This is a genomic window from Mesorhizobium sp. CA15 (genome assembly GCF_020165215.1).
Classification (GTDB): Bacteria; Pseudomonadota; Alphaproteobacteria; order Rhizobiales; family Rhizobiaceae; genus Mesorhizobium.
Genome location: NZ_JAIUHQ010000009.1, coordinates 1 through 114921 on the forward strand (window position 1 = coordinate 1; position 114921 = coordinate 114921).

Annotated in this window: 104 protein-coding genes, 2 tRNA genes and 1 pseudogene (1 of these 107 only partly in view); 68 read left to right on the forward strand and 39 right to left on the reverse strand. The window is 62.3% G+C overall.

Annotation, left to right across the window (positions count from 1 at the left end; translation table 11 throughout):
• The 3 genes and pseudogenes from LB515_RS16220 to LB515_RS16230 all read right to left on the reverse strand — a co-directional run.
• Nucleotides 1-1471: pseudogene (locus tag LB515_RS16220) on the reverse strand (hypothetical protein); the annotation flags it as partial.
• A 615-nt stretch (nt 1472-2086) separates the two neighbouring features.
• Nucleotides 2087-2160: transfer RNA gene (locus tag LB515_RS16225), tRNA-Gln, on the reverse strand.
• Between the two features lie 199 nt (nt 2161-2359).
• Nucleotides 2360-3292, reverse strand: coding sequence for a YbhN family protein (locus tag LB515_RS16230; protein WP_224708317.1), 933 nt, complete (start codon nt 3290-3292; stop codon nt 2360-2362).
• A 262-nt stretch (nt 3293-3554) separates the two neighbouring features.
• Here LB515_RS16230 and LB515_RS16235 point away from each other — a divergent pair, with 262 nt between their 5' ends.
• Nucleotides 3555-4904: a Ppx/GppA phosphatase family protein gene (locus tag LB515_RS16235; RefSeq protein ID WP_224530774.1), complete on the forward strand. Its 1350-nt coding sequence runs from the start codon at nt 3555-3557 to the stop codon at nt 4902-4904.
• Nucleotides 4904-5599: an RlmE family RNA methyltransferase gene (locus LB515_RS16240; protein ID WP_095767720.1), complete on the forward strand. Its 696-nt coding sequence runs from the start codon at nt 4904-4906 to the stop codon at nt 5597-5599. Before LB515_RS16235 ends, LB515_RS16240 begins: the two co-directional genes overlap by 1 nt.
• A gap of 115 nt (nt 5600-5714) precedes the next feature.
• On the opposite strand, the gene LB515_RS16245 is transcribed toward LB515_RS16240, so the two are convergent.
• On the reverse strand, nt 5715-7136 hold the full coding sequence (locus LB515_RS16245) for an MFS transporter (RefSeq protein ID WP_224530771.1): 1422 nt from the start codon (nt 7134-7136) through the stop codon (nt 5715-5717).
• 211 nt (nt 7137-7347) lie between these two features.
• Between LB515_RS16245 and LB515_RS16250 the strand changes: the two genes are divergently transcribed.
• The 5 genes from LB515_RS16250 (at nt 7348) to LB515_RS16270 (ending at nt 10696) form a co-directional block, all read left to right on the forward strand.
• Nucleotides 7348-7593 carry a type II toxin-antitoxin system Phd/YefM family antitoxin gene (locus LB515_RS16250; RefSeq protein ID WP_095767718.1) on the forward strand — a complete coding sequence of 82 codons (246 nt, stop codon included), beginning with the start codon at nt 7348-7350 and terminating at the stop codon, nt 7591-7593.
• Complete coding sequence (locus LB515_RS16255; RefSeq protein ID WP_224530769.1) at nt 7590-8039, forward strand: PIN domain-containing protein; 450 nt, start codon at nt 7590-7592, stop codon at nt 8037-8039. Before LB515_RS16250 ends, LB515_RS16255 begins: the two co-directional genes overlap by 4 nt.
• 132 nt (nt 8040-8171) lie before the next feature.
• Complete coding sequence (gene guaB / locus LB515_RS16260) at nt 8172-9674, forward strand: IMP dehydrogenase (RefSeq protein ID WP_095767716.1); 1503 nt, start codon at nt 8172-8174, stop codon at nt 9672-9674.
• 46 nt (nt 9675-9720) lie between these two features.
• Nucleotides 9721-10266 (forward strand): hypothetical protein, encoded by a 546-nt coding sequence (locus LB515_RS16265; protein WP_224627035.1) that lies wholly within the window; start codon nt 9721-9723, stop codon nt 10264-10266.
• 10 nt (nt 10267-10276) lie between these two features.
• The gene (locus tag LB515_RS16270) at nt 10277-10696 is read left to right on the forward strand and encodes an MAPEG family protein (RefSeq protein WP_095767715.1); all 420 of its coding nucleotides are present in this window, start codon (nt 10277-10279) and stop codon (nt 10694-10696) included.
• Nucleotides 10697-10900: 204 nt separating this feature from the next.
• Here the strand turns inward: LB515_RS16270 and rnd are convergent, their stop codons facing one another.
• Both rnd and LB515_RS16280 read right to left on the reverse strand, forming a co-directional pair.
• Nucleotides 10901-12052 carry a ribonuclease D gene (gene rnd, locus LB515_RS16275; protein WP_224708318.1) on the reverse strand — a complete coding sequence of 384 codons (1152 nt, stop codon included), beginning with the start codon at nt 12050-12052 and terminating at the stop codon, nt 10901-10903.
• A 129-nt stretch (nt 12053-12181) separates the two neighbouring features.
• Entirely contained in the window at nt 12182-13390 is a 1209-nt protein-coding gene (locus LB515_RS16280; protein WP_224708319.1) for an MFS transporter, read from the reverse strand.
• Between the two features lie 112 nt (nt 13391-13502).
• On the opposite strand from LB515_RS16280, the gene LB515_RS16285 reads away from it, so the two are divergent.
• The gene (locus tag LB515_RS16285; RefSeq protein ID WP_224708320.1) at nt 13503-14261 is read left to right on the forward strand and encodes a DeoR/GlpR family DNA-binding transcription regulator; all 759 of its coding nucleotides are present in this window, start codon (nt 13503-13505) and stop codon (nt 14259-14261) included.
• Between the two features lie 121 nt (nt 14262-14382).
• Nucleotides 14383-16173 (forward strand): aspartate--tRNA ligase, encoded by a 1791-nt coding sequence (gene aspS / locus LB515_RS16290; RefSeq protein WP_224708418.1) that lies wholly within the window; start codon nt 14383-14385, stop codon nt 16171-16173.
• A gap of 96 nt (nt 16174-16269) precedes the next feature.
• Here the strand turns inward: aspS and LB515_RS16295 are convergent, their stop codons facing one another.
• A complete protein-coding gene (locus LB515_RS16295) occupies nt 16270-17460 on the reverse strand; it encodes a hypothetical protein (protein ID WP_224708321.1) in 1191 nt (396 codons plus the stop codon).
• A gap of 23 nt (nt 17461-17483) precedes the next feature.
• Nucleotides 17484-17714 carry a hypothetical protein gene (locus tag LB515_RS16300; RefSeq protein ID WP_224530754.1) on the reverse strand — a complete coding sequence of 77 codons (231 nt, stop codon included), beginning with the start codon at nt 17712-17714 and terminating at the stop codon, nt 17484-17486.
• A gap of 163 nt (nt 17715-17877) precedes the next feature.
• On the opposite strand from LB515_RS16300, the gene parC reads away from it, so the two are divergent.
• Together parC and LB515_RS16310 are read left to right on the forward strand one after the other, a co-directional pair.
• On the forward strand, nt 17878-20133 hold the full coding sequence (gene parC, locus LB515_RS16305; RefSeq protein WP_224708322.1) for a DNA topoisomerase IV subunit A: 2256 nt from the start codon (nt 17878-17880) through the stop codon (nt 20131-20133).
• 282 nt (nt 20134-20415) lie between these two features.
• The gene (locus LB515_RS16310) at nt 20416-21615 is read left to right on the forward strand and encodes an AI-2E family transporter (protein ID WP_140842897.1); all 1200 of its coding nucleotides are present in this window, start codon (nt 20416-20418) and stop codon (nt 21613-21615) included.
• Here LB515_RS16310 and LB515_RS16315 read toward each other — a convergent pair.
• The 4 genes from LB515_RS16315 to LB515_RS16330 all read right to left on the reverse strand — a co-directional run bounded on the left by LB515_RS16315 (nt 21603) and on the right by LB515_RS16330 (nt 24796).
• Nucleotides 21603-22499: a DMT family transporter gene (locus tag LB515_RS16315; protein ID WP_224639649.1), complete on the reverse strand. Its 897-nt coding sequence runs from the start codon at nt 22497-22499 to the stop codon at nt 21603-21605. The genes LB515_RS16310 and LB515_RS16315 overlap by 13 nt on opposite strands.
• Nucleotides 22500-22623: 124 nt before the next feature.
• Complete coding sequence (locus tag LB515_RS16320) at nt 22624-23388, reverse strand: arginyltransferase (protein ID WP_224639589.1); 765 nt, start codon at nt 23386-23388, stop codon at nt 22624-22626.
• A gap of 147 nt (nt 23389-23535) precedes the next feature.
• Nucleotides 23536-24006, reverse strand: coding sequence for an RDD family protein (locus tag LB515_RS16325; RefSeq protein ID WP_224708323.1), 471 nt, complete (start codon nt 24004-24006; stop codon nt 23536-23538).
• Nucleotides 24007-24112: 106 nt separating this feature from the next.
• On the reverse strand, nt 24113-24796 hold the full coding sequence (locus tag LB515_RS16330; RefSeq protein WP_224639590.1) for a methyltransferase family protein: 684 nt from the start codon (nt 24794-24796) through the stop codon (nt 24113-24115).
• A gap of 179 nt (nt 24797-24975) precedes the next feature.
• Between LB515_RS16330 and sthA the strand changes: the two genes are divergently transcribed.
• Nucleotides 24976-26364: a Si-specific NAD(P)(+) transhydrogenase gene (sthA, locus tag LB515_RS16335; protein WP_224708324.1), complete on the forward strand. Its 1389-nt coding sequence runs from the start codon at nt 24976-24978 to the stop codon at nt 26362-26364.
• Nucleotides 26365-26479: 115 nt separating this feature from the next.
• Here the strand turns inward: sthA and LB515_RS16340 are convergent, their stop codons facing one another.
• A complete protein-coding gene (locus tag LB515_RS16340; RefSeq protein WP_318012630.1) occupies nt 26480-27352 on the reverse strand; it encodes an alpha/beta hydrolase in 873 nt (290 codons plus the stop codon).
• Between LB515_RS16340 and LB515_RS16345 the strand changes: the two genes are divergently transcribed.
• The gene (locus LB515_RS16345; RefSeq protein WP_224708325.1) at nt 27345-28583 is read left to right on the forward strand and encodes an OpgC family protein; all 1239 of its coding nucleotides are present in this window, start codon (nt 27345-27347) and stop codon (nt 28581-28583) included. The genes LB515_RS16340 and LB515_RS16345 overlap by 8 nt on opposite strands.
• A gap of 49 nt (nt 28584-28632) precedes the next feature.
• Here LB515_RS16345 and LB515_RS16350 read toward each other — a convergent pair whose 3' ends face one another.
• A complete protein-coding gene (locus LB515_RS16350; RefSeq protein ID WP_224708326.1) occupies nt 28633-29712 on the reverse strand; it encodes a LacI family DNA-binding transcriptional regulator in 1080 nt (359 codons plus the stop codon).
• Between the two features lie 176 nt (nt 29713-29888).
• Here LB515_RS16350 and LB515_RS16355 point away from each other — a divergent pair, with 176 nt between their 5' ends.
• Together LB515_RS16355 and LB515_RS28160 are read left to right on the forward strand one after the other, a co-directional pair.
• Nucleotides 29889-30032 carry a hypothetical protein gene (locus LB515_RS16355; protein WP_224546778.1) on the forward strand — a complete coding sequence of 48 codons (144 nt, stop codon included), beginning with the start codon at nt 29889-29891 and terminating at the stop codon, nt 30030-30032.
• Nucleotides 30033-30090: 58 nt separating this feature from the next.
• Complete coding sequence (locus tag LB515_RS28160; RefSeq protein ID WP_263490309.1) at nt 30091-30222, forward strand: hypothetical protein; 132 nt, start codon at nt 30091-30093, stop codon at nt 30220-30222.
• A 19-nt stretch (nt 30223-30241) separates the two neighbouring features.
• Here LB515_RS28160 and LB515_RS16360 read toward each other — a convergent pair whose 3' ends face one another.
• Both LB515_RS16360 and LB515_RS16365 read right to left on the reverse strand, forming a co-directional pair.
• Nucleotides 30242-30616, reverse strand: a complete 375-nt coding sequence (locus LB515_RS16360; RefSeq protein WP_224708327.1) for a DUF423 domain-containing protein — start codon at nt 30614-30616, stop codon at nt 30242-30244.
• Between the two features lie 39 nt (nt 30617-30655).
• Entirely contained in the window at nt 30656-31903 is a 1248-nt protein-coding gene (locus LB515_RS16365) for an MFS transporter (protein ID WP_140842903.1), read from the reverse strand.
• Nucleotides 31904-32011: 108 nt separating this feature from the next.
• Here LB515_RS16365 and LB515_RS16370 point away from each other — a divergent pair, with 108 nt between their 5' ends.
• Entirely contained in the window at nt 32012-32677 is a 666-nt protein-coding gene (locus tag LB515_RS16370) for a GntR family transcriptional regulator (RefSeq protein WP_224708328.1), read from the forward strand.
• Between the two features lie 96 nt (nt 32678-32773).
• Entirely contained in the window at nt 32774-33745 is a 972-nt protein-coding gene (locus LB515_RS16375; protein WP_224708329.1) for a glycosyl transferase family 90, read from the forward strand.
• Nucleotides 33746-33750: 5 nt separating this feature from the next.
• Here LB515_RS16375 and LB515_RS16380 read toward each other — a convergent pair whose 3' ends face one another.
• Nucleotides 33751-34794, reverse strand: a complete 1044-nt coding sequence (locus LB515_RS16380) for an aldo/keto reductase (protein ID WP_224708330.1) — start codon at nt 34792-34794, stop codon at nt 33751-33753.
• 252 nt (nt 34795-35046) lie between these two features.
• On the opposite strand from LB515_RS16380, the gene ppk2 reads away from it, so the two are divergent.
• Nucleotides 35047-35967: a polyphosphate kinase 2 gene (ppk2, locus tag LB515_RS16385; RefSeq protein ID WP_095767696.1), complete on the forward strand. Its 921-nt coding sequence runs from the start codon at nt 35047-35049 to the stop codon at nt 35965-35967.
• Nucleotides 35968-36150: 183 nt separating this feature from the next.
• Here ppk2 and LB515_RS16390 read toward each other — a convergent pair whose 3' ends face one another.
• Complete coding sequence (locus LB515_RS16390; RefSeq protein ID WP_224708331.1) at nt 36151-36795, reverse strand: dihydrofolate reductase family protein; 645 nt, start codon at nt 36793-36795, stop codon at nt 36151-36153.
• Between the two features lie 183 nt (nt 36796-36978).
• On the opposite strand from LB515_RS16390, the gene LB515_RS16395 reads away from it, so the two are divergent.
• Complete coding sequence (locus LB515_RS16395; RefSeq protein ID WP_224708332.1) at nt 36979-37614, forward strand: GNAT family N-acetyltransferase; 636 nt, start codon at nt 36979-36981, stop codon at nt 37612-37614.
• Here LB515_RS16395 and hemB read toward each other — a convergent pair.
• Nucleotides 37571-38602, reverse strand: coding sequence for a porphobilinogen synthase (gene hemB, locus LB515_RS16400; protein WP_224708333.1), 1032 nt, complete (start codon nt 38600-38602; stop codon nt 37571-37573). The genes LB515_RS16395 and hemB overlap by 44 nt on opposite strands.
• A gap of 230 nt (nt 38603-38832) precedes the next feature.
• Nucleotides 38833-39645 (reverse strand): DUF2066 domain-containing protein, encoded by an 813-nt coding sequence (locus LB515_RS16405; protein WP_224708334.1) that lies wholly within the window; start codon nt 39643-39645, stop codon nt 38833-38835.
• Between the two features lie 177 nt (nt 39646-39822).
• On the opposite strand from LB515_RS16405, the gene LB515_RS16410 reads away from it, so the two are divergent.
• From LB515_RS16410 to LB515_RS16470, 13 genes are all read left to right on the forward strand, one after another.
• Nucleotides 39823-40866, forward strand: coding sequence for an enoyl-CoA hydratase/isomerase family protein (locus LB515_RS16410; protein WP_224708335.1), 1044 nt, complete (start codon nt 39823-39825; stop codon nt 40864-40866).
• Nucleotides 40863-41285: a DUF6163 family protein gene (locus LB515_RS16415; RefSeq protein WP_140842678.1), complete on the forward strand. Its 423-nt coding sequence runs from the start codon at nt 40863-40865 to the stop codon at nt 41283-41285. Before LB515_RS16410 ends, LB515_RS16415 begins: the two co-directional genes overlap by 4 nt.
• Before the next feature lie 301 nt (nt 41286-41586).
• Nucleotides 41587-42102, forward strand: coding sequence for a transcriptional regulator LdtR (ldtR, locus tag LB515_RS16420; RefSeq protein ID WP_040983294.1), 516 nt, complete (start codon nt 41587-41589; stop codon nt 42100-42102).
• A 479-nt stretch (nt 42103-42581) separates the two neighbouring features.
• On the forward strand, nt 42582-43835 hold the full coding sequence (locus LB515_RS16425) for a murein L,D-transpeptidase (protein ID WP_224708336.1): 1254 nt from the start codon (nt 42582-42584) through the stop codon (nt 43833-43835).
• A 361-nt stretch (nt 43836-44196) separates the two neighbouring features.
• A complete protein-coding gene (glyA, locus tag LB515_RS16430) occupies nt 44197-45510 on the forward strand; it encodes a serine hydroxymethyltransferase (RefSeq protein WP_140842684.1) in 1314 nt (437 codons plus the stop codon).
• Between the two features lie 76 nt (nt 45511-45586).
• Nucleotides 45587-46174 carry a hypothetical protein gene (locus LB515_RS16435; protein WP_411969150.1) on the forward strand — a complete coding sequence of 196 codons (588 nt, stop codon included), beginning with the start codon at nt 45587-45589 and terminating at the stop codon, nt 46172-46174.
• A gap of 140 nt (nt 46175-46314) precedes the next feature.
• Nucleotides 46315-46794, forward strand: a complete 480-nt coding sequence (gene nrdR / locus LB515_RS16440) for a transcriptional regulator NrdR (protein WP_140541281.1) — start codon at nt 46315-46317, stop codon at nt 46792-46794.
• A gap of 2 nt (nt 46795-46796) precedes the next feature.
• The gene (ribD, locus tag LB515_RS16445; protein WP_224708338.1) at nt 46797-47924 is read left to right on the forward strand and encodes a bifunctional diaminohydroxyphosphoribosylaminopyrimidine deaminase/5-amino-6-(5-phosphoribosylamino)uracil reductase RibD; all 1128 of its coding nucleotides are present in this window, start codon (nt 46797-46799) and stop codon (nt 47922-47924) included.
• Nucleotides 47925-47985: 61 nt separating this feature from the next.
• Nucleotides 47986-48603 (forward strand): riboflavin synthase, encoded by a 618-nt coding sequence (locus LB515_RS16450; protein WP_224708339.1) that lies wholly within the window; start codon nt 47986-47988, stop codon nt 48601-48603.
• Nucleotides 48604-48701: 98 nt separating this feature from the next.
• The gene (locus LB515_RS16455) at nt 48702-49691 is read left to right on the forward strand and encodes an acetylserotonin O-methyltransferase (protein ID WP_224708340.1); all 990 of its coding nucleotides are present in this window, start codon (nt 48702-48704) and stop codon (nt 49689-49691) included.
• Nucleotides 49692-49830: 139 nt separating this feature from the next.
• Nucleotides 49831-50325, forward strand: a complete 495-nt coding sequence (gene ribH / locus LB515_RS16460; protein WP_095767685.1) for a 6,7-dimethyl-8-ribityllumazine synthase — start codon at nt 49831-49833, stop codon at nt 50323-50325.
• Nucleotides 50322-50816: a transcription antitermination factor NusB gene (nusB, locus tag LB515_RS16465; protein ID WP_095767684.1), complete on the forward strand. Its 495-nt coding sequence runs from the start codon at nt 50322-50324 to the stop codon at nt 50814-50816. The genes ribH and nusB overlap by 4 nt, the downstream gene beginning before the upstream one ends.
• Nucleotides 50813-52033, forward strand: coding sequence for an MFS transporter (locus tag LB515_RS16470; RefSeq protein WP_411969148.1), 1221 nt, complete (start codon nt 50813-50815; stop codon nt 52031-52033). The genes nusB and LB515_RS16470 overlap by 4 nt, the downstream gene beginning before the upstream one ends.
• A gap of 57 nt (nt 52034-52090) precedes the next feature.
• Here LB515_RS16470 and LB515_RS16475 read toward each other — a convergent pair whose 3' ends face one another.
• Nucleotides 52091-52663, reverse strand: coding sequence for an NADPH-dependent FMN reductase (locus LB515_RS16475; RefSeq protein ID WP_095767682.1), 573 nt, complete (start codon nt 52661-52663; stop codon nt 52091-52093).
• Nucleotides 52664-52900: 237 nt separating this feature from the next.
• On the opposite strand from LB515_RS16475, the gene LB515_RS16480 reads away from it, so the two are divergent.
• The 5 genes from LB515_RS16480 to LB515_RS16500 all read left to right on the forward strand — a co-directional run bounded on the left by LB515_RS16480 (nt 52901) and on the right by LB515_RS16500 (nt 59270).
• Nucleotides 52901-53812: an ABC transporter substrate-binding protein gene (locus LB515_RS16480; RefSeq protein WP_224708341.1), complete on the forward strand. Its 912-nt coding sequence runs from the start codon at nt 52901-52903 to the stop codon at nt 53810-53812.
• Between the two features lie 215 nt (nt 53813-54027).
• Nucleotides 54028-55191: an ABC transporter permease gene (locus LB515_RS16485; RefSeq protein WP_224708342.1), complete on the forward strand. Its 1164-nt coding sequence runs from the start codon at nt 54028-54030 to the stop codon at nt 55189-55191.
• Complete coding sequence (locus tag LB515_RS16490) at nt 55188-56126, forward strand: ABC transporter ATP-binding protein (RefSeq protein WP_224708343.1); 939 nt, start codon at nt 55188-55190, stop codon at nt 56124-56126. Before LB515_RS16485 ends, LB515_RS16490 begins: the two co-directional genes overlap by 4 nt.
• A complete protein-coding gene (locus LB515_RS16495) occupies nt 56123-56872 on the forward strand; it encodes an ABC transporter permease (protein ID WP_224708344.1) in 750 nt (249 codons plus the stop codon). Before LB515_RS16490 ends, LB515_RS16495 begins: the two co-directional genes overlap by 4 nt.
• A gap of 256 nt (nt 56873-57128) precedes the next feature.
• Nucleotides 57129-59270 (forward strand): sodium-translocating pyrophosphatase, encoded by a 2142-nt coding sequence (locus tag LB515_RS16500; RefSeq protein ID WP_224530671.1) that lies wholly within the window; start codon nt 57129-57131, stop codon nt 59268-59270.
• A gap of 82 nt (nt 59271-59352) precedes the next feature.
• On the opposite strand, the gene LB515_RS16505 is transcribed toward LB515_RS16500, so the two are convergent.
• The 3 genes from LB515_RS16505 to LB515_RS16515 form a co-directional block, all read right to left on the reverse strand.
• On the reverse strand, nt 59353-60342 hold the full coding sequence (locus LB515_RS16505; RefSeq protein ID WP_224708345.1) for a glycosyltransferase family 2 protein: 990 nt from the start codon (nt 60340-60342) through the stop codon (nt 59353-59355).
• 1 nt (nt 60343) lies between these two features.
• Complete coding sequence (locus LB515_RS16510) at nt 60344-60889, reverse strand: dTDP-4-dehydrorhamnose 3,5-epimerase family protein (RefSeq protein WP_181174799.1); 546 nt, start codon at nt 60887-60889, stop codon at nt 60344-60346.
• A gap of 138 nt (nt 60890-61027) precedes the next feature.
• Nucleotides 61028-61552, reverse strand: a complete 525-nt coding sequence (locus LB515_RS16515; protein ID WP_095767674.1) for an outer membrane protein assembly factor BamE — start codon at nt 61550-61552, stop codon at nt 61028-61030.
• A 117-nt stretch (nt 61553-61669) separates the two neighbouring features.
• Between LB515_RS16515 and LB515_RS16520 the strand changes: the two genes are divergently transcribed.
• The 7 genes from LB515_RS16520 to LB515_RS16550 all read left to right on the forward strand — a co-directional run bounded on the left by LB515_RS16520 (nt 61670) and on the right by LB515_RS16550 (nt 66449).
• Nucleotides 61670-62212, forward strand: coding sequence for a ubiquinol-cytochrome C chaperone family protein (locus LB515_RS16520; protein WP_140541296.1), 543 nt, complete (start codon nt 61670-61672; stop codon nt 62210-62212).
• Nucleotides 62213-62223: 11 nt separating this feature from the next.
• Nucleotides 62224-62772: a YceD family protein gene (locus tag LB515_RS16525; protein WP_224608409.1), complete on the forward strand. Its 549-nt coding sequence runs from the start codon at nt 62224-62226 to the stop codon at nt 62770-62772.
• Between the two features lie 129 nt (nt 62773-62901).
• Complete coding sequence (plsX, locus tag LB515_RS16530) at nt 62902-63969, forward strand: phosphate acyltransferase PlsX (RefSeq protein WP_224634204.1); 1068 nt, start codon at nt 62902-62904, stop codon at nt 63967-63969.
• A gap of 9 nt (nt 63970-63978) precedes the next feature.
• Nucleotides 63979-64950 carry a beta-ketoacyl-ACP synthase III gene (locus tag LB515_RS16535; RefSeq protein ID WP_095767671.1) on the forward strand — a complete coding sequence of 324 codons (972 nt, stop codon included), beginning with the start codon at nt 63979-63981 and terminating at the stop codon, nt 64948-64950.
• 104 nt (nt 64951-65054) lie between these two features.
• The gene (locus LB515_RS16540; RefSeq protein ID WP_040983242.1) at nt 65055-65378 is read left to right on the forward strand and encodes an integration host factor subunit alpha; all 324 of its coding nucleotides are present in this window, start codon (nt 65055-65057) and stop codon (nt 65376-65378) included.
• Between the two features lie 131 nt (nt 65379-65509).
• The gene (locus LB515_RS16545; RefSeq protein ID WP_140842716.1) at nt 65510-66049 is read left to right on the forward strand and encodes a MerR family transcriptional regulator; all 540 of its coding nucleotides are present in this window, start codon (nt 65510-65512) and stop codon (nt 66047-66049) included.
• 97 nt (nt 66050-66146) lie between these two features.
• Nucleotides 66147-66449: a YqjD family protein gene (locus LB515_RS16550; protein ID WP_224708346.1), complete on the forward strand. Its 303-nt coding sequence runs from the start codon at nt 66147-66149 to the stop codon at nt 66447-66449.
• 71 nt (nt 66450-66520) lie between these two features.
• On the opposite strand, the gene LB515_RS16555 is transcribed toward LB515_RS16550, so the two are convergent.
• Both LB515_RS16555 and LB515_RS16560 read right to left on the reverse strand, forming a co-directional pair.
• On the reverse strand, nt 66521-66781 hold the full coding sequence (locus LB515_RS16555) for a hypothetical protein (protein WP_095767668.1): 261 nt from the start codon (nt 66779-66781) through the stop codon (nt 66521-66523).
• Nucleotides 66782-67084: 303 nt separating this feature from the next.
• Nucleotides 67085-67693 (reverse strand): hypothetical protein, encoded by a 609-nt coding sequence (locus tag LB515_RS16560; RefSeq protein ID WP_224708347.1) that lies wholly within the window; start codon nt 67691-67693, stop codon nt 67085-67087.
• Nucleotides 67694-67991: 298 nt separating this feature from the next.
• Here LB515_RS16560 and LB515_RS16565 point away from each other — a divergent pair, with 298 nt between their 5' ends.
• The 7 genes from LB515_RS16565 to LB515_RS16595 all read left to right on the forward strand — a co-directional run bounded on the left by LB515_RS16565 (nt 67992) and on the right by LB515_RS16595 (nt 75217).
• Nucleotides 67992-68258 carry a helix-turn-helix domain-containing protein gene (locus LB515_RS16565; protein WP_095767666.1) on the forward strand — a complete coding sequence of 89 codons (267 nt, stop codon included), beginning with the start codon at nt 67992-67994 and terminating at the stop codon, nt 68256-68258.
• Nucleotides 68259-68463: 205 nt separating this feature from the next.
• The gene (locus LB515_RS16570) at nt 68464-68922 is read left to right on the forward strand and encodes a YbaK/EbsC family protein (protein ID WP_224708348.1); all 459 of its coding nucleotides are present in this window, start codon (nt 68464-68466) and stop codon (nt 68920-68922) included.
• 248 nt (nt 68923-69170) lie between these two features.
• The gene (locus LB515_RS16575) at nt 69171-70499 is read left to right on the forward strand and encodes an NAD(P)H-dependent oxidoreductase (protein ID WP_224708349.1); all 1329 of its coding nucleotides are present in this window, start codon (nt 69171-69173) and stop codon (nt 70497-70499) included.
• Between the two features lie 2 nt (nt 70500-70501).
• Nucleotides 70502-71533, forward strand: coding sequence for a thiamine pyrophosphate-dependent dehydrogenase E1 component subunit alpha (locus LB515_RS16580; protein ID WP_224708350.1), 1032 nt, complete (start codon nt 70502-70504; stop codon nt 71531-71533).
• Nucleotides 71533-72531, forward strand: a complete 999-nt coding sequence (locus LB515_RS16585; RefSeq protein ID WP_224708351.1) for an alpha-ketoacid dehydrogenase subunit beta — start codon at nt 71533-71535, stop codon at nt 72529-72531. Before LB515_RS16580 ends, LB515_RS16585 begins: the two co-directional genes overlap by 1 nt.
• Before the next feature lie 3 nt (nt 72532-72534).
• Nucleotides 72535-73905 (forward strand): pyruvate dehydrogenase complex dihydrolipoamide acetyltransferase, encoded by a 1371-nt coding sequence (locus LB515_RS16590; protein ID WP_224708352.1) that lies wholly within the window; start codon nt 72535-72537, stop codon nt 73903-73905.
• Nucleotides 73906-74044: 139 nt separating this feature from the next.
• Nucleotides 74045-75217, forward strand: coding sequence for a DUF930 domain-containing protein (locus tag LB515_RS16595; RefSeq protein WP_224708353.1), 1173 nt, complete (start codon nt 74045-74047; stop codon nt 75215-75217).
• Here the strand turns inward: LB515_RS16595 and LB515_RS16600 are convergent.
• Together LB515_RS16600 and LB515_RS16605 are read right to left on the reverse strand one after the other, a co-directional pair.
• The gene (locus tag LB515_RS16600) at nt 75214-75885 is read right to left on the reverse strand and encodes an HAD family hydrolase (RefSeq protein ID WP_224708354.1); all 672 of its coding nucleotides are present in this window, start codon (nt 75883-75885) and stop codon (nt 75214-75216) included. The genes LB515_RS16595 and LB515_RS16600 overlap by 4 nt on opposite strands.
• Nucleotides 75886-75974: 89 nt before the next feature.
• The gene (locus LB515_RS16605; protein WP_095767658.1) at nt 75975-76616 is read right to left on the reverse strand and encodes a hypothetical protein; all 642 of its coding nucleotides are present in this window, start codon (nt 76614-76616) and stop codon (nt 75975-75977) included.
• A 189-nt stretch (nt 76617-76805) separates the two neighbouring features.
• On the opposite strand from LB515_RS16605, the gene LB515_RS16610 reads away from it, so the two are divergent.
• Genes LB515_RS16610 through ptsP form a run of 5 tightly spaced genes read left to right on the forward strand, consistent with a single transcriptional unit; the run spans nt 76806 to nt 81524 of the window.
• The gene (locus LB515_RS16610) at nt 76806-77243 is read left to right on the forward strand and encodes a transcriptional regulator GutM (RefSeq protein ID WP_095767894.1); all 438 of its coding nucleotides are present in this window, start codon (nt 76806-76808) and stop codon (nt 77241-77243) included.
• Between the two features lie 52 nt (nt 77244-77295).
• The gene (locus tag LB515_RS16615; protein WP_224708355.1) at nt 77296-78063 is read left to right on the forward strand and encodes a PTS glucitol/sorbitol transporter subunit IIC; all 768 of its coding nucleotides are present in this window, start codon (nt 77296-77298) and stop codon (nt 78061-78063) included.
• 15 nt (nt 78064-78078) lie between these two features.
• Nucleotides 78079-79083 (forward strand): PTS glucitol/sorbitol transporter subunit IIB, encoded by a 1005-nt coding sequence (locus LB515_RS16620; RefSeq protein ID WP_224708356.1) that lies wholly within the window; start codon nt 78079-78081, stop codon nt 79081-79083.
• Between the two features lie 26 nt (nt 79084-79109).
• Nucleotides 79110-79490: a PTS glucitol/sorbitol transporter subunit IIA gene (locus tag LB515_RS16625; RefSeq protein ID WP_224708357.1), complete on the forward strand. Its 381-nt coding sequence runs from the start codon at nt 79110-79112 to the stop codon at nt 79488-79490.
• A gap of 48 nt (nt 79491-79538) precedes the next feature.
• Entirely contained in the window at nt 79539-81524 is a 1986-nt protein-coding gene (gene ptsP / locus LB515_RS16630) for a phosphoenolpyruvate--protein phosphotransferase (protein ID WP_224708358.1), read from the forward strand.
• A gap of 17 nt (nt 81525-81541) precedes the next feature.
• Here ptsP and LB515_RS16635 read toward each other — a convergent pair whose 3' ends face one another.
• Nucleotides 81542-82324, reverse strand: a complete 783-nt coding sequence (locus LB515_RS16635; protein ID WP_224708359.1) for a hypothetical protein — start codon at nt 82322-82324, stop codon at nt 81542-81544.
• Between the two features lie 154 nt (nt 82325-82478).
• Between LB515_RS16635 and LB515_RS16640 the strand changes: the two genes are divergently transcribed.
• Complete coding sequence (locus tag LB515_RS16640) at nt 82479-83492, forward strand: sugar-binding transcriptional regulator (protein WP_095767893.1); 1014 nt, start codon at nt 82479-82481, stop codon at nt 83490-83492.
• Nucleotide 83493: 1 nt separating this feature from the next.
• Here the strand turns inward: LB515_RS16640 and LB515_RS16645 are convergent, their stop codons facing one another.
• Nucleotides 83494-84564, reverse strand: coding sequence for an acyltransferase family protein (locus LB515_RS16645; protein WP_224708360.1), 1071 nt, complete (start codon nt 84562-84564; stop codon nt 83494-83496).
• Nucleotides 84565-84980: 416 nt separating this feature from the next.
• Nucleotides 84981-85057: transfer RNA gene (locus LB515_RS16650), tRNA-Pro, on the reverse strand.
• 576 nt (nt 85058-85633) lie between these two features.
• Between LB515_RS16650 and LB515_RS16655 the strand changes: the two genes are divergently transcribed.
• Nucleotides 85634-87154: a caspase family protein gene (locus tag LB515_RS16655; protein WP_224708361.1), complete on the forward strand. Its 1521-nt coding sequence runs from the start codon at nt 85634-85636 to the stop codon at nt 87152-87154.
• A gap of 347 nt (nt 87155-87501) precedes the next feature.
• Entirely contained in the window at nt 87502-90834 is a 3333-nt protein-coding gene (locus LB515_RS16660; RefSeq protein ID WP_224708362.1) for an AAA family ATPase, read from the forward strand.
• A 289-nt stretch (nt 90835-91123) separates the two neighbouring features.
• Here LB515_RS16660 and LB515_RS16665 read toward each other — a convergent pair whose 3' ends face one another.
• The 3 genes from LB515_RS16665 to LB515_RS28285 all read right to left on the reverse strand — a co-directional run bounded on the left by LB515_RS16665 (nt 91124) and on the right by LB515_RS28285 (nt 96750).
• On the reverse strand, nt 91124-92875 hold the full coding sequence (locus LB515_RS16665; protein WP_224708363.1) for an adenylate/guanylate cyclase domain-containing protein: 1752 nt from the start codon (nt 92873-92875) through the stop codon (nt 91124-91126).
• A 323-nt stretch (nt 92876-93198) separates the two neighbouring features.
• Nucleotides 93199-94560, reverse strand: a complete 1362-nt coding sequence (locus LB515_RS16670; RefSeq protein ID WP_224708364.1) for a cytochrome P450 — start codon at nt 94558-94560, stop codon at nt 93199-93201.
• Between the two features lie 933 nt (nt 94561-95493).
• Nucleotides 95494-96750 (reverse strand): adenylate/guanylate cyclase domain-containing protein, encoded by a 1257-nt coding sequence (locus LB515_RS28285; RefSeq protein ID WP_224708365.1) that lies wholly within the window; start codon nt 96748-96750, stop codon nt 95494-95496.
• Nucleotides 96751-96994: 244 nt separating this feature from the next.
• Here LB515_RS28285 and LB515_RS16680 point away from each other — a divergent pair, with 244 nt between their 5' ends.
• Both LB515_RS16680 and LB515_RS16685 read left to right on the forward strand, forming a co-directional pair.
• Nucleotides 96995-97174 (forward strand): hypothetical protein, encoded by a 180-nt coding sequence (locus LB515_RS16680; protein WP_224708366.1) that lies wholly within the window; start codon nt 96995-96997, stop codon nt 97172-97174.
• A 494-nt stretch (nt 97175-97668) separates the two neighbouring features.
• Nucleotides 97669-97767: a putative RiPP precursor gene (locus LB515_RS16685; protein WP_224708367.1), complete on the forward strand. Its 99-nt coding sequence runs from the start codon at nt 97669-97671 to the stop codon at nt 97765-97767.
• A gap of 197 nt (nt 97768-97964) precedes the next feature.
• Here LB515_RS16685 and LB515_RS16690 read toward each other — a convergent pair whose 3' ends face one another.
• Nucleotides 97965-98600 carry an outer membrane protein gene (locus tag LB515_RS16690; protein ID WP_224708368.1) on the reverse strand — a complete coding sequence of 212 codons (636 nt, stop codon included), beginning with the start codon at nt 98598-98600 and terminating at the stop codon, nt 97965-97967.
• Between the two features lie 74 nt (nt 98601-98674).
• On the opposite strand from LB515_RS16690, the gene LB515_RS16695 reads away from it, so the two are divergent.
• The 7 genes from LB515_RS16695 (at nt 98675) to LB515_RS16725 (ending at nt 107620) form a co-directional block, all read left to right on the forward strand.
• The gene (locus tag LB515_RS16695; RefSeq protein WP_411969151.1) at nt 98675-101035 is read left to right on the forward strand and encodes a DNA methyltransferase; all 2361 of its coding nucleotides are present in this window, start codon (nt 98675-98677) and stop codon (nt 101033-101035) included.
• Between the two features lie 7 nt (nt 101036-101042).
• Nucleotides 101043-101579, forward strand: coding sequence for a GIY-YIG nuclease family protein (locus tag LB515_RS16700; protein WP_224708370.1), 537 nt, complete (start codon nt 101043-101045; stop codon nt 101577-101579).
• Nucleotides 101580-101672: 93 nt separating this feature from the next.
• Nucleotides 101673-102773 (forward strand): HNH endonuclease, encoded by a 1101-nt coding sequence (locus tag LB515_RS16705; RefSeq protein ID WP_224708371.1) that lies wholly within the window; start codon nt 101673-101675, stop codon nt 102771-102773.
• A gap of 39 nt (nt 102774-102812) precedes the next feature.
• Nucleotides 102813-103862 (forward strand): DUF4145 domain-containing protein, encoded by a 1050-nt coding sequence (locus tag LB515_RS16710; protein ID WP_224708372.1) that lies wholly within the window; start codon nt 102813-102815, stop codon nt 103860-103862.
• A gap of 61 nt (nt 103863-103923) precedes the next feature.
• Entirely contained in the window at nt 103924-104694 is a 771-nt protein-coding gene (locus tag LB515_RS16715) for a hypothetical protein (protein ID WP_224708373.1), read from the forward strand.
• A 10-nt stretch (nt 104695-104704) separates the two neighbouring features.
• Nucleotides 104705-105529 carry an HNH endonuclease gene (locus LB515_RS16720; RefSeq protein WP_224708374.1) on the forward strand — a complete coding sequence of 275 codons (825 nt, stop codon included), beginning with the start codon at nt 104705-104707 and terminating at the stop codon, nt 105527-105529.
• Nucleotides 105530-105532: 3 nt separating this feature from the next.
• A complete protein-coding gene (locus LB515_RS16725; protein ID WP_224708375.1) occupies nt 105533-107620 on the forward strand; it encodes a 3'-5' exonuclease in 2088 nt (695 codons plus the stop codon).
• A 65-nt stretch (nt 107621-107685) separates the two neighbouring features.
• Here the strand turns inward: LB515_RS16725 and LB515_RS16730 are convergent, their stop codons facing one another.
• The 4 genes in view from LB515_RS16730 to LB515_RS16745 are tightly spaced (each overlapping or abutting the next) and all read right to left on the reverse strand, a layout consistent with a single transcriptional unit that may run on beyond the window.
• Entirely contained in the window at nt 107686-108354 is a 669-nt protein-coding gene (locus LB515_RS16730; RefSeq protein ID WP_224708376.1) for a HEPN domain-containing protein, read from the reverse strand.
• Nucleotides 108351-111689 carry a TM0106 family RecB-like putative nuclease gene (locus LB515_RS16735; protein WP_224708377.1) on the reverse strand — a complete coding sequence of 1113 codons (3339 nt, stop codon included), beginning with the start codon at nt 111687-111689 and terminating at the stop codon, nt 108351-108353. Before LB515_RS16735 ends, LB515_RS16730 begins: the two co-directional genes overlap by 4 nt.
• Nucleotides 111686-114304 (reverse strand): AAA family ATPase, encoded by a 2619-nt coding sequence (locus tag LB515_RS16740; protein WP_224708378.1) that lies wholly within the window; start codon nt 114302-114304, stop codon nt 111686-111688. Before LB515_RS16740 ends, LB515_RS16735 begins: the two co-directional genes overlap by 4 nt.
• A protein-coding gene (locus tag LB515_RS16745; RefSeq protein WP_224708379.1) for an exonuclease SbcCD subunit D crosses the window boundary here: on the reverse strand, nt 114301-114921 show its 3' portion. It continues 507 nt past the right edge of the window; only the last 621 of its 1128 coding nucleotides appear in the window; its start codon lies off the right edge, out of view; the stop codon is at nt 114301-114303. The genes LB515_RS16740 and LB515_RS16745 overlap by 4 nt, the downstream gene beginning before the upstream one ends.

Below are 114921 nucleotides of genomic sequence, written 5' to 3' on the forward strand. Positions count from 1 at the left end.
CGAGGTCCTCACGGGTCGATGCTGCGGAAGCGCGTTCTCGTGTCAGAGCCTGCGCCGTCTCGGCTGCGGTCTGCTCCGCACGCTCTTTTGCTTTGACAGCCTTGGCTCGCTCCTGTTCAGCCGCGTCGCGCTCGAGGCGGGCTTTATCGAGGTCCTCACGGGTCGATGCTGCGGAAGCGCGTTCTCGTGTCAGAGCCTGCGCCGTCTCGGCTGCGGTCTGCTCCACCCGTTCTCTCGCTGTGGCTGCACCGGTTCGTTCCCGCTCAGCCTTATCCGCGATCGCGGCCTTGGACAGTTCCATTGCGGCGAGGTCGCCGCGAAGGTCCTTCGACTTCCGGCGCTCGTCGTCAAGCACTCCGTTCACTTGCGCAAGCGAGGCCTTGGCACTGGCGCGGTCCTCGGCGGCCCTGGCCTCAAGCTGCGAAATTTGCGCCCGCGCTTGGGATAGGTCGCGGGCCATCAATTCAGTTCGCTGACGCTCCAGATGATCAGCCGGCATCTGCGTAACGACATAGTTGATGCTCTCGCCCAGCAGCCTGCGAGCATCTCCCGCAATGCGCTGCAATGCGTCATACGTGCGGGCTGCCGTGAGTTCGTTGCGCAAACGCTCCCCGTATGCGTCGTCGGCTGCTGCCATGCTTGTCCTCAGCGCATCGACCTGCTTGCGCGATTCCAAGAGCGCACTCTGCAGAGAGGCGCTTCTGGCGCGCTCTTCTTCCACAGCTCGGTGCTCCTGGCCGGCCAGATTCCTCGCGGCGGATGCCTGAGCACGAGCAGCCTCGACTTCAGCCTTGGCAGCCGCGAGATCCGGGCCAGGCGATGCGGCATTCGTACGCCCGTCGCCCTGGGCTGGTCCCTCCATATCCAATGCAGCACTCGCCGGAACCGCGAAGGATCGCGAAAGATCGGGCTGGGAGGGATTCTGGGCCTGCGAAATGGCGGGGGCGCTTTCGACCCAATTCTGTCTCGTCATCGTATAGCCAAGCGACACGGCCAGGCAGATCGTGGCGATGCCCAGGCCTGATACAAGACCGATAGGCCAGCGAACACGGGGAGGTGAGTCCGTAGCGCTGTTTGTCGGGGAAGCGAAGGGATTGGGCAGGTCGCCTGGCGAACTCTCATAAGCTTCGGAGATCATCTCGAAATGCTCGATTCGCACCCCGAACTGACGGTAGTTTGCATCCTGAGGCCGGGCATCCGCATCCGAGGATACGACAGCCTGAGAAGAACCAGGTCCGGTTGCAAGGTCGACCGGGCGTTCCCAGACCCAAGGAACCTCCTCGAGAGGAACAGGCTTGCATTCTTTCAGGTAGGCATTTGGTTTCGGGCGACTCCGCAGCACTGCGACAAGGGCATGCCAGAGCACAAGAAAGACGCCCGCCAGTACGAGTATCGCAATCCCGGCCAGGATGGCGAGATCTGTGTTATTCGTGTAAATTTCGGCAAGATGATTTGGCATCGTCGTGCCCATGTGGTCTTGGGTGCAATTTAAGTTCGCGAAGCGGTGTGTGGGTCTTCTCCCCGATGCTGGCTAAAGCTGCTGCTGCTCTCGAAGCTGTCACTGCTTCGGGCCTTCCAGTGCGGTGCGAATGTATTTGTTGCGTTGCGGAGCGCGGTCATGGGCCGGCAGAAGATGCCGGCGCAGAAGATGTGCGCTCGAACCGAAGCTCAAAGACACCGTGGCCGCCGGTTGTCGCCCGCCGCAAATGTCCCGAAAAGCCGACTCGCACCTCTCCATCGTCAATATCCCAAAAGTTCTCCCACGATGCTTTCCAATCCGCATTTTTGGGAGTCCGGACAGTCCATTCTGAACTCTAAGCTAGGTCATAGACCCTCACGGTCAACCACCTAGGCAGGACTTCCGGCCATGCAGAACGGCCATGCTGATGCCCGCTCTTCGCGCGGATCTGAGTCTCCGTTCAAACTCGATAGGCGCGTCGACAACGCCTTCTATGATCGAATGTCTGCACATTGGTCGAACAGACGCGTCTCCCGCGTGAAATCGCGGCACGGCGAAGCCGGAGAATCGTACATGGGGGACGCGAAAGAAGGTTGTGGAACCAAGTCGTCCACAGGACATCCAGTTTGGCTGGGGAACCTGGATTCGAACCAGGACTAACGGAGTCAGAGTCCGTGGGTCTACCGTTAACCTATTCCCCAGCAGGCGCGTCTGGTAGCGCGCGATGCGGGCGGCTCATGTGCCGCGAGCGCTGCCTTGTAGCCGCCATCCGAAAATAGTCAAGCCCGCAGCTGAGATCAACGCAGGCTTTTTGAACCTTTGTCCGATGCATGTCGTTCTCCCAAAGCCGTTCCGCACTTTGGGCGACATGCATTGGCTCTGCCGCCAGGCGCCGAAGGCTCAGCTCTCGCCTTTGCTGTATTGGGAATGCTCGAAATAGAGCACCACGCCAAGGCCGATCAGCAGCGGAATAATGAGATAGAACAGGCGGAACACCAGAAGCGCGGCGAGCACGCCGACCGGATCCATGTCCGAAAGCCCGGTGAGGAAGACGAATTCGAACACGCCGAGGGCGCCAGGCGCGTGCGACAGAAGCCCGATCGAGAACGACACCATGAACACGCCGAGCACCACGAAATAGCCGGGATTGCCGATCTCGGGCAGGGCAAAATAGATGATCGCCGCGGCCCCGAGCAGTTCGACCGGCCCAATCAGCAATTGCCGCGCCACGATCGGCAGCGCCGGATAGTGCAGCTGGAAGCTGCCTATCTTCAGCGGTCTCAGCCGCAGCCAACTGCCGAAGGCGTAGGCGCCGACAAGGATGAGCATGGCGAGCCCGGCGGCGAATGCGGCGCCGTGATGCGGCGCGCCCGTGAAACGGTCGATGATTTGGGGTTCCAGCAACAGCACGAGGCCGCCGAGGAAAACGCTGGACAGGATGAAGGTGAACCAGCAGATCGCCACTAGCACGCCGACCTCCTGGCCGGTCAGACCTCGCGTGCCGTAGGCGCGGTAACGGATGACCGCGCCGGAAAACACCGAGCCGCCGATATTGTGCGACACCGCGTAAGTGGTGAAGGAGCACAGCGTGACGAACAGCCACGATACTTTCTTGCCGATATGCAGCAGCGCGATGTGGTCGTAGCCGGCGAGCGAGGCATAGGCGACGACCGCGCTCAGTGCCGCGAGCACCCAGCCGCGCGGCGGGATGGCGGCAATGCCGGCCCAGACGTCGTCGAGCGAAACGCCGCGCAGTTCGTGGATGAGCAGCCAAAGCGAGAACGCCACGGCCGCGATGCCTATGACCGGCCAGAAATAGCGCCTCCAATTCATGGCGTCGTCATCATGCGTTGCAACTCATTGATTTTGATGTTGCCCAACCTTCGAACCTTCATTTCAGACATGCCTGATTGAAGCCGGCTATTCAACCGGCAAGACATTGCCCCAACGTGATCTGGCAAAATGCGACGTTTGCGAAATTCGGCCTCGCGCTCTTGGTGATTGTGAACTGCGCTGCTACTCTGTTGGCAACTTGAACAAATCGAGGTGCCTGCTGCGTCCGCTACCGGTTCGCGCGGCGCCGGAAGGAACTGAAGTGGAAGACCACGATACCGGCGCGGGCGCGTCGGCAGTGGGCATGTCCGGGGCATCGCCGACGCAATCGGCGGGCCCGCACACGGCGCGATTCAGCCGCCACGCGGGTGCGCACCAAAGACATGCCGGCCAGCGACAGATTGGCCTAAGCCAGGCCGACCAGCATGGCGATCAACCGAAAGGCAAGACGCGCAAGCGACGCAAGCGCAAGCGCGGCCGCAAGGTGTTCGCGCGTGACGAGAACGTCGCCGTGCCGCATGCCGCGCCTGCCGCCACGGCGACAAAACAGCCTCCGAGCGGGCTTTCGCCGGTTGAGCCAAGGCTGGCGGCCCCGCAGCGTCCGCCGCAACAGGAATTGCCTGTCTTCGCCGCGCTCGACCTCGGCACCAACAATTGCCGGCTGCTGGTCGCGGTGCCTGGCCGTCACGGCCAGTTCCGCGTCATTGACGCTTTCTCGCGCATCGTCAGGCTGGGCGAGGGGCTGACCGCCAGCGGTCGGCTCAGCCAAGCCGCGATGGATCGCGCGGTCGAGGCGCTGAAGGTCTGTGGCGAGAAGCTGCGCAACCGCAAGATCAGGAAAGCCAGGCTGATCGCCACCGAAGCCTGCCGTTCGGCCGCAAACGGTGTCGAGTTCCTGGATCGGGTCGAGCGCGAGGCCGGACTCAAGCTCGAGATCATCGACCGCCAGACCGAGGCCCGCCTTGCCGTTTCCGGTTGCGGCTCGCTGGTCGAGCGCGACACGCAAGGCGTGGTGCTGTTCGACATCGGCGGCGGCTCGTCGGAAATCGCGCTGATCGACCTGACCGGACGGCGCTCTCCGCGGCTCGCCAACCATATTGTCTCCTGGACCTCGCTGCCCGTCGGCGTGGTGTCGCTCGCCGAGCGCTTCGGCGGCCGCACGGTCACGCGCGAGACCTTTGCCGCCATGGTCGACGACGTGGCCGCGCGGTTGAAGGTCTTCGACGGCCGCGACCGGCTGGCACATGTGCTGGCAAGTCCCAATTTCCACCTGCTCGGCACCTCCGGCACGGTGACGACGCTGGCCGGCGTGCATCTCGATCTCGATCGCTACGACCGCCGCCGCGTCGATGGCCTCTGGATGGACCGCGACAGCGTCGACCGCATGATCGAGCGCCTGATCGGCTGGGATTTCCAGCAGCGCTGCGCCAACCCCTGCATCGGCGCCGACCGCGCCGACCTCGTGCTCGCCGGCTGCGCCATCCTGGAAGCGATCCGCGGTGTCTGGCCGTCCGAGCGCTTGCGCGTCGCCGACCGCGGCCTGCGCGAGGGGATCCTGAGCGAATTGATGGCTGATGACGGTGTCTGGCGCGATGGCGGGCGAGGCCGTTGATGGCTAGAAAACCGGATAAGCCGGGTTCCGCCGGCATTCGCGTCCTCAAGACCAGGATCAAGAAGAAGAGCGGCTTGAAGGAATCCTCGCGCCGCTGGCTCGAGCGCCACATGAACGATCCCTATGTGCAGCGCTCCAAGGCCGACGGCTACCGCTCGCGCGCCGCCTACAAGCTGATCGAGATCGACGACAAGCATCATCTGCTGAAGCCCGGCATGAAGGTCATCGACCTCGGCGCTGCGCCCGGCGGCTGGTGCCAGGTAGCGGCCGCGCGGACGAAGTCGACGGCGGAAAACCCACATGTCGTCGGCATCGACTATCTCGAGATGGCCGCGGTTCCGGGCGCCGTCATCCTGCAGATGGATTTCCTCGATCCCGACGCGCCGCAAAAACTTGCCGAGGCGCTCGGCGGCCGGCCGGATGTGGTGCTGTCCGATATGGCGGCACCCACGACCGGGCATCGCCGCACCGACCATCTGCGCACCATGCATCTGTGCGAAGTCGCGGCCGATTTCGCGTTGCACGTCCTGGAGCCCGGCGGACATTTCCTCGCCAAGACTTTTCAGGGCGGCGCCGAGAACGAGCTTTTGTCATTGCTGAAGCAGAATTTCCGATCCGTCCATCATGTGAAACCGCCGGCCTCGCGCGATGAATCGGTGGAGCTCTACCTGCTGGCGAAGGAGTTTAAAGGCTAGCGCCTTCTCCTTCTCCCCTTGTGGGAGAAGGTGGCCGCGAAGCGGCCGGATGAGGGGTGCTCCAGGGAAAGCCAGCGTCTCACTCCGCTGGAACACCCCTCATCCGTCTCGGCGCTCACTTCCCCGCGGTCCCCACCGTTTCCAGCGTCTTCGGCTTGGTCAGCCGGCCGTGGCCCGAGACCGCGTTGCCGGCCTCCGGCGCAAGCCGCATGAAGGTGATCGATGCCGCCGCCGAGACGGCTGCCACGATGAAGAAGGCGATGTGGAAATCCCGCAGGGTCAGCGGTCCGCCATGGATCGAGGTCGACACTTCGAGGACGCCGCCGGCCAGCGCCACGCCGAGCGCGATCGACAATTGCTGGAAAACCGCCGTGATCGGTGTCGCCTTGCTGGTGTCGGCGGGCGTGATCTCGGCATAGGAAAGCGCATTGACGCCGGTGAAGAACATCGAGCGGATGAAGCCGCCGACCAAAAGGATCGCCAGCATCAGGGCGTAAGGCGTCTGCGGCGTGAACAGGCCGTAGATGGCGATCGATGCGGCCGCGACAAGCGAGCCCCAGATCAGCACGCGGCGGAAGCCGGCGAGCCTGAAGATCAGCGCGGTCACGAACTTCATGCCGATGGCGCCGATCGCCGAGACGAAGGTGATCATGCCGGACTGGAAGGGCGTCAACCCGAAGCCGATCTGGAACATCAGCGGCAAAAGGAACGGCACCGCGCCGATGCCGATGCGAAACAGCGAGCCGCCGAGCACCGAGGACCGGAAAACCTGGTTGCGGAACAGCTCCAGCGCCAGCAGCGGATTCCTGGCGTGCCGCGCATGAAGGAGATAGAGCGCGCCCGAGACCACGCCGACTACAATGGTGATGAAGCCGGCCATCGGCGGCAGCGCCGGCAGGCTGACGACGGAAAGGCCGAAGACGATGCCGGAAGCGGCAAGGCCGGAGAGCACGAAGCCCGGGAAATCGAGCGGCGGCGTCTCGGCGGGCTCCGTCCTGGGCAGATAGCGGGTGGCGAGCCACATGCCGATAAAGCCGATTGGCACGTTGATCAGAAAAATCCAGTGCCAGGTGAAGTATGTGGTGATGAAGCCGCCGATCGGCGGGCCGACGAGCGGGCCGACCAGCGCCGGCACGGTCAGCCAGGACATCGCCGCGACCAGCTCGCTCTTGGGCGTGGCGCGCACCAGCACCAGGCGGCCGACCGGCGTCATCATCGCCCCGCCCATGCCTTGCAGGAAGCGCGACACAACGAAAGCCGGCAGTGAATTGGAAAACGCGCAGGCAACCGAGCCGGCGATGAAGACACCGATCGCAGCGCGAAAGACGTTCTTGGCGCCGAACCGGTCGGCCATCCAGCCGCTGATCGGAATGAAGATCGCCAGCGACACCAGATAAGCCGTCAGCGCCAGCTTCAGCGCGATCGGGCTCGTGTGGATGTCGACAGCGATCGCCGGCAGCGACGTCGCGATCACGGTCGAATCCATGTTCTCCATGAACAATGCGACCGCCAGTATGAGCGGGATGATGCGGTTCAAGGGAAACGCCCTGATCTGTCTTCGCGAATCTAGGCCCGGCTTGGGGGCGAACCGGTGCGACCGGGCGGTTATCACGCCTCGCCCCGGATGTCGCATTAAATTGCTGTCACTTTTGCGGGAGCGCAGTCCTGGTTGGCGTCACGGTACGCGGACTTGTCAAATGCAAGGCCGGCCGCTATGTAGTAATAATAACTACATTATAGGTGCAACCATGGACGAAACTGTTTCTGCAGCCGACGCCAATCGCAGATTCTCTCATATCCTGCGTGAAGTACGCGAGGGGCAGAGCTACGTCGTGACCAGCCATGGGCGGCCAGTGGCGCGGATCGTGCCTGCGGACAAGCACGAGGGCGTGGCCTCCCGGTCGCGCGCAGCTCTGCTGTCGCGACTCGAGAGGCAGCCGATCGTCAATGCAGGACGCTGGACTCGCGAGGATCTTTATGAGGATAACCCGTGAAGATCGCGCTGGATACCAACGTCCTTGCCTACGCGGAGGGCGTCAATGATCCTGAGAAGCGCGACCTCGCCCTCGAATTGCTACGGAACGTTCCGCAAGGCGCTGTGGTTGTTCCGGTCCAGGTGCTGGGTGAACTGTTCAATGTTCTGCTTCGCAAAGCTAGAAGGTCGCCCCAGGAGGCTCGCGATACACTGCTTAGCTGGCGCGACGCCTTCCCGGTTATTGAAACAACGCCGGAAGTGATGATGACGGCTGTCGATCTTGCTGCGGACCATCGTTTCGGCGTCTGGGATGCCGTCATTCTTTCCGCCGCTTCGCAAGCGGGTTGCCGGCTCCTTTTGTCAGAAGATCTTCAAGACGGTTTTACCTGGGGCGGCGTAACTGTCGTCAATCCTTTTGAGTTGCCGCGCCACGCTTTGCTCGATGCTCTTCTCGGCATCGAATAGGCCGTCTCGCAACGATCGGCTTTTCAACCGCGACAGGACGTGGTACCAGCCAGCGCCAATCCTGAAAGGGAAGAAGAGAGTCGGCGCTGGCCAATTGGCCCGGCGCCTTTTCCGCATTCAAAAGGACTGGCCATGGCAAAAATCATCGAAACGTCCACCGGCGCGCTGGCGCTGACTTTCGACGACGTGCTCTTGCAGCCCGGCCATTCCGAAGTCATGCCTGGCGAAACCGACATCCGCACCCGTATTGCCGGCGACATCGATCTCAACGTGCCGATCCTGTCGGCGGCCATGGACACCGTCACCGAGGCGCGGCTGGCGATCGCTATGGCGCAGGCCGGCGGCATCGGCGTCATCCACCGCAATTTCTCGCCGTCCGAACAGGCCGAGCAGGTCAGGCAGGTGAAGAAATTCGAATCCGGCATGGTGGTGAACCCAGTCACCATCGGCCCCGACGCCACGCTGGCCGATGCGCTGGCGCTGATGCGCACCTATTCGATTTCCGGCATTCCGGTGGTCGAAAATGGCGGCACCGGCGGCCACACGGTCGGCCGCCTCGTCGGCATCCTCACCAACCGCGACGTGCGCTTCGCCTCCGATCCGTCGCAGAAGGTCTACGAGCTGATGACGCGTGAGAACCTGATCACGGTCAAGGAGAATGTCGACCAGGACGAAGCCAAGCGTCTCCTTCACAAGCACCGCATCGAGAAGCTGGTAGTGGTCGACAGGAACGGCAATTGCGTCGGCCTGATCACCGTCAAGGACATCGAGAAGTCGCAGCTCAACCCGCACGCCACCAAGGACGCGCAGGGGCGCCTGCGCGCGGCGGCCGCCACCAGCGTCGGCGACGACGGGTTCGAGCGCGCCGAGCGCCTGATTGATGCCGGCGTCGATCTTTTGGTCATCGACACCGCGCATGGCCATTCGCAGCGCGTGCTGGATGCGGTGACGCGGGCGAAGAAACTGTCGAACTCCGTGCGCATCCTGGCCGGCAATGTCGCCACCGCCGAGGGCACGCAGGCGCTGATCGACGCTGGCGCCGACGCCGTCAAGGTCGGCATCGGCCCGGGTTCGATCTGCACCACCAGAATCGTCGCCGGTGTCGGTGTCCCGCAGCTGTCGGCAATCATGTCGGCGGTCGAGACGGCCAGCAGGGCCGGCGTCAGCGTCATCGCCGATGGCGGCATCAAATATTCAGGCGATCTCGCCAAGGCGCTCGCCGCCGGCGCAAGCGCGGCCATGATCGGTTCGCTGCTTGCCGGCACCGACGAGAGCCCCGGCGAGGTCTATCTCCACCAGGGCCGCTCCTTCAAAGCGTATCGGGGCATGGGTTCGGTCGGCGCCATGGCGCGCGGCTCGGCCGACCGCTACTTCCAGGCTGAAGTTCGCGACACGCTGAAGCTGGTTCCGGAGGGCATTGAAGGGCAGGTTCCCTATAAAGGACCTGTGGCTGGCGTGCTGCACCAGCTTGCAGGCGGCCTGAAAGCCGCTATGGGTTATGTGGGTGGACGTGATCTTGCAGATTTCCGCGAGCGCGCCACTTTTGTGCGCATATCCAACGCCGGACTTCGTGAAAGCCATGCCCATGACGTCACGATCACCCGCGAAAGCCCCAATTACCCGGGCGGAATTTGATCGGCAGACCGATCGGCCTGACCGCCGGCGGGGACTGTGGCGTGACTTGAGCGTGGCGGTGCTTCGGCTGTCGCGTCACGCGGCAGCGCTCTCCATCGCCTCGATTGCGCTGTTCCTCCTCATGACGGCGCTGGAGTTTCTCTATTTCCAGCGCTTGAGCGGCGGCCTGGCCTCACTCGACATGCGCGTCGCCGGCTTCACGCCCGACGAAGGCATGGCGTGGCTCACCGCGCTCGGCCGGCGCGGCGGCGAGATCATCATCGTCTGGCACTATCTGACCTTCGACCTTTTGTTCCCGGCGCTGCTGTCGCTGACGCTGGTGAGCCTTATCCTCGCCTTCGGGCGGCGACTCAGCACCTTCCGCGCCATGCCGGCGCAGCTGCAGGCCTTGTTCTCGCTGGTGCTGGTGGCTCCCTATGCGGTCGCCGACTACACCCAGAATTTTGCCATGGCGCGGCTGCTCTCCGATTTCCAGCTGGCCAATCCCGATTCGCTGGCCTTCGCCTCTTTGCTGACCGTCAGCAAATTCGCGCTGCTGGCGATCCCGGTCTTCGTCATCGCGGTCTTCGCGCTGGCCGGGCGGCGACGCTGAGGACAAGCAGATGCGCCAGACAGCCATCTTCTGGCCGATGCTGGCGCATGTGCTTCTGGTCTATGTCGTCTATCTGGTGATGTTCAAGCGGCGCTATCTCGCCGTGAAGTCCGGCGAAGCCAGGATCGGCCAGTACAAGGTCCGCTCAACCGAGCCGGCCTCGAGCGTCACCGTCGCCAACAACCTGATCAACCAGTTCGAGCTGCCGGTTCTCTTTCACGTGCTGTGCCTGGCGCTGTTCGTCACCAACGGCGTGAACTATCTGACGCTGGCGTTGATGTGGCTGTTCATAGTCACGCGCTATGTCCACGCCTGGGTGCATCTCGACAGAAACCATGTGCTGCACCGCAGCCGCGCCTTCTTCCTTGGCGCCGGCATACTTCTCATCGCCTGGATCTGGTTCGCGCTCCACCTGCTCGAGGTGGTGTGAGGCTTGCCTTTCCCTTCTCCCCCTGTGGGAGAAGGTGGCCGCGCAGCGGCCGGATGAAAGGTGTTCCAGTTTGACAGGGACTTAAGCCAGCGTTGGATGCCGCGATAGGAGATCGCCAGCGTTTCACTCCGCCGGAACACCCCTCATCCGTCTCGGCGCTGCGCGCCGATCCACCTTCTCCCACAAGGGGAGAAGGGAAAGCCGCTACAGCTCGAACAACGCGATCCGGCGCTTGTCGAATTTGATGCCGATCTCGCCGCGTACCAGCCTCAGCGCCTGCTCGCCGAAAACGGCGCGCCGCCAGCCCTGCAATGCCGCCACGTCGGCTTCGTCGCCCTCGGCGGCGATGCGGTCGATATCGTCGCTGGAGGCAAGCACCTTGGTGGCCACGCCTTCCTTCTCTGCGACGATCCTGAGCAGCACCTTGAGCAGTTCCGCCGCCGCACTCGACCCCTCCGGCGGCTGCACGCTTTTCGGCAGTTTCGGCATCGCGTCCTTGGGCAGCGCCAGCGCCGCGTTGACCGCGCCGAGCAGCGCGGTTGCCGTGGCGGAGCGTTCCCAGCCTTTCGGCGTGGTGCGCAGCTTGCCGAGCGCGGCCGCATCGCGCGGCGCCTGCTGGGCGATCTCATAGATCGCGTCGTCCTTGAGCACGCGGCCGCGCGGCACGTCGCGCTCGCGTGCCTCGCGCTCGCGCCAGGCCGCCACCGCCTGCACGATCGCCAGCTCCTGCGGTTTGCGCAGCCGCATCTTCAGCCTTTTCCAGGCATCTTCGGGATGCGGATCGTAGGTCTCGCGCGAGGTGAGGACATCCATCTCCTCGTTCAGCCAGTGGCCGCGATTCTCGCGCTTCAGCTCGGCGCTGAGATGCTGGTAGACCTCGATCAGGTGGGTGACGTCGGCAAGCGCGTATTCGAGCTGCTTGTCGGAGAGCGGCCGGTGCCGCCAGTCGGTGAAGCGCGAGGACTTGTCCAGCCGGGCTCCGGTGACCTTCTGCACGAGCTGGTCGTAGGAAACGCTGTCGCCGAAGCCGCAGACCATCGCCGCCACCTGGGTGTCGAACACCGGATGCGGCACCAGATCGCCGAGATGGACGATGATTTCGATGTCCTGGCGCGCCGCGTGAAAAACCTTCAGCACCGCTTCGTTGGCCATGAGCCGGAAAAACGGTTTCAGGTCGATGCCGGGCGATAACGGATCGATAAGCGCCTCAATCCCAGGCGCGGCGATCTGGATAAGGCAAAGGATCGGCCAGAAGGTTGTCTCGCGAATGAATTCGGTATCGACGGTAACGAATTCCGACTTTTCGAACGCTGCGACAACGCTCTCGAGTTCTTCTTGTGTGGTGATGACCTGCATCAAATCGCTTTTGGCACAATATTAGGCCTCTTTCAATTTCAGCCGCGCGGGCATTCGTCAAGCGCCGCGACGTCGTCACGCACCGCTAGTTTCGCGCGATGGCGATATGCGATGGCCCGGCGGCGCGGTTCAGGCCTCGCCGGCCTGCGCCTCCACGCTTTGCCTTGCGGTATCCGCGGCTTCGGCCGATGGCCGTCGGCCAAGCACGCCGGCTGTGGCCAGGCTGAGCAGGATGAAGGGGATACCGATGCCATAGGCCGAGCGGATGCCCCAGTGGTCCGACACGAAGCCGAGCAGCGGCGGGCCAAGCAGAAAGGCGACGAAGGAGATCTGCGACAGGGCCGCGACATTGATCGCCGCCGGGCGGTCGGTACGCTGCGCCGCAGCCGAGATCGCCAGCGGAAAGATGGCGCTGCTGCCGATGCCCAGAAGCGCAAAGCCCAGCATCGAGATGAAGGGCAGGGGCGAGAAGAAGACGATGAACACGCCGACCGCCATTGTCGCCAGCAGCACGCGCGCTACGCCGCTCGGCGAATGGCGGTCGACAAAGCTGTCGGCGAAGAAGCGTGTCGTCGCTTGCGAGAAGGCGAACAGCGCCACGGTTAAGCCGGCAACGAAGGGGCCCGAGTCGAACACTGTGCGCATATAGATGGCGGACCAGTCCATGCTGGCCCCTTCCATCAGCATTGCCGATAGTGTGACCGCGACGAGGATGAGGATCGGCAGCGTCGGACGGGCGAATATCGGCGGCTTGTCGCCGGTCGCGGCGAAACGGGCAGGCGCGGGTTCGAAGCCGCCCAGGAACAGCGCCATCGCAACCGCCACCGTCGGCACCACCAGCGCCAGGTGCAGTTGCGGCGACAGGCCGAGATGCGCCAGCGCGCCGCCGAACAGGCCGGCGCCGAAGAAGCCGATGCTCCAGAATGAATGCGCCCGGTTCATGATCCGGCGCTTGAGCAGGAACTCGGTCCTGTCGGCCTCGACATTCAAAATGATCTCGATGCTGCCGATCATCAATCCGACCGGGAGCAGCATCAGGAACAGGGCCGCGGGGCCCGACGCATGCACCGCGACGGCGTAGGCGAAGCCAAGCAGCGGCACCAGCCACAGCAGCGCGCGGCGAAAGCCGACGCGTTCCAGAATCGGCGTCGCCAGCGTCAGCGCGATCAGAGTGCCGATCGGCGTCCCGATCAGGGCGAGACCGAGCGTGCCGTCCTCGATCTGCATGGCCCGCTTGATATCGGGCAGCCGTGGAAAGATATTGCCCATGGCAAAGGAATAGATCGCGAAGCCGGCATAGACGCGGTGCTGGGGGGCGAGTTTCAGGCTAAGGGTCATCAGGAAATCCGATAAGGAGATTTTGGCGGCGGCTCTCAGGCTGCCGGCGACCCTGTTTCTTGCATGAACAGGCAAAACATGCAATAACGTGCACAAATACATAGGATCGCGCATGCTCACCGAAGAACGCCACCAACTCATTCGCGACCGGCTTGCGGCCGACGGAAAGGTGCTGGCCGGCGAGCTTGCCAGCCGTTTCGGCGTGTCAGAGGACACTGTGCGCCGCGACCTGAGGGAACTGGCGAAGGCCGGGCAGCTGCGTCGCGTTTATGGCGGCGCTGTCCCATCGGGGCCCTTTGCAGCCGCGCCGCTCAGCCAGCGCAGCCGTCATGCGGTCGAGGAAAAAACTCGGCTCGCCAAGGCGGCTGTTGCGCTGCTCGGCACGGGGCAGTCGCTGTTCATCGACGGCGGCACGACCAACGAGGCGATCGCCCGGGCGATCCCGCGCGATATGGAGCTGACCGTCGCCACCAATTCGCTGGGCGTCGCCTCGGCTCTGACGGACCTTCCCTTGGTCGAGCTGATCGTGCTCGGCGGCCGTTATGTGCCCGATCTCGGCACCTGCGTCGGGACAGATACGCTGGCCGCCGTGGCTCAACTCGGCGCCGATCTGTTCTTTCTCGGATCCTGCGGGCTGGATGTCGCGCGCGGCGTCACCGCCTTCGATTCGGCCGAAGCCGAAGTGAAACGCGCCATGGCGAAAAACAGCGCTGGCATCGTCATTGCAGTCACCAACGACAAGCTCGCCACCGCCGCACCCTATCGCGTGGCGGAAGCGGCTGCGATCCGCCATCTCGTGGTGGAAAGGACCGCGCCTGCTGCCACGCTCGCCGATTTCCAAAGCCGGGGTGTGCAAGTCCACTTTGCCTGAACAGTCGCAGCGGCGCGCCTGTGTGACCGCTTGCCTTGACAAAGCCGGCCGCTCATGCGCTTTTCGCGCCAATTTTCGAGCCGGGCCGACGCCCGCAATTTCCGGACTTTACCCCATGACTATGCATCGTTACCGCAGCCACACCTGTGCCCAGTTGAGAAAGAACGACGTCGGCAATTCCGTCCGCCTGTCGGGCTGGGTGCATCGCGTGCGCGACCATGGCGGACTGCTCTTCATCGATCTTCGCGACCATTACGGCCTGACCCAGATCGTCGCCGATCCGGATTCGCCGGCCTTCAAGGCCGCCGAGACCTTGCGCGGCGAATGGGTGATCCGCGTCGACGGCGAGGTCAAGGCGCGGCTGCCGGAAACCGTCAATCCGAACCTGCCGACCGGCGAAATCGAGATTTTCGCGCGCGAGATCGAAGTCCTGTCGGCCGCCAAGGAGCTGCCGCTGCCGGTGTTCGGCGAGCCGGACTACCCGGAAGACATCCGCCTGAAATACCGCTTCCTCGATCTGCGCCGCGAGACACTGCACAAGAACATCGTCGCGCGGACAAAAATCATCGCCGAGATGCGCAAGCGCATGGGGGAGGTCGGCTTCACCGAGTTTTCGACGCCGATCCTCACCGCGTCGTCGCCCGAAGGGGCGCGCGATTTCCTGGTGCCGTCGCGCATCCACCCCGGCACCTTCTACGCGTTGCCGCAGGCGCCGCAGCAGTACAAGCAGCTGATCATGGTCTCCGGCTTCGACCGCTATTTCCAAATCGCGCCCTGCTTCCGCGACGAGGACCCGCGCGCCGACCGCCTGCCTGGCGAATTCTATCAGCTCGACCTCGAGATGAGCTTCGTCGAGCAGGACGACGTGCTCTCCACCATGGAACCGGTGCTGCGCGGCGTCTTCGAGACCTTTGCCGCCGGCAAGCCGGTGACCCAGGAATTCCGCCGCATTCCCTATGACGAGGCGATGCGCACCTACGGCACCGATAAGCCTGACCTGCGCAACCCGATCGAGATGCAGGCGGTCTCGGATCATTTCCGCGACTCCGGCTTCAAGGTCTTCGCCAACATCCTTGCCAACGATCCGAAAGCCGAGGTGTGGGCCATTCCGGCAAAGACCGGCGGCAGCCGCGCCTTTTGCGACCGCATGAATTCCTGGGCGCAGGGCGAGGGGCAGCCTGGCCTCGGCTACATCTTCTGGCGCAAGGAAGGCGAAAAACTCGAAGGCGCGGGTCCGATCGCCAAGAACATCGGCGAGGAGCGCACCGAGGCGATCCGCCAGCAGCTCGGCCTTGCCGATGGCGACGCCGCCTTCTTCGTCGCCGGCGACCCGAAGAAGTTCGTCACCTTCGCAGGCGCCGCGCGCACCCGCGCCGGCGAGGAGCTGAACCTCGTCGATCGCGAGCGTTTCGAGCTCTGCTGGATCGTCGATTTCCCGTTCTTCGAATGGAACGAGGACGAGAAGAAGATCGACTTCGCCCACAACCCGTTCTCGATGCCGCAGGGCGGCATCGATGCGCTGAACGGCCAGGAGCCCCTCAGCATCAAGGCGTTCCAGTACGACATGGTCTGCAACGGCTTCGAAATAGCGTCGGGCGGCATCCGCAACCATCTGCCGGAAACCATGGTCAAGGCTTTCGAGATGGTCGGTCTCGACCGCGCAACCGTGGAGGAGCGCTTCGGCGGCCTTTATCGCGCCTTCCAGTATGGCGCGCCGCCGCATGGCGGCATGGCGGCCGGCGTTGACCGCATCGTCATGCTGCTCGTGGGGGCCAAGAACCTGCGCGAGATCACCATGTTCCCGATGAATCAGCAGGCCTACGACCTTTTGATGAACGCGCCGTCGGAAGCGACCCCGCAACAGCTGCGCGAGCTGTCACTGCGCGTCGCGGTTACGAAGAAGGAAGGCTAGGACTCCGAGCCAAGCCTCTCCTTCTTTTCGAGAAATCGGTTCGACAAAAAAGCCCGGCATCGCTGCCGGGCTTTCGTTTGGAGCTGACGTGTTCGATCAGTCCTGGTTCGCCTTGACCTTGACGCCAAGCGTCTTCGGCAGGTCGAGCGGGTTCGACATGGCGCCGGCCATGATCAGCGCGAACGGCACCGACGACGGCGGCTCGGCCGAGATTTCCAGGCTCTTTGGATTGTCGAGGAACGTATTGACCGCCGCCGAGACTTCCGCCGTCAGCTCGGGATTGTTGAGCTGCGCCATGCCGAACGGCACGATCGCCTTGGCCTGGTTGGCGACGTCCTTGGCCGACATGCCTTGTTGCTTGCCGACATAGTCGAGCACCTTGCCGGTGAGCGAATCGTCCTCGAAGCGCACCGATGCGCCGTTGAACGAAAGCTGCTGCATCAGGCCGAGCATGGCCATGCCTTGCGCGGAATTGTCGGCGCCTTCCGGCTGGGCGGCGAGCTTCTTCTGCATCTCCTGCATCGACTTGATGAAGTCGAGCGTGTAGCCGCCGAGATTGAAGGTCATGCCGAGCGTGCCGGCATTCTCGACCGAGATGTCATATTTCGACAGCTCCATCTTGCCGTCGCTCGGCTGCCAGGTGCCGGCCATCGCGATGTTGCCCGAGATGTTCTGGTAGCCGAGCGCGTCGATCGCTTCCTTTGACTTCGGATCGTCGACCAGCGACAGGTCGGCGGTGAATTTTTCGGTGTTGGCGGTAAAGTCCATCGCCTTGCCGTCGGCCGGCGGGGTGATCTGGACGGCAAGCCCGTCCATCGCGAACGCCGTCTTGTCGCCGACCTTGACCGTCATGTTGGCGAGCTCCGCCGACTTGTACATCATCAGCGAGCCGAGCGGATCGGTGCCGCCTTCGGCCGGGACCTTCATGTCGTGGACGACCACCGGGCTGAGATTGAGCGTCACGCCGTCCTTGCTGTGCTCGAAAGGCGAGGTCGAGAGGGTTGCGATCTCATAGCCGCCATTGGCCTCGCTGACCCCCTCCAGCTTCACGTCGCCGATCGGCAGCGCTTCCTTCTCGGCCGCCGGCTTGATGGAAACACCTTGCAGGACGGCGTTCGAATCGTCGCCGGAGACGCCTGTCCAGGAAATCTCGACGCCCTGGGCGGCAAGGGCCGCCTTGATGCGCTCGGCCACCGCCGGATCGGCGGCGAAGGCCGAATTGAGCGGCAGCGTCAGCAGAAAGGTCGAAAAGGCCAGTTTCTTGAGTGTTGAGCGTTGGATTGTCATGGCGAGTTCCCTGTCCTGATTGGCTATTGTGAAATTATTTTTGACATCTGCTCCATCACCATTCCGTGACGAACGGGACGGGAAAAAGGCATTTCCGGGCCCATTTGTCGAAAACGGCGATGAAAAGCAAACGCCGGTCGGCAGCTATTGCCCGATGCGGTGAATTTGTCATGAAGACCGCGGCTTTCCTCCGCCAGCGCGTTGCATTGCCAGATAGCGGCCGCATGTAACGGATTGATGTTGGTCGGCGTCATGTTGCCGACCAAGCCTGTTGCAGATCGGCGGCAAATTGCAGCCGCCGTGGCGCCGCTTCCGTGAAATCCTTCACACCGCCGGCTGCGTGTCTGTAGCCGCGGCGAATGCGCCGACGTTCACGCGGCGCTTGCCGCGAATCACCCGCTCGGCTAGTCCAAATCCATGGGAAAAAGGCTTTTGCCGCCTGATGACAATGGCGGCGGCGATAAAATCGAACCGGTCGATCTGAAGGAAGCGCTCGAGCGGCGCTATCTCGCTTACGCGCTGTCGACCATCATGCACCGGGCGCTGCCAGATGTGCGCGACGGACTGAAGCCCGTCCATCGCCGCATCATGCATGCCATGCGGCTGCTCAGGCTCAACCCCGATCAGGGCTTCGCCAAATGCGCCCGCATCGTCGGCGACGTGATGGGCAAGTTCCATCCGCATGGCGACCAATCGATCTACGATGCGCTGGTACGGCTGGCGCAGGATTTCTCGATGCGCTACCCGCTGGTCGACGGGCAGGGCAATTTCGGCAACATCGACGGCGATAACGCCGCGGCGATGCGCTACACCGAAGCGCGCATGACCGAAGTGGCGAGCGAGCTGCTTGCCGGCATCACCGAGGACGCCGTCGATTTTCGGCCGACCTACAATGAAGAGGACGAGGAGCCGTCCGTCCTGCCGGGCGCTTTCCCGAACCTGCTCGCCAACGGCTCGTCGGGCATTGCCGTCGGCATGGCGACCTCGATCCCGCCGCACAACGCCGCCGAGCTTTGCGACGCAGCGCTCCATCTGATCGAGCATCCCGAAGCGCCGGTGGCGAAGCTGATGGATTTCGTCCAGGGGCCGGATTTCCCGACGGGCGGCATCATCGTCGACAGCCGCGCCTCGATCCTCGAAGCCTATGAGACGGGCCGCGGCGGTTTCCGCGTGCGCTCCAAATGGGGCCAGGAGGACCAGGGCAGGGGCACCTGGAGCATCGTCGTCACCGAGATCCCCTACGGCGTGCAGAAGGCCAGGCTGATCGAGAAGATCGCCGAGCTGTTGATGGCACGCAAGCTGCCGCTGCTCGAAGACATCCGCGACGAGAGTGCGGAGGACATCCGCATCGTCCTGGTGCCGAAGAGCCGCACCGTCGATCCCGGCATCCTGATGGAATCGCTGTTCAAGCTTACCGAGCTCGAAAGCCGCTTCCCGCTCAACATGAACGTGCTGTCGCGCGGCAAGGTGCCGAACGTCCTGTCGTTGAAGGGCGTGCTGAAGGAGTGGCTCGACCACCGCCGCGAGGTTTTGATCCGCCGCTCGAAATACCGGCTCGGCGAGATCGAGAAGCGGCTGGAAATCCTCGCCGGCTACCTGATCGCCTATCTCAACATCGACGAGGTCATCAGGATCATCCGCGAGGAGGATGAGCCCAAGCAGGTGATGATGGCCCGCTGGTCGCTCACCGACAACCAGGCCGAAGCCATCCTCAACATGCGCCTGCGCGCCTTGCGCAAGCTCGAAGAGATCGAGATCCGCAAGGAATTCGACGGCCTCACCGCCGAGAAGAAGCAGATCGAGGCCCTGCTGGCTTCCGACGCCAAGCAATGGTCGACGATCAAGTGGGAAGTCGGCAAGGTCCGCGACACGTTCGGTCCGCAGACCGAGCTCGGCAAGCGTCGCACCCAGTTTGCCGATGCGCCCGAGCACGACTTGACCGACATCGCGCATGCGATGATCGAGCGCGAGCCGGTCACCGTCGTTGTGTCGGAAAAGGGCTGGCTGCGTGCCATGAAGGGCCACCTGACCGACCATTCGCAGCTCACCTTCAAGGAAGGCGACAGCCTGAAGCTCGCCTTCCATGCCCAGACCACGGACAAGATCCTGGTCTTCACCACCGGCGGCAAGTTCTACACCATCGGCGCCGATCGGCTGCCGGGCGGGCGCGGCCATGGCGAGCCGATCCGCATCATCGTCGACATGGAGAACGACCAGGACATCGTCACTGCCTTTGTCCATGATCCCAAACGCAAGCTGCTGCTCGTCTCATACGACGCCAACGGTTTCGTCGTTTCGGAGGAAGAGGTCGTCGCCAACACCCGCAAGGGCAAGCAGGTGATGAACGTCAAGGCGCCGGACGAGGCCAAGCGCTGCATCCCGGTTTCGGGCGACCATCTCGCTATTGTCGGCGAGAACCGCAAGATGCTGGTCTTCCCGCTGGCCGAAATTCCGGAAATGGCGCGCGGCAAGGGTGTGCGCCTGCAGAAATACAAGGACGGCGGCGTGCTGGACCTGAAGACCTTCACCCTGGCGACGGGGCTCTCCTGGCAGGATTCGGCCGATCGCACTTTCACCAAGTCGCGCGAGGAGCTGACCGAATGGATCGGAGCCCGCGCCGCCGCCGGCCGCATGGTGCCGAAGGGTTTTCCCAGGACGGGGAAATTTGGGTGAAGCAGCGCCTTTTCTTCTCCCCGCGGGAGAAGGTGTCGCCGAAGGCGACTGATGAGGGGTGTTCCAGCCTGACACGGACTTGAGCTGCGTTGGATGCCGCGATATGGGGTCGCCAACGCCTCACCCTGCTGGAACACCCCTCATCCGTCTCGGCGCTGCGCGCCGATCCACCTTCTCCTACAAGGGGAGAAGGAAAGGCACTATTTGGACTATCGTCACGATTGCTGCACTATGATGGTGCATAATCATCCATCGAACCATCAGGCAGGGAGCAACGCCGGGTTGAAGCGCGCCGAGATCCAGAAGCCGGGGCAGCGCCTGTTCGGCCTGTCGACGCCGCTGAGGGCGGCCGTCATCCCGCCGCTGTCGGCGGCGCGCTGGCTCCTGGTGCTGATCGTCGCTGCCGGCGTCTATTTCTTCCACGGCTTTCTGTTCCCGGTGCTGGCGGCGCTCGTCATCGCCTTTGCCAGTTGGCCGCTGTACCGCCGGCTGCTCGTTGGCGTCGGCGGCAACCGAACGGTCGGCGCGACCTTGGCGATCCTTTTCATCCTCACCTTCCTGGTGGTGCCGATCGCGCTTGCCGGCACCTATGCCATCAACGAGCTGCGCGAGTGGGTCACCTGGGCGATCGAGACCAATCGCCACGGCGCGGCGACACCGGGTTGGATCGCCGCCATACCGGTCGTCGGCCAGTGGCTGAACGAGCAGTGGACGGCCTATCTCGGCCATCCCGGCGGCATCGGCGAGTTGATCCAGCTGATCAGCGGCTCCAACATCGGCAGCATCTATCGCGGCGCCTTGGCCGCCGGTGGCAGCGCCTTCAGCCTGATTCTGACGCTTCTGTTCATGATGATCGCGCTGTTCTTCGCCTATCGCGACGGCGAGTCTTTCGCGGCCCAGGTCGATCGCCTCGGCGAACGCATCCTGCCGACGCGCTGGGAACGTATCTCGCGCGTCGTGCCGGCAACCATTTCCTCGACCGTGACGGGCATGACCATCATCGCCATCGGCGAGGGCCTTGTGCTCGGCATCGCCTATTGGCTGGCCGGCGTGCCATCCCCGGTGACGCTCGGCGCGCTTACCGGCATCATGGCGCTGATCCCCGGCGGTGCGCCGCTCTCCTTCACCCTGGTGTCGATCTATCTCGCCGCCAGCGGCAAGCTTTTCGCCGGCGCGGCCCTGTTCATCTGGGGCGCGGTCGAGCTCTTCATCGTCGACAAGACGCTGCGGCCCAAGCTAGTCGGCGGCCCGATCAAGCTCCCCTTCCTGCCGACCTTTTTCGGCTTGATCGGCGGCGTCAAGACGATGGGTTTCCTCGGCTTGTTCATCGGCCCGGTGTTGATGGCGCTGCTCGTCGCCATCTGGCGCGAATGGCTGCGCGAGGTCGAGATCATGGACGAGCTTCCGCCTGTCGCCGACGAGGCCGGCGCGCCGCCGCAGATCGAAGCTGCGGCCGAGCCGAGGAAAGTTCAGGCCGGGTGAACCACGGCAAGCGCGGCACGGCGCTTGCGGCCCTCATGCAATTGCCACAGCGAATGCGCGACCAGCGTCACGATCAGGATCGAGCCGCCGATCAGGCTGTTGCGTGTGGGCTCCTCGGCGAAGATCAGCCAGACCCAGACTGGCGCCAGCACCGTCTCCAGCAGATAGAACATCGCCACTTCCGGGCCTGAAATGTATTTCGGTCCGTTGGCAAGGCAGAAGAACGAGATCGGCATGATCACGGCGCCGTTGAAGATGATCCACCACGGCGCGTTCACGTGAACGCCTTCGCCTGAAACCATGAAGACGGCGAGCGCCAGCGGCAGGATGACGCCGACCAGCGCGGTGAAGCCCATATCCTTGCCGCTGGCGCGCGAAATGGTGATGGCGAGGGCGACGAAGAAGGTCGAGCACAGCGCCATGAAATCGCCGAACAGATGCCCGGTGCCGACGGAGCCGCCGACGATGATCAGCACGCCGAAAATCATCGCCAGCATGGCGATGACGGTTGCAGGCTGCGGTCTTTCCTTGAGGAAGAGCCATGACAGCAGCGCCGCGAACACGGTGTTGAAGGCCAGGATGAAGACAAGGTCGGCCGTCGAGGTGTGATAGACCGCCGTGACGAAGCATATTCCGGTCATGCCGTAGCAAAAGGCCACGGCAAGTCCCGACCAGCCCGGGATGAGCCGGGGCGCGTTCCGGTCGAACGACCGCCAGACGGCCCACACCACCAGCCCGGCCAGCAAGGTGGTGGCGGTGCGCAACATCATGATCGTCCAGGGTGTGCCGTCGGCGAGCCGGATCAGCGGTATGTCGACGGTCAGTGTGAGGCCGCCTATGGCGGTGATCAGGAGACCTTTTTGGTGGTCGGTGTGGGTGGACACTTGGGCATTCTCGCAAACTATCTTGAGCAGGCGCACAGCGGCCACGCCGCGCTCGTTCCAGCCTGAGGGCCGAAAGACCGGTGTCCTCCTCCTTGAAACAGTTAAGGATGAAGCGTGGGGAGGTTCAGCGACTGACCGCTTCGTGGTCGTAGCGTTCCCAGCCTTTCGGGCCGAGATGCTCCTGCGGCATGAAGCGCATCTTATAATTCATCTTGCGCGAGCCGTTGACCCAGTAGCCGAGATAGACGTGGGGCAGTCCCATCGCCTTGGCGCGGGCGATGTGATCGAGGATCATGAAGGTGCCGAGCGAGCGATCCTCGAAGTCGGGATTGAAATAGGAATAGACCATCGACAGGCCATCGGCCATCTTGTCGGTGAGCGCGACGGCTATCAGCTCGCCATGGCCCTTGCCGGTGATGAACGTGTCGGGGCCGCGACGCCGGTATTCGATGATCTTGGTGTCGACATGGGTGTCTTCCACCATCATCGCATAGTCGAGCACGGTCATGTCCGACATACCGCCGCGGCGATGCCGGGCGTCGAGATAGGCGCGGAAGAGCGAGTATTGCTCGGTCGAAGGCTGCGCGTCATGCATGGCGCCGACGAGGTCGGCATTGTGCTGGATGACGCGGCGCATGTTGCGGCTGGGACTGAATTCCTGTGCCAGGATGCGGACCGACACACAGGCGCGGCACGACTCGCAGGCCGGACGGTAGGCGATGTTCTGCGAGCGCCGGAAGCCGCCTTGCGTCAAGAGGTCATTCATCTCCGGCGCCTTGTCGCCGACAAGGTGCGTGAACACCTTGCGCTCGAACTGTCCCTCCAGGTAGGGGCACGGCGACGGCGCGGTCAGGAAGAACTGCGGCGACTGGGTCGGATGCTGCGTCATCTAATCTTGGAAACGCTCCTGCGAATCGTCCTACCTTTGGCCCGGTCGCCGAAAAATTCAACAGGATTATGCTGCCGCGATGGCCTTGGCCTGTTCATATTTAAGCACGGGCGACGCGGCGGCTTGATGCGTGCGGCCGTGAATCCGTCAGATATCGGTGCGGGTTACGACGGTGCCGAGCAGCAGGTCGTGCAGCGTGCGCTTACGGTCGGAGAACAGCGTGACCAGGAGCACCAGCGGCGTCAGGATGACGTTGCCGGCCCAGAACAGCACCGAATGAACCACAGCCGTCATGCCGTCGATGCGGCTGCCGTCGAGCTTCTCCAGGCGGATCCCCATGATCTTCATGCCGGTCGTCGCCTGGTCGCGGCTGCCCAGCGTGTTCCAGATGTAGAGGATGGCGACCATCGGCACCAGCACGGAAAACAGCGCCCAGCCGAGGCCGAAGGTCAACAGCCCGAGAATGGCGACCAGGATGGCGAAGGGAATGGTCAGCAGCGCGACGAAGAAATAGTCGAGCAGGAAGGCGAAAATGCGCCTTGTCCGCACCCCGCGATAGGCGCGGGTGTCCTCGAACTTCGTCGTGATGATCTCGCCGTCCAATACGCGTGCGTTCATATCCGTTCCTCGATCGCAGCACCCCCATGGGAATGCCTGCCGCCTTTTCAAATGGTGAGGGCGGCCTGGAATTCAAGGAACGTGCCCGCCACCGCCGGGCGCGACGTCAGAAGATGCCGGGACAGAGCCTGAAGCGAACCCGCCCGAGATAGTCGCGATACTCCTCTGTCAGCGCCAGGATGCGCTCCTCGCGCAGGATGCGATGGACCTGGAACAGGGTAATGATCGCGTAGACGGCGAAATTGTAGAGCGAGAAGCTCGAAAGCAGGAACAGGATGTGCCCTGCCAGATAGCCGGCATAGATTGGGTGCCGCACGAAGCGGTAGGCGCCGCCGGTGACGACGCCGCGGTTGGCCGGCAGGATGGCGAAGGAGCGGCCAAGCGACATCTTACCCCAGATCACCAGCCACAGCGCCAGGAATTGCAGCGGCGCCGCGATATAGAGCGGGATGACGGCAATTCCATCCTGGAGCGATACGAAACCCGAACCGAAAGCGGCCGTCACCGAGATGAATACCGTGAAAGGGCTCCAGTCGCGGACAATCGGTCGGCGCGCCAGCAGCAGCCAGGTAAAGGTCAGAACGTCGGAGATCATGAGCAGCAGGATGTTCAGCCGGCCCGGATCGATGACGAGGTGACGAGCACCGCGATAGACGAAGACCGCGGCGACCACCAGCGCGATGAAACGGAACAGGCCCTCGCGCAGGTCGGTGAGAACCACGCTGCTCTGAAGGCCGGACCAGAAACCGGTCTCTGCGCCAGGCAGCGCATCGCTTTTGGAAATCGCCAACTCTGTTACCCCGGTGGTCCCCTCGACATGGACCATTGCACGCAAGCCTTGCCGTCCGGTTAAGGTTTCTCGTGCTTTTGGTTGCATCGGCGGATTCGCCTGCCGAGGGAATGGTGTTGCCTGTTGAACATGACATTCTTCCCGGTCTAGCTTGCTGCGGCGCACAAAGGGGACGGGACATGGACTACGACATGCTGGTCATCGGCAGCGGCCCTTCGGGGCGCCGCGCCGCGGTGCAATCGGCCAAGCTTGGCAAGTCGGTGCTGGTGGTCGACAGGGGCCGGCGCCTTGGCGGCGTCTCGGTGCATACCGGAACCATCCCGTCGAAGACGCTGCGCGAGACGGTGCTCAACCTCTCGGGCTGGCGCGAACGTGGCTTCTACGGACGCGGCTACCGGGTCAAGCAGGACATTTCGATCTCGGATCTGGTCGACCGGCTGCACAAGACGCTCGACCATGAGGTCGAGGTGCTACAGCACCAGTTCATGCGCAACACGGTGAAGAGCGTGCGCGCCGCGGTGAAGTTCCTTACGCCCAACAAGGTCAGCCTGACCGCCGACAATGGCGACTATAGCGAAGTCGGATTCGCCAACGCGCTGATCGCCGTCGGCACCAGGCCGCACCGCCCGGCCGACGTGCCCTTCGATAAGAAGCGCGTCTTCGACAGCGACGAGATGCTGGAGCTCCATCATCTGCCGCGCACGCTGACGGTGATCGGCGCCGGCGTCATCGGCGTCGAATACGCCACCATCTTTTCCGCCCTCGACGTGCCGGTGACACTGGTCGAGCCGCGCAACACCATCCTCGATTTCATCGATCGCGAGATCGTCGACGACTTCATCCACCAGATGCGCGACCGCGGCATGACCATCCGCCTCGGCAGCACGGTGAAGGAGATCGCCTCGAAACCCGACCACGCCGAAGTGACGCTGGCCGACGGCCGCACCATCCGCTCCGAGATGGTGCTCTACGCCGCCGGCCGCACCGGCAATGTCGCCAGCCTCGGCCTCGACACGGTCGGCATCGAGGCCGACGCCCGCGGCCGCATCAAGGTCGATCCGCAGACTTTCCAGACCAGCGTGCCGAACATCTACGCGTCCGGCGACGTTATCGGCTTCCCGAGCCTGGCTTCGACGTCGATGGAGCAGGGGCGGGTGGCGGCTTGCCACGCCTTCGGGGTTCACCTGCCGCCGCCGCCGGAGAGCTTTCCTTATGGCATCTACGCCGTGCCGGAGATTTCGACGGTCGGCCTGTCGGAAGAGCAGGTGCGCGACAGCGGCGCAGCCTACGAGGTCGGCCTGGCGCGCTTCCGCGAGACCTCGCGCGGCCACATCATGGGGGTGAGCAGCGGTTTCCTGAAGCTGTTGTTCTCGGTCGAGACGCGCCGCCTGCTCGGCGCCCACATCGTCGGCGAGGGCGCCACCGAGCTCATCCATATCGGCCAAGCCGTGATCAATCTCGGTGGCACGGTCGACTTCTTCGTCAACAACACCTTCAACTACCCGACGCTGGCCGAGGCCTACAAGATCGCCGGCCTGGACGCCTGGAACCGGATGGGACATGGGTGAGGGGATCGGGCGAGGCCGGTCGAGCAGCCCCTCAACGCGTGTCTGGACGATGTTCCTATAACATGCCGGGATGGTCTCGATCGTTGATGGCCGCACCGGGCCCCGCCTGGCCCAGTCAGGCGACCGCGACAGGCGCTGCCAGCCACTGCCGCAGGATCGCGGCGTCCGCATCGCCAAACTCGTGGCCCGAGGCGACGATGCGCGCGTCGACCTCGGCTTGGCGTTCGCTGAACAGTGTCACCAGGGCAGAGGCGAAAGGGCCATAGGTCTGGTCGGCCGCCCCGGCAATGATCAACACGCGGCTGCCGCCGAGGTTGGCCATCGGCGAGATGTCGAGCACCGGCATCGCCCTCAACAGCGCTGCCTGAATGACAATGCCGGGATGGAGCAGCATCAGGCTGGAGACGACATTGGCGCCGTTCGAATAGCCAAGGAAGGTCGCGCGTTGCAGGTCGAGCCGCTGCACCTCCGCGACCTCCGTCACGAACTGGGCATAGGCGGCCGTCTCGGCATGGATGGAGACCTGCTCGAAACTGGTCGGCGTGATTCGCTCGAACCAGCGAAATCCGTCCTCCTGTGGAATGCGGCCGCGCGCCGCGACGATCACCGAACGCGGCGCGATCTGCCTTGCCAGCGGCAGCATCGTCGTCTCGTCGACACCTGACCCGTGCAGCACGAACAGGCACTCGCCGCTTGCGTTCGCCGGCCTCAGCAGACGGTAAGGAAAGGCGAGGTCCCGGCGCAGGATACTGTTTTTATCGCTATATTCGGAAGCGCTCATATCCATTTGATTCCATGAGAGATTCGTTGATTTGCCGGCTTCAAAACGGAATATTTTCGCGCTCCGCGAAAGTTGATTGAACCAGGCGCAATTCGGGCCGTTTTTCCGCCGATACACTCCCCCGTGGAGGAATCGAAGCGGTGCGCCCCGGGGGTCGCATTTGCTGGCTATGAACAACCAGCTTTGAGGCCTTTTGTCGATGACCACCCCTGTTCCCAACGACCGCGATAAGCGTGTCGGAGAGCGCGATACGCGCATCAATGATCGTGACACACGTATCAACGATCGTGACACGCGTATCGACGTGCTGCGCGCGCTCGCGCTGCTCACCATTTTCGTCGACCATGTGCCTGGCACCGTCTTCGAGAACTGGACCTATAAGAATTTCGGCTTTTCCGACGCGGCGGAAGCCTTCGTGCTGATTTCCGGCATCTCGGTGGCGCTGGCTTACGGCACAAAGTTCAAGCCGGGCGGCCGATTGCTCGCGACCTTGAAGATGTGGCGGCGCGCCGGGGTGCTCTACATCTCCCACATCGTAATCACCATGGTGGTGATCGCGCTGTTTAGCGCCGCCGCGCTGTTCGCGCACCGGCCGGAAATGCTGGCGATGATCAACATAGAACCCTTGATGCGCAACACGCCGCAGGCGCTGCTCGGCATCGTCACGCTCGGCCACCAGCTCGGCTACAACAACATCTTGCCGGTCTATGCGGCGCTGCTTCTGGCGGCGCCTGCTTTCGTGCTGTTCGTCAGCTATCGGCCCGTGCCGGCGCTGATCGTGTCCGGCCTGCTGTGGCTCGTCGCCGGCATCTGGCAGATCGCGCCGCCGAACTATCCGGAGCCCGGCCTCTGGTTCCTCAACCCGCTGTCCTGGCAGTTCCTGTTCAACATCGGCCTTGCCGCCATGCTGCATGTGAAGCGCGGCGGGCGCATCCCGGTCAATCCGTGGCTGCTGGGTGCCGCCGGCATCTATGTGGTCGGCGCGGCGATCTGGGTGCACACTCCGCTCTGGGGTCAGATCACGTGGTTCAACCTGCCGGTGGTGATCGGCGGCTTCGACAAGACCTTCCTGTCGCTGACGCGGCTCTTGCACATTCTTGCGGTCAGCTATCTGATCGTCGCGCTGCCGGCGGTCTCCAACCTCTTCCGCGTCCGGCCCGACAATCCGCTCGCGATCCTGGGCAAGCGCTCGCTGCCGGTGTTCATCGCCGGCACGCTGCTCGCCATGGCGGCGCAGGTGCTGAAGCTGATCAACCCGGGCGGCCCGGCCTACGACACGCTGCTGATCGCGGCAGGCATCGCCATGCAGCTCGCGCTTGCGCTCTACCTCGAATGGCTTGCGAGCCTCGGCCCATCCCGCGCCAAGCCGGTGCGCGAGGAGCCTGCGCGTGCGACATTCGCCGTGCAGCCGCTGCCGGCGCGGGCGGGCGGCTACTAGCCGCAGGGCAAGGAAATGCGTGCGATCTATCCGAATTGCCTGTGCCCGCTCAGGCTTTCGGTGCCGGCCCGGTCGAACCTCTGACGACGAATTCGACCCCCATCGTCTCGCGCCGCACCGCGCCATCATGGTCGAGAATCATGCGCGCGGCGCGGCGGCCGATCTCGGTGATCGGCTGGGCGATGGTGGTCAGTGGCGGCGTGGACAGCGCGCCGTCCGGCACACCGTCGAAACCGACAATGGAGACATCGCCGGGAACGTTGAGGCCGCGTGCTCTCAACCAGTCGATGGCGATCAGGGCCATGCGGTCCGACATCGCCAGGATGGCGGTCGGCGGTTCGCCGCTGGCGAAGATAGCCTCGAGGCCGGCCCTGGTGCTTTTTTCCTCGTTCTCGGTCTCATAGACCGGGATCTTCGCCGTATCGATGCCGAAGCGGGACAGCTCCTCGAAATAGCCCGCAAGGCGATCGCGCGTTCCGGTGTAGACCGCGCTGCGCACCACCTCCGGCGTTACGAAGCCGGTGCGATTGTCGGCAAAGCCCAGCGACAGGACGGCGAAACGGCGATGGCCAAGCTCGGCGAGATGACGCGCGGCGAGCCTCGCGCCGGCGACATTGTCGACGCCGATGGCCGACACGGTCTCGTCCTGGAAGCCGAGCTCAAGCGCGACGAAGGGCAACCTGCGCTCGCGCGTCAGGTCGACAAGACGCGAGCCGCCTTCGATGCAGAACAGCACAAAGCCGTCGACGAGCGCACTCTGAATGTTCCAGGCGAGCTTTTCCTGGTTGGCGGCCGAGACCAGCGCGATGCCCGCGCCGGTGGCGTCGCAGGCTTCGGAAATGCCGGCCATCATCACGCGGGCGAACGGATCGTCGAAGAAGTAGGAGAGCGGCTCGGTCGTGGCGACGCCGATGGCGTTGACCTTGCCGGCGCGTAGCAGGCGGCCTTTCGGGTCTGGACCGGCATAACCCATCTGCTCCGCCACGGCCTTGACCCGCTCGCGCACTTCGGCGCGCACGATCTCGGGACGGCTGAAAACATTCGAGGCCGTGCCATGCGAGACGCCGGCGGCCTTGGCGATGTCGGCCAGCCTGATCGGTCTTGCCTGGCCTTCGAGGAGTGATGCCATGTCGTTCCTCCGAATCCGGTCACGGGAAGAACATGACCGCTGAATTGCTGCTGGTCATCTAACATTTTTGTTGGATCGATTCAAATCCTGCTTGACTTCGCGTGATTGAGGCCTATAATTTGAATCGATCCAAGTCCGCTCGCTTTTTGACGGAGCGGTTTCAACAGGAGGGTGCCATGCATCCGGTGAGTTACTTGTTCGAGGACATCTACGGCAACGACTGGGGCATCGCCTCGGCGGCCATTAGCCAGAAGCGGCGCGGCAGAGTGGGTCCCTGGCGCCGCGAACTGCGCTTCCTCGTGGAGCGCAAGCGCGGCTGAACCGTGGCCATTTTTCGTGTCCACGCATTGGATCGATTCAATTTGAGGAGAAGCAGTCATGCATCCGATTGGTCATCTGTTTCAGGATATCTACCGCAACTATTGGGGCATCACGCGCGGAACCGAGCAGCCCGAGCGGCGCCGCGCCAACCACCTGCCTGCGCGCAAGCACAAGCGGCGCGCCGGTTAAAAACAGTGGTCGGAAATACCTAGGGCCGAGGACGCCACAGCGCCGAGACGGCGATCGCTACCCAGCCGGCGATCAAAAGTGTACCGCCGATCGGCGCCGACATCGGGAACAGCCGCGAGCCGAGAAAGTCGCGGGCGAGCAGATCGCCGCAGAACAGAAGCAGGCCCGCGAGCAGGACGAGGCTGGCGATTCTGAGGCAGCGATTGCCGCCGGCAAGGCCGATGGCAAGGAACGCCGGCGCATGCACCAGCAGGAAATTGGCCGCCGTGCCGGTGAAGGCGCCGCCGCGATGCGCCGCCGTCGCCGACAGCACTACGCCGGCCGCGCCGACGAGGCCGGCTGCCAGCACGAGGATGCGGCTCCCGCCATCTGATGCCTGCCCGGCAATGCTCATCCTGGATCTCCATGCTGCGGTTGAGGTGGAGGCGCCGGTTTAGGATTCGCCAGCTTCGAGCAGCATATGCCGCGCCCGGCGCGACTGGACAGACCAGTTGTAGGCAGCACCCAGCGCCATCAGCACCGCTGTGCCCAGAAACACCGAGCGCATACCGAAATGTCCGCCGACGAAGCCGCCGGACAGCGGTCCCGCGACCTGGCCGACATATTGCGCCGAGATCGCCAGGCCAAGCACATTGCCGCCGACCCCATCAGGGATATTGTGGCGGATGACGCTGGTGATGCAGGGCAACAGTCCGCCCAGCGCCAGGCCCATCAGGAAGCGCAGGCCGATCAATTGCCAGCCATTGGTGACGTAGGCTTGCGGAATGAGCAGCAATGCCGAGACCGCCAGCGCACCGACCACGACGTTCCAGTGGCCGACGCGGTCGGCGAGTTTTCCCAACCAGGACGAGGACAGGATGGTACCCAGCGCCGCCGCGGACATGACGACGCCTGCGACCATGGTCACCTTGCTCTGGTCCTCGACGAGCTGCTGCACATAGACGGTGATGATCGGCTCGATCGACATGGTGGCGAAGGCGAGCAGCATGCCGGTGGCCAGCATGGCGACGATCGGCCGCTTGTCGGGGATCTGCGACCAGCCGCTTTTCGGCTTCGTCGTCGAGGCGGGCTTGGGCGCCGGCGGGTTCTCCTTGATCAGGAAAGTCGTCGCCAGGAAGGCCAGGAAAATGACGGCGCCGGACAGCAGGAAGGTCGCGCGGATGCCGATCAGCGGCGGCAGCAGGCCGCCCAGCAGCGGTCCGACCAGCGAGCCCGCCGTGATGCCCGCCGCCAGCACGCCCAGCGCCCAGCCGGAGCGCTCCTTGGGCGTCTGCATCGCCACCAGGATCGTTGAACCCGATGAATAACCGCCGGCAAAACCGATCAGCAATCGAAGCAGCACCAGCTGCCAGACGCTCTCAACCATGCCGGTCAACGACATGCAGATCGCCATGCCGAACGAAGCGCGTACCAGCATCAGCTTGCGGCCGTAGCGGTCGCCCAGCCGTCCCCACAAAGGCGCGACCAGCGCGGCCGCGAAGAAGGTCGCGCCATAGGCGATGCCCGACCACTGCACGATCGCCGCGTGGCCCTCGGCGCCGAGCTGCTCGACGTACAGCGGCAGGAACGGAAGAAGCAGCGTCATGGCGACAAGCGTGCTGAACGAGCCGGCGAAGCAGACGGCGAGATTGCGTCGCCAATGGATGTTGAAGCCGCTCTGTTCGGGTTCCTTGGGCGTCATGTCATGCGTGCCAATGCTGGGGTTGTTGCGGATACCAATTTGGGATACCAAGCTGGTATCCGTCAAAATGCGAGCGCCGTCAACGCGGCTTGGAAAACGGGACGACAAATGTCGCAGATGCAAAATGTCGAAAGACAGCTTCGCGAGATGATCCTCGGTTTGGAGATCGGCCCGGGCGAGCGGCTGACCGAGCGCTGGATCGAGAGCCGCTTCGGCGCGTCGCGCACGCCGGTGCGGGCCGCATTGCTGCGCCTGGAGACGGAAGGGCTGATCGGCCGCGACGGCCGCGGCTGGACGGTGGCGCCGATCAACCTTGCCGAACTCGGGCAGGTCGCCGTCTACCGCGAGGCGGTCGAAGTCGCGGCGGTTCGCCTCACGGCGGCGCTCGAAGACCGTAGCGGGATCGACGTGATCGCGGCGATGCTCGATTCCTGCGATGCCGAGACGCCGCGCGAGGAGTGGCATCGCGTCGGCATGGATTTCCACATCGAGCTGGCAAGGCTTTCCGGCAACGAGTTTCTGCTCCGGGCCGTGCGCGACGCGATGACCAGGCTGTCGCGTGCGCGCTGGCTGGAGGTGCGCGATGAGAAGGCGCTCGGCCGTGCCTGGGCCGAACATCATGCCATCCTCGCCGCCGTCAGGAGCGCCGATGCCAATGAAGCGGCGCGGCTGCTTTCCGCTCACATCGCCGGCAGCCGAGATCGGCTGGTCACCTCGTTGCATGACGACCGGCGCGGTTTGCGCGCACGCGGATTTGCCGTGGTCGCGGCTTGAGGAAGGCGTCGACACAATGCCGGTTGCATTAGCGGGCTTGCAACATGGCCGGGAGAATGCTGTAGGAGACGAGGGGGACTTGCTGAACTCGGACGCATGGCCACACTGTCTCGAACCGCCGCAAAGCTGTTCTATTACGCGCGCAATTTCGCGCGCGACCGCGCACCGCAGTCCCTGTTTCGCGACCGCCTCGCCAGCCGGCTTGAACAGGCCATGCTTTCGGGCAAGACGGTTCGCGAGCGGCTGAACTACTACAACAAGCTGGAACACCCGTTCGTGCCCAGTCCGGAGGCCATAGCCATCGGCAAGCTGCCGTCCTCTTCCAGCATGTATTATTACGACCTCAAGGAATTCGCGCGCTATTTCGATCCCGGCCTGCTGATCGATTTCGAATTCGGCGACGTTGTCGGCGTTCCGGAGTTCCCGAGGATCGTCAAGGACCGGCCCATCGGCGACGACAATGCGAACGGCGTGCTGATGAAGCTGAACAAGTTCCGTCACTTCTACATGCCGCCCGACAACCTGTCTTTCGCCGCCAAGCGTCCGATGGTGGTCTGGCGCGGTCATCTCAACAATCCGATTCGCACCCGCTTCGTCGAAAAAGCCGCCGGCCTGCCGATTTGCGATGCGGGTTCCCACAGGGCCGATGCGCCGGACGGATACCGCAAGCCGTTCCTGAACATCGAGCAGCAGCGACAGTATCGCTACATCGTCTCGCTCGAAGGCAATGATGTCGCGACGAACCTGAAATGGATCATGAGCTCCAATTCACTCTGCCTCATGCCGGAACCGACCTACGAAACCTGGTTCGCCGAAGCCCAGGTCGAGCCCAACGTCCACTATGTGCCCCTGCAGCCGGATTTCTCCGACCTGCTCGACAAGGTGGCCTATTTCGAAAAACATCCCGACGAGGCTGGGCGGATAACCGCCGCCGCCAACGCCTATTGCCGCAGATTCGGCAATGAGCAGGACGAGCAGGCGATTTCGCTGCTCGTCCTTTATAAATATTTCGTGCTGAGCGGGCAGATTAAGCCCGACGCGGAAGTCTGGCGCTTTATCGCCGGCTGAGCGTTTTAAGCGTGAGAGCGGTCGAGCACCTCGTCGGCCGGCCCGAAACGATCCCTGGCCGTGAACTGCTGGTGCCAATAGGGATAAAGCACCGGCGGCCGGCTGACGACGTCGAGACGCTGCCGTTCGTCCTCGGTGAGCGACAGGCTTGCCGCGGCGAGGTTGTCCTTGAGCTGCGCCTCGTTGCGCGCACCGATCACCAGCGAGCTGACGGCCGGTCGGCCGAGCAGCCAGGCAAGCGCCACCTGCGCGCCCGAAACGCCGCGTGCCTTGCCGATGAAGTTGAGCACGTCGACAATGCGCCACAGGCGATCCTCATCGCGGATCGGCGGTTCCGTCCAGCCGCCGATCTGGCGCGCGGTCGGGCTGTCGCGATGGTATTTGCCGGAGAGCAGTCCGCCGGCAAGCGGGCTCCAGACGAGCACGCCGAGGCCCTGGTCGACCGAGATCGGCAGCAATTCGTATTCGGCCTCCCGCGCTTCCAGCGTGTAGTGGATCTGCTGAGTGATGAAACGGGCCTGATGGCGGCTGTCGCTGACGGCAAGAGCCTTCATTACCTGCCAGCCCGACCAGTTGGAGCAGCCGATATAGCGGATCTTGCCCTGATTGACCAAGGTGTCGAGCGCCGCGACCGTCTCCTCGACCGGGGTGAGCCCATCCCATTGGTGGACGAAATAGACATCGATGACGTCGGTCCTGAGCCGCTTCAGGCTCCTTTCGCACTCGCGGATCAGGTGATGGCGCGACAGGCCTTCGTCATTGGGGCCGGTGCCGATACGCATGCGCGCCTTCGAGGCGATCAGCACATCGTTCTTGCGCTTGCCGCCAAGCGCCTCGCCGATGATCTCTTCCGACAATCCGTTAGAATAGACGTTTGCGGTGTCGATGAGGTTAATGCCGGCATCGATGCAGGTGTCGATGATGCGTTTGGCTTCCGAAAGATCCGAATTGCCGACGGCGGCGAACGGACCGGTGCCCCCGAAGGTCATGGTGCCAAGCGTCAATGTCGAGACTTTCAAGCCGGATCGGCCGAGCGTGCGGTATTCCATGTCGGTCCTCGCAATTTGTTTTGAAGAAGCGCTGTGGCGAGCGCCGGAAAGAGGCGAGGGATTTGTAGGACAATTCCCGCCGCTTGTCGCCCCGCTATCGATACGGGGTCGATCACATATCTTCCATGTCGATGCAGCTGCCGGGCGATTGCAATAAAACCGTCATTGCGCCTCTGTATCTCAGTCGGCTTACGGAGTGTCCGGCCGGGGCTTCCGAAGCGGTGATGGCTGACAGGCAGACGGAGCAGCGCGATGAATGAACTGAAACCGAATTCCGGAGCCAAGGACTGGCTGGAGGCCGAGCTCGAGGATACGCTCGACGAGGACTATGAGCTGGAGCTGTCCGAGCCGGCGCTCTCGCTCGAGATCGCCAAGATCTACAAGAAGTCGCATCCGCCCTCCATCGAGCGCATGACCTATTTTCGCGAGCTGCTCAGGCTGCAGTCGGAGCTGATCAAGCTGCAGTCCTGGGTCGCCTACCACAAGAAGAAGCTGGTGGTGGTCTTCGAAGGCCGCGATTCCGCCGGCAAGGGCGGCGTCATCAAGCGCATCACGCAGCGGCTCAATCCGCGCATCGCCCGTGTCGTGGCATTGCCGGCGCCGACCGAGCGCGAGAAGTCGCAATGGTATTTCCAGCGCTACGTGCCGCATCTGCCCGCGGGCGGCGAGATCGTGCTGTTCGACCGCTCCTGGTACAACCGCTCCGGCGTCGAGCGGGTGATGGGCTTTGCCAATGGGGACCAAGTCGAGGAGTTCTTCCGCGACGTGCCCGAATTCGAGCGCATGCTGGTCCGTTCCGGAATCACCCTGGTGAAATACTGGTTCTCGATCACCGACGAGGAGCAGCAGATGCGCTTCCTGATGCGTATCCACGATCCGATGAAGCAGTGGAAGCTCTCGCCCATGGACCTGCAGTCGCGCGTGCGCTGGGAGCAGTACACCAAGGCCAAGGAAGAGACCTTCGCCCGCACCAACATTCCGGAAGCGCCCTGGTTCATCGTCGAGGGCAACGACAAGAAGCGGGCACGGCTGAACTGCATCGACCATCTGTTGCAGCAGATGCCCTATGAGGAGGTTCCGCACGAGGAAATCACGCTGCCGGAGCGCGTCTTCAATCCAGAATATGAGCGCCAGGTCCTGCCGCGCGAACTCTACGTGCCGGAGAAGTATTGAAGGGTCTTTCCTTCTCCCCCTTGTGGGAGAAGGTGGATCGGCGCGCAGCGCCGAGACGGATGAGGGGTGTTGGAAGAAATGAGCGGTGACGATTTCCAGCTCGTCGCCAAGCTGGAGCACCCCTCATCCGACCTCGCTTCGCGAGGCCACCTTCTCCCACAAGGGGAGAAGGAGAAGCCTGGCCTACGCCCGCCCGATCATCACATGCGTGGCATCCGCCGTGGCAACCTGTTCCGTGCACTGATACCCCAGCTTCAGCATGTCGAGCCCGGCGAACAGATGCTCCCCTGAACCGAGCAGGATAGGCGAGATGGCCAGATGCATCTCGTCGATCACCCTCTCCTCGAGATACTGCCGTACGGTCGAAACGCCGCCGCCGACCCGCACATCCTTGCCGCCGGCCGCTGCCTTCGCCTGTTCGAGCGCCGAATGAATGCCGTCAGTAACGAAGTAAAAAGTCGTGCCGCCTTCCATCTCGATCGGTGCGCGTTTGTAGTGCGTCAGCACGAAAGTCGGAACATGATAGGGCGGGTTGTCGCCCCACCAGCCTTTCCATTTGTCGTCCGGCCATTCGCCGCGGCTCGGCGCGAACATGTTGCGGCCGAGGATCCACGCGCCGATATTCTCGAAGCTGCGGACCGCAAAATCGTTGTCGGTATCCGTGGTCCCGCTATCTTTGCCGATCATCTGGTGGAAAGAGCGGGTCTTGATCATCCATTTGTGCAGATTTTCGCCACCGACGCCCAGCGGTGTGTCGAGGCTTTGGTCGGGACCGGCGCCGTAACCGTCGAGCGACAAGGTGAAAGCGTTGACACGCAACTTGGACATGGCTGCCTCCTAACCAGTTGTAATTCGAAATCAGTCTTTGGGATAGCTTAACTGATTGCGTATTGCAAGCAGTTTATTCCAGCGGGCTGACGACTTTCAGATCGGCCATCCTACCGGCCCGGTTGTTCCTCGAGGCGATCTGTGACAGCGTTTCTCCGGTCAGGGTAACGTTATGCCTGCGCGATGACCGCTCGACCCCAGGATCAGAAGCTTGCCATACGGGTGCTCACACCGCAGTTGTGGCCCGCGCTCGAGGACCTGTTCGGCGAAAAGGGCGCGACGGCGGGATGCTGGTGCATGTACTGGCGCATCGGCGCCGGCTACCGCAAGCAACCGGCTGATCGCAACCGGTCGGCGTTCAAGACGGTGGTGCAAAGAGGACCGCCGCCAGGTTTGCTTGCGTTCGAAAGGGAAAAGGCCGTCGGCTGGTGTCAGATAACGCCGCGCAGTGCCTTGCCGCATCTGGGCAGGGTCTGGCGGCTGAGGGCTGGCGACGATGTGCCGGTATGGTCGCTGTCTTGTCTCTATGTTCGCATCGGCTATCGCAGGCGGGGGATCGCCACCGCATTGATCGAGGGTGCGGTGGCGCTTGCGTTCAAAAGCGGCGCGCCAGCCGTGGAGGCCTATCCGATAGACGCGGAGCTGTCGCCCAGTGCGTCAAGCACCGGCTATGTCTCGACCTTCCAGCGCATGGGTTTCGTCCGCGTGCCGTCTCCAACGAAGGAACGGCCAATCATGCGGCTTACCCGCACGAAAACGGAGCGGGCGTTCGAGGCTAGCCCCTCAGCATCTGCGCCACCACCGGCGCGAAATAGGTGAGCACGCCGTCACAGCCCGCCCGCTTCAGCGCAAGCAGCGATTCCAGCATCGCCTTTTCGCCGTCGATCCAGCCATTGGCGGCCGCTGCCTTGATCATCGAATATTCGCCCGACACCTGATAGGCGAAGGTCGGCATCCGCAGCTCGTCCTTCAGCCGGCGGATGATGTCGAGATAGGGCAGGCCGGGCTTGACCATCAGCATGTCGGCGCCCTCGGCAAGGTCCTGCTCGGCCTCGCGCACGGCCTCGTCGGAATTGGCATGGTCGATATAGTAGGTCTTCTTGTCGCCCTTGAGCAGGCCGGCGGTGCCGACCGCCTCGCGGTACGGCCCGTAGAAGGCCGAGGCGAACTTCGTCGCATAGGACATGATCGCCACGTCCTGGAAACCGTTGGCGTCGAGCGCGTCTCGGATGGCCCCGATGCGGCCGTCCATCATGTCCGAAGGCGCGATGATGTCGGCGCCCGCCGCCGCCTGGATGACGGCCGCGGCGGCGACCTGCTCCACCGTCTCGTCATTGACGATGATGCCGTCGCGCAGGATGCCGTCATGGCCGTGGCTGGTGAACGGGTCAAGCGCGGCATCGGTGATGATGCCGATCTCCGGCACCGCGTCCTTGATGGCGCGCGTGGCGCGGTTGATGACATTGTCGGGGTCGAGGATGTGCGATCCGGTCTGGTCGCGCAGCGCAAGCTCGACATTGGGGAAGGTGGCGATGGCCGGGATGCCCAGCTTGGCCGCGCGCTCGGCTTCCTTCACCGCGAGGTCGATGGACAGGCGATAGACGTCCGGCATCGCGGCGATCGGCTCGCGCGTGTTCTTGCCGTCGATGACGAAGATCGGCCAGATCAGGTCGTTCACCGAAAGCTGGTTCTCCTGCACCAGCCGTCGCGACCAGTCGGCCTTGCGCATGCGCCGCAGCCGCCGGCTGCCGGTGATTTCGTCGACGCTGCGCGCGCCGGCGGGCTTTGCGGGAGTGAATTTGTTCATCGCCGAAACTCTCTTTTGCGCCGGTTTTTACCACGCGTCTCCGCTGCTGACCAATGCGACACGATTGTGCCAGACTCGCGCCAAGGCAGGGCAGGTTGAGATTCAGGTCAGGCCGAGTCGAAAATGGTGGATTCCGAGAACCGGAACGGAGCGTACGTTCGGGTACGCGAGTACCGGAAGCGCAGGAAGCTGCCATTTGCAGGCCGGCATCACCTGAATATCGACCTGCCCTAAGGCTGCCCGTGCCCCGACAGGATCTGCGCCGCGCCCCTGATCGCCACACGGAACGCCTCGTCGAAGCTGACGCCGCGCGCCTGCCAGCGGTAGGTCCTGCCGCGATCGGCCAGCCGCCAGTCGGCGATCCAGCCAAGCTCCTTGTCGCTCCACACGATGCTGCCGGCGAGCGCCCGGGCCGCTCCTGCTTTCTTCGCGAGCTTGTCGAGCTTTGCCATATCGGCGGCCGCGAGCGCCTTTTCGTCAAGGCCGCCGAGCTGGCTGGCCTTTGGAAAGACAATGCGCATCAGCAGTGGACTTGTGGCGTTGGCGAAGGATTCCCTCATGGTCTTGCCCAGGTCCTCATCCGCCGTCAGCACGAAATGCCGCGAGCCCTGCTCGGCGGTCATGAAGACGGCGATAGGCGGCCGCTCGCCGAGCCAGGGCCTGCTGCCGAGTTGCGCCAGCAGCTTGTCGATGACAGCTGGCTTGTAGAGGCAGGTGAGATCATGCGGCCGGTCATGCGTGCCTTGCTCGTCATGGATCGGGATGCCTTCGAGCCGGTCGTGATAGCGGAAGGACTGCACGAAGTCGGCCGCCTTGTCGCGCAGAGCCAGCATCTCCGTCTTCTGCGTCAGGCGCTGGTCGCCCGAGACCTTGACCAGCACCTTGTCGAGGCAATCCTTGAAGCCGATCTCGCGATTTGCCTCGCCGGTGCCGGTGACGATCGCCTGTGCCTGGTAGAGCTCGGCGATTGTCGCGGCGCGGACGGGCAGTCCCAGATATAGGAGACCGACCAATCCAACCGCGAAGCGGGAAATTCCAGGCATGTCGATCTGCTCGAAACCTGTCGGGCGCGGGCACAGTGCTTTGCCGGTTACCTAACATCTGGCGCTGCCGCCCGCCAGCGCAAGGAGCGCTCCCCAGTACCCGCCGCCATTGACGCGTCTCCATGCCGCCTTTAGCACTTCTCTCCCCCGGCGGGCGGAGAGAGGGATTCTCTGGTGATGGATTTTGGCGGAGGCGACGAGATCCGCTTCGAGCGGCTGGGCAGAGCGGGTGTGGTCACTTTGACCCGACCCAAGGCGCTCAACGCCGTCACGCACAACATGGTCAAGGCGCTCGGCAGGGCGCTCGACGCCTGGGAGCAGGACACGGGCGTCGGTGTCGTCGTCGTCAAGGCCGAGGGCAGGGCGTTTTCCGCCGGCGGCGATATCCTGCACATCTACGAGGCCGGCCGCGCCGGCGAACCCCCGGTCGATTTCTTCGCCGACGAGTACCGGCTCAACGCCCGCATCGCACGGTTCAAGAAACCTTATATCGCTTTGATCGACGGCATCGTCATGGGCGGCGGCGTCGGCATTTCCTTCCATGGCTCGCATCGCGTGCTGACCGAGAACGCGCAGTTCGCCATGCCGGAGGTCGGCATCGGCTTTTTCCCGGATGTCGGCGCCAGCCATTTGCTGCCCGATCTCGGCGGCTCCTTCGGCATGTATCTCGGGCTGACCGGGAATCGCATCCGCCACGGCGATGCGCTTTGGTCGGGGCTTGCGACGCACACAATCAAGGCGCAAGACCAGGCGGGCTTGCTCGACGAGCTGGCGACCAGCAACGATCCGGATGCCGAGCTGCGCAATTTCTTCGTGCCGGCAAAACGCGAGACGGAGCAGCAGGACCTGGATTCGATCGCACGCCATTTTTCGCAAAGCTCGCTTGCCGATATCATCGCCAGCCTCGAGGAGGCCGCCGCCGGCGATGCTTTCGCCGCCAGGACGCTTGCCACGATCAAGACCCGTTCGCCGACCAGCCTAAACGTCGCCTGGCGCGAGATCAGCGCCGGCTCGACACTGTCGATGGACGAATGCATGAAGATGGAGTTCCGCATCCTCAACCGCATGCTTGCCGGCCATGATTTCTATGAAGGCATCCGCGCCGCCATCATCGAAAAAGGCTCGAAGCCCGAGTGGCGGCCCGCACGCCTGGATGAGGTCCGGACGGCCGACATCGACGCCTATTTCGCGCCGCTCGGGGACAAGGAGCTTGCCCTGTGAGCGAGGTCACCTCCAGGCGCGTGGTGCTTCAGCCCTCGACCACCGAGGTCATCTTCGCCTGGTTCCAGCGCGTCATCGCCGGCTACTGCCTGTTGTTCGGCATCCTCTATTGGATCCGCCTCATCGGCATTTATCCGGGCGAGATGTGGCGCTTCGACCTGATGCCGGTGCACTGGCAGGTGGCGGCGGCCATGCTCGCGGTGTTCTTTCCCTTCGCCGCCGCCGGCCTCTGGATGCTGGCATCGTGGGGGCCGGTGATCTGGTTCATCTGCGCCGCGACCGAGACGGTGATGTATGCCGGTTTCCCCGATCTCTTCGGCCACCGCCTGCTGATCGTGATCTCGCACGCCTGCGTGGCCTTGCTCTACATCGTCTTTCGCGTCACCATCTGGCTGCAGAAGCGCCGGCTCCGCCAATGAGCATGATGCCGAAAAGTGTGAAGCGGTTTTCGGACGACATCATGCGCCACCCATAAAGCCGGCCGAGGGCCGGCCTTCGGAACCGGTTTCGCGGCCCCGTTTCACTGCAAGATCCATTGGCTAAATCTTTAGGTTAATTGTTCTTGCTCGGGTGACCGATCGTTAAGCGTCTTCCGAAACCTCTTACCGGTAAGCTCTTGTTAGCCCTGGCGTTTAAGTCGAATTTTATGAGTATTCGATAGTGTCGCGATCAAGGTGAAAAACAAAAAATCACCAAGGCGACAAACGAGAGGCAAAGACAATGATCAATTCGCGTCCGGCGGCGAAGACCGCAAACGTATCTGACGATCGCCGCGAGGCTATCCGCTCGCTTTACATGGAATCGCTGCAGCTGGTGGAACGTCTGCACCGCCGCCTGCTTGACGTGATCAAGGACGAGTTCGACCGCAACGGCCGTTCCGACATCAACGCCATCCAAGCGCTGCTGCTCTTCAACATCGGCAACTCCGAGCTGACCGCCGGCGAGCTGCGCTCGCGTGGCTATTATCTCGGCTCCAACGTCTCCTACAATCTGAAGAAGCTGGTCGACCTCGGCTTCATCAACCACCAGCGTTCGCGCATCGACCGCCGTTCGGTCCGCGTCTCGCTGACGCCGAAGGGCAACGAGGTGGCCGACGTCGTCGCCGGCCTCTACGAGCGCCATGTCGGCTCGATCGAGGCGGTCGGCGGCATCAACACCGACGAGTTCAAGCAGATGAACCGCGCGCTGCAGCGGCTCGACCGCTTCTGGAACGATACGATCGCTTACCGGATGTGAGCGCTTCGCAATTGGGGACGGGAAAGCCGCGCCGAAGAAGCGCGACCGGGAGAAGAGTACGGGATCGGTGCTTGAAGCGCACCGGTCCTATCCTTTTGCGAAGGCGGGCATCTGCGGGAGTTTGACCGTCGCTCTGCGCATTGAAGCTCCGCGCCTGAAGGGCAGGGTGCTTACTTCGCAAGGACGCGCCAGCATCGCGCGATGCAAAAAAGCATCGCCGCCCTTCCTTTCACCTTGCCGCCGCATGCAAATCGCGGGCCAAGGCCACGTTGCCGCCATAATCGCGGTCAATGCGGTTTGTGAGTGACGCTGCGGGCCTGTGCCTTGCGCTCCTTGGAACCTGCGTTGCGGCAGCGCGTTTCTGGCGGCCGACCGATGCGGGTCATGGTTGGCGAATTGTTAAGTTTGCCACCCCTAGAGTGCGGACAAGCCGCCCGGCAAGCGATTGAGCGAGAGCGATTAAGCAAAGAATGTCTGCCATGAGAACCAGCCGCCGTTTCTTCCTTACCGGAGCCTCCGCGCTCGCCGCCGCATTGGTCGCCGGCCAGGCGAGCGCCCAGGACGTGATCGGGGACATCCTGAAATCCTCGACACGCGGCAATTGGGACGATCAGTTTGACGCGCGCGGCACCGACACCAACAAGGTCGCTTCGACGCTGCCGATCTTCAGCCTGCAGACGGTGGCCTTCACCGAGCAGGCGGTGGCGCAGTACCAGAACATCGTCTCCCAGGGCGGCTGGGAGCAGGTTCCGGCCACCAAGAAATTGCAGCTTGGCGACGACGATCCGGATGTCGTGCCGTTGCGCAAGCGCCTGATGGTCTCGGGCGACCTGCCGCAGAGCGCCGGCATTTCAACGGCCTTCGATTCCTATGTCGACTCGGCGGTAAAGCGCTTCCAGCTCCGTCATGGCCTGCCGGCCGACGGCGCCATGGGCAAATACACCTACGCCGCCATGAACGTGTCGGCGCAGGTCCGGCTCGGCCAGTTGCAGACCAATTTGCAACGCCTGAAGGAAAAGGCCGGTACGCTGGGTGACCGCTACGTGCTGGTCGACATTCCGGGCGCCCAGGTCGAAGCGGTCGAGAACGACCGCGTCGTGCTGCGCCACACCGCGATCGTCGGCAAGATCGACCGCCAGACGCCGATCGTGAACTCGAAGATCAACGAGATCATCGTCAATCCGTACTGGAACGCGCCGGTTTCGATCGTGCGCAAGGACATCATTCCGCTGATGCGGAAGGACCCGAACTACCTCAAGGACAGCCACATCCGCCTGTTCGCGCCGGATGGCAGCGAGGTCGATCCGATGACCATCGACTGGTCGACGGACGATGCCGCGAAATACCGTTTCCGCCAGGATCCGGGCGGCAACAACGCCATGGCCTCGGTCAAGATCAACTTCCCGAGCCCGGACGGCGTCTATATGCACGACACGCCGCAGCAGAGCCTGTTCGGCAAGCTGATGCGCTTCGATTCCTCCGGCTGCGTGCGTGTCCAGAACGTGCGCGATCTCGTCACCTGGATCCTGCGCGATACGCCCGGCTGGGACCGCCAGCATTTCGAGGCAGCGATCAAGACCGGCGAGAACACGCCGATCCAGGTCGTCAACCCGGTTCCGGTTCACTTCCTCTACCTGTCGGCGTGGTCGACCGCTCCGGGCGTCGTGCAGTTCCGCGACGACATTTACGGCCTCGACGGCGCCAGCGAGCTGCAGATCAGCTCCGCGCTTTAAGCATCCGATGTAAGAAGAAAAAGGCCGCTCTCGTAGCGGTCTTTTTTGTTCAGGCCAGCCGCAGGGTTTGATCAGGGATCGAACTCGGCTTCAGACTGGCGGGCATCGAGGCTGAGCGCGCCGAACTGCAGGCCATGCTTCGTCCTGGTGGCATCAACGACCACACGGCGTGCAAGCTGTTCACCGAGATCACCTTCTCCGAAACGACCTCAAGGGCGGCGAACCGCGGGATTAGAACCGGGTGCGCTTGTCTTGGCGCAAACCGGCCAGCAAATTTCGCGCCCCAAACGTGGCGGGCCGAAAACAACTGTGTTAATGCGCGGCGACCTCGCAGACCTCCGGCCCCAAGGGAAAGCAAGCCATGTCAAATGCCGCGGCAGCCTCCACCAAATTCGAATCCTTCTTCGAGACCACGCTTGCCGATGCCGATCCGGAAATCTTCGGCTCCATCCGCAATGAGCTCGGCCGCCAGCGCCATGAGATCGAGCTGATCGCTTCCGAAAACATCGTGTCGCGCGCCGTGCTCGAGGCGCAAGGCTCGATCATGACCAACAAATATGCCGAGGGCTACCCGGGCAAGCGCTACTATGGCGGCTGCCAGTTCGTCGACGTGGCCGAGGAACTGGCCATCGAGCGCGCCAAAAAGCTGTTCGGCTGTAACTTCGCCAATGTCCAGCCGAATTCCGGCAGCCAGATGAACCAGGCGGTGTTTCTGGCGCTGCTGCAGCCCGGCGACACTTTCATGGGTCTCGACCTGAATTCGGGCGGCCATCTCACCCACGGCTCGCCGGTCAATATGAGCGGCAAGTGGTTTAAGGTCGTCTCCTACGGCGTGCGCAAGGACGATCACCTGCTCGATATGGATGCGATCGAGAAGACCGCGCATGAGACGAAGCCGAAGCTGATCCTGGCCGGCGGCACCGCCTATTCGCGTATCTGGGACTGGAAGCGTTTCCGCGAGATCGCCGATTCGATCGGCGCTTACCTCATGGTCGACATGGCGCATATCGCCGGTCTCGTCGCCGGCGGCATGCATCCGTCGCCGCTGCCCCACGCCCATGTCGTGACCACGACGACCCACAAGTCGCTGCGCGGCCCGCGCGGCGGCATGATCCTGTGCAATGACGAGGAAATTGCCAAGAAGATGAACTCGGCGGTGTTCCCGGGCCTGCAGGGCGGGCCGCTGATGCATGTCATCGCCGCCAAGGCGGTGGCGCTCGGCGAAGCGCTGAAGCCGAGCTTCAAGGCCTATGCCGAAAGCATCGTCGCCAATGCCAAGGCGCTGGCCTCCAGCTTGCAGGAGACTGGCCTCGACATCGTCTCGGGCGGCACCGACAATCACCTGATGCTGGTCGACCTTCGTCCGAAGAACGCCACCGGCAAGCGCGCGGAGGCAGCCCTTGGCCGCGCCAACATCACCTGCAACAAGAACGGCATCCCATTCGATCCGGAAAAGCCGTTCGTCACCTCTGGCGTGCGCCTCGGCACGCCGGCCGGCACCACGCGCGGCTTCGGCCAAGCCGAGTTCCGCGAGATCGGCAAGCTGATCGCCGAGGTGCTGGACGGGCTGAAGGTGGCGAATTCCGATGAGGGCAACGCGGCGGTCGAGGCCGCTGTGAAGGCCAAGGTCACGGCGCTGACCGACCGCTTCCCGCTCTATCCCTATCTCGGTTGACCGGGCGCCGCGCGTCATCTTTTATCCTGCGCTTGCGCCGCTCCTGTGGGCGGCGCGGCTTACTGGAGATCCGATGATGCGTACTTCCCGTCTCGCTGCGACTTTGCTTGGCCCGCTTGCCGCCTTCGCCACCTCCGCCGCGATGGCTCAGGACGAAACCAAGCCGAATGCTGATCTGCCCGCCACCAATACTTTCGGCAGGTGGACCACCATCATCGATACGCTCGATACCGGCCAGGACGCGCACAAGACCTGCGCCGCCTCGACGGCTTTCCTCGACGGCGCCGGTAACGCAGGCTCCCTGACGCTGTCGATCTCGACCGGCGACGCGCTGCCGCCGGATGCCTATCCGGCCATCATGTTCATCATCGACAACAAGACCTTGCCGACCGGCGACAAGATCGCCGCGACTTTCGGCGACCCCGGCGTGAAGGTCGCCGCGACGGTCACCTCCAACGCCGCCGCCGGCGGCCGCCCGAGCTGGTTGGTCGACAACCAGGCCAAGACCAGCCTGGCCTTGCTGCGCGCCATGCGCAAGGTCACCTCGCTCGATGTGACTTTCGGCAAACAGGCTGTCGCCAGCATCCCGATGGATGGCTTCACCAAGGCTTATCGCAATCTCGGCACGTCCTGCGGGTTTTCGACCAAGGACGTCGCGCCCTGACGTTGCCGGCCTTGGGGCAGGGCGCTGGCAATTGTGCTTGCGCCTCGCTATCTCTGATAGGAAAGCTCCGCGCTTTGCCGTGACGGTAAAACAAACTAAGCCTTCCCGGATCCTGAGAATCGCCAAACCGAAAGCTTCCCATGCGCTGTCCCTATTGCCAGTCCGAAGATACGCAGGTGAAGGATTCGCGTCCCGCGGAGGATGGCGCGGCCATCCGCAGGCGCCGCGTCTGCCCTGATTGCGGTGGTCGTTTCACCACCTTCGAGCGCGTGCAATTGCGCGACCTCGTGGTTGTCAAGAAGTCCGGGCGCAAAGTGCCATTCGACCGCGACAAGCTGCTGCGCTCGGTCGAGATCGCGGTGCGCAAGCGCAATGTCGATCCCGAGCGCATCGACCGCGCCGTCACCGGCATCGTGCGCCAGCTCGAAAGCTCCGGCGAAACCGAGGTTGCCTCGGGCGAGGTCGGCCGGCTGGTCATGGAGGCGCTGAAATCGCTCGATGACGTTGCCTATGTCCGCTTCGCCTCGGTCTACCGCAATTTCCGCGAGGCCAAGGATTTTCACGAGCTGCTGGGCGAATTGAAGGGCGACGAGGAGAAGACCGAAGAGGACGCCGGCTGATTATGGCGGGACAGCGACTGGACGAGGCCGCGCAGGCGGCCCTTGATCGCCGTTTCATGGCCGCGGCCATCAGGCTGTCGCGCCGCAATGCCGGCCGCACCTCAACCAACCCTTCCGTCGGCACCATTATCGTGCGCGACGACGGCGCCGGCCCGATGATCGTCGGCACCGGCGTGACGGCCGTGGGCGGCCGCCCCCATGCCGAAACCGAAGCGCTTGCCGAGGCCGGCGAGCTTGCACGCGGTGCTACGGCTTACGTCACTCTGGAGCCCTGCGCCCATCACGGCCGCACGCCGCCCTGCGCCAATGCGCTGGTCAATGCCGGCATAGCGCGCGTCGTCGGTGCGGCGAGCGATCCCGATCCGCGCGTCTCCGGCAAGGGCTACGCCATCCTGCGCGCCGCCGGCGTCGAGGTGACGGAGAAGGTGCTGGCCACCGAGGCCGCCGATCAGATGGCCGGCTATCTGACTCGTTCTCTGAAAAAACGCCCGGAAGTGACTCTGAAGCTTGCGGTTTCGAGCGACGGCAAGATCGGCCGCAAAGGCGCCGGACAGGTCGCCATCACCGGCGAGATCGCCCGGCGCGACGTCTATCTGATGCGCGCCGAGGCCGACGCTATCCTGATCGGCATCGGCACCGCGCTGGAGGACGATCCGGCGCTGACCGTGCGCCTGCCCGGACTGGAGAACCGTTCGCCGGCGCGCATCGTCCTCGATCGCCAGATTCGGTTGCCGGAGACGTCGAAGCTGGTCTCGGGCGTCGACCGCGTGCCGCTCTATGTCGCTGCTTGCCCAGAGGCCGATGCGCACCGGCGGGCGTCGCTCGAACGCGCAGGCGTGCACTTCATCGGCACGGAAACCTATGAAAGCGAGATAGCCTTGCCGGAGTTGCTGGAGGATCTGGCGGCACTCGGCATGGCGAGCGTTTTGGTCGAAGGCGGCGCCAGGGTGGCCAAGGCCTTCCTGGAGGAAGACCTGGTCGACCGCATCGTCCTGTTCCAGGGGCCGGAGGCGATCGGCGAGGACGGTATTGCATCGCCCATCGACGCCGACCATATCCCGGCATGCTTTCGCAAATTGCGCGACATGCGGTTTGGCGAGGACAGCTATACCGAATGGGTAAGGCCATGATCGCGAACAGTGGGAACCGCTCTTTGTGCGAGATCATGGTCAAAACGAAAGACACTCTCTGATGTTTACAGGAATTGTCACGGATGTGGGCGCTATCGCTTCGGTGAAGCCGCTGGCGGAAGGCATCGGCCTGCGCATCGACACCGCCTACGACCCCGAGACCATTGCGATCGGCGCTTCGATTTCCTGCGGCGGCGTCTGCCTCACCGTCACGGCGCTGCCCGAGCGTGGCTCCAACGCGCGCTGGTTCGAGGTCGAGGCCTGGGAGGAAGCGCTCAGGCTGACCACCGCTTCGAGTTGGAAATCCGGTACCAGGATCAATCTGGAACGCGCGCTGAAGATCGGCGACGAACTCGGCGGCCACATCGTCTCCGGTCATGTCGATGGCACCGCCGAAATCGTCGAGCGCAAGGAAGAGGGCGATGCCGTGCGCTTCATGCTGGAGGCGCCGCGCCATCTGGCGAAGTTCATCGCGCCCAAAGGATCGGTCGCGCTCGACGGCACCTCGCTTACCGTCAACAAGGTCGAAGCGACCCGCTTCGACGTGCTCCTCATCCATCACTCGCTGAGCGTCACCACCTGGGGTGAGCGCCAGGCCGGCGACCGCGTCAACATCGAGATCGACACCATGGCCCGCTATGCCGCGCGCCTGGCGGAGGCCGCGAAAGAGGGGCTCTGACTAAAAGCAGGTCGTGAGGCCGCGCCGTTCAACACTGCGTCCCGCTTCACTTCTGCTCTCGCCCCTCGTAAGCTTTTCACTGGCCGGAGGGGAAAGCCATGACCAACCCATCGCAACAAGTCATGAGGCTGGGTTTCGGATTTGCCGTGTCACAGGCGCTGCGCGTCGTCATCGAACTCGGCATTCCCGATCTTCTGGCTTCCGGCGAGCAGTCAGTTGAAGATTTGGCGGCCGCCACGAAGACGGATGCGGAGCCGCTCTACCGCGTGATGCGGCTTCTGGCGCCGGAGGGGGTCTTCACTGAAGTTCGCCCTCGTCAATTTGCCTTGACGGAGGTCGGCGCGGCGCTTCGTTCCGATCGGCCCGGACCACGCGACTTCATCCGGATGATCAACAGCGAGGCTTATCTTGCGTTTGAGCAGCTTCTGCATTCCGTCCGCACCGGAAAGCCGGCCTTCGACAAGGTTTTCGGAAGCCCGAGATTCGATTGGCTTTCGGCCCACCCGGAACAGGCTGCTCTGTTTCAGCGAGCTATGGTTGCCCAGGGCCAAGGCAGCAACGAGGCGATCGCCGACGCCTATGATTTCAGCCGATATACGCGGGTCGTCGATGTCGGCGGCGGGCATGGACAGCTTCTCTCGGCCATCCTTGCCCGCAATCCCCATTTGAGCGGAGTTCTTCTCGATCTCGCCTCAGGAGTGGCGGCGGCGCGCCAGGAGGCCGGGAGCGATGCGTCGCGCACCGACTTCGTCGTCGGCGACTTCTTCGACAGCGTCCCCGTCGGCGATGTCTATGTAATCAAGAAGGTGATCCACGATTGGGACGATGAACGCGCGGAGTTGATCTTGCGCCGTTGCCGCGAGGCTATGCCAACGCATGGAAGGGTGCTCGTGGCCGAGACGCTCGTCCCTGCGGGCGACGAACCGGCCCAGATCAAGGCCATCGATGTGGTCATGCTCGCGGTCACCGGCGGCCTTGAGCGGACCGAGGCGCAATACGCCAGGCTGTTCGAGGCCGCAGGGCTGAAGCTAGAGCGAGTGATCGACACCAGCGCACCGATTTCGATCCTTGAGGCTTCGCCTGCCTAGCCAAACAAAGTACCGAAACATCGCGCTGCCCGGGACCAGAATCCTTCGAGAGATGGAGCGTTGGTGTCGGTCCGCCAATCTTCCGCTTGCGGTCAACCCGGCTTCGGCCTAAGTCACCGGCAACCCCCCGGAGACTTTTATGGCTGGCACATCCCAACACGGCAAAGCGTTCATTCGCCCGAAGGCGAAGGCGCATCTGCTCATTGTCGAAGCGCGCTTTCACGACGATCTCGCCGACGCCCTGCTCGATGGCGCGACCGGCGCGCTCGATGAGGCCGGCGCCACCTATGACGTCGTCACGGTTCCCGGCTCGCTTGAAATACCGGCTGTCATCACCTTCGCGCTCGATGGCGCGGCCGAAGGCGGCACGCATTACGACGGTTTTGTTGCGCTCGGCACCGTCGTCCGTGGCGACACCTATCATTTCGACATCGTCGCCAATGAATCGAGCCGCGCGCTGATGGACCTTTCGGTGCAGGAGGCGATCGCGATCGGCAACGGCATTCTGACCACCGAGAACGACGCCCAGGCATGGGCGCGCGCGCGGAAGACGGAAGGCGACAAGGGCGGCTTCGCGGCGCGCGCGGCCCTGACCATGATCGCGCTCAAAGAGAAATTCGGAGCCCAATCGTGACCGATCCCGCCTCGACCGGTGCGGTGCGCCACGCCAACAAGCGTGGTGCCGCTCGTCTTGCCGCCGTCCAGGCGCTCTATCAGATGGATGTGGCCGGCAGCGGCGTCTTCGAGATCACGGCCGAATACGAAGCCTTCCGCCTCGGCAAGGAAGTCGACGGCGCGCTCTATCGCGAGGCCGACGCGCAATGGTTCCGCGCCATCCTGACCGGCGTCGTCGAGAACCAGAAGACCATCGATCCCGTCATCCGCCAGGCGCTCACCGAGGACTGGCCGCTGTCGCGGCTAGATTCGACGCTGCGCGCCATCCTACGCGCCGGCGTCTATGAATTGATGAAGCGCGAGGACGTGCCGGTGGCCGTGATCGTCTCCGAATATGTCGACATCGCCAAGGCATTTTACGAGGAAGACGAGCCGAAGCTGGTCAACGCCGTGCTGGATCGCGTTTCGCGCCGGGTTCGCGGCGAGGGACGCGGCAAGGACGCTTCGTGACGATCGCAACGGCCGCGTTCGCCGAGACCGGCAGGGAAGGGCGTCGCACGGCGGTGCTGCTTGCCGCAGCGCAGGCGATCGTCGGTTCGGCCGCGCCGATCGCCATTTCGCTCGGCGCGCTCGCCGGGCAATATCTGCTCGGTCCAGACAAGTCGCTCGCGACGGCGCCGGTCACCGGTTTCAATATCGGCGTGGCGCTGGGAGCCTTGCCGGCCGCTGCCATCATCCGCCGGCTCGGCCATCGCGGCGGCTTCATGACAGGCACTATCGTCACCGCGCTCGGCGGCCTGGTCGCGACGCTCGCGCTCTTCCAGGCAAGCTTCTGGCTGTTCGCCTTCGGCCTCTGCGTCATTGGCGTCGGTGGCGCTTTCGTCCAGCAATTCCGCTTCGCGGCTGCCGACAACGCGCCGCCGGAGTTCAAGGCGCGCGCCATCTCCTTCGTGCTGGCCGGCGGCATCATCACTGCCGTCCTCGGGCCGCAGATCGTCATCTACACGCGCGAATTGCTGGCCCCGGTGATGTTCGCAGGATCCTTCGCCTCGATCCTGCCGCTGGCGGCGGTCGGCGCGCTCATCCTGTCGTTCCTGCGGGTTTCTGCAAATGCGAACGCCGTGACCGAAGCCGCCGCAAGCGATGCCCGACCGCTGATCGAGATCGTCACCCAGCCGCGCTTCGTCGCAGCACTTTTCTGCACCGTCGGCAGCTACGCGCTGATGAGCTTCGTCATGACCGGTGCGCCGCTCGCCATGGTCGGCTGCGGCCTGTCGGAAGACAATGCCACGCTTGGCATTTCCTGGCACGTCATGGCCATGTTCGGGCCAAGCTTCTTCACCGGTACGCTGATCCATCGCTTCGGCGCCGAGCGCATCGTCGCCACTGGGCTTGTGCTATTGATCGGCTGCGGCGCCGTGGCGCTTTCCGGCCTGGCGCTGTGGCAGTTCTGGACGGCGCTGATCCTGCTCGGGCTTGGCTGGAATTTCGGCTTCATCGGCGCCACCGCAATGGTCGCCGCCAGCTACCGGCCTTCCGAGAAGAGCAAGGTCCAGGGTTTCCACGACTTTGCCCTGTTCGGCTCCGTCGCATTCGCTTCGCTGATGTCGGGCGCGATCTACAACGCCTGGGGCTGGACCATGCTGAACTGGATCGTCTTCCCGGTCGTCGCGCTCTGCTTTGCCGCGCTCGGCACGTTGAAGTTGGTGGGCGCTCCCAAATCTTGAAGAAGGCGCCCGACCAGCTCTTCCGGCCTCTTGAACAACCTGCCTGAACGACCGGCGTCAGGCATCCGGGGGGAGCACCTGCAGGACCCGCGCGATGAACATGTGGAACTCCTGCATATAGTTACGCAGGAATGTCTCTGTTGACGCCACCGTCACCTCGCCATCGTCGGTGATCAGCCCCGGGGTGAACTGAATGTAGGCTTCGGGCGAGTTCATCTGGGGCGCGTTGCAGAAGCTGAGCACGCTGCGCAGGCTCTGTTGGGCGACCGCGGTTGCGATCGCGCCCGGCGATGTTCCGATGACGGCAGTCGGTTTGCGGGCAAAGGAGTTCTTGCCGTAGGGCCGGCTGGCCCAGTCGATTGCATTCTTCAGGCCGCCGGGGATCGATCGGTTGTACTCCGGCGTGACGAAAAGCACCGCCTGGACGGATGCGATGGCTTTCTTGAACTCCAGGGCGACAGGCGGGAAGGCGGCGTCATAGTCGTAGCTGTAGAGCGGCAAGTCCTTGAAGGGGATTTCCGTCATCTCAAGTTCCGGCGGCGCCAGTTTGACGAGAGCCTTCGCAAGCTTGCGGTTGATGGAGCCCTTGGCGAGACTGCCGATGAGGTAGCCGACTTTGTGCTTGGCCATGACACACTCCTGTTTTGGCCGCCGACCCGCCTTTCCCAATATTTCGCAAAACAGGGTAAGCCGCCAGCCGGCCTTAGGTCGGCATCGCGCTATGTCGGGTGGAACAGTGCTTTTGTCGGATCGAACAAAATTATTGCGCCTGTCCCCCAAGTTATGAAACCGTGTACCCCGACTGCCCGTCATAGCCGTGCTCATATACAGCCACCGATCAATCGGTTCACAGCAAGGGATTTCACAATGTTTTCAATCGGAAAGCTCGCCGTAGCGGCCCTCGCGCTCGGCCTTGCCACTGCCTCGGCCAGCGCTCAGGTGGTCGTCTCCTCGAAGATCGATACCGAAGGCGGGGTGCTGGGCAATATCATCCAGCTCGTGCTCAACGCCAACAACATCAAGACGACCGACCGGATCCAACTCGGCGCGACGCCCGTGGTGCGCAAGGCGATCACCGCCGGCGAGATCGACATCTATCCCGAATATACCGGCAATGCCGCCTTCTTCTTCCAGAAGGCAGACGATCCGGTCTGGAAGGACGCCGCCAAGGGCTACGAAACCGCCAAGAAGCTCGACTATGATGCCAACAAGATCGTCTGGCTATCGCCGTCGCCGGCCAACAACACTTGGGCGATCGCGCTGCGCAAGGAAGTGGCCGACGAGAACAAGCTCGTCACCTTGACCGACTTCGGCAAATACGTCGCGGGCGGCGGCAAGGTTGTGCTGGCCGCCTCCGCCGAGTTCGTCAATTCGGCGGCGGCGCTCCCGGCCTTCCAGACGACATACGGCTTCACGCTGAAGCCGGACCAGCTGATCACGCTCTCCGGTGGCGATACCGCGGCGACCATCGCAGCCGCCGCCAACCAGACCAACGGCGCCAACGCCGCCATGGTCTATGGTACCGACGGCGGCATCCAGCCTTCCGGCCTCGTCGTGCTCGAGGACGACAAGGCTGTGCAGCCCGTCTATCAGCCCGCACCGATCATCCGGGAAGAGGTCTTGAAGCAGCATCCCGAGATCGAGACGCTGCTGAAGCCGGTCTTCGCCAAGCTCGATCTCACCACGCTGCAGGGGCTCAACGGCCGCGTTCAACTGGGTGGCGAGCCGGCGAAGGGGGTCGCGGAGGATTTTTTGAAGAAGAACGGGTTTTTGAAGTAAGATAAGCCCGCCTTGAAAAGCGAGAAGTCGTTGCGAGGCGCCCCCCTCTGTCCTGCCGGACATCTCCCCCTCAAGGGGGGAGATTGGCTGTTGCTGCGCCTCGCTCCCTTCTCCGGCCTTGGTGATTGGCGAAGGCCCTCGCGACATCTGATCTCCCCCCTAGAGGGGGAGATGGCCGGCAGGCCAGAGGGGGGCGCCTCGCGCAAACGCGCGTCATGACCATCCGCCTCGATAAGCTCGGCGTCGTCATTGCCGCGATCGTGACCTATGCCGCGTTCCTCGCCCCGTTCGCAACATTCCGCGCCAACCGTATCGTGCCGGGGCAGGCGCGCTCGATCCTCGAAGCGCTGCCGTCCACGCTTGGCATGCTGTGGCTGGCGATAGTGATAGCGGCCGCGATCGTCGCCCTGCTCAGGACGCCGCTTTTGCTCAGGCTGATCGCCGGCGTCGTGGCGCTGGTCGCGCTATCGGTCCTGATCGGTGTTGCCGGCGGTTTTCTGACGCCCGCCGGCAACACCTTCGCTCGCGTCTCGCCGGCCTCCGGTTTCTGGCTGCTGATCTTTGCTTTCACCTTGCTTCTCGCCGATGTGCTGACCAGGCTGAACCTGTCGCCCGGGGCGCGCGTCGGCGTGCTCGTGCTTGCCGCTTTGGCCATCGCCGCGCTGCTCGTTTCGGGACGTTGGGACAGTCTTTCCATTCTCAAGGAATATGCAGGCCGCGCCGACAGTTTCTGGGCCGAAGCTTCCAAGCACGTCACGCTGGCGCTTGGCTCGTTGGCCGGCGCGGTCGTGGTCGGGATACCGCTCGGCATCTTGTGCCATCGCGTCGAGAAGCTGCGGGCAGGGGTGCTGAACGTGCTCAACATCATCCAGACCATTCCGTCGATCGCGCTCTTTGGCCTTCTTATCGCGCCGCTCGGCTGGGTCGCCCTGCACGTGCCGGGTGCCGCCGCGGTCGGCATAAGGGGCATCGGCACCGCGCCGGCTTTTGTCGCGCTGTTCCTCTATTCGCTGCTGCCGGTGGTGGCCAACACCGTGGTCGGACTCGCCGGCGTGCCTCGCGCCGCCAACGACGCCGCGCGCGGCATGGGCATGACCGATCGCCAGCGCCTCTTCGACGTCGAGTTCCCGCTCGCCTTTCCGGTGATCCTGACCGGCATCCGCATCGTGCTTGTTCAGAACATCGGGCTTGCCACCATCGCCGCGCTGATCGGCGGCGGCGGCTTCGGCGTGTTCGTTTTCCAGGGTGTCGGCCAGACGGCGATGGATCTGGTGCTGCTCGGCGCGCTGCCGACCGTGGCGCTGGCTTTTGCTGCGGCCATCATCCTCGACGCTGTAATCGAGATGACCGCCACCAAGCGCAGGGTCGAAACGGCATGATCGAGATCGAAGGCATCACCAAGCGCTATGACGAGACGACGGTGGTCGACAATGTTTCGATGGTCATCGAGCCTCGAACCGTCGCCACCATCGTCGGCACGTCGGGTTCCGGCAAGACGACGCTGCTCCGGATGATCAATCGGCTGGTCGAGCCGACCTCCGGCGTCATCAAGCTCGACGGCGCCGACAACCGCTCGGTGCCCGGCTATCAGCTGCGCCGCAGCATCGGCTACGCCATCCAGGGCCACGGCCTGTTTCCGCATCGCACGGTGGCGCAGAACATCGCCACCGTGCCGTTGCTGCTCGGTTGGGACCGAGACCGCATCAAGGCGCGCGTCGACGAGTTGATGACGCTCTACCAGCTCGACCCGCAGGCTTACGGGCCGCGCTACCCGCACGAGCTTTCGGGCGGGCAGCAGCAGCGCGTCGGCGTTGCCCGCGCTTTGGCCGCCGAGCCGAACGTGCTTTTGATGGACGAGCCCTTCGGCGCGCTCGACCCGATCATCCGCACCAAGGCGCAGGAGGATCTGCTGGCGATCCAGAAGCGCTTCGGCACCACCATCATCCTCGTCACCCACGACATGGAAGAAGCGGTGCATCTGGGCGACAAAATAGCCGTCATGGATGCGGGCAAGCTGGTGCAATACGCAAGACCGGCGGAGATTCTGGCCAGACCGGCAAACGGCTTTGTCGAGACACTGGTCGGCGCCAGCGAAAAGCCGTTCCGGCTGCTGTCGCTGGGGCCAGTGCGCGATGCGGTGGAGCCGGGCGGTGCCGAAGGCGAGGCGATCCCCGGCGAAGCCACGCAGCGCGACGCCCTGGCCGAGTTGTTGTGGTCGGGCCGCCCGGCGCTGCCGGTGAAAGGCGCCGACGGCAAGCTGCTCGGCCGCGTCACCGTCGAAGGCCTGGTCAAACGTGCGGCGAGGCCGCAATGAAAGCCTGGCTGCCTGCGCTGCTGAGGCTGGCTGTTCTCTTGCTGCTGGCGGTCTTCATCACCAGCCCGAACTGGTTCGAGCCGCTGCTGAAACCGCTGACCGAGAATGGCGCGCCGGCGATCTACAACCAGGGCAGCCTGCTGACGCTGACATTGCAGCATCTGCGGATCGTGCTGACGGCGACAGTGGCGGCGACGATCGTGGCCGTGGCTTTAGCCATCCTGGTCACCAGGCCGGCCGGCGCCGAGTTCCTGCCCTTGTCGCGCAGCCTGGTCAATATCGGCCAGACCTTCCCGCCGGTTGCGGTGCTGGCGCTTGCCGTGCCGGCCGTCGGCTTCGGCGAGAAGCCGACGCTGATCGCGCTCTTCCTCTACGGCCTGCTGCCGATCTTCGAGAATGCGCTGACGGCGCTCACCACGCTGCCCGGCAACGTGATGGAAGCGGCGCGCGGCGCAGGCATGACCGGCTGGCAAAGGCTGATGAAGGTCGAGCTGCCGCTGAGCGCCCCGGTGATCCTCGGCGGCATCCGGCTCTCGGTGGTCATCAGCCTCGCCACCGCGACCATCGGCTCGACGGTTGCCGCCAAGACGCTGGGCGAGGTGATAATTGCCGGCCTGATCTCGAACAACCTTGCCTTCGTGCTGCAGGGCGGCCTGATCGTCGCGGCGCTTGCCGTGCTGATCTATGACGGCCTGTCGGCGATCGAACGCTACGCCGCGCGGCGTATGGGGCAGGGGGCGGAATAACGCTACGTCTGCGGGTTGGGCGAAAGGTGCTTCAACGTCATTTCAATCGATCTAATTCCGGGCTCGCGCTGGCATAACGTTTATTGCCCTCTTCTTTTGGGCGAAAGCCGGGCAAAAACCGAACAATATCTTGACGTTCCAAGCCCTGTTTCGCATACACCCCAGCCAAGGGGTGGATTCCGCATGCGGCATCCATCTCCGTTCCAACGGCCCAGGGAGGGGTTCTTTTGGGCCATCAATCGAGGAAAATCCGGCAATGACCATCATTACCGCCGTCATCGCCTGCGGCCTGTTGTCAGTTCTGTACGCCATCTGGGCGACACGTTCGGTCCTTGCGTCCGATCAGGGCAATCAGCGCATGCAGGAAATCTCCGCCGCCATCCGCGAAGGCGCCCAGGCTTACCTGGCGCGCCAGTACACGACCATCGCGATCGTCGGCATCGTCGTTCTCCTGCTTGCCTGGTGGCTGCTTTCGATCACCGCCGCCATCGGCTTCCTGATCGGCGCGGTGCTCTCGGGCGCCGCTGGTTTCATCGGCATGCATGTCTCGGTGCGCGCCAATGTGCGAACCGCGCAAGCCGCTTCGAACAGCCTTGCCGCCGGCCTCGACATCGCCTTCAAGTCGGGCGCCATCACCGGCATGCTGGTCGCGGGCCTGGCGCTGCTTGGCGTCTCGATCTACTACTTCATCCTGACCGGCCCGATGGGCCTGCAGCCGAACGACCGCGTCGTCATCGACTCACTCGTCGCCCTCGGCTTCGGCGCCTCGCTGATCTCGATCTTCGCCCGTCTCGGCGGCGGCATCTTCACCAAGGGCGCCGACGTCGGCGGCGATCTCGTAGGCAAGGTCGAGGCCGGTATCCCCGAAGACGATCCGCGCAACCCGGCCACCATCGCCGACAATGTCGGCGACAATGTCGGCGACTGCGCCGGCATGGCCGCCGATCTGTTCGAGACCTATGCGGTGACCGTCGTCGCCACCATGGTGCTCGCCGCCATCTTCTTCGGCGGTACCGCGATGCTGGGGGCCGCGATGCTCTATCCGCTGGCCATCTGCGGCGCCTGCATCCTGACCTCGATCGTCGGCACCTTCTTCGTCAAGCTGGGTTCCAACGGCTCGATCATGGGCGCGCTCTATAAGGGCCTGATCGTCACCGGCCTGCTGTCGATCGTCGGCCTCGCCGCCGCTACATCGGCCACGCTCGGCTGGGGCGAGGTCGGCACGGTCGCCGGCATCGTCATCACCGGCAAGAACCTGTTCATCTGCGGCCTGATCGGCTTGGCTGTGACCGGCTTGATTGTCGTGATCACGGAATACTACACCGGCACCAACAAGCGTCCGGTGAACTCGATCGCTCAGGCGTCGGTGACCGGCCACGGCACCAACGTCATCCAGGGCCTCGCGGTCTCGCTGGAATCGACGGCGCTGCCGGCCATCGTCATCGTCGGCGGCATCATCGCCACCTATCAGCTCGGCGGCCTTTTCGGCACAGCGATCGCGGTCACCACCATGCTCGGGCTGGCCGGCATGATTGTGGCGCTCGACGCTTTCGGCCCGGTCACCGACAATGCCGGCGGCATTGCCGAAATGGCCGGCCTGCCCAAGGAAGTGCGCCACTCGACCGACGCGCTCGACGCGGTCGGCAACACCACCAAGGCGGTGACCAAGGGCTACGCCATCGGCTCGGCCGGCCTCGGCGCGCTGGTGCTGTTCGCCGCCTACTCGAATGATCTCAGGTTCTTTGCCGCCAATGGCGATAAGTACCCCTACTTCCAGGGCATGGGCGAGATCTCCTTCGATCTCTCCAACCCGTATGTCGTCGCCGGTCTCATCTTCGGCGGCCTGATTCCCTATCTGTTCGGCGGTATCGCGATGACCGCGGTCGGTCGCGCCGCCGGCTCGATCGTCGAGGAAGTGCGCAAGCAGTTCCGCGAGGACAAGGGCATCATGGCCGGCACCTCCAAGCCGAACTACGCGCGTGCCGTCGACATCCTGACCAGGGCGGCGATCCGGGAAATGATCATCCCGTCGCTGCTGCCGGTGCTCGCGCCGCTCGTCGTCTATTTCGGCGTGCTGCTGATCTCGGGCTCGAAGGCCTCGGCCTTTGCGGCGCTCGGCGCCTCGCTGCTCGGCGTCATCGTCAACGGTCTCTTCGTTGCCATCTCGATGACCTCCGGCGGCGGCGCCTGGGACAACGCCAAGAAGTCGTTCGAGGACGGATTCACCGACAAGGACGGCGTCAAGCACCTGAAGGGTTCGGAAGCGCACAAGGCCTCGGTCACCGGCGACACCGTCGGCGATCCCTACAAGGACACCGCCGGCCCGGCCGTCAACCCGGCGATCAAGATCACCAACATCGTCGCGCTGCTTCTGCTCGCCGTGCTCGCGCACGGCTGATTGCGGCTATTCCACGACAAAGCCCGCGGGAGCGATCCCGCGGGCTTTGTGTTTCGGGATGAAATCACGCATTCCGGGGCACTCAACCGGCTTCCGGCCTTTCGCCGCCACGGCGATAGCGGGCCAGCAACGCGTTGGCGTCTGGTTCTCGTTCGGGCATCGGCGGCAAGCCGCGTGTCCGGCGCAACATGGCAATGAACGCGCCGCGGCGATATTGGCGACGGAAGGACCGCGCCCGCGGATGTATGCCAAACATGGCCAGAAGCCTGCGTTTGAGATAGCGGGAGCGCTTGAGGGGGGCAGGCTCCTCGGCGTTGCCGAGAATCCTGACCCGCAACGCGTCTGGCGCATCCATCGCGTCCATCAGTTCTTCCTGTTCCCGCGCCGTATCTCGCGCGTAGCTGCCTTCGCGCTTGCCCGAATGCAGCATGAGCACGGTCAGATGGGGCATTGTCGCAATCACCGCACCCTTGCGCCAGGCACGGAACAGCCAGTCCTGGGAACTCTCGCAAACGCACTGGCTGGCTGGGCGCCATGGCCCAAGCCCTGGCAGCGATGCGCGCCGGATCATTTGCGCGGAGCCGAATCCGACAGTGGTAACTGGGTCATAGAAGCCGTCCCGGCCCATTCCGAGGATCATATGCCTGGAGCCTTTGCTCGCGGACGACTCGATGACTGCACCTCGGGCGATCACCACATCGGCACCGGTGGCGTCGATCCAGCCGCACATGGACGCCAGATGGTCGGGAAACCACAGGTCGTCATGGTTCAAGATGGCGACGAAGCGGCCGCGGGCCCGGGCAAAGCCGATATTGTTCGGACCCGACTGCTCGCCGAAGTTCACGGGAAGGTCGATATAGCAGATGCGGGCGTCTTCGAATGCAGCGACGGTGGCCGCGGTGTCAGGGCGGCACGCATCGCCGATGACTATGGCCTCCCAGTCCTGCAGGGTCTGACCAATGAGGCTCTTCAGGGCTTGATGCAGCACCGCCGGACGATTGTGCGTCGCCATCACGATCGAGACCAGCGGTTCGATCGGTCCGATTGGCGCGCCTTGACCGGCCTGTTCCACACTACACCAGCTTGTAGGGGATTTGTTCCGTATCGGGCGGCAGGCGCCAATGGTCGGGCGCGTCATAGGCGTAAGCCTTGTCGACAAGGTTGAGCAGCAACGCTGTCTCCGGTCCGAGGGCGACGACACCGTGCCAGACGCCGGGCGGAATGGTGACGATTGCCGGTCGCGAGGCGCCGACGATCTTGTGCCAGACCGTGCCGAAACTGGGCGAAGCCTTGCGCCCGTCGAAAAGCGATATCCGCACGCTGCCGGCGCAGCAGAACAGGCGGTCGAGAGTCGCCGCATGTGCGTGCCAGCCCGTCACTGCGCCCGGATACATGGTGCGCTGGAACACTTGCCCGACCGGCGATTGATCGAGAGCCCATTCCTCGCGAAAGATCTCGGTCAGGTAGCCGTTGGAAGTCGCGACGGGTCTGATTTCCTTGAATGTGACGCCCTCGATCGGCGGCGCATCGACGGCGAGCCAGTCCGGCGTCACCGTCTGTTGGTCAGGCGTGCCGGTGGCCATCCAGCCCTGCGGTACGGTACGATCGTTGTTGCTCATATCCAGCCCCCCGGAAATCGCCAAAGCGTCATACGTGGCTATACGGGCATAGGCAAGCGCAGTCGGACGGTCGCCGGCAGGCGACGAAAGACCGTCGATCGAAGTCTTTCGTTCAGTCAGGTTGCCGGGCGAGCGAACTCAGGGCGTACCGCCGCTACCGCCGCCGGGAATGCCGGGCGCCAGCTTGCTGGCGCCACTGATGACCTGGCTCAGGAAGTTCTGGTCCTTGCCGCCGGTCGGCGTCGTCCGCGAGATGAAGTCGAAGACCTTGCCGTCCTTGAGGCCGTAATTGGCGATCTGGGTGACGCGGCCGTCAGCGCCGAAATAGACCGCCAGCACGTGCTGGTCGATGATGCGCGGGTTGTCGAAGGCGACGTAGCGCTTGCGCGTTTGCGAGATGTAGTAGAAGGCCTCGTTGTCGAAGGTCGCCGTCGTCGACGGCGTGCCCAGCGCCAGAAGCACCTGCTCGCGGCTCGATCCGACCGGCACCGAATCGATCGCCTGCTGGTCGATGACGTAGCCTTTCGTCAGCGTCTCGCTCGGATGGAGATCTCCGAACATCTTGGACGAATTGCAGGCGGAAAGCGCTGACACCATTACCAGCAGCGAAGCCGCGCCCACTGGGGCGGGCGCAAAGAACGACTTGAATTTCAGCGCACCCAACAACAAATCTCCATCACATCCCCGCAACTTGCGCTGGGCCGCAAAACCGGTAAACCAGCTTGCATGCCGATGCAACAAGGCCAAATCAAACAACAGGTCCCCGGGAGACCGCCCTCAATGTTCCAGCGCCTTTTTGGCCGCGAACGCAATGCCAACCGCGCTATCACCGACGCGCTCTACGCACAAATCGTGGCGGCGGCGCGGCAAACGGTGTTTTATTCCGACTGGAATGTGCCGGATACGCCGCTCGGCCGCTTCGAGATGCTGTCGCTGCATATGTATCTCGTCCAGCACCGGCTGCATGGCGGGCAAGGCGTGGCCGCCGAGGTCGCGCAAGTGCTGATCGACGAGTTCTTCCTCGATGTCGAGCATTCGCTGCGCGAACTTGGCATTGGCGATGTCGGCGTGCCCAAACGCATGAAGAAGCTGGCAAAGATGTTTTACGGCCGTACGGCTGCCTATGACGAGGCGCTCAAGGAAGACGATCGGGTGGCGCTTGCGGCGGCGCTCGCCCGCAACGTCAGGCCGGACTCCGGCCCCTGGCCGCAGGCGCCGCTGCTGGCGGACTATGTCTGCGAGGCCTCGCACAAGCTTGCCGCCCAGCCGACCGAATCGATCGCCGCCGGCACCGCCGCGTTCCCGGCGGCGGGGGCAGCGTGAAGGAGGCCGGCATGAAAGACGCCGAACTGCGCAGCCCGGTATCCTTCGTCGCCAATGTCGCGCGCTTGCCGCAAAAGGGCTTGCCTGTCCTTGTCGAGGCCGATGAGCGCCAGCGCGAGGCGCTTGCCGCCGACTATGATCTGCTTTCGGTCGAGAGCTATCGCGCCGAACTGCTTGTGGTCCCCTGGAAGCGCAATGGCGTCAAGGTCACCGGTCGCGTCGCGGCCGACATCACGCAAGCCTGCATCGTCACCCTGGATCCGGTCGCCGCGCATATCGACGAGCCCGTCGAGGCGCTGTTTCTGCCCGAGCAGTCGAAGCTTGGGCGCGAAGGTTTCGAAGGCGGCGGCGAGATCGTCCTTGACGCCGACGGGCCGGACAGTCCGGAGACATTTTCCGGCGACACCATCGACGTCGGCGGGCTGGCCGAACAGTTTTTCGGTCTGGCCATCGACCCTTATCCTCGCAAGTCGGGAGCCTCGCTCGACGTCGCCGGCGACGATCAGACCGAGGAAAGCGAATTCCAGAAAAAGCTGCGTTCGCTACTTGGAAAATCCTGAGGTGGTCCGGATTTTGGAAAAGTTGGTTGTGCGCAGGCACAAAACCGTTATTTTCGCCGAACCTTCGCGAGGCCCCTTACCTCGGCAGGCGTCCGCCGCAAGCCAGGCAAACCGTGAGAAAAGCACTACGTGATCAGGATTTCCATCGATGCCATGGGCGGCGATCACGGACCAAGCGTGGTCATCCCGGCGCTGATGACCGTCGCCATCCGCCGCCCTGACATCCGCTTCGTCGTCTATGGCCGCGAGGACGTGGTGCGCCCAGAGCTCGCCAAGTTCCCGAAACTCGCCGAGATATGCGAGTTCGTCCATTGCGAGATCGCCGTGCGCATGGATGACAAGCCGAGCCAGGCGCTTCGCCACGGCCGCTGGAAGTCGTCGATGTGGAAGGCCGTCGAAGCGGTCAAGAACGGCGGCGCGCAGGCCTGCGTCTCGGCCGGCAACACCGGCGCGCTGATGGCGATGTCGAAATTCTGCCTGCGCACGATGGCCACCATCGACCGTCCGGCGATCGCGGCGCTCTGGCCGACGACGCGCGGCGAAAGCGTGGTGCTCGATGTCGGCGCCACCATCGGCGCGGATGCGCACCAGCTTATCGATTTCGCCATTCTGGGTACCGGCATGGCGCGCTCGGTGTTTGGCGTCGAGCGGCCGAGCGTCGGCCTGCTCAATGTCGGCGTCGAGGAGATCAAGGGCCAGGAAGAGGTCAAGGAAGCCGGCCGCATGTTGCGCGAGGCCAACATGGCCTCGATGAATTATCGCGGCTTCGTCGAGGGCGACGATATCGGCAAGGGCACGGTCGACGTGGTGGTCACCGAGGGCTTCGCCGGCAACATCGCGCTCAAGACCGCCGAGGGCACTGCAAGGCAGATCGCCGGCTATCTGCGCGCCGCCATGAGCCGCACGCTCATGGCCAAGATCGGCTACGTCTTCGCCAAGGGCGCCTTCGACAGGCTGCGCGAGAAGATGGATGTCGGTCGCTCCAATGGTGGCGTCTTCCTGGGGTTGAACGGCATCGTCGTGAAGAGCCATGGCGGCGCCGATTCGGACGGATTCGCGGCCGCCATCGAGCTCGGCTACGATATGGTACGCAACAATCTGCTTGACCGGATCGAGGCCGACCTCGATCTGTTCCATGCGCGCAACCCGACCGCGCAGGCAAACAGGAAGTCCGGCGTCGCCGACGCCGAGGGATAGGAAAGAGCCTTGATCAGATCAGTCGTGCGCGGCAACGGTGCCGCGTTGCCCCGCCGCATCATGAAGAATGCCGACTTCGAAGGCATGGTCGAGACCTCCGACGAGTGGATCGTCCAGCGCACCGGCATTCGCCAGCGCCACGTCGCCGCCGACGACGAGACGACTGCCTCACTTGGAGAGGATGCGGCGCGGGCCGCGCTCGACAGCGCCGGCATGACGCCGGCCGATATCGATCTCATCATCCTGGCGACCTCGACGCCCAACAACACGTTCCCGGCGACGGCTGTCGAAATCCAGAACCGGCTCGGCATGCATCACGGCTTTGCCTTCGACATGCAGGCCGTGTGCTCTGGCTTCGTTTACGCCGTTGCCACTGCCGATCTCTATATCCGCGGCGGCCTGGCCAAACGCGTCCTGGTGATCGGCTCGGAGACATTCTCGCGCATCCTCGACTGGAGCGACCGCTCGACCTGTGTGCTGTTCGGCGACGGCGCCGGCGCGCTGGTTCTCGAAGCGGAAGACGGAGCCGGCGCGATAACCGATCGCGGCGTGTTGGCCGCGAGCCTGCGCTCCGACGGCGTGCACAAGGACAAGCTCTTCGTCGACGGGGGTCCTTCGACCACGGGAACGGTCGGCCATCTGAGGATGGAAGGCCGTGAAGTGTTCAAGCATGCCGTCGGCATGATCACCGACGTCATCGAAGCGACCTTCAGCGAGGCCGGCATAACGGCCGAGGACCTCGACTGGTTCGTGCCGCATCAGGCCAATAAACGGATTATTGACGCTTCCGCCAAGAAGCTCGGGATTGCAGAGCAGAAAGTGGTGGTCACCGTCGATTTACACGGTAACACCTCGGCTGCCTCGGTGCCGCTCGCTTTGTCGGTGGCCGTCGCCGACGGTCGCATCAAGAAGGGCGACCTGGTTCTTCTCGAGGCGATGGGTGGAGGCTTCACCTGGGGCGCGGTGTTGCTCCGCTGGTAAGTGCCGAACTCGCCGGTTCGGTCCTTGACCTTGCCGGATCAATTACTTAGGCTCAGCCTTTGCCTGTATCGATTTACGTTTTTGCGAGCAGATGGGACGGTCGCATGGGGGGAAAGACACTTACGCGTGCCGACCTTGCTGAAGCCGTTTACCGGAAGGTTGGTTTGTCGCGAACGGAATCGGCGGAACTCGTCGAGGCTGTGCTGGACGAAATCTGCGAAGCCATCGTTCGCGGTGAGACGGTCAAGCTGTCGTCCTTCGCCACCTTCCATGTCCGCTCCAAGAACGAGCGCATCGGCCGCAATCCCAAGACGGGCGAGGAAGTGCCGATCTTGCCGCGCCGGGTGATGACGTTCAAGTCCTCGAACGTGCTCAAGAACCGGATCCTGCGTTCGCATCAGAACAGCAAGGGCAAGGGCGGCAAGTAGTTTGCTGGCGAATGCGGTTGAAAACCGCCGGCGGTTTTGAAGCTGGGCTTGAATATCGTTTCATAAATCGCTGAAATAAGGCGCGATTCGGCACCATGCCAGGATCGTGGTCCAGTGTGGAGGATTGGCCCATGGACAAAAGCCCCGATGCTTTCCGCACCATCAGCGAAGTCGCGGAAGATCTTGACCTGCCGCAGCACGTGCTGCGTTTTTGGGAGACCCGCTTCACCCAGATCAAGCCGATGAAGCGTGGCGGCGGCCGGCGCTACTACCGGCCGCAGGACGTCGAGCTCATCAAGGGCATCCGGCATATGCTCTACGATCAGGGCTATACGATCAAAGGCGTGCAGAAGCTGTTGCGCGAGAACGGCAACCATTTCCTGGTCGCCATCGGCAATGGCGACATGGCCGCGGTGGAGGCCATCGCCCAGCGCCGCCAGGCCGAGCAGGTGCCGCTGACGGCGGCCGCGCAGCCGCGCGGCGACGAGGACGCGCTGGTCGGCCAGCCGAAAGTGAAGCCCAGCCGCCGTTTCTTCGGCCTCGGCAAGAGCGACGACGAAGGTCCGGTTCAACCCGACTCGTCGAGATTGTCGCGTGACAATCGCGCCTTGCTGCAGGAGGCGCTGTTCGACTTGCTGGAATGCAAGCGCCTGCTCGACCAGGTTCGTTGAACGGTCATATTCGACTTGACGGTGCTCGGTCGGTCGGTCGGCCGGAACGGGCTCTTCGCCCGTGCGTTAGGCCTTCTCGAAGAGAAGGACAACAAGCATGGCACCGTTTTCGACCCTCTCCGACGTTGATATCGACAAGCAGGTCGCGGCACTTTCGCGACAACTGCACGACCTGAAGAAGGTTCTGGCCAGGCGCGGCGACGCCTACTACGAGGATGGCCGCGAGGCGGCGTCCGACTATTATTCGCAACTTGCCGATCGCCTCCACGAGGCGCTGCCGGCAATAAGGCGCAGGGGCAGGGCGATCGAGCGCACGGCGCGCGATCATCCGGCGACGGCCGCTGCCGTCGGGCTGGTCGTGGTCGGACTGCTTGCCGGCCTTTTGATCGGCCGGCGCTGATCGATCGAGGGGATATAAACAGAAATGGCGGCCGTTCTCGACGGCCACCATTTCCGTGCCGCTACAGGTGATCAGTTCGCAAGCTTGAGCCGCGTCTTCGGGTCGACCTTCATGACCTGGCTGCACTTGCCGTAGACAGTGCCGTTCTTGTCGGTGGCATCGGTATAGGTGCCTTTGCAATCCAGCTGCAGCACCAGGCAAGAACCATGGCCCTTACAGACCGCGCCGCCGTCGCCGGTCGGATGCGTGCCCGCAAAAGCCGGAGCCGAGACCGAGCCGAAAGCCGAGACGACAAGAGCCGCGGCCAGGGTGATACGCTTGAAGTTGGTCATTTGAGCATTTCCTTCCATTGGTTTTGGGATCGCCGTCCCGGCGTCCCGTTGGGGTGAGGAGCACCTTGCGGCGCCCATGACCGCTTAGTGCTGCGGCCAATGGAAAGGTTCATATGCCGCGCGTTTTTTTCATTTGACCGGCGATATCGGCGGATTGGGAAAGCCGTGCGCGGCTCTCCTCAGCGCGCGCCACGCATCCGGCGCGCGGCACCCGACATGGAGGCGGCTCACTCCGCGATGCCGCCGCCTCAGATAGGCCGAGTGTTCAAGCGGCCAAAGCTGTTCGAGCTGCTCGCTGCCTCCTCACATCGGCGGCACGATGCCGTGATTCCCGACAACGACCCGGTTCGCGACCAGCTTGCCGTCGCCGCCATGCTCGGCATTGACGAACACTGCGATGCCCGGCGTGAGATCTGCCGGCGTGGCGGTGGCGAATGTCACGATCGGTGTCGTCTGCGGGATAGCGATCTGCTTCTTCTGGCCGTTGTCATAGGTGAGCGTGACGGTGCGACCTTCGATCTCGGTGACATCGGCGACGGTGCCGTTGGTCATGCGGCTGTTGGGCTGCAGATCCCAGTCGCGATCGCCTTCTCCGGTACCCTTCAGAGCAGCCGGAAAGATCACGACTTCCAGCGCGCCGCTGCCGCCGTCGGCCTTGGAAATCGAGGCGACGCCGAGAAAGTCGCCCTGCTTGATATCGGCTGCCGACGCCTTGGCAACGCCCGAAATCTTCCATCCGTTGGCGAGCGTGATCGCATTGGTTTTGCCATCGCGATCCTTCACCGTCAGCGTCGATCCGGCAACGCTGACGACAGTGCCTCGAACACGTATGGCATCCGCGGCCGACGCCTGCGTCGCGCCGATGACGCTTGAGACTGTGCCGAGCACAATTGCGAACGATTTCAAATTCATGGCATCCGATCCTTCCGAGAAACGCCCGGCGTCGGTCTGTCTGCCGCCGGTGACGGCAAGCTAACGAATCGAGACGTCGAAAATGCCGGCGGATCCGGCCGCGGACCTTCAAAAGAACTTGATTGAGCGCTGCGCGACCTTACATGTACGCAGCCCGAGGCATCAGCCGAAACGCAGCTTCACGAACGCGTGACGCCGCATGGGTGCTCTTGGCAAATCATTTGTTAACGAGCATTCTCCCGCCCGTCTCAGGCAACACCACATTTCATCCGACCCTGTTTCATCTCAAGGAGTTGCCATGCCCAACACCGTACGAAACGCTGTTTCCAACGACATTATTGCCGCGTCCGGCCTCAACCCGTTCAAAGCCGCGCGCGAAACCAGGGGATACACGATCGAGGAACTCTCTTTGACCTGCGGCCTCGCCGTGGGCGAGATCGTCGACATCGAGGACGGCAAGGATGCCGACCCCGCCAAGCTTCGGCGCATCGCTTCCGCCCTGCAGGTGCCGGAAGAGGAATTGATCAGAGTGCCGGCCGCCGAGAACCGGCCCACGCAGCAATAGGACGCAAGCAAGCGTCCATGTGAAAGCCCGCCAAGGCATGCCTGGCGGGCTTTTTGATGCATGTCGCCCAACTATGCGCTGCGGTTTTGGGGAAACGGCATGCGTCAAGACAAGGATGCGCAACGCACGGCCGTGGCTCTTGTCAATGACCGCGCCGCCATGCGATTCGCCAGCCGGTGTTCGACAGGTCTGACGAGGGGTCGCCATGAGTTTGGAATCGGTTCGCGCCTTTTTTGCCGAGCATGCGCCCGATGTCGAAGTCATCGTCACCGAGGCAAGTTCGGCCACGGTCGCGCTTGCCGCCGAAGCCCATGGCGTCATGCCGGCGCAGATCGCCAAGACGATCTGCCTGCGCGTGGGCGACGAGGCCATGCTGGTCGTGACCAGCGGCATCGCCAGGCTCGACAACCGCAAATTCAAGGACAGCATGGGCGGCAAGCCGCGCATGCTGGGCGGCGAGGAGGTGCTGGCAATCACCAGCCATCCGCCTGGCGGCGTCTGCCCGTTCGGCCTGCCGTCGCCGCTACCCGTCTATTGCGATCTGTCGCTCAAGGCCTTCGACGAAGTCGTTCCCGCAGCCGGCGCCACCAATGCCGCGGTGCGCATCACACCGCAGCGCATGGCCGATCTGGTCGGCGCCGTATGGGTCGACGTTTGCCAGTAGCAATTGCCGCCTAGATATCCCGTCATGGTTCGTCGCGGGCCGTAGCGCGGCTTTGACCGACATTCGGCGCGGCCCGCTCGCTTCCATTTGGCTTGGTATAGGCATCCGCGCCTTTCGCCGTCGCGCGTCAACCGACTCGAAACGCGTCGAGGACGGTCAAAGATTTGGACATTAGTCTTGACAGAAATACAGATGTTCAATACCCGTCAAGCGATCAAACAGCATGCGATGTGGGAGGAATAAGCGGCATGGCTTCCAATATTTCGTTGACGGGCCTTGCCCGTGACCTCGAGGAGCGCGCCAAGTCCGGCAAGCCCATTCGCATCGGGCTGATCGGCTCGGGCGAAATGGGCACCGACATCGTCACCCGCGTCGCCCACATGTCCGGCATCGAAATCGGCGCCATTTCCGAACTCAACCTGCCGGCGGCCAGCAAGGCCGTCGATATCGCCTTCCAGGAGACCGGCCATGCGCGCGAGGTTTCGAGCGGATCGGCCATGACGTCGGCCATGGAGGCCGGCAAGATCGCCGTCACCAACGATTCCAGCCTCGTCATCGGCAACGACCTCATCGACGTCGTCATCGATGCGACCGGCGTTCCGGCCGTCGGCGCCGAGATCGGCCTGCGCGCCATGGAGCATGGCAAGCATCTGGTGATGATGAATGTCGAGGCCGACGTCACCATAGGCGCCTATCTCAAGAGCGAAGCCGACCGCCTCGGCGTCACCTACTCGCTGGGCGCCGGCGACGAGCCGTCTTCATGCATGGAGCTGATCGAGTTCGTCTCCGCCATGGGCCACCCGATCGTTGCTGCCGGCAAGGGCAAGAACAATCCGCTCAACATCGACGCCACGCCTCCGGACTATGAGGAGGAGGCGAAGCGTCGGCACATGAACGTGCGCATGCTGGTCGAATTCGTCGACGGTTCGAAGACCATGGTCGAGATGGCGGCGATCGCCAATGCGACCGGGCTGGTTCCCGACAAGCCCGGCATGCACGGTCCGGCGGCGACGCTCGGCGAATTATCGAAAGTGCTGGTGCCCGAGAAGGACGGCGGCGTGCTGTCGAAGGTCGGCGTCGTCGACTATTCAATCGGCAAGGGTGTGGCGCCCGGCGTCTTCGTCGTCGCCGACATGTCGCATCCGCGCATCTCGGAGCGCATGGAAGACCTGAAGATGGGCAAGGGTCCGTATTTCACCTTCCACCGTCCCTATCACCTCACCTCGCTGGAAGTGCCGCTTACCTGCGCCCGTGTCGTGCTTTATGGCAAGGCCGACATGGTTCCGCTGGCCAAGCCCGTGGCCGAAGTCTGCGCCGTTGCCAAGAAGGATCTGAAGCCCGGCGACAAGCTCGATGCCATCGGCGAATATTGCTACCGCGCCTGGATCATGACGGCTTCGGAAGCCCATGCGGCGCGCGCCGTTCCCTGCGGCCTGCTGCAGGGCGGCTCCGTGACTGCACCCATCAAGAAGGGCGAGCTCATCACCTATGCCAACGCGGCGCCCGCGCCGGGCTCGAAGATCGCCGAGTTGCGTGCCCGCCAGGACAAGCTCGTTTACGGCGCCGTGGAGGCGTGATCATGGCTGGAGCCAGCAAAGCCGCCGTCGTGGATAGCCGGGCCAACCTGCCTTTCGTCTATCGCCAGTACAGTCCGGAGCAGCTGAGGGAGGTGCTTCACAAGATGTACCTCATCCGCCGCTTCGAAGAGGGCGCGGAAGAGTGCTATACGCGCGGCCTCATCCACGGCACCATGCACCTGTCGATCGGCCAGGAAGCCAGTGCCATGGGCATCTGCATGCCGCTCGCCGAGGATGATCAGATCACCTCGACGCATCGCGGTCATGGCCACTGCATCGCCAAGGGTGCCGAGGTCAGCCGCATGTTCGCGGAGTTCTTCGGCAAGACCACCGGCTACTGCAAGGGCCGCGGCGGCTCCATGCATATCGCCGATGTCGCCAAGGGCAATCTCGGCGCCAACGGCATCGTTGCCGGCGGCATCCCGATCGCGGTGGGCGCCGCGCTCTCGTCCAAGATGATGAAGACCGGCAAGGTCGTGGTCTCCTTCTTTGGCGACGGCGCCAACAATGAGGGCGCCTTCCACGAGGCGCTGAACATGGCGGCGGTCTGGAAGCTGCCGGTGATCTTCGTGTGCGAGAACAACGGCTACGGCATGTCGACCTCGACGGCGCGCTCGACCGCGGTCAAGAACATCGCCGAGCGGGCGGCCGCCTATTCGATGCCCGGCGTCATTGTCAACGGCAATATCTTCTCCGAGGTCGCCGAGGCGTCCTTCAAGGCCGTGGAGCGGGCGCGGGCCGGCGAGGGGCCGACGCTGATCGAATCCAAGACCTACCGCCATCGCGGCCATTCCAAGAGCGACCGCAACCGTTACCGCACCAAGGAAGAGATCGAGGATTGGATGGCGAACCGCGATCCGATCACGCTCTTCGAGACGGAACTCCGCGATTTCGGCTTCATCGACGACCAGGGCATCCAGACGATCCGCGACGCGGTCGCCAAGGAGATCGCCGACGGCATCGAGTTCGCCAAGGCGAGCCCGGCGCCCGAGATCGCCACCCTTCAGAACTACGTTTACACGGAGCCTGCGTGATGGACGCCACGCTGCGTGAACTGAGCTACGCCCAGGCGATCCAGGAAGCCATGGCGATCGCCATGGACATGGACGAACGTGTCTTCCTGATGGGCGAGGATATCGGCGTCTATGGCGGCGCCTTCCAGGTGACCGGCGACCTCGTCGAGCGCTACGGCACCGAGCGGGTTATAGACACGCCGATCTCCGAACTGGGCGGCGCCGGCGTCGCGGTGGGCGCGGCCGTCACCGGCATGCGGCCGATCTTCGAATTCCAGTTCTCGGATTTCGCCACGCTCGGCATGGAGCAGATCGTCAACCAGGCGGCCAAGATGCGCTTCATGCTCGGCGGCGAGGTCTCGGTGCCGGTAGTGATGCGTTTCCCGGCGGGCTCGGGCACGGGCGCCGCCGCGCAGCACAGCCAGAGCTTAGAAGCCTGGCTCGGCCATGTGCCCGGCCTCAAGGTCATTCAGCCGGCGACGCCGCACGACGCCAAGGGCATGCTGCTTGCCGCGGTCGCCGATCCGGACCCGGTCATGATCTTCGAGCACAAGCTGCTCTACAAGATGAAGGGCCATGTGCCGGAAGGCCATTACACCGTTCCGATCGGCAAGGCCGAGATCCGCCGCGAAGGCCGCGATCTCACCATCGTCGCTACATCGATCATGGTGCAGAAGGCGCTCGACGCCGCGGCTCTGCTTGAAGGCGAGGGCATCGACATCGAGGTGGTCGATCTGCGTACGATCCGCCCAATCGACAGGCAGACCGTGATCGACAGCGTGAAGAAGACATCGAGATTGCTCTGCGTCTACGAAGCGGTGAAGACGCTCGGCATCGGCGCGGAGGTGAGCGCGCTGGTCGCCGAGAGCGAGGCCTTCGACTATCTCGATGCGCCGATCATGCGCCTTGGCGGCGCCGAGACGCCGATCCCCTACAATCCGGATCTGGAAAAGGCCACGGTGCCGCAAGTTCCCGACATCATCGCCGCCGCGCGCGACCTCGTGAAAGGGGTCCGCTGAGCGATGCCGACCGAAGTCATTCTTCCCAAGGTCGACATGGATATGGCGACCGGACAGATCTCGCGCTGGTTCGCCGAGGAGGGCGCGCACGTCAAGAAAGGCGACGTGCTTTTCGAGATCGAGACCGATAAGGCGGCGATGGAGATCGATGCGCCGGCCAGTGGCACGCTGCGCAACGTCACCGGCAAGGAGCGCGTCGACATTCCGGTCGGCGAGCCCGTCGCCTGGATTTACGCCGATGACGAGGTCTATGAATCAGGAATGACGCCGCAGAACAGGGCGCCAATCTCCCCCCTAATAGGGGAGATGTCGGCGAAGCCGGCAGAGGGGGGCGCTGTCCCGCCAACGTCTCGTTCCTTCGCGCCCCCCTCTGCCCTGCCGGGCATCTCCCCCACGAGGGGCGAGATCGGCCAATCGCAGGGCGAGCGCGCAACGCCGCTGGCGCGCCGCTTGGCTCGCGAAGCCGGTCTTAAGATAGCCGAAATACAAGGCAGCGGTCCGCGCGGCCGTGTCATGCGCGCCGACGTTGAAGCCGCAGTCGCAGCGAAAGGCGCGGCCACCCTTGGTCAGCCAGCCGCCGAGATTCCGGTCGAAATCCCGTCCGCTCCGGCCGCAACCAAGCCGATGTCGGACGACCAGGTGCTGAAGCTGTTCGCCGAAGGCTCCTACGAGCTCGTGCCGCACGACAACATGCGCAAGACCATCGCGCGTCGCCTGGTCGAGGCGAAGTCCACCATCCCGCATTTCTATTTGACGCTGGACTGCGAGCTCGACGCGCTGCTTGCGCTGCGCACGCAGCTCAATGCCGCAGCCCCGATGAGGAAGACCGACAAGGGCGAGGCGCCGGCCTACAAGCTCTCGGTCAACGACATGGTCATCAAGGCCATGGCCATGGCGCTGATGGCGGTGCCGGATGCCAACGCCTCCTGGACCGAGAACGCCATGGTCAAGCACAAGCACGCCGATGTCGGCGTTGCCGTCTCGATCCCCGGCGGGCTGATCACGCCGATCATCCGGCATGCCGACGAAAAGACGCTGTCGGTCATCTCCAACGAGATGAAGGACCTTGCCAGCCGCGCCAGGAGCCGCAAGCTGAAGCCGGAAGAATATCAGGGCGGCACGACGGCGGTGTCCAATCTCGGCATGTTCGGCGTCAAGGACTTCGCCGCCGTCATCAACCCGCCGCATGCGACGATCCTAGCGGTCGGCGCCGGCGAGGAGCGGGCGGTGGTCAAGAACGGCGAGATCAAGATAGCCACCGTGATGTCGGTGACCTTGTCGACCGATCACCGCGCCGTCGACGGCGCGCTTGGCGCCGAACTCCTCGGCGCCTTCAAGCGCTTGATCGAAAACCCGATGGGCATGCTGGTGTAAGCCAATTCCTGCAGGGCTTTGATCCCGGCTTGCTCTTACGCTGCGCGGCCCTGCGATCACCGACTTGTCAGGCCGGCAGCTCGCGCGAATCCTGGCCCGGTGCTTGAAGCCGCCGTCATTTCGTTCCACATCGGGCGCAATGAACGGCAAGATGCGGGAATGGTTTCGGAATTGGCGATGGGCCTTGGCCGCATCGCTGTTCCTGCATGCCCTGATCGCGGCGTTCCTGTTCTTTGGCTTGCCGAGGCCCGACCAACTGCCGGACCAGCAGGAACAGCCGGTCAACGTCGCGATCGTGCCGCCGCCCGATCAACCCAAGCCGAAGCCCGCTCCAAAGCCGCCGCAGCCGACGCCTGAAAAGAAGGTTGAAAAGCCGCCTGAGCAGGCTGTGCAAAAGCCTCCGCCGCCGCAGCCGCCGAAACCGCAGGACATCCCGGTTCTGAAGCGCGTTTTCCAATATGGCGAGAAGGATACCGGCCCGCAGAAATCCCTCGACGGCGGCAGCGCGCCGGCCAACGCGCCGTCGCCGGCCAAGGATGAACCCGCGAAGCCGCCTGTCGCATCGCAGCCCGCGCCAAGCCAGCCTACTCCGCCTGCGGCACCCGAACAGCAGGCGGACACCAACAAGGCTCAAGAGAAGCCGGTAGCCGCCGCGCCGGACGAAAAACCCGCGCAAGACGAGGAGAAGCACGCGACCGACGACGCTGATAAACAGCAGCCGGAAAAGCAGGAAGCAGCTCCGCAAACCGCCGAAAAGCAAGCAACCGAAACGCCAAAGCCGTTGGTGACCGAGGGGGGCGACAAGTCTGCACCGGCCGAAAAGGCAAAGCCTAAGCCTTCGAGGGCGATGAAGTTCAAATCCGCAAGAGCTTTGAGAGCGCCAAGCGGGAACCCGGGAAGCTCAAGCCCCGCCGACAGCGAGGTCCCGGGATCGCCGATCTATTCCGGCCTGCCGGGCGTCAGAAAACTTTACTCGCCGGGTGCGACCGGTAACGCGCTGGCCACAAGCTCGATGGAGAACGTGCCGAGGGGGCAGCGTGTAGCCAACCTTTGCGGCAACGTTCTGAGCCAAGAATTGCAAAGCGCCGACTATTCGATCAAATGGGTGCCCACTATTCCGCTGGACAAAGGCAATGTCCTCAATCCTGCGCAATCCGCCTTCAGCACGAGGGCTCAGTGGTACGATCTAACCTTCCGATGTGAGGTCGACCCTGATGCCACGCGGGTTCTGTCCTTTAATTTTCGTGTGGGCGCATTGATTCCGCCCGGCGAATGGGCACGAAGAGGATTGGCTAGGTACCCGCTTAATTAGGCCAGCACTCCAAGCTCTGCCAACTGCACGGAAACGCCGTGCCAATCGCCGCAGACGAAATCGGCACCGGCGGCCCTCAGCCGCGCGCTGTGTTCGGGATAGGTATGTCCGCCGCCGGTATAGCCGATCGCAATCATGCCGGCCGCGACCGCGCCCTGGACGCCAAATGGCGAATCCTCGATCACGACGCAGTCGGCCGGCTTGGCGCCCATCTTCTCGGCGGCGTAGAGGAAGATATCGGGCGCCGGCTTGCCGTTCTTGACCATCGAGGAGGAAAAGATCGCCTCGCCGAAGAAGCGCGACAGTCCGGTCACCGACAGGCTGTGGTTGATGCGTTCGACCGAAGATGACGAGGCGACGCAGCGGTCGCCGGCAAGCGCGCTCAGGAACGGCAGGATCCCCGGTGTCGGCTTCAGCTCCTCCGAAAAGAGCAGCTTGGTCTCGGCCCAGATGTCGCCGTCGGCGGTGGGCGGGAACTGATGGCCGGTCAGTTCCTTGATTTTGACGATGATGTCGGACTGCTTCATGCCGATGCATTGTGCGATGATGCCGCCATGGACGCCGGGCATGCCATGCTTCTCGTAGACGCGCTCATAGGCCTTTGCGGCCAGTGGTTCGCTGTCGACGAGAACGCCGTCGCAATCGAAAATCAGTCTAGGTTGCGCCACGCGCTTCTCCCGGCCTCTGTGCCAATACGCACATCGCTATCGATAAAAAGTCAGATGTTCAATAGTGAGGCGGATGCATCTCCTGCGCATCAAAGCTGGCGCAGCGCCTCGCTGGCCGGCGTGGATCCAAGCGCGCGCTGCATGGCCTGGCGCGACTGCGCACGGTCGGGTGTGATCCAGTTGGGCTCGGCGCCGAGGAAGCGGTCGAGGAAAGCGACGGCATAGGCGGGCATTTCCGTCGCGTTCTCGCGGTAGGACCACCAGGTGCGCAGGTCGTCGGCGCATTTGTCGATGCTGGGCGCCGTGCCGAACTCCTGCTCGTGCACAGCCAGAATCGCCGACACGCAGTAGTTGGTATAGAGAAAACCTTCCGGCCAGAAGCGCACGATTTCCGCCGTGCCGGCATTGGCTTCCGTCTCGATCATTTCGGTAAGACCGGAGACCTCTCGCGCTGGCGCCTGCCGGATCAGCTCGCGCAGAACCAGCCCGGCGGCGAACACGATGAAGTCCGCGCGGTCGACAGCTGCGAATCGCTTCTGCGCCTCCATGACGTCGATCCAGTCGAGAAAGGCGCGCGTCAGCTTGGCCTCGTCGATCTCGAAACGAACGCCGAAGGTTTCCGACACCACCTTCGCGCTGCTGCGGAATGTGGCGCGAAACCAGCGCAGCTGCCGCAGCCGGTGACGAAGGTCCGGCATAAGCGCCAGTTCGTGCCTGAAAGGCAGATCCATGTCTCATATCCCGTTTGGCGACAGGCTAGCACAGGCGCTGCCGTTGCCGAAATCGGTCAGCCGCCTGTTGAGCGTTACGGCGGCTAATATAATACATGTTGACATTCTAGGAAACAAATGTTCTCACTTTCGGGTCATCTCGCCTCCGTCCAATATGTGCCGGAGGAAGAGAATCGGGAGGAAACCGAAATGGCGATCTGGCAGTGGGCGCTGCTTCTGCTGTTTGTCGTCTGGGCGCTGCAATCGCTCGGCGTCTGGCTGCAGATGCGGCATTATGCGGACGTCTTCAAAGGCGTCACCGGAGAGTTCAAGGACGGCTTTGTCGGAGCCGGCAATTTCCGCGGCCGGCTCGCCAAGGGCACCATCGCGCTCGTCGTCGTGACGCCCGATCTCATCGTGCGTCGCATGATGGTCATGAGCGGCCGTTCGGTGCTCACCAAGTTCAAGCGACATGAAGAATTCGAGGGCATCCCCCTCGATCGACTCCGGTCCAACCCTGCGATCATGGGGGAGGGGGAACCCGGTGTGGCCGAGGCCGTGAAACGGGCGATCGAGCAGATCGACCGCGCGCGGTCGGAGCCGGGGAAGAAGCCGGGCCTGTCCGGTTTGAACGTAGCAAGGGCTTAAGCGACGCCGGCAGCCGGCTGGGAATGACCGGCGGGGGTCATAAGGAGGAGAAATGTCTGTAATTTCGTTATTGGCGCAGCATGCCGACCTGGCGGTGCACAACCTGCATATCGCAGGCACCATGGTCTCGGATGCTGCCTGGCACGGCAAGCTCGGCGTCGAGCATGCCACCGACCATGTCGTGGTCCTGGCGCAGGCGACGACCGACAATGCGCCGGTCACCGCCGATCAGCTCAAGGAACAGCTGAAGAATGTGCAGCAGGAAGAGCAGCTCGGCTGGCTGACCGCCATCGGCAAATATTTCATCGGCATTTTCCAGAAGGGCGGCGAAGTGTTCGCCGGCTTCGTCACCGGCATCATCCCGACGCTGGTCGTGCTGATGACCGCCTTCTACGCCGTCACCGAACTGGTCGGCGAGGAGCGCGTTCACGGCCTGGCGCGCGGCGCCGGCCGTATCGCGCTGACCCGCTACACCGTGCTGCCGGTCCTGTCGGTGTTCTTCCTCACCAACCCGATGGCCTACACTTTCGGCTCCTTCCTCGAAGAAAAGCACAAGCCTGCCTTCTACGACGCCGCGGTGTCCTACGTGCATCCGCCACTCGGCCTGTTCCCGCATATCAACCCCGGCGAATATTTCGTCTGGGGCGGCATGCTGGTCGCGCTGCTCGACCTCGAGAAGCGGGGCGTCATCGCCAACGGCTATCACGTCAAGGTGGCGATCTGGTACGCCATCGTCGGCCTCGTCGTCATCCTGCTGAAGGGCATCCTGACCGAGCGCATCACGGCCATCATGGCACGCCGCCAGGGCGTCGAGCTCTAAGGGCGGGAGGACACCATGGCCAAGACATACAAGGCAGTAAAGATCTCCAAGGGCTCCACCGGCTGGGGCGGCCCGCTGGTCATCGAGCCGACCGAGCAGCGCAGCAAGGTCGTGTCGGTAACCGGCGGCGGCATTCATCCGGTGGCGCAGCTTATCGCCGACATGACCGGCGCCGAAGCGGTCGACGGCTTTAAGGCGCCGCCGATCGAAAGCGAGATGGCGGTCGTCGTCGTCGACTGCGGCGGCACCGCGCGCTGCGGCGTCTATCCGCGCAAGCGTATCCCGACCGTCAATCTGACACCGGTCGGCCAGGCGGGTCCGCTCGCCCAGTTCATCACGGAAGACATCTACGTTTCGGGCGTGAAGCCGGCCAACGTCACAATGGCGGACGGATCCGAAGCGGTCACCACTGCGGGGGGAGCAGCATCGATGAGTACAAGCAACAACACCACTGCCAGGGCGGCCGAGCCGCTGCCGAACGAGGGCGGGCTTATCGGCCTGATCAGCTCGATCGGCCGCGTCATGGGCCGTGTCGTCGGCATCTTCTTCAACTCCGGCCGCCGCACCATCGATCAGGTTATCCGCAACGTGCTGCCCTTCATGGCCTTCGTGACCATGCTGATCGGCCTGATCCTCTACACCGGCATCGGCGACGTGCTGGCACAGCCGATGGGACCCTTGGCCAACAACATCGTCGGCCTGCTGGTCATCTCGGCCATCTGCGGCCTGCCGTTCCTGTCGCCCATCCTTGGGCCGGGCGCGGTCATCGCCCAGGTCATCGGCGTCGCCATCATCGGGCCGCAGATCGCCAACGGCACCATCTCGCCGGCAATGGCCCTTCCGGCGCTGTTTGCCTACAACACGCAGGTGGGCTGCGACTTCGTTCCCGTCGGTCTGGCGCTCGGTGAGGCCAAGCCGAAGACGATCGAAATCGGCGTGCCAGCGGTGCTCATCAGCCGCCAAATCATGGGGCCGGTCTCCGTGCTGATCGCATGGATCGTCTCCCTGATCGTGTTCTAAAAACGCGTAACAACGAGGTTCGCCATATGTCGGTTCTTCTCAAGACGCGGGTCACTGCTGTCGGACCCGAAGTGGCGGACCTCGCCGAAGGCGGCGTGGTCATCCTGTTCGCGGATGGCTCGCCTCCTGAACTCGCCGAAGTCTCGGTGCTGCACTTGGCAGAGCAGGGGCCTAGTGACGACGCGCCGCAAAAGGGCGCTTCGATTACGCTCGGACCGGTTTCGGCGACGATAACGGCGGTCGGCTCCACGGCCTGGAGCAAGGTCCGGGAAATGGGTCATGTCGTGATCTCCTTCAACGGAGCATCCGAGGCCGAAAGGCCGGGCGAGGTTTGCGCATCCGAGGTCGACACCGGAGCGCTCGTGGCCGCCCTGAAACCGGGCGCTGTCATCACCATCGCCGCCTGATAATATCCGCGCTGTCTGTCGACGGCGCCCAAGCCTAGAGTAATTGCCATGGAACGCTCGACCATCGTCAGAGTGCACGAAGGTTTGCACGCCCGTCCCGCCACGCGGTTCGTGAAGCTCGCCAAGGGTTTCGAATCCGACGTAGAGCTGGTCAAGGACGGCAAGGCGGTCAGCGCCAAGAGCTCGGTCAAGCTGATGCTCCTGGCTGTCAAGGAGAACCAGGAAGTCACCGTGCGTGCCAACGGCGCCGACGCGATCGAGGCGATCGAGGCGCTGATCGGCTATCTTGAGAACCCGCGCGCCGGCCTCGACGACGAGGGCGAGGCGGGTGATGAGGGCTCGCAAGCCGCAGCCGCAGCGCCCGCTCGTGAGGCCGCGCAGCCTGGTGCCGCGGCGGTGGATGGAACCCCGAAACTTCAAGGCGTCGCCGCAAGCGAGGGCGTGGCGATCGGGCCGGCCTTCGCCCATTTCCCGCCGGAGATCGAGGGACCGGGCAGACGCCTGCAGTCCGATGAGATCGAGGGCGAGCTCGAGCGTTTCCGCGGCGCCGTCGCCAGCGTCCAGGCGCGCATGGACCGCACGCTTGCCGAGAACAATCTCTCCGCCGGCGACCGCGGCATCGTCGCCGCTTTGCGCGACATCGCCGCCGACGACAGCCTGACCGGCGAGGCGGAGAAGCTGATCAAGGAAGGCGATGACGCGGTGTCCGCCGTCATTGGCGCGGCGGCCACCATCGCCGCCGATTTCAGCGCGGTCGACGACCACTATCTCAACGCCCGGGCCGACGACGTCCATGCCGTCGGCAGGCAGATCTGCCTGGCGCTGCTCGGCCAGGACGAAGTTAGCCTGGAAACCATCCCGCAGGGCGCGATCCTCATTGCCGACGACATCGGCGCCTGGGATCTGGCGCGCGCGCCGCTGAAGCGCATCGGCGGCGTGGTCTGCGGCCATGGCGGCGCCACCTCGCACATAGCCATCATCGCCCGCTCGCACGGCATCCCGGCCGTGTTGGGTCTCGGCGACAAGATCAACGAACTGCGCACCGCCAGGGAGGTGGCGATCGACGGCAGTGCCGGACATGTGATCGTCGATCCGGACGAGGCCGCGCGCAAAGACTTCACCCGGCGCGTCGAGGCTGCCGCGCAGGAGCGCGCCGGGCTGAAAGTGTTCAAAGGCGTGACGCCTACCCGCGCCGACGGCACGGTGATCGAGGTCGCGGCCAATATCGGCTCGCTGGAAGAGATCGAGGCGGCGCAGGAGGCCGGCGCCATGGGCGTCGGCCTATTCCGCACCGAGCTGCTCTTCATGCGCCACATGCATCTGCCGTCGGAAGAGATGCAGGCCGAAACCTACAGCGCGCTGGCCAAGGCGTTTGCGCCGCATTCGGTCATCGTGCGCACGCTCGACATCGGCGGCGACAAGCCGATCGCCGGCATCGAATTCCCCGACGAGGAAAACCCGTTCCTCGGCTGGCGCGGCATCCGCATGTGCCTGGACCGCCCCGACATCTTCAAGAAGCAGCTGCGGGCGCTGTTGCGCGCCGCCGTCCACGGTAACATCAAGGTGATGCTGCCGATGGTCTCGGAGATCGCGGAGGTCACGCGCACGCGCGCGCTGGTCGACGAATGCGCCAACGAACTCAAGGCCGAAGGCGTGCCGCATGCGAGCTTCGACCTCGGCGTGATGATCGAGACGCCAGCCGCCGTGCTGATCGCGCCCGCGTTGGCGAAGGAGGTGGCGTTCTTTTCGATCGGCACCAACGACCTGACCCAGTACATCATGGCCGCCGACCGACTCAATCCGACGGTCGCCAAGCTCAACGACGTCACCAATCCGGCCGTGATGTCGGCGATCGAGCTGACGGCGAAGGCGGGTGTCGCCGCCGGCATCATGGTGGGCATGTGCGGCGAGGCCGCCGGCCGTCCGGACCTGATCCCCACCTTCATCGGGATGGGCCTGACCGAGCTCAGCATGAGCCCGGCCTCGATCCAGCGCGCCAAGAAGACGATCGCGGCCATGGCGGCCGAACGGTAGCGGATGATTCGCGACGGTTACGCTAGATGCGCGAGCAGGGTGGCGAGAACCGGTGTCAGTTCCTGGACGGCATTGGCCTGGGCACAGGTCTGCCGGATGCGGTCCTCCCGCACTTCGGCAGCCAGCACCGCGATCTCGAGAATGTCGGGCTCGGGCGTTCCGTCCGCCCTGGTCGCCAGTCCGCAGGCAAGCGCCACGGGCGCGAGGCACCTGATGTCGAGAGACCGCTCCCCGGCTATCGCCGGGCCTGTGCCGATCTCGCCAGGCTGGACAGGACGGTGGTTGAGGCATTCGACGAGCAGAGCCGCGCAGGCCGCCGCGACCTGGTCCGTCGATGCCGCGTCCGCCGTCGCGCCGGCCAGGAGATCCGCGTGGCGCTTGCGCATCGCGACATGCACGGCGGAAAAGCTCGCCTCGTGGACGCGCGGATTGTCGATGCCGTAGCCGGCGAGGACCTCGCGGGTCAGATAATACATGTCGCGCCTGAACTGACGCTCGCCGCCGATCTGCCGGTCTTCATTGCCGTGCGGGAAATAGATCCGCAGGCTTTTGACGGTCGTGCCGTCGACCTTGAGCGGCCGGGAATGCGGTACGAAGGATTCGGCAATCGTCAGCGCCTCGTCGACGGCGCTCGCGGCGTGGCCGAGCAGGCTGCGGCCCGGGAAGGGAGGCAAATTGCCGGCGATATCTTGCGAGGGGTCGCCGGCGCTGTCGTGGCGGTTCTGGCGGATGGCATCGCGCAGTTCCCGAAGCCGGTCCTTCAGGTTGGCGCGGACGTCTTCGGAAATTTGTCGCAGCATCGCCAATTGCCTCGAAATGCTGAAGCCGGTCACGGCTTTGGGCGCCAGCCGCCCCTCTCTAGATTGTTCGTCTCGATTGGTAGATCAATAGGCGATATTTAACCAGCATGCAGAATCGGCGACGGCAGTGTCACCGCCGGGGTTGGAGGGGAAATTGGGCAGGCGACGGCAGGGTGAATCCGAAAACGGCAGGGCGGCGGCCGAGGCATCCGAGCAGGTCGTCAGCGAGAGCCGGACCGACCGCCTCAGGATCCGCGCCGCCTGGATGTATTTCGTCGAGCAGATGACGCAAAACGAGATCGCCGACGTGCTCGGCGTTGGCCGCGTCACCATCGTGCGCATGCTGGCCGAGGCGAGGGCACGCAACGAGGTGAAGATCACCATCGAGAGCGAGCTTTTGGAGATCGTGCGGCTGGAGCGCGCGCTCGAACAGACCTTCGGACTACAGCAGGCGCTGGTGGCGCCGCTCACCGATCCCAATGCTGACCCGATCCCGGCAATCGCCGCCAAGACCGGCATGTTCCTGTCGGATGCGATGAAATCCGGCATGCGGGTCGGCGTCGGCTGGGGAGTCACGCTGTTCAACACCTTGCCCTTCATCAGCGCCAAATCGCTAACCGATTTCAGCGTGATTTCGCTGCTTGGCGGCGTCGGCGTCGCGCGCCGGGTCAACCCGGCCGAGTTCGCCTGGCGCTTCGCCCAGATATTCCAGGGTGACGGCTATCTGATGCCGACGCCTGCGGTCGTCGACAGCGTCGAGACAAAAATCGCGCTGGTCGAGCGCTGCGGCCTGCAGGAGATTTTCGAGATGGCCGATGCGCTCGACGCCGTGCTGCTCAGCGTCGGCGGCATCGCTTCGGCCACCACCTTCTCGCGCGGTGGCTTCCTGAAGGAAGCGGACCGCGAGGCGCTGCTTGCGCGCGGCGCCGTCGGCGATCTCCTGTTCCATTTCTATGACCGCAATGGCGATCTGGTCGACCATCCCGTCAACAGCCATGTGATGTCGGTGGATGTCGACCGCCTGCGCAAGGCGCCGATCCGCATCCTCACCTCCGGCGGCGCGGAAAAGACCGAAGCGCTGCTCGGCGCCATGAATCTGATTGCGCCGACCATCCTGATCACCGACGAGGAAAGCGCGCGCCGCATGCTCGCGGCGCATGGCGCTTGAATCATGCGACGGAAGGGCTCGCTCGCTGCGGAATTGAGGAGCGCAGGTGTTTGCGGGCAGGTTCCTCCACCAGAATGAAAACGACGACCGAGATAACGACCAGCAAAGGCTGGTACAAAAGACTCCCGACCCAATCCCATTCTCCGGTGAACAGCACCGGAATCCACTTTCGCACCGGGATTTGCAGGATGTAGAGGGCATAGCTTGCATTGCCCAGCAGCACGAGCGGCTTGTACGACAGCACGCGTTGGGTCTTGCCGTCATTCACGGCGCATGTCGCAATCAGCGCGACAAAGCCGATTGCCGCGAAACCCCCTGTCGTCACCATGCGTGTCGCGACAAGCGTGACAACCGTGAACGCCATGGCCAGAATGGCGGCCAGGTCGCTGCGGAAGCGATCGAACGCGCCGGCCCTAAACAGCAGAGCGAAAATGATGCCGGTCATGAATTCGGGCAGCCTCAGCAGCGGGAGAGGCACCAGCTTCATCCAGTCGAACGCAAGGTAGCCGGTCGGTCCGAGACCCGGCAGACACATAACTACGAAAATCAGCACCAAAGCTGCCAGGCTGATCCACAGGACTCTGGCCGTAAGCCTTGAAAGGACGGGAAGCAATAACGGGAACACAAGATAGAAAAAGAACTCGATCGAGAGTGTCCAACCCGGAGGATTCCAGAAGAATCCGAGCATTGTCGTTGGCGCGCCCCATGCCTGAACAAGGCCAAGTGTCGCCAGTGATGCAAGCGGTTGATCCAAGGGCATGCTTGTCAGCGGCAGAGCCACAATGAGGGCAAGGAGATAGATTGGATAAATTCTGGAAAATCTCGCTAAGGCGAACTGCCGGATCTCGTACCAGTCAGACATCTTGTCGAAGTAAGAATGGGTGAGGATGAAGCCGGACAGCAGGAAGAAGAACGAGACGCCCAGATAGCCGTTCTGCACAAAATTGGCGATCGGGGGCGGCGCTCCGTCGATGTCTGCCGAATGGAAGGCAAGCACATAGAGAGCGGCGAAAAATCGCAAGCTGGTCAGCTGTGTGAGGCTCGATCCCGCTGAAGAAGGCTTCGGTTTCATACAGAGTGCCGTTGCTGTAAGCGCGAAGCGGTGCTCAGAACTGTCGATACTGCTTGGAATCCTATACGCCGAGCCGCATTAACAAATCCGTTAACGCTCCACGCCGGTGTCAGCGCCCGGCGCCATGGGGAGAACCGAGGCGCTGCTCGGCGCCAGGCACGTGACTGCGTCGACGATTCTGATCGCCGATGAAGAAGCGCACCGCATGCCCCACTGGCGGACGGACAACGATCTTCTTGTTCTTCGGCCTCCTGGCCAGATAGATCTTCCGCTCGCGTGACAGCCCCCAAGCTTCTGCCGACAAGTCGCGGAACTACTCTAAAATCAACGAGAAGCTGTTTTTGGACCAAACGGTTGCCCAAGGAGCGGAAGCCTTCGGCTCAACCTAAGAACTTGGGGGGAAGTTCTCTTTCAAATGGTCGGAGTGGCCGGATTCGAACCGACGACCCCTTGACCCCCAGTCAAGTGCGCTACCGGGCTGCGCTACACTCCGGACCGCGCAGAGCCCTATATTCTCAAGGGGTCTAGCGCAAGTGCCTTGTCCGAACAAAATTGAGGGAATTGGAACAAACAGGGTCCGGGTGTGCCTTTCGTGACCAAAAAGCACACCGAAAAGCACACCGAATGTTCATGGTTTGTCCAAGCCGGCATTCGTGGGCCGTGACCCGCCACTTGCCACGAAGGAACGGGGGCCAAGGTAGCGCGGCCAGTCCAGTGCCTGGCCGTGCTCGATCATCCATGCGGCGACGCTGAGCGTCCGCTCGCCGGCAGTCGCCAACGAAGCGGCGATAGCGATCCAGGTGACGAAGGTGCACCGCACCGGCCTCGAGGTGGCCGGGAAGTATCCAGAGCTGCCGCCTCACGATGGCGGGCAGCCTGGGACCAGCCGGGCGGCGATGGTCGCCAGTGTCTTCTCAATTGCGTGAAAGGAGCGCAAGATTAGTTCGAGTTCACTATGAGGTCCTATTGAGTGCGAGCGATAAGATTCTGGGCCGCCGCCGTTGGATTGCTGTTCCTAGCTTCAGTCGATTTGCAGCCGGCAAGCGCCCTTGCCACGGACAGCAGGCGCGTGGCGCTCGTCATTGGCAACAGCAAATATGTCTATGCGCCCACGCTCGCCAATCCTGCCAGCGATGCGCGGCTGATGGCCGAAACACTACGCAAGGCCGGGTTCAAGGTCGTTGAAGGGGTCGACCTGGACTATGCCGGCATGCATGACCGGTTGAACCGGTTTACCGAAGCCGCATACGACGCGGAGCTGGCGGTGATCTACTATGCCGGCCATGGCCTGCAGGTGAACGGCAAGAACTATCTGGTTCCGGTCGATGCAGAATTGACGGCTCCGGCGCATCTCAGAACCCGCACCATTCAGATTGACGAACTGCTTGCCGCCCTTCCTCCCGACCCGGGGGTCGGCGTCGTCATCCTGGACGCCTGCCGTGACAATCCTCTCGCTAGGACTCTCGCGACTTCACTGCCGAAAAGCCGTTCAACCACCGCCCCTGGGCTGGCGCCTATCGATATCGCCTCGACGGATGTCGGCACTGGCGGCGTGCTGATCGCCTACGCGACCGACCCCGGCGCGGTGTCGTATGACGGCATCGGCGCCAACAGTCCCTACACGACCTCCCTTGCGAAACACCTGGCCGAGCCCGGCGTTGATATCCAGAATGCGCTGACTCGTGTGCGAGGTGAGGTGACGGCGGAGACCAATGGGCGCCAAAGGCCCTGGTATAATGCGTCGCTCGGCCGCGAAGTCTTCATCGGACCGGCAACGGCTGAGACTACGGCCGGGCCCGCGCAGTCTCCGGGTAGTAACTCTGCGCACCAGTCAATTGAGCCGGACTCGCGTGAATGGGTCGAACAGCGGGTATGGGACGAAGCCTCGAAGCGCAACACGGTCGCTCACTACGAAGCTTATCTGAAGCAGTTTCCAAATGGTGCGTTCGCAGATCTGGCGCGGCTCAATCTGGATCAGCTCAAGAAGGCACCGGTTGTGGCTGAGTTGGAAAATGATGGGTCGAGATCCGGCACCGCCGTCGGAGCCGCGGCAGCTGCCGATCAGGAAAATGAAGCCGGCTCTGAGTTGACAGAAAGTGCGATCGGGCTTGATCGTCAGAAAAAAATTGACCTGCAGGAGAGGCTAGTGTCGATCGGCTATGACTTGGACGATGCCGACGGCACTTTTGGCGCGTCGACGCGCCGGGCGATTGGCCTCTGGCAGAAGGAAAATGCTCTTCCCCCGACCACGTTCCTTACCCGCAAGCAATATGTTCGCCTGAAACTCGATTCCGACGACGCCGTGAAGAGCTATCGCGCCCAGCGAGCATCGGAAGCGGAAGCGACGAAGCAGGAAAGCACCACGTCGCGGAAGACACACAAGCCTGCGCCGATCGCGCGCGCGAAGCAGAAACGTGAACAACAACGCGTGGCGGTGAAGCCGCAGTCGGCAGCAATGCCGAAGACCGCCTCTCAAGCCCCGGCGGCGCCTCAGTCCAAGTTCCGGATCTGCTACAACGGGTTCGGCTCCTTCAATGTTCTCGCATCCCATAAATGTCCGGTGAGCGGGCTGCGCCACGAGGGCTTCTAACCACGGGATAAAAGGGTCTTCAATCCGTGGCGCGTCGAGTGCCTGAAACAGTTCATCCCGGCCGCGAGCCTCCGAGTCTTCGCTAGAAACAGCACTGTTCATAGGGAAAGAGGTCAGAAGCGGTATCGCTGCCGGGGTGGGCTCTCGTCAATGCACTTGAGGCAGGTTTCAGGCGTCCAGTTCAAGCGGCTTGTGTCGTGGCTGCTCGTGCCATAGACCCCTCGTGGCAAGCGCCAACGTGTGTCAGGGACCTCAACCTTCGACAGAAATCCAAGTCTACAGCATTTCCCTGGCTTCTGAGCTAATATTGCGGCTGAGGGACCCGAATTCAGCCTCGGGAGAGCTGTGTGGACGTTGCCGCTTGGTTGCGAGGCCTCGGCCTCCAGCAATACGAACAGGCATTTCGCGACAACGCGATCGACGCGGAAGTCCTGCCGGAACTGACCGATGCCGACCTCGAGAAGCTCGGTATGCTCCTCGGTCATCGCAAGCGACTCCACAAAGCGATAGCGGAGCTAGCGCTGTCATCAAGCCACCCCCACCCGAGCACCGATGGCATCGCGGCTCAAAACCGCCAGGAGCAAAGCGCAGAGCGTCGACAGCTGACTGTCATGTTTGTGGATCTCGTCGGATCGACGGCGTTGGCGTCACGTCTGGACCCCGAGGACCTGCGCGAGATCATCGGAGCGTATCACCGCTGTGTCGCCGATACGGTCGCTCACTTTGGCGGCTTTGTCGCCAAGTATATGGGCGACGGGGTTTTGGTTTATTTCGGTTACCCGCAAGCGCACGAGAACGACGCGGAGCAGTCTGTGCGCGCCGGTCTTGCTGTCGTCGATGCAGTCGGGCGAATCCAAGAGCCGGAGCCATTGCGGGTTCGCATCGGCGTCGGCACTGGGCCGGTCGTCGTTGGCGACCTGATCACCGCCGGCGAAGGGCAGGAGCGCGGGGTGGTGGGCGAGACACCGAACCTCACCGCCAGACTGCAGGCTCTAGCCGAGCCCGACGCGGTCGTGATCGGGCCGCAAACGCGGCAGCTGGTCGGTGATCTTTTCGAATATCGCGATCTTGGCTCCGTCGAGGTGAAAGGCTTTCCGGAGCCGATCCATCCTTATCAAGTGGTTCGTGAGAGCGCTGTCGAAAGCCGTTTCGAGGCCCTGCACGGGGCGACCCCCACGCCACTGGTCGGACGTGAGGACGAGATCGACCTACTGCAGCGCCACTGGCATCGCACGAAAAATGGTGAAGGTCGTGTCGTGCTGCTCTCAGGCGAGCCCGGGATCGGAAAGTCGCGCCTCACCGTCAGCTTCCAGGAGCGGATCCAGAACGAGCCACATACCCGCGTGCGTTATTTTTGTTCGCCGCATGGCCAAGACAGCGCGCTCCACCCGATCATTGCGCAGCTAGAACGCGCCGCCGGGTTGGAACGCGAGGACCCACCTGAGAGAAAGCTGGATAAGCTTGGGGCCTTGCTTGCCCCGGCCTCGCCCGAGGACGTGGGGCTGCTGGCCGAGCTGTTGTCGTTGCCGACCGAAGGTCGTTTCCCGTCCCTCCAACTGACGCCCCAGCGGAAGAAAGAGAAAATCTTCGATGCGCTTCTCCGGCAGCTCGAAGACTTGGCGCGACGAGGCCTGGTGCTGGTGCTCTTTGAGGATGTGCATTGGATTGACCCCAGCTCGCGCGAGCTGCTCGACCTTATCATCGAGCAGGTCCCGCGCCTGCCAGTGCTGCTTCTCCTCACGTTCCGCCCCGAGTTTCAACCGCCGTGGACCGGGCAGGCGCACGTCACGGTTCTGGTCCTCAATCGGCTCGACCATCGTGAAGGCGCCGCGCTGGTCCAGCGGGTCGTCGGCATCGGAGAGCTGCCGAGTGACGTTGTCGCAGAGATCATCGAGCGCACGGATGGGGTGCCACTGTTCGTCGAAGAACTCACCAAGGCGGTGTTGGAGAGCGGCAACGCCAGGACACTGCTTGCACGAGCTGCGGCGACGGCGTTGAACGTTCCCGCTACGCTGCAAGCCTCGTTGATGGCGCGGCTCGATCGCCTCGGCTCAGCCGCTAAGGAGGTCGCACAGGTCGGCGCGGTTCTCGGGCGGGAGTTCTCCTACGAATTGCTGGCAGCGGTAGCACAGCGAAATGCCGCTGAGCTGAATGGCGCACTGGATCAACTCGTCGGAGCCGGTTTGGTGTTCTGCCGCGGGACGCGGCCGCTGGCCACTTACCTCTTCAAGCATGCGCTTGTTCAGGACGCAGCCTATGGCACGCTGCTGCGCGCTAAACGCCAGGAGCTACACAAGCTTGTCGCCGACGTGTTGGAGGAACTGTGGCCCGAGATCACTGAAGCGCAACCCGAACTCCTCGCGCACCATCTTCAGGAAGCGGGGGATTGGGGGGGCGCGGTCGATCGCTGGCAGAAGGCGGGAGGGGCCGCTCTGGCCAGAGCGGCTACCCTGGAAGCCGTGTCGCACTTTGCCAGTGCTATTGACTGCAGCAGCAGACTTGGCGACGTCTCCGGCGGTGCCGAACAGGTGACACGTCTCCACCTTGCGATGGCCAACGCCTTGATGCAGGCAGACGGCTATCGTTGCGAGCGCCTCGGGAAGACGCTTCAAGATGCACGTCTTGCAGCTGCGAAGACTGCATCGGCCGAATTGCAATGTGACGTTGCGCTTTCACTCGCTCCATTTTTTTATGCCGCTGGGCGCAATCAAGACTACCTTGCCCTAGCCGACGAGCAGATCGCTAGCGCTAACGGTCGTCTTCCAGCGGCCTATCTGAGTGGTCTTTGGGCAACAAAGGGAATTGCTCATCTCAACCGTGGAGAACCATCTCTGGGAGAGGCGGCATTGCGCAAAGCCTTGGTTCTGATCGATCGTCTTGACCCAAGTCGTCGTATTTCGTTGGCCGGTGCGGACCAACGTGTCTCTACCCAAGACTATTTGAGCGATGCGTTGATCCTGTTGGGTGGCTTTGACGCTGGGGTCGAATTAAAAGAGAGCTTGGTTCGAACCGTTGCCCAGTTCGATAAGCCATTCGACCTCGCCTGGCATCTTCTCGCCCAGTGCGAATTGTGCGCGCTGCTCGGTCAATACGAGCAACTCCTTGAGAAAGCTGCGAGGATCATCGAGATTTGCGAGCGTCATGGCTACAAGGCGCGTCGAAGCGGCGGCATTAGATGGCGTGGCCATGCCCGTTCGCATTTAGGTGAGCTGGATGCCGGCATCGATGATGTCCGGGAGAGTATGCTTCTATGGCGTGGGCAGGGCGTCGTATTCCATACGTCTGAGAAAACATGCGAACTTTGTGATCTTCTCCTGCGCGCAGGTCGGCTCGAAGAGGCATCGCAAATGCTCGATGACGCCGATACTCTCGTGTTCGAGACGGACGAGGCGAGCTATCTGGCAGAATGTATTCGCCTTCGCGGCCAAATCGCCGCGGCCATAGGTGACTTGAACGGCGCCACCGACCTGTTCGCATCAGCGATTGCTATTTCGAAGCGGCAGAAGGCGAGACTTTTTGAACTCCGCGCCATAACGCAACTTGCTCCAGTTCTCGCGCGACAAGGTCGTGTCCAAGAGGCCGAAGTGCGGCTTCGATCTATAATTGACGCGCTTGAAGCCAAATATCCGGTGGTCGATCTCATCGCTGCGCAGAGGGCGCTCGACACGCTGCGTCAATGAACTCTCGTTCAGCCTTGTTGAAAACTGCTTGGCTGATTGCGAGCATACGTCCGTGCGAGCTGGAGTGTGTCCGATGGGTGAGATGACGTTCTCATTTGCCTCGGGCCTAAGTCTGCTACTCAAGAGCGTTTCGCCTAGACCCCCCAGGCGCTCAATCAACACACCTACTGCGGTCGCGCGGAATTATCCGTTCTGGAGTAACCGCGAGAATGTCCCCTGTCGTTTAAGCAATTATGGGCGCAACGGTCACGGGGGAGTGGTAAGTCGGCGCCTCTTGGTTACGACGCGTCTACTCAGGCAGGCCCGCGAGGCGCCAACCTTCCACGAAAGGCCTCGCGGCAGTCATATCCCTAAAGGGTAAGTTCGCCGTAAAATCGGCGATCTTCCATTCCGGATTCCCAGCAAGAAATAGACGGCCCTCCTCCCGTGCCTCCGAAACCCGACCGGCCAGACCAAGTGCAGCTATTAGGATCTCCCTCGAACCTGTCCCGTAGGTTTCGTCCCGGCTCAAGGTCGCAACAGCCTTTTCATATTGGCCGGAGGCAATTTGCGCCGCGCCCATGCTCCAGAAATACCAGCCGGGTGGACGCGGATTTAATCGCAGCGCTTCTTCACAGGTTATCAGCGCGGCTTGCGGCTTGCCTAGGTAGACTTGAAGCTCACCCATCCAAGCCACCGCATCTGCGTTGTTGGGATTCAGCTGAACGGCAGCATTGAATTGAAGTTCTGCTTCGTCCCAATTGCGCTCATAGAGCTGCACGCAGCCCAGGATCCTATGAGCGTGGGAATTCCCGGGATCAATCTCTACCGCTCGTTGCGCGTGCGTCAGAGCGTTTTTGCGGTTGGGTATCTGGGGCTCTCCCCAGAAGATCCAGCCAAACAGCAGCGAGATAGCAAGGTCGCTGTGCGCCTCGCAGTAATTTGGGTCGATGTGAACGGCCCGTTCCAAATCGGCGCACGCCTGGCGATTGTCCAATTTCGAAATGTTGCATTTGCCTCGCGACCTAACACAAAGATCATAGGCCTCGAGATTTGATGGGCGGGAACGGGCAACGATATTCCTGTCGCCAAGCTTGCCGGAAATCGCTTCGACCACCCGACGCGTGACTTCGTCTTGAACTGCGAAAATGTCGGCGAGATCGCGGTCAAACCGTTCAGCCCAGATATGATTTCCGCCGCTCGCAGCGTCGATCAACTGGACATTGATCCGGAGACGCTCTGCCGAGCGACGCGCGCTACCTTTAAGGATGTATCGCACTCCCAAATCAATGGCGATTTGACGCACATCGGTGGACTTGCCCTTGTAAGCAAAGGTGGAATTGCGAGCGATGACGAAGAAGCCTGGCACGTTGGACAGATCGGTAATGATGTCTTCTGTCAGTCCATCGGTGAAGAACATCTGTTCTGGGTCGTCGCTCATGCTGACCAGCGGTAGGACTGCTATCGACAGCTTCGGCGGCGTTGACTCGTTTCGACGGTTCGTCGCGGATTGCGACGCCATGGCAGCCTTCCAGGGCGTCCCAACCTGAAGCGAATAGACCCGCATCGGTTCGGCGATGTTCTTTAGCTGCGTGTTGCCAAGGTCAGTGACCGAGAGGTCGAGCCTCGCCTTGACCTGACGATAGGCATCTTCCGAGAGGCAGATGGATCCGGGCGCCGCGATGCCCTCCAGACGCGACGCAATGTTAACCCCATCACCCATCAGGTCGCCGTCGCTTTCTTCGACCACGTCGCCCAGATGGACGCCGATACGGAAATCGATACGACGGTCCTGCGGCAAGCCGGCATTGCGCTCGACCATGCCGTCTTGCACCTCGATCGCGCAACGCACTGCATCTACGACACTGCGGAACTCGACTAGCGCCCCATCTCCCGTGCGCTTGATCACACGACCATTGTTTACGGCGATGGTCGGATCGATCAGATCGCTGCGCAGTGCACGCAGCCGCGCCAAAGTCCGGTCTTCGTCCTCGCTGGCGAGCCGGCTGTATCCGACCACGTCTGCAGCAAGGATCGCCGCCAGCTTGCGTTTCTCGCTCATCGCGTGCCCCTTCGCAGCCAGGATAGCAGGAAGATCAGGCGTTGAGCGAGTGGCCTGCACCTCTCTTTGTCGGGAGACTTGCCGGATTGGCGATCGAGATCCAGCTTCCATCCCACGAGCAATTCTGCAGATACCAGTTGGCCTCATCGCATGAGCTGATCTGCGAGCAAATCGCCGCGTCTCGCATGAGTAGCCGCCCTGTGCGGCTAGAGGTCTGCTGACGCAGAACGCCATGTCGTCAGAAATGGGTTCTTCGGGCTCCATAAGTTTACCTACTTAGTGAAGGACGAGACGCGGTAGTGGCGGGACGGCATTCCTTCGCGTCAGATCCGCTTCACCGCCAGCCGCACGCCAGTGTCGGGGCGGACGGTCATGGACATGGTCGGCATCGGCAAGGGATGCGGACCCAGCTCGAAGCGGAAGCGTGCGAGAAGAGTGGCTAGAATGATGTGGGCCTGCATCATTGCGAAGTTCGCGCCGACGCAAACCCGCGGCCCCCCTCCGAAAGGAAGATAAAGATAGCGATCGCGAGCGCGCACGGCCTCCGGTGAAAACCTGTCCGGGTCAAATTCATTCGGGAGCTCCCACCACATCTGATGCCGATGGAGCGCGTAGATTGGGAGGAAGAGAACGTCGTTAGGCAGGATCTCGCGGCCGCCGAGAGTGTCGGCTCTTCGGACATTGCGCGCCAGCATGCCGACCGGCGGGTAAAGACGCATGGCCTCTTCGATCACCTGCTTCACGTAGGGCGTCGCTTCTATGTGATCGGCGCCTGCAGGGGAATCTCCTAGAGCAGCACGAGCTTCTGCTCGAGCTCGCTCCTGCGCCTCTGGATACAGCGCCAGAAGGAGCAGCGACCAAGACAGCGCCAGCGCCGTCGTTTCGTGGCCAGCCACGATGAAGAACTGCATGTTGTGCAGAAGATCCGTCGGTGACATGCGCCTGCCCGTCTCCGGGTCCTGAGCCTTCAGCATATAGTCGAGAAGATCATCAGCGTCGCCGGCTGTCTCCTGCCGCCGCGCTGCTATGGCTCGGGCTACCATGCTGTGCATGGTTCGAACCGCGCCGAGACCGAGCAGTGCTCCGGGCCGAGGGATCCAGTTCGGCACCCGAAGAAAATCGAGCAAAGATGCCTTCCCTGCGGTCTCGAAATACCTGAGGATGGCATGGCTATAGGCATCGGCGTCGAAGTGCTCGCGGCCAGACAAAGCCACGTCGCAGATGACGTCAAAGGTGGCTGACAGCATCTCCCCGACTAATTCCGGATGCTCGCTGCCACGCATGAGCCGCTCTGCCGCCCGCTTGGCTGTTGCTGTCATCACCGGCGCCAGCGCCGTCACGTTGCGCTGTGCGAACACTGGCGCGACCACTCTGCGTTGCCAGCGCCATGAGTTGCCTTCTGAGGTGAATAGGCTGTCGCCAACTGCCGGGCGCAGCATGCGCAGCATCACCTCTGATTTTGGATAGTTCTCGACGTTGTCGAGAAGGACGCGGCGAAGCGCCCCCGGATCCTGCACCATATGCCAGCGCACACCCATGCGCCCCGACACCATCGGCTGGCGGTAAGCCAGCTCCGGGATGAGCTCCAGCACGTTGCGCCGGGCGGCTCGGATGGATTGTAGGAGGGAGAGAGGGCGCGTTGGCGGCGCAACAGTCGGCGGCAAGAATTTGATTGTGTCCAGCATGTTGGAGCGCCCTACGGGATCACTATCCCATGAATGAGCAAAAACGTCAGTCGCGTCAGGAAGGCGTGGTGTAGGCGACTGTTGTTCTGCTTCGTAATGCCGATTGCACCTTGCTGCGAACCATCCCGCACTGTCCCGCCGCCGGCACGTCCGCAGACGTGTCAAAAACGGCCCATGTGTCGGCGGGTTCCTGCACGACCGCAAATCAGGACGCTCCTGGGCTTGGCTGGTCGAGGCGGTTATCCGGCCTTGAAGTCTCCAAGTATATTAGCTATCAATTAAGTAAGCCTTCCGGAGTAGGACCGCCCGAGACGAGGGCAAAGATAGATGATATGCGGCACCACGACGGTCAATTTTATTGACGGGGAGGCGGAAATTGAATTTGACCAACCCCTGGATATTACAGCGGAACATGATGTTCTTCTGCTGGAAACGCCAAATGGCGGATATTTAAGCCTCTATCCAATTTGCGAGGTCCGACATGGGCTTCTGGTGTCCGCTGAGGCTACGCCAGGAGCATATCGCCGATTCAGGCTTGAGTTAATCGAGGGACCTAGATGGCGGCTGAAAATGGTGGAAGGAGGTCTTTAGAACGAGGATTTGAGCAGTTTCCGTCTTTGGCGACAGCCTGAGCGACTGCTCCGAGCACACGACGCCTCTCCGGACTGCCTCAGCAACGCTTCGATGAGAAAGGAGCCGAGAAAGTCGCTGCCGCCGGTGACCACCAGATAGCGGATCGAGATCGCCGAGAAAAGCCATGGGTTGGTCCGCCCGGCCAGCGCCGGAGCGAGGAGGGGCTCGAAATGAGAGTTCAATTCCCTCGATGAGCGCGAGGCCTGCGAGGTCAGCCCCGGCTAGTTCAATGCACCTTATGATGCGCGGCTCCGATCGGATAAGACCGGCAGGCGCGGCCACACCGTCGCTGGACCAGAGTTAGCGCACTTTGATGTAACGATGCCCTTTCAGGAGATGGACTAGCATTTTACCTTTGCCTTTCACGTCAATCAAACCGCGCTCTTCGAAGATGTAGAGCGGGCCAATCGCGTCCTTTGCCCGCGAAGTGACCTGAATTTGTCCTGGAATGCCATGCGATTCCATACGAGCCGCTGTATTCACAGTGTCCCCCCACAGGTCGTAAAATGGCTTTCGGCTACCAATCACACCGGCAACGATCGGCCCACTATCAATTCCGATCCGAACATCCAGTTCCTGTCCGATTTCGTCCGACAGCCTGCGTAGCAGAACGAGCATTTCTAGGGCCATGTCAGCCACCGCAGTGGCATGATCCGACTGCGGCACCGGGACGCCCCCGGCAACCATGTAAGCGTCGCCAATGGTCTTGATTGTTTCGAGTCCATGTTTCTCCGTCAGACGATCGAACTCCGAAAAGACGCGATTAAGCAGTGAAACGAGTTCGCTCGCGGGCAGGATCGCGGCGCGGGGGGTGAAGGCAACGAGATCGGCGAAAAGGATGGTAACCGACGGTAGATCATCCGATATGATCTCTTTCGGTCGTTCCTTGAGTCGCGATGCGATCGCCGCGGGAACCAAACTGTTAAGCAGACGCTCTGAGCGTTGGTGCTCCAATTCAAGAGCGTGCTCAGCCGTTTCGGCGCGTTGAAACGCATAGACCGCGGCGAGAAAATTGACCATCGCTGCCACCACGACGCAAAAGACGAGGCTCATCGTCGCGAACCAGTCTGGCAGGAAAATTGAGGTCCGAGCCGGCGCGAACTTTTCGATCGTTAAGAAAAGTATGATGTAAATCGCCACAGGCGGAACAGCGAGAAGACGTCTGTTCGGCCCGAGCATCATTACAGCTATGGGCGGACCCGACAGCAAGAAATAGTGCGCGGCTAAGTCGCGGCCTGCGATCAGGACGAAAACGGTGTCTGCAATTCCGGTCGTTGCCCAAAAGTAAATTGCACCTACTATGCTCCCGAACCTGTGAAACAGAGGCGTAATAAAATAGAGCGCGCTGACATTGGCAAGAGCCAAAATCAATGAAAAGTATTGTTCTGGCCCCAATACGACACAGATAGCTAAGAATATCAAAGTTGAGCAGGTCGAAAACGCACTTAGCACATTGACTAAAGCAATACGTCGAGCCGTGGGGCCAGTAGACGACCCCGCGCCGAAGCTGAAATAGCGCTCAAGCTTGCTCCATACAGGCGCGAAATCTACAATCACCAAACGCCCCTGTGTCAAATTGGCGGGTCAATGTCACATAGCCCACGCCAATTTAGAAGCGTTTTGATTGAGCGGTTTCGCGAATCCTCAGACGAAGTGGCCCTGATCTCGAACACATCGATCTTAGCCGGATCTTGCCATTGACCTTCCTCCACAGGCCATAACTGCCGGTTAACCGGCTAAGGTCAGAAGGTTTCATCAGCATTTCTCTGGAACAGGCGGTTGCAGGCGGCGTTGAGGCGATATGGCCGACGCTGATGACGCACGCGATGATGATGTCTTGGAGTTGCTTGCTGGCCGCCTCGTTCAGGAGTCAGGTATAACGAAGGACGAGGCCCTCGAGCTAATAAAGTTCATCGGAACTGACTGGAATTCGCTGCTTCGCGAAGCTCATTTCCTGAAAAAAAGGCAGCAATGGGGGTGAGCAAACAAGGCGCTGAGTTCTTCGGCAATGGGGTCACTGACCACTGCTCAACAATGAACACGTTGCGCCGGACCTCCAGCGCGAGGGCGCCTAAGAGGGGCAATTTCTAGTAGATGCATCCCACTCGGAGCCGAACCCTCCGTCGGAGGATGGTGACCTGCACGCGGCGGTTCGATCGACAGTGATTGGTCTTCAGGCTGTTGCCGAAATCCAAAACGCTAAGGATTCGCCCGGGGCAGTTAGCGTGATGACCAACGCGGTTGGGGATGGCAGAGCACGGGGCGGCAGCCGGCCGGTGCCTTGTTGCCAGAGATGAATTTGCCGTTGCCGATATGGGAGTGATAACTGCTCATGGCCGCTCTTCCCGTTGGAAAAGCCCCACCTGGCTTGGCTGTGCTTTGTTTCTTGAGAAGCTTCTGCTCTCTTGACATCTAGCAAGAGCACGATCAGCTTCATCGGGTTTTGAGGGATCATCCACCCAACGGGGACTTCCCATGAAGAAGACCTACGAGAAGCCTACGCTGATTCGCAAGGGCAAGCTTTCCGCAGCCGTTGCGGGGCCGTCTGTTGTCGTTGTCGTGCCGCCGACCTGACCGAACGCCGCGGACAGTCTGAAATCGCCCGTCGGCCCCGGCCGGCGGGTTTTTTGTTGGGGAGCACGTTGGATGTTGGTTCGTTTGGCGCGATTGCGCCCGATTCGGCGCCTGCTCCCGCTGCGGATTGAGATTGCCGCGCAAACGAAAAGCCCCGGACAATCCTGCCGGGGCTTTCTGCTAGGTCCGCCGATAAATCAGAATTTGTAGTTCAGACCGACGCGAACGGTGTGGAAGGGCACTTTGACGTCGGCACCGATGTCGTCGAACGTCGTTTTACCCAGATCGGTGTAAAGATACTCGGACTTGAGGGACCATTTGTCGGTGAAAGCGTATTCAGCGCCCGCACCAACGGTCCAGCCGACCTTGGTCTTGGAAAAGTCAGCCCCAGGGACAGAGACCTTTTCGTGACCGTAGGCCAAGCCGCCAGTGCCATAGACCAGGAAGCGATCAACGGGCGTATAGCCAATGCGAGCACGCACCGTGCCGAACCAATCAACCTTTGTTTCCAGAGAGGGGCCGCCGAACGATAGCTCGCCCTTAACGTCGGAAGCCTGGATGTCGGCTTCCACGCCGTAGACGAATTGGCCAACCTGCCAGTTGTAACCGGCCTGAATGCCGCCCAGGAAGCCACTCGAGCTGAGGTCGAAACCACCCGGGCCGCCGCCGGCAGGATCAAGACTAAACGTGCCGAAACCGCCGCCGGCGTTCACGCCGATATATGCGCCGGTCCAGTCATAGGAAGCAGCAACCGGTGCCTCCTGCAATACGTCAGCCGCGTAGGCGGTGCTGGTAGCTAGGACGAGAGCGGTAGCGAGAAGAATCTGTTTCACGGGAATACCCCTTTGTTGCCTGGTCGGATGAATGCCCCAAGGTCACCACCCGAGTGAGATAGCGATGTCGCCGCATCTATTTCGACCCACCCTGCGGCATAAAGTTCAACTCCAATTGGCAGGTTTCGACTCAGTCGCGCCATGTAAAGGATGGCAAGAAGGAGGACATCTCTCGCGAGCCCGAGCAAGTGAAGGCGTTTCGCGATACGTGGAAGGATGGCATTCACTCATATCTTACCTATCTTCGCGACCGTCTTATGGTCGCGCGCGAGTTACTGAGCGAAAGCGGCAGCATCTTCATCCAGATTAGTGATGAGAACTGCCATCGCGTGCGAGCGCTTTTGGACGAAGTTTTCGGCGAGAACAACTACGTCAACACAATCGCGTTTAAAAAGAAGAGCGCAACCATCGTTACAGAAACAGTGTTCGATGAAATCCTTTGGTATTGTAAGTCTTCTTCCTCAATAAAAGTTCGGACAATATATGAGGCGCGTCGCAATCCTGAGGGCGAGACAAAGTTTAATTCTATTGTTCTGCCAGGAGGAATCATAAGCAACATCACCAGGAGTTCTGACGACGAGATCGATGCGCTCATAAGCGCAGGTGGTAAATGGGCGCGTGTAAACTATCCAATTGTCAGCCAGGATCCGAGCAAGACCCGCAGTGAGGACTATCTGTATCGGGGGCATGCCAAAAGTTGCGGTGCGAACAAGCACTGGCGATTCAGCCTCGAAACGGGCCTACCTCGATTGGAGAAGAGTGGACGGTTGTTTGATGGTGGTGGTGAGTCACTAGGAGGCGTTGCCCTTTGGGAAGACTGGAATCAAGTGGCACTTCCTAACATCTGGTCGGATGTTCATGGTGAGAAATATCCCACGTATATTGTTCAAACCGCGACACTCCCCATCGAACGCTGCATCCTGATGACCACTGATCCGGGTGACCTCGTGCTCGACCCGACGTGCGGCTCCGGCACGACGGCCACAGTTGCCGAGCATTGGGGCCGGCGCTGGATCACCATCGACACGTCGCGCGTCGCGTTAGCGCTTGCCCGCACGCGGCTGATGGCTGCGAAATTTCCTTACTATTATCTCGCGGACTCGAAAGATGGGCGCGACAAGGAGCAGAAGGAGTTCGGTAAGATCCAGCCGCAGAGGCCGACCTCCGGCGACATCCGCCAAGGCTTCGTCTACGAGCGCGCGCCGCGCATCACGCTGAAATCGATAGCAAAAAATACCGACATCGACGTGATCTGGGACAGGTGGCAAGCAGATCTAGAGCCCTTACGCCATGATCTGAACGAGAGGTTGCAAACTGGCTTCGAGGAATGGGAGATTCCACGTGACCTCGACCAATGGTTAGACTCGAAGAACGGCGTTGCCAAGGCAGCGCTTATAGACGCCGGCGTGCGCGAGCTTCACAAGGGTTGGTGGGAAGGCCGCATTGCACGGCAAAAGGAAATCGACGCCTCGATCGCTCGGGCCGCCGATGTCGAAATGCTCTACGACCGTCCTTACGACGACAAGTCCAAGGTGCGGGTCGCTGGTCCCTTCACGGTTGAGAGCCTTTCGCCACACCGTGTCGTGACCACGCGTGACGACACCCTTGGGTCGGAGACTAGAACTGGCGACAGCGCATTGCAGCCTGCACCTGCCAACGTCACTGAGATCGATTTCGGTCGCATGGTGCTTGACCATCTGCGCTCCGCCGGCGTTCACCAGCAGGCTAAGGCTGACACGATCCGATTCAACTCGGTCGAACCCTGGCCGGGCAATTTGCTCGCGGCGAAAGGCATATATGCGGATGGCGATGGCCGCGAGAGGCAAGCTGGAATCCTGATCGGTCCCGAGTTCGGCACGCTGACACGCAGCCAAATCACCGCCGCCGCGCGCGAAGCCTCCGAAGCACGTTTCGACGCGCTTATTGCCTGCGCCTTCAATTTTGAGGCCCAGGCAAGCGATATCAACCGCCTTGGCCCGCTGCCAATCCTGAAGGCGCGTATGAACCCTGACCTGCATATGGCCGACGAGTTGAAGAACACCGGTAAAGGCAACTTGTTCGTCGTCTTCGGCGAGCCGGACGTCGATCTTATAGAGGCCGCTGATGGCGAGCTGAGGGTAAAGGTCAACGGCGTCGACATCTTCGACCCGTCGACCGGCGAGATTCGCTCCGACGACGTCAAGGGCATCGCCGCCTGGTTCATAGACACCGACTACAACGCAGAGAGTTTCTTCGTCCGCCACGCCTATTTCCTCGGCGCCAATGACCCCTATAAATCGCTGAAGACGGCGCTAAAAGCAGAGATCGACGAAGACGCTTGGCGGACACTTTACTCCGACACCTCTCGCCCTTTCCCACGCCCGGCTTCAGGGCGAATCGCCGTGAAGGTCATCAATCACTTCGGTGATGAGGTGCTGAAGGTCTTTGGGGTGTGAGGGCGCGATGAAAGAGAACGGGCGGCTAATCCGAAATTACGGACTGTTCTGGCGCAAGAACGAAGTGGACTGGAAGCAGCGGCGGCACGGACGGCTTATTGGGCTCGGCGTGCGCAAGATAAACGGCGGCCGTGTAGATTTCTCCCAGCAGCGAGGCATCTACGCTCTCTACGATGACACGTTTCGATTGATTTACGTAGGTCAGGCCGGCAGCAAGGACCGGCGCCTCTATTCTAGACTTCGTAAGCACGCGTATAGCGTTCTTTCTGAGCGATGGACACGATTTTCATGGTTCGGAATCTGCGATGTCGATTGGGAAACCGCTGTTGATATTCGCGGCTTACGCGACGTTCCGGACGAGATCCTGACCGATCGCGTCAATTTGCTCAATCATCTTGAAGCCATCCTCATCATGGCGGGCGAACCGATCAAAAACTTGAAGGGTGGCATCTTTGGCAAGGATGTTACGCACTTCCGACAAGTGCCACTGAATCGCCAGAACCAAAAGCCGGATGACGAAGATTTTGCGGAGGAAGAAGAATAGTCTGCTCGTTCATTGTTGGATTGCCCCGGATCGCGGTCAACGTGATTAGCCAGGGGATGAGGGTGTGAAGGTGTTCCGGGTTTAGGGGAGAACATGGCGCTTTATTTGCTGAAACCGGTGGTCTGGAATTCCAACGGCTATCTCCAACCGAGCGGAGCAAGAGTTCATTCTGGCTACCCGAAAGAAAATGGGTATGGCCATGAGGAGTGGAATAACTCCAAACAATTAGAGTTCACCGAGAATGGCAAGCGATGGAAAGCCTTCCACACGGAGGGTTTCGGGAATCAGCCTCTCGAGGCACATGATGGCCGAGTTTTTGTCTTCATGATCGCCGCGCGTTCGGGGCAACAGTTTCTCGTTGCAGTTGCAGGAAATGCGACATCCCTTATCAACAGGACGCAAAAGAAGCAGCGCCTCTCAATTCTAAAGAAGCTCGGCATTGAAGAGCAATTTCGTCAGGACGCCTGGTCGGTTCCGCGTGTGAGAAAGTTGTTCCGGGATGACGTAGATCGGTTTGCGCGGCATTGGAAGGACGAAATCCACTGGGTGCCTAACTGGATATGCCCGGCAGAATCCTACATTGCATTGCCAGACCCGCTCCAACTGGATCCGCGGCCGATTTCCGGAAAGAGTTCCCTGGTCCGAATGTTTGGATCTTATCAGGAGATATCGCGCCAAACAGCGCTTCGAATTCTTGATCTGTTGCCCGCCGATTTGCCATCCCGGCAGCTAAAACGGCAATGCACAGACGAGTCAGATCTTCAGGAAGACTTGGCAGACCTGGATACAACCGGATTTGCCACTTCGACGACGAGAGCTGCATTGATCGAAGCTAGGCTTGGGCAAGGGAGATTCCGAGATCAAACGCTCGCATTCTGGGAAGGGAAGTGCGCTATCACTGGCTGCAGTGTTGCTGAAATCATTCGCGCATCGCATTTAAAGCCGTGGCGCGATTCGAACAACAAGGAAAGGCTCGACCCGCGAAACGGGCTCCCTCTCGTTGCACATCTCGACGCATTGTTCGACCGAGGTTTGATCTCGTTCGGCGAAGCCGGTGATTTGCTAATATCGGGCTTAGTTTCGGATGATGAGCGGCGCATACTGCATCTATCGGACGGGCTGCAAAAGCCGCCGCACAGTGAGACTGCCAGATATTTAAAATGGCATCGCGACTATGTTTTTCGAGCAAGTTGAAGTCTATGCTGACGACGTCCACAATACTCGCCGATAGCGTTGGAGCCGCCAATCGACGAGGTGACACAAGGTTTTTTGGGGTGCGGCCGTATGTGCAGTCAACGACTTGGCCTTGGCGAAGAGTTCCTGGTCCTGTTCAGTGAATTACGTCGGGCCGCCAAATACGATCCCAAAAAGCTGAGGCAATTCTATCGTCAGAGCGCTGCTATCAGGAGGGCGACCGATGAACTTTATACGTTTATGTTTCGGACGAAGCTCGAAACGATGGTGGAGCAGGGCAAGCGATTCCACGTTGGTCTGCCGAAGCGTTTCGGCTCCGACTACCAAGAATACAAACTGAATTGGAAGCACGCGGTCGAAGACGCGGGGTTCGTCGGCTTGTTCTCCCCCGATGGTCAGGGGCCTATCAACCCGAGTGAGCGCAATCCTGCTCGCCTTCCGGAAACCGAGCGGCCTGATTTCAAATTTCAAGAGAATTTTGATCCTCGATATCACAACGCCGGATCCGTCATCGATATTGGCCTTGGATATCTGGCCGAGCTGGCAGATGATGAAGTAGAAGATTGTCGCCTCAGAAATCTCTGCCGAGTAGCTGTCGAGGGTGGCGACTACCTCCATCAGGTGATCGGTATCAATCTGGTCAACTTGGCGGAGCGATATCGGCGCATCCCGGTCACCTTCGTGCCTGCGCACGTAGCGTCGACATTTCACTCTGAGACCAAAGACCTTTTGTCGCTATTAGACGACGCCGTGCTCGCCTATGTGGCCGGCGCGTCAAACGCTTCGATCGCGATGTGCAGGGCGGTGCTCGAAAAACTGCTGAAAGTGCACTACCGGAGAGATGAGCTCGCGGACGAAAACCTAGAGAACTTGATTGATTTTTGCGCGGGGCAGTTCGCGTGGGTCGCACAGAGGAAGAAGCCACTACATGGCCTCAGGAAGCTGGCCAATCGAACTCTTCATTCGCCCAGGACCGGCACGGCGCTGTCTGCCCCGGATGAAGAGACTCTCCTCGCTGCTTTCGCCAATCTGAAATTCCTGATCGAGAAAGCACCTGTTCTCGGAGATGGTAGCCCCGATAGCGGGTAAAGGCCTTAGAGGGTGCCAGGTCATAGACGTTCCGGGGTGATTGCAAATGAGGGGCAGGGGCTTGGGTAAGGCAAAACGATCTCGCAATCGCGGGCCGTCAAACAAACCGAAGGTTGCAGCGGTGCCCGCAAAACCCTCGGCTGCGTTGCAGAAACGAATTGAAAAGCGGCTAGAGTGGGCTCAGCGGATCGCGAGTAAAGCGATCACTAAGGGAGACGCGCCAAAGCAAGATGCGGTGAATGTCGACCGGATCATTGCAAGGCTTCCGGAAATGCAGCCTGACCAGCTGGTGCGCATTTGGAAGAACGCAGTCAGGCTGCTGACCAAGGCTGGCCCAGTTAGGCCGCCGCCCGGTCCGACCAAAATGCTGAATGCGGTCGAAGCCGAATGGCGCACCAGAGGGCTCAAACAAATCAATGCCGATGAGTTCTTCAACTGGCCAACTACCGAGGCCAATGGTGGAAACCATAGTCTTTCGTTTGCGGGAAAGACTGATGACGGCATGTTGAGCTATCTGGAGTATCGGGTCGGAAAGACAAACGGCGAACCTGCGCCGGTTCGTCGTGCGATTCTTGATCGAGTTTTTGGCGCCTTCTTACCACCGGTTTTTCCCAAGGACTACATGGATGCGTGGGGCGCCCCAAAGTCTGCGGCTCGATTGAAGAAGATGGCCGAGTCTCTAGCCGCATTCACGAGGAATGCGAAACGGCGCGATGCTGACCGTCTCGACGAAGCTATTCGACAATGGGAAGCGGATCTCGAATACCTTCGCGAGAAATATTACGTCGGTCGATTCAATTTCGGATGGCCCTTGGCCACCTTGATTTATTGAGGTGTAATGAATGGCTGATCTTCCCGAGGTGCCGTTCGCGAGGTTGGGCGTGGAGATTCCCGATTATGAAAAGCCGGACGGCACCAGGGCTTCGCAGCCGTTCTCGAGGTCAAGCCACGCGCTGTTTAGGCGTGACACGCTGAAAAGTGACGGCGAAGGCGACGGAGCGCGCACGGATTATTTCAAGCACCATCTCGTGCGAATTTTCAAAGAGATAGGAAAGCCCGTCCCGTATCGGTTTGTCGATAGCGTCGGGCGCCCACGCTCGATGGATGGTGGATGCCTCAAGTTCGTGGGTCCCGATGGTCAGAACGTAGCCGATTTTGATTACAAGAACGGGTATATCGTTGCGGTCACGCCAAAGCCGGAACTCCTGGCCCTTTACGGCGTTCGATCGTCCGTAGCCGCGGATGTTGAAGCTATCCTGCAAACGAGCAGCTTAAGCCCCACGGAACGCAAACAGCTTGTCGATGCTCGGATCGGGCAAGGCCAGTTCCGGACCTCAGTAATGGCCAGGTGGGGAAACAAGTGCGCAGTCACGTCCTGCGATCTGCATATCGTTGTTAGAGCGTCTCACATCCTGCCTTGGCGCGACGCCGACAATGCGGAACGCCTTGATCCCGAGAACGGCCTCCCACTAATAGCCACGCTTGACGCGCTTTTTGATGCAGGACTGATTTCATTCAGCGATGCGGGCGACATGTTAGTCAGCCAGTCGGTTCTCGAAAACCAGCACAACCTTATAGGGAAGGCCAAGAGGTTGAGCCGCAAACCTGGGGGGAGAATGCGACAATATCTCGCCGGTCATCGACGCTCATACGGCTTCGAGCGTTAAACGATGCCCACCATTCTCGCTGACAGCTTCACCTCGTCCCTGGCCAAGCTCGCCAACGATGAGCAGAAGCAGGCGAAGCTGACAGCGTTCGACCTTCAGGCGAACCCTGACCAGCCTGGCCTTCAGTTCCATCGGATCGACAAATCGAGGGATCCGAATTTCTGGTCCGTGCGGGTCAACGGGGATCTGCGCATCATCGTTCACAAGACGGGCGGAAGCCTAATGCTCGTCTACGTCGATCATCATGACGACGCCTACAAATGGGCGGAACGACGCCGCATCGAGGCACATCCGAAAACCGGCGCGATCCAGATCGTCGAGGTGCGCGAGTTGGTCGAGGAGATCGCAACTCCACAGGCCGGGCCTGCTCAAGCGACATTGCCCCTTGAGGCACCATCCTCAGTCCAGGCGCCCTTGCTCTTTGCCGATCTGTCATCCGACGATCTGCTGTCCGTAGGCGTGCCCGAAGACTGGCTGGACGACGTAGTCGCCGCCACCGAGGACGAATTCTTCGCCCTCGTCGGCTACCTCCCACAGGAGGCCGTCGAGGCTTTGTTCGAATACGCGGCTACGGGTGTGCTTAAGCCTGCAGTCGCCCCGATAGCCGATCCTCTAGCGCACCCCGACACGCAGCGTCGGTTCCGGATTTTTGAGGGCGCCGAGGAGTTGCAGGCCGCACTCGATGCGCCTTTCGAGAAATGGGCCGTGTTCCTGCATCCACTGCAACGCGGCGTTGTCGACCGCGATTACAATGGACCGGCACGAGTGGCGGGATCGGCGGGGACAGGAAAAACTGTGGTCGCGCTGCATCGAGTCGTGCGCATTCTAAAGACGCGTCCCGATGCGCGTGTGCTCCTCACCACCTTTTCCGAGCCATTGGCACGCGCTCTTGCCCGAAAACTTGCTGTGCTCGCGGCCGATCGGCAAGGCTTCCTAGAACGTGTAACGATCTCTTCCTTTGAGCAGACTGCGCGTGAGCTCTATGCACTCACCACCGGGCGCGAGCCCAACGTAGCTGACCAGACAACTATGCGAACGGCAGTTCTCAAGGCTGCGGCCGACCAGCAGGAGAGCGAGTTTTCTCAGCAGTTCCTTGTCTCTGAATGGGAAAACGTCATCGACGCCTGGCGGATCGACAGCGAGGAGGCCTATGCCGCTGTCCCGCGCATGGGGCGCAAGAATCGGCTCGGCGGACGCCAGCGCGAAAGGCTTTGGCGAATATTTGTTCGGGTGCGACAAACACTCACTAGGCGCGCGCTCTTGACCCCAGCAGGTCTGTTCGCGACCGTGACGCAAACCTATGTGACAAGAGCGGAAAAGCCCTTCACCCACATTGTTGTCGACGAGGCGCAGGATCTGGGCGTCGCCGAGCTGCGCTTCCTTGCCGCCATCGCGCCAAGTCGGTCGGACGCCTTGTTCTTTGCAGGTGACGTCGGCCAAAGGATTTTCCAGCAGCCGTTCTCCTGGAAAGGGTTGGGTATCGACGTTCGCGGCCGTTCCTCAATCCTCAAGGTCAACTACCGGACTTCGCATCAGATCCGTCAGGCGGCAGATCGGCTCCTTCCTCAGAATATTCGTGACGTGGATGGCCTCGAAGATCAACGGTCAGGGACCGTCTCGGTATTCGAGGGACCGGAACCGCAAATCGTCATTGCCGAAAGTGTGGAGGCCGAGATTGGGTCTGCGGCTGCCTTCCTGCGGGAGCTGATCGACGAGGGATTTGCACCTGCTGAAATTGGAATTTTCGTGCGCTCGCAGGATCAACTCTCTCGAGCGCGCGCAGCCGCAGAGGCGGCGGGGTTAAAGACGCGAACGCTGGTCGACGGCAAGGCCGGCGGAGACGAGACCTTGCTCGGCATCATGCATCTCGCCAAAGGCTTGGAGTTTCGAGCAGTGGTCCTCATGGCATGCGACGAAGGCATGCTGCCACTGGAATCCCGTGTGGCAGATGTGGCAGACGAGTTCGAACTCGACGAGGTAATCGCGACTGAACGGCAGCTGTTCTATGTCGCGGCGACGCGCGCCAGAGAGCGGCTGTTCGTGTCAGGCGTCGCACCTGGTTCTGAATTCCTCGACGACCTGAGGAAGTAGTCAACGGGCGAGCCGACATGACATCCTGGTCTGCTGCACATGTCAGCAGAACACGAGTCTACTGTCTACTTCTCAACAACCGGATAAAATGGCCGTCCCCAATCCTCGGTTGAATTGTCCATCATGATGTCGATCATGATGGGAATGAGAAACGCGAGGATGTCTGCGCCGTCACGAAGTTGGTCGCGATTGGTGCTCGAGTTCCAAGTTGCGCCGCCGTGAACAAGCTGGTTTCGGAGCACATAGAGGCGGTCGAATAGCATTGAGAGTATGTTGGCAGTATCGCGCGATATCAGTGCGCCGTGGAACGCCCGCTTGGCTGCGTTGAATCGTTGCTCCCAGTCTTCGTAACCATCGATCCCATTATGGCATGACCAATACGGACCGAAGACGAAGCGATTCTCCAAGAATAGCCGGATGGGGCCGGGAAAGCGCGTCCAAACCGCATGATAGATGCGGCCATCCTTGTCGAGGTCGCGCAGCATTCCGAAAAACCAGGCGAATGCCTCACGTTCACCGCGCACGTCGCGCTCGTCTGCATAGGCCGCATTAAATGCAATCCAGAGGAAGAGGAACGCAGCAGCCGGATCGTTGGCTTCGAATTCAGCACGCCCGATCCAACTGATCGACCGGTGGACGCGAAGCCCGAGATTTTCGGGGAAATCGGCCCGAAGCCGACGCTGCTTCTCCTTGAGCGCATCAAATCTAAGGCGAACTGCTACGTTCTCCTTCATAGGACTATTCCGTCCGTTCTCCCTTGGCTTTGCATATCGGGAAGTGCGCAGAGCGTGTTCACGAGACGGATTTGCTCGACTGTCGAGCACGCCGTCTGCAGTAGTCGAGGCGAAAAGAATACGAGGCTCAGCGCCTTCCCTCGGCTAAGCGCGACATTGAGCCGTTCGCGGGACAGAAGGAACTCAATGCCCCGTGATGTTTCTTCCGCGGAAGAGGCCGTCATCGACACAATGGCAACTGGCGCCTCTTGGCCCTGAAACTTGTCAACGGTTCCGACTCTAATGTCCGGCAAAGCTTCGACCAGAGCATTCACCTGCGCATTGTAAGGAGCGACAACGATGATGTCGTCCTTCCGGAGCGCGTGCGCCACGCCCTCACGGTCGATCCACTTTCCGCCAAGCAGAAGGCCAATCGTCTCGCGGATTGCATCGATCTCTTCAGGACACTCCTGCGCTCGTCCCTGGTGGATGACCGGAATCCGCCACGCGCCGGCACTCGGCAGGCCCGGTTCAATCAGTGCCTGTCGCGCCGTCGCTTCATGTGGATGCAACCGATCTTCGTAGAACTGGGATGATATGAAACCGCAGAGTTCGGGATGCATACGGCGAGTGATCGGGAGAAAAATCCCCCGGTCCGGCGCAACGTTCTGCCCTTTGCCGAGAATCCAGTCTAGGCAAGAAAGATTCGCCGGGTAGGGGTGCGCTCCCTGGACCACTTGGGGGAGTTGGCGCGGGTCGCCCACGAGGACTAGGTTCTGCGCCGCATTCGACATCCCGACCGCATTTGCGAGGGATACCTGCCCCGCCTCATCCACGAAGAGGTATTCGAACGCTCCCTCTAGTTGATCTCTAGAAAACAGCCACGCTGTGCCGCCAACTACCTGTGCCGTTTCAAGTGCAGAGTCGTCGTTATTCCGCACACTCGTGATGGCCTCGTAGCCGTATGGTGCCTCGGGGGTGTCGGATCCAATCTTGTGGGCGAGCTCGACTTCCGCGAGTGTCAGACCGACATCGGCGTCGTCGCGAAGTGCGTCTACGCAGGCCATGAGGACGTTGCGAATTGCTTCGTGGCTATTGGATGAGACGGCGACGCGATGGCCGTCCTTGACGAGTGCAAGGATGGCCCGCGCTGTGACATACGTTTTGCCTGTTCCGGGCGGGCCTTGCACCGGCAGCACTGTCGCATCCATCGCCCGGATGGCTGCGATAGTTCCTCGGAGGGAATCCGCGGTTTCATCCAACGGAAGTGGTGATGCAGCTTTGAAGCGCGGAGGATTACGTGAGAGGAGATCGTCAGCCGCCTTCTTCCTGCGCTTCCCGCACTGGTCCTCGATAACCTTGCGGATGGCGGACGGAATGGGTTGGGCGTCTCGTGCGAAGGGTGGAAGCAGGTCAAGACAATTAGGTAGTTCACCGCCAGAGCGTGGCCCCATTTTCAGCGTTACCCGCCGAGCACCCCGGTCAAGCGATGTGATGTCGACCTGTCCGAACCCGCCCTCCAGAGCAAACTGCGAGGACTTGCCTGCCCTCAGTTTCGTCTCCTGAGGCGGATAACGATAGTCTCGCTCGTGTGATCGCTTCACGGGCCGTTGTGGTCCTTCAGCGACGAGACCGCCAAGGCATTCCATATCATCGCAGAGCTCTTCGAAATCCTTCGCAGCCGCGTCGAAGACAGCCCAGGCAGCAGGTTTGCGCTCGCGCCAATGGAAGATACCGAGGTCATAGAGGAGGCGCCGACGGTCCTCCGGTAGGCGGGAATCGTCCAGACACTTGACGAGATCGTCGAGCTCGGCTTCGGCCTCCGCGGACTTCTCAGTATTGCTTTCGCCGAGTTCCAGCCAGCGTCCATCCGGCCGGATTCCGAGCAGCCAATCGCGCAGCCGTTCCGTCGAGACGCAGTCAATGCGATTGTAGTCCTCGATCTCATCCAAGATCGCTGCGTCACGGCTTTCGCGCCACTTTTCGTAAGCGACAACGGATCCGCCTGCAGTCTTCACCTCGCCGGTGCGGGAAAGGTCGTAGAATGCCTCCATATCTTTGATTGAGTAGGACGGCTCGGATGTGTAGACGCCTCCGCGGACAACTGCATAAAGGTCGATGAAACGGCGCTCCCTCAGCCATCGGTCGAGTTGCGCTTCGCCAACGCCATGCCGAGTAGTGAGCTTGCGAAGCGCGGTGATCTCATATGAGGCGTAGTGGTAGATATGAGCTTGTGGGTTCTGAGTTATGGTCTGCTCGAAGAGTGCAAAAAGCGCGACAAGCGCCTCCTTCTCCTCCGCAAAATCATGAGCCCAAAACGCCTTGAAGGCCTTCCCGTCCCAGACCCCCTGTAGGTATTCGAGGCCTTCTGCGCTGGTTTCAGTATAGAAAGGGTCACCTTCGATGTCGTAGTAAAGATCGCGGGGATGGGGCCGGGGCAAAAGATCGAAGCCCTTGCCCGGACGAGGAGGGCGCAGCGCGTAGGTGGGTTCGCCACTCTTGCGTTCGTGCTGCAACGCTGCCTGAGTCTTGAGCTTTTCGAGTGTCGCCTCAGCCATCTTCGGCACTCGCCCGCGTTGTTGGGCGAGAGTGGCCATCGTTGTGATGCCGGTTGCCTCAAGCTTTTCCACCTGGGCTCTTGTGATGCCGGCGACGCGGAACAGACTGTCCTCCTGCTCCCACTCGCCTGCGCAATGCTCGCGCCATCGGCAGAGACTACAACTTGCGCAGGGCACGGCCCGAGTCTTCGTTGATTCGAGAACGAAAGACCTGAGCCTTTCTCTCGCTGAGCGAGCATAGGCCGCATATTCGGCCAGGCGGAAACTGAAGCGCTTTCCGTCACCAAGCACCACGTGAGCTCTTTCTGGACTACGGCCCTGGACGGTCGCCAGAAGGTCGGAATAGAGGACGAGTTGCAAAACGTGAGCGGGGGCAGGTTTGCGCTTCAGCTTTGTGTCCGCAACCTCGTAGGAATATCCTCCAAGTTCCGACGGAGAATCGACCCGCTCGAGGAAATCGGAGTATCCGCCCCATATACCTCTTTCGAATGCTCCCTGGAAAACAATATCTGGGCCGTCACGAAGGGCCTCGAGGCTCGCTTTGACGGCATCATCGAAGCTGATCCCATCTTTTTCAATCTTGATGATACGCTTCCCGGCTCGCTCGAGTTGCGCCAAATGTGCCGCTTCATGCGCATCGCCATATCGTTGAAGGAGAATCGCGTCCTCGCTATCATCTGCCGGTTGCGGCCCTTCGCCCGCAAGAAATGCGAGATCCAGTCGGGTGGCGTGCGGGCAGGCCATGAACCGCATCAAATCCGAGGCCGACAGGCGGAGCCCGTTCCGATCGCGTTTCATTGCGCGGCATCCAACACAGCTTCCTCCCTGACGATTGTTAGGCCTCGGCCTCCAAGGTCTCGGAAGGCTTTCTGTCGGCATGAAAATACGATGATCTGAAGTTCCTTCTCCTGTCTCGTCAAAACGTCGAAGATGCGCTCGATACGGTCGTCGTCAGTATAGACGATCGCGTCGTCGAGGATCACCGGTGCGGCGTTACCTGACCTCGCCAGCATTCGAGCGAAGGCCAGGCGCACTAGAAGCGCTATCTGTTCCTTGGTGCCACCCGACAGGACGCCAAAGTCTTCCTCGGTTCCCGCGCGAACCAAAGCTGTCGGCAGCACCTTTTCGGCATCGAAGCGAAGCTCAGCCTCGGGCCACAGCAGTCGGATCAATGGCGTAAGCTCCCTCAGGACCGGCTCAACGTAGCGATCACGGGCAGCAGTTCGCGCGGACTCAAGAGCCTCTGCCATCGACTGCAGGACCGAGACCTCGAACATGATCTCATCGAGCCTTCGTCTCGCTGCTTGCAGTCGGATTTCGACGTCGGCGAGTTCTTCTTCGACGGCCTCCGCAGCGTGGATGCCGATCGCCGTATCAAGCTTACCGAGATCCACGCGAATTCGCTGCCGGTCCTCCTCGACGCGAGAGATGACCGATCGTGCACGTTGCAGGGCTGCCTTCGCTACTTCGAGATCCGGCGCCGCCGCCATGGCCGCTTCCCGCTGTCGGACCGCTTCAGCCAATGCTGTCCGATGCTCAACAAGCCCGTTCGTGAGGCGCATTTTGTCGGCCTCGGCATCTTCGAAGCTGAGGAGCGCAGATCGTGCTCTGGAGACCCTCTCCGCTGCGCCTTCAGTGGCCGCAGCGGTTCGGGCTGCTCTCGTTTGTGCAATTTCGAGCGCCGAACGAGCCTTCTCAAGTTTGTCGGTTGCGTCCGCGAGGGCCAGTCTTGCCGCAACGTCGGCCTCGTGAGCCTCTTTTGCGTCCGGAAATCCAGGTTCCGCTTCGCCTGGTTCCGGCAATCGAGCGAGACCTTCTCGCAACGCTTCGATTCCGTTCGGTGCGGTTCCATTTAACTGGTGTTCGACGTCCCGGCGTCGTGATGCAGCCTCAAGCCGGAGTTGCGCGGCCGTGCGCGCGGATTCCGAGGTTTCATAGCCAGATGCTTCAAGAGCGTCGGCAAGCGCCTTCTCGGCTATCGCAAGTGTATCGGCTCCAGACTGCGCACCGGGATGGACAGTCAAATACCCGATGCCGTCAATCTCGAGCGTGGCGCCATTGGGTATTGCCACTCGATCTCTATCGGGCAAAGCGCGACCGTCGAGCGCGACGCCGTCGGTTCGTCCGACGGTATACGTCATGGTAAGCGCAATTGATTCAATCTCGCGTGCCTTGCGCAGAACCCGAACCTCTCCAGCCAGGTTCTCCAATCGACGCAGCACGTTGTCTGCGGGTCCAATCTTGGTGTCAGCTACGGCCTTCTCAAGCTCGGTCCGCAAGCCTTCGGCGTGGGTCAGGCGAAGCACCAGCTCCGCGCGCCGCTCGGCTGTAGCGGCGCATGTTTGAGCGCGCAGTGCTCTTCGATAGATGTCAGAGGCGGTTTCTGCCGAAAAGACCGTCTTATCGAAACTCCTTTTCGCCTCGGCGAACGCATCCTCAACTTCCCGATGCTGCGCTTCCCCGAGGGCGGCGTCGGCTATGGCCGAATCCAGAGCGGCAGCTGCAGCCTTTTCTTCAGCAAGCGCTGCCTCGACTGTCGAAAGTCTCTCCTGGGCTCGTTCCATCTCAAGGCATTTCGACCTTTCGGTTTCGATTGCCCGCTCAAGCGCTTCTGCATGACGGGAAGCCTCATCATGAGCGGCTTCCGCCTCTGCGAGCCTCGCCAGCCTTGCCGAATTCTGATCACCGTCTTCGAGGTCTGAGAGTTCGCGCCTTAGTTTACGCCGACGATCAAGCTCAGCGGATAGCGATGCGGCCTTAGCGGCAAGTCCTTCGCGCTGGAGGTCGAGCGTCGAGACTTCGTCTTCGGCGAGCTTCAATGGACCGCCAGCTTTCGCTTTCCCGCTGCTGGTCACGTAGCGGTCGAGTTCTCTCCTGCAAAGGGCTCGCGTCGCGTCCATGCGACGCCCGCCTGTCATTGCTTCGACCTCCCCCGTGACTGAAGAGAGCAAGTCGCGTCGTGCTGAGTGGGCAGCTTCGCCTTCGTCGAGATTCGTCAAGCCCTGCCGCACCCACAGGAGTCCGGCCGGACCCCCTTCCTTTGGCGCTTTTAGCACCTCGGCGAGCCATGTCTCGGCATCCTCTGCCTGCTTCATCAGGTGCCCGTCGCGGAAGACCTGCGCCTCGCCCTTGCGCGTCTTGCTCCACCGCTTTTCCACTTTGAAGCGGTTGTCCCCGATTTCAATTTCGACAGCCGCTTCAGGGTCGCCGCCGGCATGCGGCGCAAGGCTCGCGATGTCTTTGTCCCAAGACCTGTAACCCTTGAAGAAAAGCGCATGGAGTGCATCAAAAATGGTCGACTTCCCGCTCTCGTTCGGAGCCGAGAGGACGTTCAGCCCGGTGCTGATACCTGTGATCTCGACAGGGTCGGTGAAACGTCGGACATTGTCCAAGCGTATGGTGAGCAGCTTCATTGCGCTTCTCCCTGCACATAGCTGTAAAGCCGCCGCAACGCCGCTGCGGCTATCGCCCGATCCGCGGGGGTCGCAGCAGCAGCCTCAGATTTCTGATGGAGACCTTCGGCAGCAAGCCGCAGCGCGCCGCTCAACCCAATTCCATCGAGATCCTGTGGAGTGCATTCGGTGCTTAGGCCTGAATCATCGAATTCGAAATGCCAAAACTCTGGCATTGCCAGCTCTGCGGCGCGCGCGAGTGCCATTCGCGCTGGGAGCCTCAGCCAACCAGTGGCTCGAATTCTAAGAAGCATGTCGCGCTTCGCCTTGCCTGCAGCCTGCAGCGGCATCTCCAGCGCAGCCACAGCATCTTGTGCAGGCGTAAGAGCCAAGGGTGCTTCTCGCCAGTCGAACTGGCCAGTCCGAATAGCGTTAACCTCAGGCACCGCGCCGGGACCCAGGAGAGTAACAGCCAGACATGAACCGGGGCCGCTATGCTTGAATCGGTCGCGCTCTGGCGTGCCAGAATAGAAAGTGCGATCGCCGAATTGCTTCACTCCGTGCCAGTCACCAAGCGCAAGATAGTCGAGTCGAGCAGAAGCGGCGCGATCGGGTGGTATGATTTCTGCTCCGCTGTC

Excerpts from the sequence above, each read along its gene's own strand:
- LB515_RS16685 (WP_224708367.1), top strand. The coding sequence starts at position 97,669 with ATGAAGAAGACCTACGAGAAGCCTACGCTGATTCGCAAGGGCAAGCTT.
- parC (WP_224708322.1), top strand. The coding sequence starts at position 17,878 with ATGGGAAAAAGGCTTTTGCCGCCTGATGACAATGGCGGCGGCGATAAA.
- LB515_RS16525 (WP_224608409.1), top strand. The coding sequence starts at position 62,224 with ATGAAAGACGCCGAACTGCGCAGCCCGGTATCCTTCGTCGCCAATGTC.
- LB515_RS16560 (WP_224708347.1), bottom strand. The coding sequence starts at position 67,693 with ATGAATTTGAAATCGTTCGCAATTGTGCTCGGCACAGTCTCAAGCGTC.
- LB515_RS16240 (WP_095767720.1), top strand. The coding sequence starts at position 4,904 with ATGGCTAGAAAACCGGATAAGCCGGGTTCCGCCGGCATTCGCGTCCTC.
- LB515_RS16725 (WP_224708375.1), top strand. The coding sequence starts at position 105,533 with ATGCCCACCATTCTCGCTGACAGCTTCACCTCGTCCCTGGCCAAGCTC.
- LB515_RS16405 (WP_224708334.1), bottom strand. The coding sequence starts at position 39,645 with ATGCCTGGAATTTCCCGCTTCGCGGTTGGATTGGTCGGTCTCCTATAT.
- LB515_RS16280 (WP_224708319.1), bottom strand. The coding sequence starts at position 13,390 with ATGACCCTTAGCCTGAAACTCGCCCCCCAGCACCGCGTCTATGCCGGC.
- LB515_RS16670 (WP_224708364.1), bottom strand. The coding sequence starts at position 94,560 with ATGCTGGACACAATCAAATTCTTGCCGCCGACTGTTGCGCCGCCAACG.
- LB515_RS16545 (WP_140842716.1), top strand. The coding sequence starts at position 65,510 with ATGGACAAAAGCCCCGATGCTTTCCGCACCATCAGCGAAGTCGCGGAA.
- ppk2 (WP_095767696.1), top strand. The coding sequence starts at position 35,047 with ATGAATGAACTGAAACCGAATTCCGGAGCCAAGGACTGGCTGGAGGCC.
- LB515_RS16300 (WP_224530754.1), bottom strand. The coding sequence starts at position 17,714 with ATGACGCCGACCAACATCAATCCGTTACATGCGGCCGCTATCTGGCAA.
- LB515_RS16540 (WP_040983242.1), top strand. The coding sequence starts at position 65,055 with ATGGGGGGAAAGACACTTACGCGTGCCGACCTTGCTGAAGCCGTTTAC.
- LB515_RS16455 (WP_224708340.1), top strand. The coding sequence starts at position 48,702 with ATGACCAACCCATCGCAACAAGTCATGAGGCTGGGTTTCGGATTTGCC.
- LB515_RS16360 (WP_224708327.1), bottom strand. The coding sequence starts at position 30,616 with ATGAGCATTGCCGGGCAGGCATCAGATGGCGGGAGCCGCATCCTCGTG.
- LB515_RS16270 (WP_095767715.1), top strand. The coding sequence starts at position 10,277 with ATGCGCCAGACAGCCATCTTCTGGCCGATGCTGGCGCATGTGCTTCTG.
- LB515_RS16700 (WP_224708370.1), top strand. The coding sequence starts at position 101,043 with ATGAAAGAGAACGGGCGGCTAATCCGAAATTACGGACTGTTCTGGCGC.
- LB515_RS16485 (WP_224708342.1), top strand. The coding sequence starts at position 54,028 with ATGACCATCCGCCTCGATAAGCTCGGCGTCGTCATTGCCGCGATCGTG.
- LB515_RS16665 (WP_224708363.1), bottom strand. The coding sequence starts at position 92,875 with ATGAGCGAGAAACGCAAGCTGGCGGCGATCCTTGCTGCAGACGTGGTC.
- LB515_RS16580 (WP_224708350.1), top strand. The coding sequence starts at position 70,502 with ATGGCTGGAGCCAGCAAAGCCGCCGTCGTGGATAGCCGGGCCAACCTG.
- LB515_RS16345 (WP_224708325.1), top strand. The coding sequence starts at position 27,345 with ATGACCACCCCTGTTCCCAACGACCGCGATAAGCGTGTCGGAGAGCGC.
- LB515_RS28160 (WP_263490309.1), top strand. The coding sequence starts at position 30,091 with ATGCATCCGATTGGTCATCTGTTTCAGGATATCTACCGCAACTATTGG.
- LB515_RS16565 (WP_095767666.1), top strand. The coding sequence starts at position 67,992 with ATGCCCAACACCGTACGAAACGCTGTTTCCAACGACATTATTGCCGCG.
- LB515_RS16550 (WP_224708346.1), top strand. The coding sequence starts at position 66,147 with ATGGCACCGTTTTCGACCCTCTCCGACGTTGATATCGACAAGCAGGTC.
- sthA (WP_224708324.1), top strand. The coding sequence starts at position 24,976 with ATGGACTACGACATGCTGGTCATCGGCAGCGGCCCTTCGGGGCGCCGC.
- LB515_RS16495 (WP_224708344.1), top strand. The coding sequence starts at position 56,123 with ATGAAAGCCTGGCTGCCTGCGCTGCTGAGGCTGGCTGTTCTCTTGCTG.
- ribD (WP_224708338.1), top strand. The coding sequence starts at position 46,797 with ATGGCGGGACAGCGACTGGACGAGGCCGCGCAGGCGGCCCTTGATCGC.
- LB515_RS16590 (WP_224708352.1), top strand. The coding sequence starts at position 72,535 with ATGCCGACCGAAGTCATTCTTCCCAAGGTCGACATGGATATGGCGACC.
- LB515_RS16230 (WP_224708317.1), bottom strand. The coding sequence starts at position 3,292 with ATGAATTGGAGGCGCTATTTCTGGCCGGTCATAGGCATCGCGGCCGTG.
- LB515_RS16570 (WP_224708348.1), top strand. The coding sequence starts at position 68,464 with ATGAGTTTGGAATCGGTTCGCGCCTTTTTTGCCGAGCATGCGCCCGAT.
- rnd (WP_224708318.1), bottom strand. The coding sequence starts at position 12,052 with ATGCAGGTCATCACCACACAAGAAGAACTCGAGAGCGTTGTCGCAGCG.
- LB515_RS16410 (WP_224708335.1), top strand. The coding sequence starts at position 39,823 with ATGGATTTTGGCGGAGGCGACGAGATCCGCTTCGAGCGGCTGGGCAGA.
- LB515_RS16635 (WP_224708359.1), bottom strand. The coding sequence starts at position 82,324 with ATGCTGCGACAAATTTCCGAAGACGTCCGCGCCAACCTGAAGGACCGG.
- LB515_RS16520 (WP_140541296.1), top strand. The coding sequence starts at position 61,670 with ATGTTCCAGCGCCTTTTTGGCCGCGAACGCAATGCCAACCGCGCTATC.
- ldtR (WP_040983294.1), top strand. The coding sequence starts at position 41,587 with ATGATCAATTCGCGTCCGGCGGCGAAGACCGCAAACGTATCTGACGAT.
- LB515_RS16595 (WP_224708353.1), top strand. The coding sequence starts at position 74,045 with ATGAACGGCAAGATGCGGGAATGGTTTCGGAATTGGCGATGGGCCTTG.
- nrdR (WP_140541281.1), top strand. The coding sequence starts at position 46,315 with ATGCGCTGTCCCTATTGCCAGTCCGAAGATACGCAGGTGAAGGATTCG.
- LB515_RS16295 (WP_224708321.1), bottom strand. The coding sequence starts at position 17,460 with ATGACAATCCAACGCTCAACACTCAAGAAACTGGCCTTTTCGACCTTT.
- LB515_RS16370 (WP_224708328.1), top strand. The coding sequence starts at position 32,012 with ATGTCGCAGATGCAAAATGTCGAAAGACAGCTTCGCGAGATGATCCTC.
- LB515_RS16425 (WP_224708336.1), top strand. The coding sequence starts at position 42,582 with ATGAGAACCAGCCGCCGTTTCTTCCTTACCGGAGCCTCCGCGCTCGCC.
- LB515_RS16735 (WP_224708377.1), bottom strand. The coding sequence starts at position 111,689 with ATGAAACGCGATCGGAACGGGCTCCGCCTGTCGGCCTCGGATTTGATG.
- LB515_RS16380 (WP_224708330.1), bottom strand. The coding sequence starts at position 34,794 with ATGGAATACCGCACGCTCGGCCGATCCGGCTTGAAAGTCTCGACATTG.
- LB515_RS16435 (WP_411969150.1), top strand. The coding sequence starts at position 45,587 with ATGCGTACTTCCCGTCTCGCTGCGACTTTGCTTGGCCCGCTTGCCGCC.
- LB515_RS16450 (WP_224708339.1), top strand. The coding sequence starts at position 47,986 with ATGTTTACAGGAATTGTCACGGATGTGGGCGCTATCGCTTCGGTGAAG.
- LB515_RS16620 (WP_224708356.1), top strand. The coding sequence starts at position 78,079 with ATGGCCAAGACATACAAGGCAGTAAAGATCTCCAAGGGCTCCACCGGC.
- LB515_RS16325 (WP_224708323.1), bottom strand. The coding sequence starts at position 24,006 with ATGAACGCACGCGTATTGGACGGCGAGATCATCACGACGAAGTTCGAG.
- LB515_RS16585 (WP_224708351.1), top strand. The coding sequence starts at position 71,533 with ATGGACGCCACGCTGCGTGAACTGAGCTACGCCCAGGCGATCCAGGAA.
- LB515_RS16475 (WP_095767682.1), bottom strand. The coding sequence starts at position 52,663 with ATGGCCAAGCACAAAGTCGGCTACCTCATCGGCAGTCTCGCCAAGGGC.
- LB515_RS16480 (WP_224708341.1), top strand. The coding sequence starts at position 52,901 with ATGTTTTCAATCGGAAAGCTCGCCGTAGCGGCCCTCGCGCTCGGCCTT.
- LB515_RS16615 (WP_224708355.1), top strand. The coding sequence starts at position 77,296 with ATGTCTGTAATTTCGTTATTGGCGCAGCATGCCGACCTGGCGGTGCAC.
- LB515_RS16510 (WP_181174799.1), bottom strand. The coding sequence starts at position 60,889 with ATGAGCAACAACGATCGTACCGTACCGCAGGGCTGGATGGCCACCGGC.
- LB515_RS16705 (WP_224708371.1), top strand. The coding sequence starts at position 101,673 with ATGGCGCTTTATTTGCTGAAACCGGTGGTCTGGAATTCCAACGGCTAT.
- LB515_RS16375 (WP_224708329.1), top strand. The coding sequence starts at position 32,774 with ATGGCCACACTGTCTCGAACCGCCGCAAAGCTGTTCTATTACGCGCGC.
- LB515_RS16250 (WP_095767718.1), top strand. The coding sequence starts at position 7,348 with ATGGACGAAACTGTTTCTGCAGCCGACGCCAATCGCAGATTCTCTCAT.
- glyA (WP_140842684.1), top strand. The coding sequence starts at position 44,197 with ATGTCAAATGCCGCGGCAGCCTCCACCAAATTCGAATCCTTCTTCGAG.
- LB515_RS16680 (WP_224708366.1), top strand. The coding sequence starts at position 96,995 with ATGGCCGACGCTGATGACGCACGCGATGATGATGTCTTGGAGTTGCTT.
- LB515_RS16610 (WP_095767894.1), top strand. The coding sequence starts at position 76,806 with ATGGCGATCTGGCAGTGGGCGCTGCTTCTGCTGTTTGTCGTCTGGGCG.
- LB515_RS16490 (WP_224708343.1), top strand. The coding sequence starts at position 55,188 with ATGATCGAGATCGAAGGCATCACCAAGCGCTATGACGAGACGACGGTG.
- ptsP (WP_224708358.1), top strand. The coding sequence starts at position 79,539 with ATGGAACGCTCGACCATCGTCAGAGTGCACGAAGGTTTGCACGCCCGT.
- LB515_RS16365 (WP_140842903.1), bottom strand. The coding sequence starts at position 31,903 with ATGACGCCCAAGGAACCCGAACAGAGCGGCTTCAACATCCATTGGCGA.
- guaB (WP_095767716.1), top strand. The coding sequence starts at position 8,172 with ATGGCAAAAATCATCGAAACGTCCACCGGCGCGCTGGCGCTGACTTTC.
- LB515_RS16555 (WP_095767668.1), bottom strand. The coding sequence starts at position 66,781 with ATGACCAACTTCAAGCGTATCACCCTGGCCGCGGCTCTTGTCGTCTCG.
- LB515_RS16625 (WP_224708357.1), top strand. The coding sequence starts at position 79,110 with ATGTCGGTTCTTCTCAAGACGCGGGTCACTGCTGTCGGACCCGAAGTG.
- LB515_RS16720 (WP_224708374.1), top strand. The coding sequence starts at position 104,705 with ATGGCTGATCTTCCCGAGGTGCCGTTCGCGAGGTTGGGCGTGGAGATT.
- LB515_RS16320 (WP_224639589.1), bottom strand. The coding sequence starts at position 23,388 with ATGACGCAGCATCCGACCCAGTCGCCGCAGTTCTTCCTGACCGCGCCG.
- LB515_RS16740 (WP_224708378.1), bottom strand. The coding sequence starts at position 114,304 with ATGAAGCTGCTCACCATACGCTTGGACAATGTCCGACGTTTCACCGAC.
- LB515_RS16390 (WP_224708331.1), bottom strand. The coding sequence starts at position 36,795 with ATGTCCAAGTTGCGTGTCAACGCTTTCACCTTGTCGCTCGACGGTTAC.
- LB515_RS16605 (WP_095767658.1), bottom strand. The coding sequence starts at position 76,616 with ATGGATCTGCCTTTCAGGCACGAACTGGCGCTTATGCCGGACCTTCGT.
- LB515_RS16645 (WP_224708360.1), bottom strand. The coding sequence starts at position 84,564 with ATGAAACCGAAGCCTTCTTCAGCGGGATCGAGCCTCACACAGCTGACC.
- LB515_RS16500 (WP_224530671.1), top strand. The coding sequence starts at position 57,129 with ATGACCATCATTACCGCCGTCATCGCCTGCGGCCTGTTGTCAGTTCTG.
- LB515_RS16285 (WP_224708320.1), top strand. The coding sequence starts at position 13,503 with ATGCTCACCGAAGAACGCCACCAACTCATTCGCGACCGGCTTGCGGCC.
- LB515_RS16395 (WP_224708332.1), top strand. The coding sequence starts at position 36,979 with ATGACCGCTCGACCCCAGGATCAGAAGCTTGCCATACGGGTGCTCACA.
- ribH (WP_095767685.1), top strand. The coding sequence starts at position 49,831 with ATGGCTGGCACATCCCAACACGGCAAAGCGTTCATTCGCCCGAAGGCG.
- aspS (WP_224708418.1), top strand. The coding sequence starts at position 14,383 with ATGCATCGTTACCGCAGCCACACCTGTGCCCAGTTGAGAAAGAACGAC.
- hemB (WP_224708333.1), bottom strand. The coding sequence starts at position 38,602 with ATGAACAAATTCACTCCCGCAAAGCCCGCCGGCGCGCGCAGCGTCGAC.
- LB515_RS16575 (WP_224708349.1), top strand. The coding sequence starts at position 69,171 with ATGGCTTCCAATATTTCGTTGACGGGCCTTGCCCGTGACCTCGAGGAG.
- LB515_RS16350 (WP_224708326.1), bottom strand. The coding sequence starts at position 29,712 with ATGGCATCACTCCTCGAAGGCCAGGCAAGACCGATCAGGCTGGCCGAC.
- LB515_RS16355 (WP_224546778.1), top strand. The coding sequence starts at position 29,889 with ATGCATCCGGTGAGTTACTTGTTCGAGGACATCTACGGCAACGACTGG.
- LB515_RS16730 (WP_224708376.1), bottom strand. The coding sequence starts at position 108,354 with ATGAAGGAGAACGTAGCAGTTCGCCTTAGATTTGATGCGCTCAAGGAG.